This is a genomic window from Bradyrhizobium sp. LB14.3 (genome assembly GCF_040547985.1).
Lineage (GTDB): Bacteria > Pseudomonadota > Alphaproteobacteria > Rhizobiales > Xanthobacteraceae > Bradyrhizobium.
The window spans coordinates 1-115,343 of sequence record NZ_JBEPQT010000008.1; the positions used below are offsets into that span (position 1 = coordinate 1).

At 62.0% G+C, this 115,343-nt stretch carries 96 protein-coding genes and 3 pseudogenes (1 of these 99 running past the window's edge); 57 read left to right on the forward strand and 42 right to left on the reverse strand.

Translation table 11 applies throughout. From position 1 onward, the window contains the following. Window positions 1–116, forward strand: a pseudogene (locus tag ABIB00_RS17160) (IS21-like element helper ATPase IstB); the annotation flags it as partial. A 47-nt stretch (window positions 117–163) separates the two neighbouring features. On the opposite strand, the gene ABIB00_RS17165 reads toward ABIB00_RS17160, so the two are convergent. Together ABIB00_RS17165 and ABIB00_RS17170 are read right to left on the reverse strand one after the other, a co-directional pair. Further along, window positions 164–1,618 carry a cellulase family glycosylhydrolase gene (locus ABIB00_RS17165; RefSeq protein WP_354105151.1) on the reverse strand — a complete coding sequence of 485 codons (1,455 nt, stop codon included), beginning with the start codon at window positions 1,616–1,618 and terminating at the stop codon, window positions 164–166. Between the two features lie 496 nt (window positions 1,619–2,114). Beyond that, window positions 2,115–3,262, reverse strand: a pseudogene (locus tag ABIB00_RS17170) (IS3 family transposase). A gap of 513 nt (window positions 3,263–3,775) precedes the next feature. On the opposite strand from ABIB00_RS17170, the gene gmd reads away from it, so the two are divergent. After that, window positions 3,776–4,843, forward strand: coding sequence for a GDP-mannose 4,6-dehydratase (gene gmd / locus ABIB00_RS17175; RefSeq protein ID WP_354105152.1), 1,068 nt, complete (start codon window positions 3,776–3,778; stop codon window positions 4,841–4,843). After that, complete coding sequence (gene fcl, locus ABIB00_RS17180) at window positions 4,824–5,762, forward strand: GDP-L-fucose synthase (protein WP_502917835.1); 939 nt, start codon at window positions 4,824–4,826, stop codon at window positions 5,760–5,762. Before gmd ends, fcl begins: the two co-directional genes overlap by 20 nt. A gap of 196 nt (window positions 5,763–5,958) precedes the next feature. Here fcl and ABIB00_RS17185 read toward each other — a convergent pair whose 3' ends face one another. From ABIB00_RS17185 to ABIB00_RS17215, 7 genes are all read right to left on the reverse strand, one after another. Next, on the reverse strand, window positions 5,959–6,195 hold the full coding sequence (locus tag ABIB00_RS17185) for a hypothetical protein (protein WP_354105154.1): 237 nt from the start codon (window positions 6,193–6,195) through the stop codon (window positions 5,959–5,961). Further along, on the reverse strand, window positions 6,192–6,839 hold the full coding sequence (locus ABIB00_RS17190) for a hypothetical protein (RefSeq protein WP_354105155.1): 648 nt from the start codon (window positions 6,837–6,839) through the stop codon (window positions 6,192–6,194). The genes ABIB00_RS17185 and ABIB00_RS17190 overlap by 4 nt, the downstream gene beginning before the upstream one ends. Further along, on the reverse strand, window positions 6,836–8,035 hold the full coding sequence (locus tag ABIB00_RS17195) for an ERF family protein (protein WP_354105156.1): 1,200 nt from the start codon (window positions 8,033–8,035) through the stop codon (window positions 6,836–6,838). Before ABIB00_RS17195 ends, ABIB00_RS17190 begins: the two co-directional genes overlap by 4 nt. After that, window positions 8,019–8,882, reverse strand: a complete 864-nt coding sequence (locus ABIB00_RS17200) for a YqaJ viral recombinase family protein (RefSeq protein WP_354105157.1) — start codon at window positions 8,880–8,882, stop codon at window positions 8,019–8,021. Before ABIB00_RS17200 ends, ABIB00_RS17195 begins: the two co-directional genes overlap by 17 nt. Window positions 8,883–9,907: 1,025 nt before the next feature. Beyond that, a complete protein-coding gene (locus ABIB00_RS17205) occupies window positions 9,908–17,647 on the reverse strand; it encodes a beta strand repeat-containing protein (RefSeq protein WP_354105158.1) in 7,740 nt (2,579 codons plus the stop codon). 303 nt (window positions 17,648–17,950) lie between these two features. Beyond that, window positions 17,951–19,024 carry a helix-turn-helix transcriptional regulator gene (locus tag ABIB00_RS17210; protein ID WP_354105159.1) on the reverse strand — a complete coding sequence of 358 codons (1,074 nt, stop codon included), beginning with the start codon at window positions 19,022–19,024 and terminating at the stop codon, window positions 17,951–17,953. A 509-nt stretch (window positions 19,025–19,533) separates the two neighbouring features. Then, on the reverse strand, window positions 19,534–19,830 hold the full coding sequence (locus ABIB00_RS17215) for a helix-turn-helix domain-containing protein (protein WP_354105160.1): 297 nt from the start codon (window positions 19,828–19,830) through the stop codon (window positions 19,534–19,536). A 180-nt stretch (window positions 19,831–20,010) separates the two neighbouring features. Here ABIB00_RS17215 and ABIB00_RS17220 point away from each other — a divergent pair, with 180 nt between their 5' ends. The 9 genes from ABIB00_RS17220 to ABIB00_RS17260 all read left to right on the forward strand — a co-directional run bounded on the left by ABIB00_RS17220 (window position 20,011) and on the right by ABIB00_RS17260 (window position 27,409). Then, on the forward strand, window positions 20,011–20,526 hold the full coding sequence (locus ABIB00_RS17220) for a hypothetical protein (RefSeq protein WP_354105161.1): 516 nt from the start codon (window positions 20,011–20,013) through the stop codon (window positions 20,524–20,526). A gap of 446 nt (window positions 20,527–20,972) precedes the next feature. Then, window positions 20,973–21,623: a hypothetical protein gene (locus ABIB00_RS17225; RefSeq protein WP_354105162.1), complete on the forward strand. Its 651-nt coding sequence runs from the start codon at window positions 20,973–20,975 to the stop codon at window positions 21,621–21,623. A 26-nt stretch (window positions 21,624–21,649) separates the two neighbouring features. Beyond that, a complete protein-coding gene (locus ABIB00_RS17230; RefSeq protein ID WP_354105163.1) occupies window positions 21,650–22,141 on the forward strand; it encodes a hypothetical protein in 492 nt (163 codons plus the stop codon). Window positions 22,142–22,245: 104 nt separating this feature from the next. Continuing rightward, window positions 22,246–23,556, forward strand: coding sequence for a site-specific DNA-methyltransferase (locus ABIB00_RS17235; protein ID WP_354105164.1), 1,311 nt, complete (start codon window positions 22,246–22,248; stop codon window positions 23,554–23,556). A gap of 227 nt (window positions 23,557–23,783) precedes the next feature. Continuing rightward, window positions 23,784–24,080, forward strand: a complete 297-nt coding sequence (locus ABIB00_RS17240; protein WP_354068511.1) for a hypothetical protein — start codon at window positions 23,784–23,786, stop codon at window positions 24,078–24,080. After that, complete coding sequence (locus ABIB00_RS17245) at window positions 24,070–24,642, forward strand: type II toxin-antitoxin system VapC family toxin (RefSeq protein WP_354105165.1); 573 nt, start codon at window positions 24,070–24,072, stop codon at window positions 24,640–24,642. Before ABIB00_RS17240 ends, ABIB00_RS17245 begins: the two co-directional genes overlap by 11 nt. 99 nt (window positions 24,643–24,741) lie before the next feature. After that, window positions 24,742–25,440 (forward strand): uracil-DNA glycosylase family protein, encoded by a 699-nt coding sequence (locus ABIB00_RS17250; protein ID WP_354105166.1) that lies wholly within the window; start codon window positions 24,742–24,744, stop codon window positions 25,438–25,440. 308 nt (window positions 25,441–25,748) lie between these two features. Next, window positions 25,749–26,165, forward strand: a complete 417-nt coding sequence (locus tag ABIB00_RS17255; RefSeq protein ID WP_354105167.1) for a DUF5681 domain-containing protein — start codon at window positions 25,749–25,751, stop codon at window positions 26,163–26,165. 1,028 nt (window positions 26,166–27,193) lie between these two features. Continuing rightward, the gene (locus ABIB00_RS17260) at window positions 27,194–27,409 is read left to right on the forward strand and encodes a hypothetical protein (protein WP_354105168.1); all 216 of its coding nucleotides are present in this window, start codon (window positions 27,194–27,196) and stop codon (window positions 27,407–27,409) included. Window positions 27,410–27,601: 192 nt separating this feature from the next. Here the strand turns inward: ABIB00_RS17260 and ABIB00_RS17265 are convergent, their stop codons facing one another. Together ABIB00_RS17265 and ABIB00_RS17270 are read right to left on the reverse strand one after the other, a co-directional pair. Next, on the reverse strand, window positions 27,602–27,973 hold the full coding sequence (locus ABIB00_RS17265; protein ID WP_354105169.1) for a hypothetical protein: 372 nt from the start codon (window positions 27,971–27,973) through the stop codon (window positions 27,602–27,604). A 127-nt stretch (window positions 27,974–28,100) separates the two neighbouring features. After that, complete coding sequence (locus ABIB00_RS17270) at window positions 28,101–28,367, reverse strand: hypothetical protein (protein WP_354105170.1); 267 nt, start codon at window positions 28,365–28,367, stop codon at window positions 28,101–28,103. A 547-nt stretch (window positions 28,368–28,914) separates the two neighbouring features. Between ABIB00_RS17270 and ABIB00_RS17275 the strand changes: the two genes are divergently transcribed. After that, entirely contained in the window at window positions 28,915–29,178 is a 264-nt protein-coding gene (locus ABIB00_RS17275) for a hypothetical protein (protein WP_354105171.1), read from the forward strand. Window positions 29,179–29,233: 55 nt separating this feature from the next. Here ABIB00_RS17275 and ABIB00_RS17280 read toward each other — a convergent pair whose 3' ends face one another. Next, window positions 29,234–29,980: a metallophosphoesterase gene (locus ABIB00_RS17280; protein ID WP_354105172.1), complete on the reverse strand. Its 747-nt coding sequence runs from the start codon at window positions 29,978–29,980 to the stop codon at window positions 29,234–29,236. Window positions 29,981–30,546: 566 nt separating this feature from the next. On the opposite strand from ABIB00_RS17280, the gene ABIB00_RS17285 reads away from it, so the two are divergent. Further along, entirely contained in the window at window positions 30,547–31,977 is a 1,431-nt protein-coding gene (locus ABIB00_RS17285; protein WP_354105173.1) for an undecaprenyl-phosphate glucose phosphotransferase, read from the forward strand. A 36-nt stretch (window positions 31,978–32,013) separates the two neighbouring features. Here the strand turns inward: ABIB00_RS17285 and ABIB00_RS17290 are convergent, their stop codons facing one another. From ABIB00_RS17290 to ABIB00_RS17305, 4 genes are all read right to left on the reverse strand, one after another. Then, a complete protein-coding gene (locus tag ABIB00_RS17290; protein WP_247448010.1) occupies window positions 32,014–32,298 on the reverse strand; it encodes a hypothetical protein in 285 nt (94 codons plus the stop codon). A gap of 502 nt (window positions 32,299–32,800) precedes the next feature. Further along, window positions 32,801–35,032 carry a GNVR domain-containing protein gene (locus ABIB00_RS17295; RefSeq protein WP_354105174.1) on the reverse strand — a complete coding sequence of 744 codons (2,232 nt, stop codon included), beginning with the start codon at window positions 35,030–35,032 and terminating at the stop codon, window positions 32,801–32,803. A 30-nt stretch (window positions 35,033–35,062) separates the two neighbouring features. Then, window positions 35,063–35,629 (reverse strand): hypothetical protein, encoded by a 567-nt coding sequence (locus ABIB00_RS17300; RefSeq protein WP_354105175.1) that lies wholly within the window; start codon window positions 35,627–35,629, stop codon window positions 35,063–35,065. Between the two features lie 296 nt (window positions 35,630–35,925). Then, window positions 35,926–36,102, reverse strand: coding sequence for a hypothetical protein (locus tag ABIB00_RS17305; protein ID WP_354105176.1), 177 nt, complete (start codon window positions 36,100–36,102; stop codon window positions 35,926–35,928). 81 nt (window positions 36,103–36,183) lie between these two features. On the opposite strand from ABIB00_RS17305, the gene ABIB00_RS17310 reads away from it, so the two are divergent. Genes ABIB00_RS17310 through ABIB00_RS17325 form a run of 4 tightly spaced genes read left to right on the forward strand, consistent with a single transcriptional unit; the run spans window position 36,184 to window position 40,953 of the window. Next, window positions 36,184–37,395, forward strand: a complete 1,212-nt coding sequence (locus ABIB00_RS17310; RefSeq protein ID WP_354105177.1) for an acyltransferase family protein — start codon at window positions 36,184–36,186, stop codon at window positions 37,393–37,395. Between the two features lie 7 nt (window positions 37,396–37,402). Continuing rightward, window positions 37,403–38,746 carry a hypothetical protein gene (locus ABIB00_RS17315; RefSeq protein ID WP_354105178.1) on the forward strand — a complete coding sequence of 448 codons (1,344 nt, stop codon included), beginning with the start codon at window positions 37,403–37,405 and terminating at the stop codon, window positions 38,744–38,746. A gap of 9 nt (window positions 38,747–38,755) precedes the next feature. Beyond that, complete coding sequence (locus ABIB00_RS17320; RefSeq protein WP_354105179.1) at window positions 38,756–39,862, forward strand: acyltransferase family protein; 1,107 nt, start codon at window positions 38,756–38,758, stop codon at window positions 39,860–39,862. After that, the gene (locus ABIB00_RS17325) at window positions 39,859–40,953 is read left to right on the forward strand and encodes an acyltransferase family protein (protein ID WP_354105180.1); all 1,095 of its coding nucleotides are present in this window, start codon (window positions 39,859–39,861) and stop codon (window positions 40,951–40,953) included. The genes ABIB00_RS17320 and ABIB00_RS17325 overlap by 4 nt, the downstream gene beginning before the upstream one ends. Window positions 40,954–40,975: 22 nt before the next feature. Here ABIB00_RS17325 and ABIB00_RS17330 read toward each other — a convergent pair whose 3' ends face one another. Next, window positions 40,976–42,133, reverse strand: a complete 1,158-nt coding sequence (locus ABIB00_RS17330; RefSeq protein WP_354105181.1) for a glycosyltransferase family 4 protein — start codon at window positions 42,131–42,133, stop codon at window positions 40,976–40,978. Between the two features lie 227 nt (window positions 42,134–42,360). On the opposite strand from ABIB00_RS17330, the gene ABIB00_RS17335 reads away from it, so the two are divergent. Further along, on the forward strand, window positions 42,361–43,818 hold the full coding sequence (locus ABIB00_RS17335; RefSeq protein ID WP_354105303.1) for a lipopolysaccharide biosynthesis protein: 1,458 nt from the start codon (window positions 42,361–42,363) through the stop codon (window positions 43,816–43,818). 19 nt (window positions 43,819–43,837) lie between these two features. Next, the gene (locus ABIB00_RS17340; RefSeq protein ID WP_354105182.1) at window positions 43,838–45,199 is read left to right on the forward strand and encodes a polysaccharide pyruvyl transferase family protein; all 1,362 of its coding nucleotides are present in this window, start codon (window positions 43,838–43,840) and stop codon (window positions 45,197–45,199) included. Between the two features lie 18 nt (window positions 45,200–45,217). Here the strand turns inward: ABIB00_RS17340 and ABIB00_RS17345 are convergent, their stop codons facing one another. The 7 genes from ABIB00_RS17345 to ABIB00_RS17375 all read right to left on the reverse strand — a co-directional run bounded on the left by ABIB00_RS17345 (window position 45,218) and on the right by ABIB00_RS17375 (window position 57,455). After that, the gene (locus ABIB00_RS17345; protein WP_354105183.1) at window positions 45,218–46,342 is read right to left on the reverse strand and encodes an acyltransferase family protein; all 1,125 of its coding nucleotides are present in this window, start codon (window positions 46,340–46,342) and stop codon (window positions 45,218–45,220) included. A 270-nt stretch (window positions 46,343–46,612) separates the two neighbouring features. After that, window positions 46,613–50,527: an RHS repeat protein gene (locus tag ABIB00_RS17350; RefSeq protein WP_354105184.1), complete on the reverse strand. Its 3,915-nt coding sequence runs from the start codon at window positions 50,525–50,527 to the stop codon at window positions 46,613–46,615. A gap of 361 nt (window positions 50,528–50,888) precedes the next feature. Further along, complete coding sequence (locus ABIB00_RS17355; RefSeq protein WP_354105185.1) at window positions 50,889–52,280, reverse strand: polysaccharide biosynthesis protein; 1,392 nt, start codon at window positions 52,278–52,280, stop codon at window positions 50,889–50,891. Then, window positions 52,277–53,551: a glycosyltransferase family 4 protein gene (locus ABIB00_RS17360; protein ID WP_354105186.1), complete on the reverse strand. Its 1,275-nt coding sequence runs from the start codon at window positions 53,549–53,551 to the stop codon at window positions 52,277–52,279. The genes ABIB00_RS17355 and ABIB00_RS17360 overlap by 4 nt, the downstream gene beginning before the upstream one ends. Window positions 53,552–53,580: 29 nt before the next feature. Further along, window positions 53,581–54,915, reverse strand: coding sequence for a cellulase family glycosylhydrolase (locus ABIB00_RS17365; protein WP_354105187.1), 1,335 nt, complete (start codon window positions 54,913–54,915; stop codon window positions 53,581–53,583). A gap of 46 nt (window positions 54,916–54,961) precedes the next feature. After that, window positions 54,962–56,143, reverse strand: coding sequence for a glycosyltransferase (locus ABIB00_RS17370; protein ID WP_354105188.1), 1,182 nt, complete (start codon window positions 56,141–56,143; stop codon window positions 54,962–54,964). Window positions 56,144–56,366: 223 nt separating this feature from the next. Then, window positions 56,367–57,455 carry a glycosyltransferase family 4 protein gene (locus ABIB00_RS17375; protein WP_354105189.1) on the reverse strand — a complete coding sequence of 363 codons (1,089 nt, stop codon included), beginning with the start codon at window positions 57,453–57,455 and terminating at the stop codon, window positions 56,367–56,369. Window positions 57,456–57,730: 275 nt separating this feature from the next. Here ABIB00_RS17375 and ABIB00_RS17380 point away from each other — a divergent pair. The 3 genes and pseudogenes from ABIB00_RS17380 to ABIB00_RS17390 all read left to right on the forward strand — a co-directional run. Next, window positions 57,731–57,865: pseudogene (locus ABIB00_RS17380) on the forward strand (UDP-glucuronate 5-epimerase); the annotation flags it as partial. A gap of 7 nt (window positions 57,866–57,872) precedes the next feature. Next, complete coding sequence (locus ABIB00_RS17385) at window positions 57,873–59,285, forward strand: mannose-1-phosphate guanylyltransferase/mannose-6-phosphate isomerase (RefSeq protein ID WP_354105190.1); 1,413 nt, start codon at window positions 57,873–57,875, stop codon at window positions 59,283–59,285. Window positions 59,286–59,357: 72 nt separating this feature from the next. Beyond that, window positions 59,358–60,248, forward strand: coding sequence for an aldose 1-epimerase family protein (locus ABIB00_RS17390; protein ID WP_354105191.1), 891 nt, complete (start codon window positions 59,358–59,360; stop codon window positions 60,246–60,248). Between the two features lie 47 nt (window positions 60,249–60,295). Here ABIB00_RS17390 and ABIB00_RS17395 read toward each other — a convergent pair whose 3' ends face one another. After that, window positions 60,296–61,144 carry an MBL fold metallo-hydrolase gene (locus ABIB00_RS17395; protein WP_354105192.1) on the reverse strand — a complete coding sequence of 283 codons (849 nt, stop codon included), beginning with the start codon at window positions 61,142–61,144 and terminating at the stop codon, window positions 60,296–60,298. 265 nt (window positions 61,145–61,409) lie between these two features. Between ABIB00_RS17395 and ABIB00_RS17400 the strand changes: the two genes are divergently transcribed. Next, window positions 61,410–62,225: a response regulator gene (locus ABIB00_RS17400; protein WP_354105193.1), complete on the forward strand. Its 816-nt coding sequence runs from the start codon at window positions 61,410–61,412 to the stop codon at window positions 62,223–62,225. A gap of 213 nt (window positions 62,226–62,438) precedes the next feature. On the opposite strand, the gene ABIB00_RS17405 is transcribed toward ABIB00_RS17400, so the two are convergent. Together ABIB00_RS17405 and ABIB00_RS17410 are read right to left on the reverse strand one after the other, a co-directional pair. Further along, window positions 62,439–63,239 (reverse strand): transglycosylase SLT domain-containing protein, encoded by an 801-nt coding sequence (locus ABIB00_RS17405; RefSeq protein ID WP_354105194.1) that lies wholly within the window; start codon window positions 63,237–63,239, stop codon window positions 62,439–62,441. Window positions 63,240–63,337: 98 nt separating this feature from the next. Next, a complete protein-coding gene (locus ABIB00_RS17410; RefSeq protein ID WP_354105195.1) occupies window positions 63,338–64,480 on the reverse strand; it encodes an alpha/beta hydrolase family protein in 1,143 nt (380 codons plus the stop codon). A 143-nt stretch (window positions 64,481–64,623) separates the two neighbouring features. Here ABIB00_RS17410 and pgm point away from each other — a divergent pair, with 143 nt between their 5' ends. The 4 genes from pgm (at window position 64,624) to ABIB00_RS17430 (ending at window position 69,351) form a co-directional block, all read left to right on the forward strand. Continuing rightward, window positions 64,624–66,270, forward strand: a complete 1,647-nt coding sequence (gene pgm, locus ABIB00_RS17415) for a phosphoglucomutase (alpha-D-glucose-1,6-bisphosphate-dependent) (RefSeq protein WP_354105196.1) — start codon at window positions 64,624–64,626, stop codon at window positions 66,268–66,270. A 270-nt stretch (window positions 66,271–66,540) separates the two neighbouring features. Next, window positions 66,541–67,602, forward strand: coding sequence for an aromatic ring-hydroxylating dioxygenase subunit alpha (locus ABIB00_RS17420; RefSeq protein ID WP_354105197.1), 1,062 nt, complete (start codon window positions 66,541–66,543; stop codon window positions 67,600–67,602). A 4-nt stretch (window positions 67,603–67,606) separates the two neighbouring features. Further along, window positions 67,607–68,359, forward strand: a complete 753-nt coding sequence (locus ABIB00_RS17425) for a GntR family transcriptional regulator (RefSeq protein ID WP_354105198.1) — start codon at window positions 67,607–67,609, stop codon at window positions 68,357–68,359. An 11-nt stretch (window positions 68,360–68,370) separates the two neighbouring features. Next, window positions 68,371–69,351 (forward strand): PDR/VanB family oxidoreductase, encoded by a 981-nt coding sequence (locus ABIB00_RS17430; RefSeq protein WP_354105199.1) that lies wholly within the window; start codon window positions 68,371–68,373, stop codon window positions 69,349–69,351. Window positions 69,352–69,570: 219 nt separating this feature from the next. On the opposite strand, the gene ABIB00_RS17435 is transcribed toward ABIB00_RS17430, so the two are convergent. Both ABIB00_RS17435 and ABIB00_RS17440 read right to left on the reverse strand, forming a co-directional pair. Then, window positions 69,571–71,532: a putative bifunctional diguanylate cyclase/phosphodiesterase gene (locus ABIB00_RS17435; protein ID WP_354105200.1), complete on the reverse strand. Its 1,962-nt coding sequence runs from the start codon at window positions 71,530–71,532 to the stop codon at window positions 69,571–69,573. A 310-nt stretch (window positions 71,533–71,842) separates the two neighbouring features. Beyond that, a complete protein-coding gene (locus ABIB00_RS17440) occupies window positions 71,843–73,336 on the reverse strand; it encodes an FAD-dependent oxidoreductase (RefSeq protein ID WP_354105201.1) in 1,494 nt (497 codons plus the stop codon). Between the two features lie 50 nt (window positions 73,337–73,386). Between ABIB00_RS17440 and ABIB00_RS17445 the strand changes: the two genes are divergently transcribed. Continuing rightward, window positions 73,387–73,866: a MarR family winged helix-turn-helix transcriptional regulator gene (locus ABIB00_RS17445; protein WP_354105202.1), complete on the forward strand. Its 480-nt coding sequence runs from the start codon at window positions 73,387–73,389 to the stop codon at window positions 73,864–73,866. Window positions 73,867–73,901: 35 nt separating this feature from the next. Here ABIB00_RS17445 and ABIB00_RS17450 read toward each other — a convergent pair whose 3' ends face one another. Beyond that, window positions 73,902–74,267, reverse strand: a complete 366-nt coding sequence (locus ABIB00_RS17450) for a nuclear transport factor 2 family protein (RefSeq protein ID WP_354105203.1) — start codon at window positions 74,265–74,267, stop codon at window positions 73,902–73,904. Window positions 74,268–74,366: 99 nt separating this feature from the next. Here ABIB00_RS17450 and ABIB00_RS17455 point away from each other — a divergent pair, with 99 nt between their 5' ends. From ABIB00_RS17455 to hemC, 3 genes are read left to right on the forward strand one after another with little or no spacing between them, the layout of a single operon-like run. Continuing rightward, the gene (locus ABIB00_RS17455) at window positions 74,367–74,957 is read left to right on the forward strand and encodes a TetR/AcrR family transcriptional regulator (protein ID WP_354105204.1); all 591 of its coding nucleotides are present in this window, start codon (window positions 74,367–74,369) and stop codon (window positions 74,955–74,957) included. A gap of 54 nt (window positions 74,958–75,011) precedes the next feature. Beyond that, complete coding sequence (locus ABIB00_RS17460) at window positions 75,012–76,637, forward strand: GMC family oxidoreductase (RefSeq protein WP_354105205.1); 1,626 nt, start codon at window positions 75,012–75,014, stop codon at window positions 76,635–76,637. A 28-nt stretch (window positions 76,638–76,665) separates the two neighbouring features. Further along, complete coding sequence (hemC, locus tag ABIB00_RS17465; protein WP_354105206.1) at window positions 76,666–77,646, forward strand: hydroxymethylbilane synthase; 981 nt, start codon at window positions 76,666–76,668, stop codon at window positions 77,644–77,646. A gap of 215 nt (window positions 77,647–77,861) precedes the next feature. Here the strand turns inward: hemC and hemE are convergent, their stop codons facing one another. Then, window positions 77,862–78,896 carry a uroporphyrinogen decarboxylase gene (gene hemE, locus ABIB00_RS17470; protein WP_354105207.1) on the reverse strand — a complete coding sequence of 345 codons (1,035 nt, stop codon included), beginning with the start codon at window positions 78,894–78,896 and terminating at the stop codon, window positions 77,862–77,864. 109 nt (window positions 78,897–79,005) lie between these two features. On the opposite strand from hemE, the gene ABIB00_RS17475 reads away from it, so the two are divergent. Both ABIB00_RS17475 and ABIB00_RS17480 read left to right on the forward strand, forming a co-directional pair. After that, window positions 79,006–79,221 carry a hypothetical protein gene (locus ABIB00_RS17475; protein ID WP_354105208.1) on the forward strand — a complete coding sequence of 72 codons (216 nt, stop codon included), beginning with the start codon at window positions 79,006–79,008 and terminating at the stop codon, window positions 79,219–79,221. A gap of 171 nt (window positions 79,222–79,392) precedes the next feature. After that, on the forward strand, window positions 79,393–81,297 hold the full coding sequence (locus tag ABIB00_RS17480; RefSeq protein WP_354105209.1) for a sensor domain-containing diguanylate cyclase: 1,905 nt from the start codon (window positions 79,393–79,395) through the stop codon (window positions 81,295–81,297). A gap of 6 nt (window positions 81,298–81,303) precedes the next feature. On the opposite strand, the gene ABIB00_RS17485 is transcribed toward ABIB00_RS17480, so the two are convergent. Both ABIB00_RS17485 and trhO read right to left on the reverse strand, forming a co-directional pair. Then, complete coding sequence (locus ABIB00_RS17485) at window positions 81,304–81,522, reverse strand: SlyX family protein (protein WP_247440677.1); 219 nt, start codon at window positions 81,520–81,522, stop codon at window positions 81,304–81,306. Beyond that, entirely contained in the window at window positions 81,512–82,324 is an 813-nt protein-coding gene (trhO, locus tag ABIB00_RS17490; protein WP_354105210.1) for an oxygen-dependent tRNA uridine(34) hydroxylase TrhO, read from the reverse strand. The genes ABIB00_RS17485 and trhO overlap by 11 nt, the downstream gene beginning before the upstream one ends. Window positions 82,325–82,509: 185 nt before the next feature. Here trhO and ggt point away from each other — a divergent pair, with 185 nt between their 5' ends. From ggt to ABIB00_RS17515, 5 genes are all read left to right on the forward strand, one after another. Further along, window positions 82,510–84,096, forward strand: a complete 1,587-nt coding sequence (gene ggt, locus ABIB00_RS17495) for a gamma-glutamyltransferase (RefSeq protein ID WP_354105211.1) — start codon at window positions 82,510–82,512, stop codon at window positions 84,094–84,096. Between the two features lie 171 nt (window positions 84,097–84,267). After that, window positions 84,268–84,882: a (2Fe-2S)-binding protein gene (locus tag ABIB00_RS17500; protein ID WP_354105212.1), complete on the forward strand. Its 615-nt coding sequence runs from the start codon at window positions 84,268–84,270 to the stop codon at window positions 84,880–84,882. A gap of 4 nt (window positions 84,883–84,886) precedes the next feature. Then, complete coding sequence (locus ABIB00_RS17505) at window positions 84,887–85,909, forward strand: FAD binding domain-containing protein (RefSeq protein WP_354105213.1); 1,023 nt, start codon at window positions 84,887–84,889, stop codon at window positions 85,907–85,909. Further along, a complete protein-coding gene (locus ABIB00_RS17510; RefSeq protein WP_354105214.1) occupies window positions 85,906–88,197 on the forward strand; it encodes a xanthine dehydrogenase family protein molybdopterin-binding subunit in 2,292 nt (763 codons plus the stop codon). Before ABIB00_RS17505 ends, ABIB00_RS17510 begins: the two co-directional genes overlap by 4 nt. A gap of 60 nt (window positions 88,198–88,257) precedes the next feature. Beyond that, on the forward strand, window positions 88,258–88,722 hold the full coding sequence (locus ABIB00_RS17515) for an FKBP-type peptidyl-prolyl cis-trans isomerase (protein ID WP_354105215.1): 465 nt from the start codon (window positions 88,258–88,260) through the stop codon (window positions 88,720–88,722). A 72-nt stretch (window positions 88,723–88,794) separates the two neighbouring features. Here the strand turns inward: ABIB00_RS17515 and ABIB00_RS17520 are convergent, their stop codons facing one another. Beyond that, window positions 88,795–89,013 (reverse strand): CsbD family protein, encoded by a 219-nt coding sequence (locus ABIB00_RS17520; protein ID WP_354105216.1) that lies wholly within the window; start codon window positions 89,011–89,013, stop codon window positions 88,795–88,797. A 128-nt stretch (window positions 89,014–89,141) separates the two neighbouring features. Between ABIB00_RS17520 and ABIB00_RS17525 the strand changes: the two genes are divergently transcribed. From ABIB00_RS17525 to ABIB00_RS17535, 3 genes are all read left to right on the forward strand, one after another. Further along, the gene (locus ABIB00_RS17525) at window positions 89,142–89,654 is read left to right on the forward strand and encodes a cupin domain-containing protein (RefSeq protein WP_354105217.1); all 513 of its coding nucleotides are present in this window, start codon (window positions 89,142–89,144) and stop codon (window positions 89,652–89,654) included. Between the two features lie 132 nt (window positions 89,655–89,786). Further along, a complete protein-coding gene (locus ABIB00_RS17530) occupies window positions 89,787–90,215 on the forward strand; it encodes a VOC family protein (RefSeq protein ID WP_247440690.1) in 429 nt (142 codons plus the stop codon). 41 nt (window positions 90,216–90,256) lie between these two features. After that, window positions 90,257–90,745 carry a VOC family protein gene (locus tag ABIB00_RS17535; RefSeq protein ID WP_354105218.1) on the forward strand — a complete coding sequence of 163 codons (489 nt, stop codon included), beginning with the start codon at window positions 90,257–90,259 and terminating at the stop codon, window positions 90,743–90,745. Between the two features lie 149 nt (window positions 90,746–90,894). On the opposite strand, the gene ABIB00_RS17540 is transcribed toward ABIB00_RS17535, so the two are convergent. Next, window positions 90,895–92,049: a hypothetical protein gene (locus ABIB00_RS17540; RefSeq protein WP_354105219.1), complete on the reverse strand. Its 1,155-nt coding sequence runs from the start codon at window positions 92,047–92,049 to the stop codon at window positions 90,895–90,897. A 2-nt stretch (window positions 92,050–92,051) separates the two neighbouring features. Then, a complete protein-coding gene (locus tag ABIB00_RS17545) occupies window positions 92,052–92,753 on the reverse strand; it encodes a FecR family protein (RefSeq protein WP_247440693.1) in 702 nt (233 codons plus the stop codon). Between the two features lie 51 nt (window positions 92,754–92,804). Here ABIB00_RS17545 and ABIB00_RS17550 point away from each other — a divergent pair, with 51 nt between their 5' ends. Then, window positions 92,805–94,235, forward strand: a complete 1,431-nt coding sequence (locus tag ABIB00_RS17550) for a phospholipid carrier-dependent glycosyltransferase (protein WP_354105220.1) — start codon at window positions 92,805–92,807, stop codon at window positions 94,233–94,235. Window positions 94,236–94,292: 57 nt separating this feature from the next. On the opposite strand, the gene ABIB00_RS17555 is transcribed toward ABIB00_RS17550, so the two are convergent. Then, on the reverse strand, window positions 94,293–94,934 hold the full coding sequence (locus tag ABIB00_RS17555; protein WP_354105221.1) for an OmpA family protein: 642 nt from the start codon (window positions 94,932–94,934) through the stop codon (window positions 94,293–94,295). 320 nt (window positions 94,935–95,254) lie between these two features. Between ABIB00_RS17555 and ABIB00_RS17560 the strand changes: the two genes are divergently transcribed. Both ABIB00_RS17560 and ABIB00_RS17565 read left to right on the forward strand, forming a co-directional pair. Further along, window positions 95,255–95,500 carry a hypothetical protein gene (locus tag ABIB00_RS17560; RefSeq protein ID WP_354045706.1) on the forward strand — a complete coding sequence of 82 codons (246 nt, stop codon included), beginning with the start codon at window positions 95,255–95,257 and terminating at the stop codon, window positions 95,498–95,500. 261 nt (window positions 95,501–95,761) lie between these two features. Then, window positions 95,762–96,925, forward strand: coding sequence for a winged helix-turn-helix domain-containing protein (locus ABIB00_RS17565; RefSeq protein ID WP_247440702.1), 1,164 nt, complete (start codon window positions 95,762–95,764; stop codon window positions 96,923–96,925). Window positions 96,926–96,998: 73 nt separating this feature from the next. On the opposite strand, the gene ABIB00_RS17570 is transcribed toward ABIB00_RS17565, so the two are convergent. After that, window positions 96,999–97,439 carry a ribosomal maturation YjgA family protein gene (locus ABIB00_RS17570; protein ID WP_354105222.1) on the reverse strand — a complete coding sequence of 147 codons (441 nt, stop codon included), beginning with the start codon at window positions 97,437–97,439 and terminating at the stop codon, window positions 96,999–97,001. Between the two features lie 79 nt (window positions 97,440–97,518). Between ABIB00_RS17570 and ABIB00_RS17575 the strand changes: the two genes are divergently transcribed. Further along, window positions 97,519–98,859 (forward strand): MFS transporter, encoded by a 1,341-nt coding sequence (locus ABIB00_RS17575; protein ID WP_354105223.1) that lies wholly within the window; start codon window positions 97,519–97,521, stop codon window positions 98,857–98,859. 61 nt (window positions 98,860–98,920) lie between these two features. On the opposite strand, the gene ABIB00_RS17580 is transcribed toward ABIB00_RS17575, so the two are convergent. Both ABIB00_RS17580 and ABIB00_RS17585 read right to left on the reverse strand, forming a co-directional pair. Beyond that, a complete protein-coding gene (locus ABIB00_RS17580; RefSeq protein WP_247340590.1) occupies window positions 98,921–99,274 on the reverse strand; it encodes a type II toxin-antitoxin system PemK/MazF family toxin in 354 nt (117 codons plus the stop codon). 155 nt (window positions 99,275–99,429) lie between these two features. Beyond that, complete coding sequence (locus ABIB00_RS17585) at window positions 99,430–99,732, reverse strand: antitoxin MazE family protein (protein WP_354105224.1); 303 nt, start codon at window positions 99,730–99,732, stop codon at window positions 99,430–99,432. A 97-nt stretch (window positions 99,733–99,829) separates the two neighbouring features. On the opposite strand from ABIB00_RS17585, the gene ABIB00_RS17590 reads away from it, so the two are divergent. The 9 genes from ABIB00_RS17590 to ABIB00_RS17630 all read left to right on the forward strand — a co-directional run bounded on the left by ABIB00_RS17590 (window position 99,830) and on the right by ABIB00_RS17630 (window position 112,243). Continuing rightward, a complete protein-coding gene (locus ABIB00_RS17590) occupies window positions 99,830–100,936 on the forward strand; it encodes an efflux RND transporter periplasmic adaptor subunit (protein ID WP_354105225.1) in 1,107 nt (368 codons plus the stop codon). Window positions 100,937–101,115: 179 nt separating this feature from the next. Further along, entirely contained in the window at window positions 101,116–104,253 is a 3,138-nt protein-coding gene (locus ABIB00_RS17595) for an efflux RND transporter permease subunit (protein ID WP_354105226.1), read from the forward strand. Window positions 104,254–104,288: 35 nt separating this feature from the next. After that, window positions 104,289–104,888, forward strand: coding sequence for a TetR/AcrR family transcriptional regulator (locus ABIB00_RS17600; RefSeq protein WP_354105227.1), 600 nt, complete (start codon window positions 104,289–104,291; stop codon window positions 104,886–104,888). Window positions 104,889–104,977: 89 nt separating this feature from the next. After that, window positions 104,978–105,601 carry a flavin reductase family protein gene (locus ABIB00_RS17605; RefSeq protein WP_247340480.1) on the forward strand — a complete coding sequence of 208 codons (624 nt, stop codon included), beginning with the start codon at window positions 104,978–104,980 and terminating at the stop codon, window positions 105,599–105,601. A gap of 177 nt (window positions 105,602–105,778) precedes the next feature. Beyond that, the gene (locus ABIB00_RS17610; RefSeq protein ID WP_354105228.1) at window positions 105,779–108,046 is read left to right on the forward strand and encodes an acyl-CoA dehydrogenase; all 2,268 of its coding nucleotides are present in this window, start codon (window positions 105,779–105,781) and stop codon (window positions 108,044–108,046) included. Beyond that, a complete protein-coding gene (locus ABIB00_RS17615; protein ID WP_354105229.1) occupies window positions 108,046–109,329 on the forward strand; it encodes an acetyl-CoA C-acetyltransferase in 1,284 nt (427 codons plus the stop codon). Before ABIB00_RS17610 ends, ABIB00_RS17615 begins: the two co-directional genes overlap by 1 nt. 2 nt (window positions 109,330–109,331) lie before the next feature. Continuing rightward, a complete protein-coding gene (locus ABIB00_RS17620; RefSeq protein ID WP_354105230.1) occupies window positions 109,332–111,428 on the forward strand; it encodes a 3-hydroxyacyl-CoA dehydrogenase NAD-binding domain-containing protein in 2,097 nt (698 codons plus the stop codon). 22 nt (window positions 111,429–111,450) lie between these two features. Next, window positions 111,451–111,861: an acyl-CoA thioesterase gene (locus tag ABIB00_RS17625; protein WP_247440721.1), complete on the forward strand. Its 411-nt coding sequence runs from the start codon at window positions 111,451–111,453 to the stop codon at window positions 111,859–111,861. 190 nt (window positions 111,862–112,051) lie between these two features. Beyond that, window positions 112,052–112,243, forward strand: coding sequence for a hypothetical protein (locus tag ABIB00_RS17630; RefSeq protein WP_247440723.1), 192 nt, complete (start codon window positions 112,052–112,054; stop codon window positions 112,241–112,243). 233 nt (window positions 112,244–112,476) lie between these two features. On the opposite strand, the gene ABIB00_RS17635 is transcribed toward ABIB00_RS17630, so the two are convergent. Beyond that, window positions 112,477–112,938 (reverse strand): nuclear transport factor 2 family protein, encoded by a 462-nt coding sequence (locus ABIB00_RS17635; RefSeq protein WP_247340470.1) that lies wholly within the window; start codon window positions 112,936–112,938, stop codon window positions 112,477–112,479. A gap of 154 nt (window positions 112,939–113,092) precedes the next feature. Here ABIB00_RS17635 and ABIB00_RS17640 point away from each other — a divergent pair, with 154 nt between their 5' ends. Together ABIB00_RS17640 and ABIB00_RS17645 are read left to right on the forward strand one after the other, a co-directional pair. Further along, window positions 113,093–113,779, forward strand: coding sequence for an HAD family hydrolase (locus ABIB00_RS17640; RefSeq protein WP_354105231.1), 687 nt, complete (start codon window positions 113,093–113,095; stop codon window positions 113,777–113,779). Between the two features lie 91 nt (window positions 113,780–113,870). Next, window positions 113,871–114,704, forward strand: coding sequence for a DeoR/GlpR family DNA-binding transcription regulator (locus tag ABIB00_RS17645; protein ID WP_247440726.1), 834 nt, complete (start codon window positions 113,871–113,873; stop codon window positions 114,702–114,704). Window positions 114,705–114,743: 39 nt separating this feature from the next. Here the strand turns inward: ABIB00_RS17645 and ABIB00_RS17650 are convergent, their stop codons facing one another. After that, window positions 114,744–115,343 carry the 3' portion of a glutathione S-transferase family protein gene (locus ABIB00_RS17650; RefSeq protein ID WP_354105232.1) on the reverse strand. The gene runs 87 nt beyond the window's last position, so the window shows 600 of its 687 coding nt (coding positions 88–687); the start codon falls outside the window, past its right edge; its stop codon occupies window positions 114,744–114,746.

The window sequence follows — 115,343 nt, forward strand, 5'->3', positions numbered from 1 at the left end:
GCACCGTCTCCGCAACCCCGACCAGCTCCGACGGTGCGAGCGCTACCACCAAAACCCGCCGCTCGAAGGGGTCAAAATTGGACGCCGATACGGGGTCAAATTTGAACGCCGATTGACAGCGGAAAAATGAAAATTCTCCATTTCAAGGTTTTTCAGCAGACTGCTAGGCCCTGATTGTGATGACATTCGACCATGAGCCATTAGAGCTGTTGTTTACGCCGCGAATCTCGATGTCATACGTCGTTGCGGGAAAAAGACCGGTTATTACCCTGTCCTGTCCCAGTGCCTTTGGTTTGCCTCCGTTAAGTCGATATTCGTAACGGGCTGCGTCGGTTACGGCTGCAAATGTTAGTGTGACAGTTGATGTGGTTACGACGCTATAGGTGAGATCATTTACTGGTGCCGGATTCGGGCAGCGGAGACCCAGTGCTTCGGTCAATTCCACAATGAGGCGTTCGCCCTGATTAGAAGGTGTCCCTTCAAAGTGTTGAAAATCACCTAACGCTTGATACACTATCCAGCCATAACGACGAGATTCGAAATCTTGGCGACGGGCCTTTTCGTAAGCGACCCGGGCAGTTAGATCGGCGCCAGGCGTGTCGTCGTAATTGTCGCTGCTGACGACGCCGAACTCAGTGAAAATAATTCGGTTCGAGTCGATGCCGTGCCGCCTTCGCCATTTCTCCAGCGCATTGTTGAGCCCGCCAAAGTAGGTTGTCTGACCATTCCAACCAAACAAGCTATCCAATCTAGAAGTATTGGCCGTAATCAACGATGACTTCTGTCCGAACGTGAGTGTGCTGTCAGCGTTGACCTTCTCCACCATGTCGGCCTTGGCTTGGATTATGCCGCCAGGGTAGTCGGTGACGGGCCATGGCAATCGATCGATGTGCTTCCAAAGACGAGCGAGGCCTTGATGCGTGAACTCGCCGGGGTCGTAACCGTGAGCAGCGTAGGCCGTGCGAGCGTCAAAGCCATCGGGATTAAAATCAGCTAGGAATGGCGCGTAGCCAAGATCAGATGACTCAAAGATTAACCACAGTTGGGGTGCAGCTGCCCGCACAGCTTTGAACACGGCCGGGCAAAAGGCGGTCGCATAATCCGGATAGCCCGCTGTCGCGACGTCAATCTTAGTCGGCGGCTCGTTCATGACTTCGAAGGCGACGCTCTCGCCGAAAGCGCTCGATAACTCAGCCCCGAGGGCAACACAGGCCGCAAGATATAAATAGTAGTCCCCTACCGGATTCATTACGGAAAGGCGAAGCTCTGGCGTTGTGGCGAAGGTTACAACAGCCTTGAAGCCGTTCAATATAGCATTGCGAACGAACGCGATATTGGCGGCAACGGCGGTTGCTAGATCGGGCGAGGGTCTGAGCAAGCTCTCCAAATCAATCCATAAGCGCAGCGTGTTGTAACCAGCGAATTTAAGAGCGGCAATGCGGTTGGCCGTTAGGCCATCCTTTGCTGCACCCCAACTGTCAAATGGCGGATTGACATTGATACCCTTGATTGGGATTGAAAAGAACTGCCCGTTGGCTTGGGCAAGCCGACCGCTGGAGGCTAGGCTTAAACTCAGACCTAGCGTAAGTGATCTCAGTGCTTGGCGACGAGTGACCATGCTCTGACTTATATCCAAATTCGGTCATTGCCCCAAGTGCACTGATCGACGCGGGCGCCCATTGCAAGCACGTTTAAGCCTAAAAACGCGGCCTGGATCGTTCCACGAGCTGCGGCATTTTTCTTGGAACGATCGTATGAATCAGGGCACCCATCAACAACTACTTGACGTATTCTGGTCGCACCTCAATTATCCCGCAGTTTTTGCATCGCCCCGGTCGAGTGCGGCTGATCCGGAATAAGCGCCAGCGGTCGTTTCCATGCTGGATCTGATCGCGTCTAGACCGACAGCTGCCTCGGGAGGACGATATCATCGGTAGAGGACCATCGTCCTAAGCCCCTTTCCAGCGAATGTTGTTCGGCATGAGAAGGTAGCGTTAGCGAGGACGACTAAAGCTGATCCCGCGCTCTGCGCCGAAAGAACGCGCTCACCCCAGACACGCTCCTGAATTTCGCGGCCAGGAGTCTGAGCTGCTGCCGGTTCAGTGGACGGCACGTTAAGCTAATCCCACCTTCCGCTCGAACTCAACAGGGCTGAGATACCCGATCGTCGAATGACGCCTGGTCGCATTGTAGAACCTCTCGATGTAATCGAACACGTCCGCTCTGGCCTCGTTCCTGGTGGGATAGAATTTTCCGGCAGTGCGTTCGGTTTTCAGCGACGAGAAGAAGCTTTCCATCGCCGCATTGTCCCAGACATTGCCGGACCGGCTCATGCTGCAGACGATGCCGCAGTCGGCCATTAGCCGCTGGAACTGTTCGCTGGTATATTGACTGCCCTGATCGGAGTGGTGCAACAGGGCATCCGGCTTGCCGCGTCGCCAGATTGCCATCAGTAAGGCATCCGCGACCAGTTGCGCTGTCATGCCGGCGCTCATCGACCAGCCGACTACCCGGCGCGAGAACAAGTCGATCACGGCTGACACGTAAAGCCAGCCCTCCGCCGTCCAGATGTAGGGGAAGTCGGCGATCCACTTCTGGTTCGGCTGGTCGGCCACGAACTGCCGGTCCAGAATGTTCGACGGCACGGTCGTGGTCTGGCGATCGACTTTATCCTTGCAGGCGCCGGCGTCGCGGCCGCGCCCGCAAGGCCTGCAATCGCATCAGTCGCTCGATCCGGTGCAGGCCGCAAGCGACGCCTTCCTCCAGCAGATCACGCAAGACCCGCCGTGCACCATAGGTTCGGTTGCTGGCAAGGAAGCTTGCTTTTACCTGGCGGCCCACCACTTCGTCGCTTCGGGACCTGGCGCTGGGCGTTCGGTTCAGCCAGGCATGGAAGCACGATCGGGACACCCCCAACGCATCGCACAGCCATGCCACCGGCCAGATCGTCCCGTGGCGATGAAGACGAACTTCATGTCGCTTCCTTCGCGAAGAAGGCTGCGGCCTTTTTTAAAATATCCCGCTCAGCCTTCAGCTTGGCAACTTCCCGCCTCAGCCGCTCGATCTCCTGCTGTGCCGGCTTGATCTGCCCGTGGCCGGGGAAGGCCTGAGCCGGGTCGGAACCGAAGTCCTTCACCCATTTGCGCAGCAGATTCTCATGGAGATCCAGATCCCGGGCGGCTTGCGCCACCGACACCCCGCGCTCTCTCACCAGCTTGACCGACTCGATCTTGAATTCTCGACTGAACCTTCGTCTCCGCATGACCCACCTCCGGCTTCATGAAACACCTAAACTCGGTGTCCATCAAACCGGCAGCAGCTCAGTCCAGCACAAAGCAAGCCAGCTTTATGCCGAACGCAGCCCAGGCAACCTCGGTCATTGCATCAATGAAGCGACCGTGCCGGTCGGGCGTTCCGACAAGGCGCACCGGGTCCGCGCTATTGACCTCCAGCGCACTTCACATCAAAGCATCCCTGTCCGGCAGAACTGGATCGAGCGACCGGAGGCGGCCGGCGCCGTTCAGACAGGTGTAACCGAGGCTGACTATCGTGTTGCAAAGGCTCCGCCTGTGAAGGTAGCCGGGACCTAAAGGAAGTACGGGCGATCAGGACCAAGTCTACCCAATGAATTGCAGTCTCGTGTAGATTGCGCAGCTGCTGCGACGGGAACAATTGACCTTTGTCCTGGTCTGGTCAAATACCTACGTTGATTGTGCGTCGCGATAGTTGGGCGGCAAGATCCCGAGGAGATGTCATGGTTAAGAGGATTTAGACAATGAGCCAGCGGGCTCTCATCACCGGCGTGACCGGCCAGGACGGCGCCTATCTCGCCGAATATCTGTTGTCGCTCGGCTATGTCGTGCACGGCATCAAGCGGCGTTCCTCCTCGTTCAACACCGCGCGGGTCGATCATCTCTACCAGGATCCGCATGTCGGCGACGTGCCGTTTCTGATGCACTACGGGGACATGACGGACTCGACCAATCTGATCCGCCTGGTGCAGCAGATCCGGCCGACTGAGATCTACAATCTCGCTGCCCAGAGCCATGTCGCCGTCAGTTTCGAGAGCCCGGAGTACACCGCCAATGCCGACGGCATCGGCGTGCTTCGCCTGTTGGAAGCGATCCGCATCCTCGGCATGGAGAAGGAGACACGGTTCTACCAGGCCTCGACCTCCGAGCTCTATGGCCTGGTTCAGGAGATCCCGCAGAAGGAGACCACGCCCTTCTATCCGCGCTCGCCTTACGGAGTGGCAAAGCTCTACGGCTACTGGATCACGGTGAACTATCGCGAGGCATATGGCATGTTCGCGAGCAACGGCATCCTGTTTAACCACGAGAGCCCGATCCGCGGCGAGACCTTCGTCACGCGTAAAATCACGCGCGGCGTCGCGCGCATCGAAGTCGGCCTGGAAGAGACGCTCTATCTCGGCAATCTCTCGGCCAAGCGCGACTGGGGACATGCGCGCGACTATGTCGAGGGCATGCACAAGATACTTCAGGCCGACAAGCCCGACGATTTCGTGCTCGCCACCGGCGAAATGCACTCGGTGCGTGAGATGGTCGAGTTGTCGTTCGCGCAGGTCGGCCGCCGCATCGCATGGCGCGGCAAAGGCGTCGAGGAGACTGGCGTCGATGAGAAGAGTGGCAAGACTGTTGTGAAGATCGATCCGACCTATTTCCGGCCGACTGAGGTCGATCTCCTCGTCGGCGACGCCAGCAAGGCCCGCGAGGTGCTTGGGTGGAAGCCGAAGCGGAGCTTTGCAGAGCTCGTCGCGGAGATGATGGCGAGCGATCTGGCGGACGCAAAGCGGGATGCGGCGAGTGGCAAACGCACCGTTTGAGCTGACAGGCAAAAGCGTCTACGTCGCCGGCCATCGCGGCATGGTGGGCAGCGCGCTCGTGCGCCGGCTCGAACGGGAGGACGTCAGGCTCGTCACCGTGGACCGGCGCGAGGTCGATCTCTGCAACCAGGCCGCCGTGTTCGACTGGTTCGCGAAGACGCGGCCGCAGGTGATCTTCCTTGCCGCGGCAAAGGTCGGCGGCATCGTCGCCAACAACACGCTGCGTGCCGAATTCATCTACGATAACATCGCAATCGCCGCCAACGTAATCCACGCCGCGCATCAGAACGGCGCCGAGAAGCTGATGTTTCTGGGCTCGTCCTGCATCTATCCGAAGCTGGCGGCGCAGCCGCTGCGCGAAGATTCAGTGCTGACTGGTCCGCTGGAGCCGACCAACGAGCCCTACGCGATCGCCAAGATCGCCGGCATCAAGATGGCGGAGGCCTATCGCAGCCAGTACGGGTGCGACTTCATCAGCGTGATGCCGACCAATCTCTACGGCCCCGGTGACAATTATCATTCCGAAATGAGCCACGTGGTCGCGGCCCTGATCCGCCGCTTCCACGAGGCCAAGGTTGCGGGCGCGAAGAGTGTCATCGTCTGGGGCACCGGCACGCCGCGGCGCGAGTTCCTTTATGTCGACGACATGGCGGATGCCTGCGTGCACTTGATGAAGACCTATTCGAGCGCGGAGCTGGTCAATATCGGAACCGGCGAGGACATCACCATTGCCGAATTCGGGCGCGTGGTCGCCGAAATCACCGGCTACAGCGGCGAGATCAGTTTCGACACCTCGCGTCCCGACGGCACGCCGCGCAAGCTGCTCGACGTCAGCCGCCTCGCAAAACTCGGCTGGCGCGCAACGACCTCGCTCGAGGATGGAATCCGGCGTGCTTACGACGCCTATTTGTCCAAGTAGTCCTCGCCGGCTCTCCTGCGCTCAAGTCCCCCTTAAAAGCCGAGCAGTTCGGAGGTGCTCGTACCTGCATCCGCGCGAGCGATACAGGAGCTTTACATTTCCGAGTTGATCGACTGAAGGCGCCTATCGGGTTAACGAGACGGCATTGAGCAGAGACTGGCGATTCGTTCGCAAGCAGCGCAAACCTTAGTGGGTTTTATCCTCCCTCGCCAATCGTGGCATTCCGAGCCAGCAGACATGCGGCATCATGGAGCCGTCCAACCTCATAGACGAGTTGCTCGATATTCATTGAGACCTGAATTGCCTCCGAGATGCTGCCGGCGTCTGCACAAGCACGGGCGGCCCTGGCAATTTTTTCTGCCTCTTTGAGCTTCGTGTGTATCTCGCAGAAGCAGGCTTGAATGGCAGGTTCGATAGTCTCCGCCTTCATCATCCCGAAGCCTTGCCGGTGTGGTTCTGCAGGAATGAGATTTTCTCCGCTCTCGATCGGGACCTCGGTTGACCCGGGACGAAGTTGGGCGGGTCCTGCATTCGGCGGCGGCTACCGATCTCCTTGAGCAAGAACAGCCGTCTCAACTGTGCCGCGTTCATCAACGTCTCGAATAGCGTGAAGATCTCGCGGGCTTGCACATAAACTTCCACGCTAATGGTGTGCTGATCGAAGCCATATGATGCGAGACGTGCTTCGATTTCGTCTGCAGCAATGGGATCGAGCCGCCAGTCCAGCGCGCTCTGAATCGTGTAGCGTTCGGCGTCTTCTTTGAAGTTGGGCGCGACGCCCGCGACATCGATCCGACGAAGCGTCATCTCTATTGCTTTTTGACGATAGGAATCCAGCAGCTTGTGCCGCAGAATCCGATAGCGCTGGATCTCCCAGGACAGCTCCGCAACATCAATGGCGAGCAGCCACTCGATCGCGGATTGCGGTGCTATGTCTTGGAAGATGACGGCCTGGAGCGCGCGATAGTGGTCGATGCTTTCTCCGGGGAGGAGTTGGGGAGCAGGACACAAGGCCTGGAATTCGACCGGAATGGCGGACGCGGCTAGCGGTGTGGCGTTGCTGAACGGGCCATTCATTGGCGCGTGGCCTCCGGCCGGGCCTGTGATGAAGCATCATAAGTGGCCATGCTTGGCTTGGCGGGGTCATGAACGGGGCTCGATGCCCATAACTTGCTCGCGACAGCCAAGGGCGATATCTGCATATCCACCCACCATGCCTTTTCGTTGCCATAACGATGGAGAGCCTGATGATGAGAGCGGCATAATGGAACGGTGAATTCGTCGCTGACCTTGCGCCCGAGTGTTCGCGGCTGGGCGAACTTGAGGTGGTGGGCATCGGATGGCGCCTGCTTGCAGACCAGGCAGGGCTGTGCCCGGATAAAAGCAAGGTGGGCCTTGCTCCGCTTGCGCGGGGGCTCTTTTGGGAAGGCGAGGCCGCTCCCTGGCTGATGCGCCGGCCCGTCGGAGCTTGAGCCTGGGATAGCGGCTTGGGAGAGGGAAAGTTCTTCCGCCGGTTCCTGTCCGAGGGCGCGCTCAGCCTCGGATGATGGCAGATCAGCTTCGGTCTCAGACCGGGCCACCTCTTCGAGCCTCATCTGATAGGCCGCCTCCAGGGCCCGGGCGTCGGCCTCCAGGAGGGTGTTCTTCAGGGGAAGGCTGGCTTTGGCCCAGCTTAAGAGGTCGTCGCCATCCCCTGATGCGGCCGCCAGCTGGGTCAGCAATCGCTCCCGTAACTCAGCGGATTGTTGAGGCTTCAGGACTGCCGGTCGGTTCAAGACCGCTTTGGCGGGCTTTCCCTTTGGGCCCGGAGCGGCTTGGGGCTCGGCGGCCGCGGGAGGTCCGGCGATCGCATCTGGGGCATCGAGGTCGTCCTCACCGGCAATGCCAACGAGAGCGAACAGGGCGTAGCGGCGGGCATAGGTCAACGAGGCGCCCATGCGATGCGGGGCCTCGACCTCCTTTGCGGCGCAGACCGGCCAATCGGAGGAAATCCATTCGCCGGAGGCGTGGGCCAGCAAGGTCGTGAGATGCACCTGACCGCTGGTGGCATCGATCCGCGTGGTCTGGACGGTTGCGATCTCCTGCTGACTCAGCGTCTTGCGGACAATTGCCAGGCCGGAGGCCAAGGAGGCGTACCGAAATGTCCGGTCGTCCTCCCGCGGAAAGGGCGACCGGATTATCGCCGTCAGCGTCTTTTCGGGGTTGGTAAGCTCGGCCTGCGCCCGGGCAAGGGCGCCCGCGATCGCCCCGATCCGCTCACTGGACTGATGCATCGGAGGCCTCCACGGCGAGAGCGTCAAAGCTGATGGCGCCGGACTTGGACCGCTTGGCCTTGATCCCATGGCCGGTTGCCTCCTTGGCATCCTCCGGCATCAGCTTTTTCAGATCCGCTTTGGCCGTCTCGTGCTCCCCGTGGGCCTCTCGCGTCCGCAGGTAGGTCGCCGCCAGTTCAGCCCATTGGTTCGAGGTCGACATATCGACGACCTTGACCGCCTCGAGTCTTGGGCGGGGTGTTTCGATATTGAAGAGGATGGGCGGCTCGCCGCTTTGGACACAACGCCAGAACTTCTTTTCGGCGGTGAGCAGGAGATGCTGATAGAGCGGATCGGCGTGGATTTTGATCTCGACCCATTTGCCGCCGCCGGTGATGATCGAGAGAACGGCGCTTCGGGAAGCGGTGACCCACATGTTGTGCTGTAGCTGGGCCATGTGCTTTTCGGCCGCGGTTTCCTCTGTAAAGGCCCAAGGCAGCATGAACTTGGCCTCGAAGACGGCACCGGTCTGCTCGACGGTCCCATCAAGCGTTGCGGCCATCCATTTGTGGATGGGATGGCGCACACGTTTCTGGATGTCTTTCACCGTGTGTCCGCTCGCGCGCTGGTACCAGGCGCGGTTCAAGACCTCCGTCACGGTCCCGAGTTGGACGATCAGATTGTCGGAGAGATCCTGCAGTTCGATTTCGCCGCGCTTTTCCCGCCAAAGGCGGATAAGGTTCTCCTGGTCATCCCCCATGATGATGCGGGCGTCCGAGCCGCCGATGAAATGGCGCCGGTCGTTCGGGTTGAACCTGATGACTTGATGTTGTGGGTCGGCCCGGCCTTCACTCTGTACGCTACGCACCTGTATCTCCCTTCAAGAACAGCGGCGCTCTTCGCCGCACTGCCTGAAGCCCCGCGTCCGCGAGGTGAGATACCGGCGCTGCCATCGCGCCCGGCCGACTCAGTAACGCTCCGTTCGCACCGGAATGCCAGTCCTTTCTGCAGCAATCTTGTTGCTCATATTGCAATTAGATCAACGGAAATTGGCCGCCCTGAATTCTCCATCGCAAACTGACAAATCGAAGCCAAATAACGGGAGTCAGCGGAACGAGCGGTGGTTTGGCTCAGTTCAGTGAGGTTTCGATATCTTCACCTTGGCCAGATCCAGCGAGCGAAGCCGATCGCGAGGAGCCATCTCCGCCGCGACTATGCGATGCAGACCTCGATATCCGCATCCGAGGACTTGAACCGGCATGCGGCCTGAGCTTCAATCAATTCGTTGAGATTTTTCAGTCGACCTTTTGATCACCTAGCTGTCCCGGGTCATGGAGGGAAGTGTGCGGGTTAGCGCAAACCGTAGAACGCGGAGTAATGACCTCAGAACGGAAGATCGAAGCGAACCGGCTGAATGCCAAGCGAAGCACTGGGCCTAAAACGAAGGTTGGAAAGGCCAGGTCGAGCCGTAATGCCCGTCGACACGGGCTCTCGTGTCCGGATATGGAGGAGAATGCCAGCTCCGGCACAGGAGGTTGCATATCCGCGACAAGACTTAAGCAGCAACACAGCTCGGTTGCCGTGGATGACCTTGTCCGCGCCAATCTGCGACTAGGGCGCATCCGGCAAGCCCGCCACGAGTTGCTTGTCGCGTTGATGGACTCCCCGTGCCCCAAGCTTTCCAAGCGTCTCGCTAGACTGGAGCGCTATGAGAGGCCGGTGCGGGCCGCGCAGCAACGTTTCCTGAGGCGCTGGCTGAAGCAGGGCTACAAAGAGCTTGCTCGAAGGCCACACACCGAGTTTCGTCAATGCAGCTGTCTGGGCGATGCAGAAACGGCCCCAGCGGGACACGCTAGGCCGTCAGGAGTTTAGCCAAATAATCGCAAACGGGGGCTATGTCAGAAAGTGGAAGTCCGTGGCATGCACACCGCCATTGATCGTGATGGTCTCCTCGTGTGCGTCCAAACCTGAGTGCACGAGCCACTGATTGCTCGACCCAATCTGCGTCAGGGTCGCTCCGTCGGTGGCCAGCCCAAAGCCGTGAAACTCCAGTGTATCTCCTAGAGAAGCTCCGTTGCCTGTGAAGTCGGTGATGGTGGCACCAGCGGTTGCTCCGGAGACGAATACGAAATTGTCATTGCCTCCGCCGCCGCTCAGATTGTCGTTACCGCCGCCACCGTTGATGGTGTCGTTGCCACCGTTGCCGTTGAGGAAGTCAGCGCCTGAAGATCCGGTGATGCTGTCGGCGAAGTTGGAGCCGAGCACGCTGTTGACGCCGCCGGTGATGGTATCGGTGCCGACCGAACCGTCGCCGGTGGCGGTGCCGGCTGACAGATTGACGCTCACCGCACCGGTTGCGTTGTTGTACTGGACCTGGGTGGCGCCGTTGCCGGTGATGGTGTCGTTGCCGCCATTGCCCTGGAAGGAGTTGAAGCCGGCGTTGAAGGCCGAGGCATTGTAGCTGTCGTTGAGATTGCCGCCGACCGCGCTGTTGACCCCGGTGAAGGTGTCGGTGCCGACCGAGCCGTCTCCCGAGGCCGAACCTGCGCCGCCGGCTCCGATCGTGATCGCTACGCCGGAGGTGGCATTGCTGTACTGCACCTGGGTGGAACCGTTGCCGGTGATGGTGTCGTTGCCGGCATTGCCCTGGAACGAGTTGAAGCCGTTGTTGAAGGCCGAGGCGTCGTAGCTGTCGGCAAAATTGCCGCCGATCGCTGCATTGACCCCGCCGGTGAAGCTGTCGTGGCCGGTCGAGGCGTCGCCCGTGGCCGTGCCGGCACCGTTCACCCCGATCGTGACGCTCACCCCGCCCGTCGCATTGCTGTAGAGCACGCGGGTTGCGCCGTTGCCGGTAATGACGTCATCGCCGCCAAGGCCCTCGAACTGGTTGAAGTTGCCGTTGCTGGTGGAGACGTTCAGCGCACCGCCCAGGCCATAGCCGGTCGCGTCGAACGTGTCGGCATAGCCGGTGCCCTGAACACCCTCGATGTTGCGAAGCGTGTCGGTGCCGATGGAGGCATCGCCGGTCACGGTGCCGGCGGCCATGGCGACTGCGATGCCGCCCGTCACCGTGTTCAGGCTGTTGTAGCTCGCCGTGTCGAACCCGCCGCGGCCGTCCATGTAATCATCGCCGCCAAGCGGCGTGAACGTGTTGCTGTAGCTGGAGCCCAGCAGCGTGTCGTTGAAGACCGAGGCTTGAACGGCATTGACGCCGGTGAACGTGTCGATTCCCTCAGTCGTCCCGGTCGCACTGCCTGCAACGGTGATGGCGGTGCCGGCCGTGGTCTCCAGATCGACGGTGACGGCCGCCAGCGCGATCGCGTAGTTGAGGCGGGTGTTGCCATTGCCGATGATGCTGTCGTTGCCGCCGGCTCCAGCAATATCGTTGAAGTTGCCGTTGGTGGTCGAGACATTGAGAGCGCCGGGGGCACCGTAGCCGGTCGTGTCAAACACGTCGTCGAAGATCGTGCCGCGAACGGCCTCCACATTGCGGAGCGTGTCGGTGCCGACGGTGCCATCACCGGTCACCGTGCCGGCGGCAAGGTTGACGGTTATCCCCGAGCCGGTCGCGGGATCGTTGTTGTAGGCGACGATGTCATAGCCACCGCGGCCATCAATATAGTCGTCGCCGGCGCGGCCTTCGAAGGCCTCATAGGTGAAGTTGGCATTGTTGCTGCCGTAGATCGTGTCGTTGAAGGCCGATCCAAACACACCCTGCAGGGCATTGGTGAATGTGTCGTGGCCGACATTGGCGAGGTCGCCGGCCGCCGTGCCCTGACCAGTGCCGGCCGCAAGATCGACCGTCACCGCAGCCGACGCACCAACATACTCCACCCGGGTTACGGACTGGCCCAGATCGTTGATCCGACCAGTGATGACGTCATCGCCGCCGCGCCCCTCGAACCCGCTTTGACCAGCGGCAACACCCGCTTGCGCGCTCGATCCGGCAAATCCGGCAGCATTGAACGTGTCATTGAATGCCCCGCCGACGGCGCCTTCAATGTTGACGAGCGTGTCGCTGCCTATCCCGGCTCCACTGGCCGTGCCGGCCGCAAGATTGACCGTGATCGATCCGGTCGCCTCGGTATAGACCGCCCGGTCGAAGCCGTTGCCGCCGTCCAGCAGGTCATTGCCGCCGAGCCCTTGCAGGCGGTCGTTGCCGTCCATCCCATAGATGCCGTCGATCTGGCTGGTGCCGACCAGCGTATCGTTGCCGGACGTGCCGGGGACGGTATTGTTGAACACGAAGTCGGTCGCAACGAGGCTACCGGCCGCAATGTTGGCCAGCGTGATCGTGTTGCCGCTGCCGAAGTCGATGACGGTGTTCGCTCCCTGCTGCGTCGCATGAGCCTGGATATCGGCAAGGGTGAAGACCCCCGTCACGCCCGTGACGTCGATGCGGTCGCCCTGGCCGCGATTGAAGTCGTTGATGAAGTCCGCGCCGCCGCCATTGGCGTATACAAAGGTGTCGGCACCGAACCCGCCGTTCAGATTGTCATTGCCGCCGCCACCATTGATGGTGTCGTTGCCGCCGTTGCCGTTGAGGAAGTCGGCGCCTGAAGATCCGGTGATGGTGTCGGCGAAGTTGGAGCCGAGCACGCTGTTGACGCCGCCGGTGATGGTGTCGGTGCCGACCGAACCGTCGCCGGTGGCGGTGCCGGCCGAGATATTGACGCTCACCGCACCGGTTGCGTTGTTGTACTGGATCTGGGTGGCGCCGTTGCCGGTGATGGTGTCGTTGCCGCCATTGCCCTGGAAGGAGTTGAAGCCGGCGTTGAAGGCCGAGGCATTGTAGCTGTCGTTGAGATTGCCGCCGACCGCGCTGTTGACCCCGGTGAAGGTGTCGGTGCCGACCGAGCCGTCTCCCGAGGCCGAACCTGCGCCGCCGGCTCCGATCGTGATCGCTACGCCGGAGGTGGCATTGCTGTACTGCACCTGGGTGGAACCGTTGCCGGTGATGGTGTCGTTGCCGGCATTGCCCTGGAACGAGTTGAAGCCGTTGTTGAAGGCCGAGGCGTCGTAGCTGTCGGCAAAATTGCCGCCGATCGCTGCATTGACCCCGCCGGTGAAGCTGTCGTGGCCGGTCGAGGCGTCGCCCGTGGCCGTGCCGGCACCGTTCACCCCGATCGTGACGCTCACCCCGCCCGTCGCATTGCTGTAGAGCACGCGGGTTGCGCCGTTGCCGGTAATGACGTCATCGCCGCCAAGGCCCTCGAACTGGTTGAAGTTGCCGTTGCTGGTGGAGACGTTCAGCGCACCGCCCAGGCCATAGCCGGTCGCGTCGAACGTGTCGGCATAGCCGGTGCCCTGAACACCCTCGATGTTGCGAAGCGTGTCGTGGCCAATCACGTTGTTGACGTTATCGGTCACAGTGCCGGCAGCCATTTCGACAACGATGCCGCCGGTTGCAAGCGTCATGCTGTTGTAGCTGGCGGTGTCGAACCCGCCGCGGCCGTCGATGAAGTCGTCGCCGCCCAGACCCGTGAACGTGTTGTTGAAGTTGGATCCGAGCAGAGTGTCGTCAAAAGAAGAACCTTGCGCGGCATTCACGCCAGTTAGCGAATCTGCACCCTCCGTGGTGCCGGTTGCACTACCCACGACGTTCGTGGCAGTAACCCCTGCCTGATTGAGGTCCGTTTGCAAGTTGACCGTGACGCCAGCAAGCGCGCTGGAGTAGTTGACACGAGTATTGCCGTTGCCAATGACAACGTCGTCGCCGCCACCTCCCTGGAAGTCGTTGAACGTGCCAAGCGAGCCGATATTGGCGGTGCCCGCCGTGCCAAAGTTCGAAGCGTTGTAAGAATCAGCAAAGTTGGTGCCGCGCACGGCTTCGACATTGCGCAGGGTATCGGTGCCGACCGTCGCATCGCCGCTGACGGTGCCTGCGGCCATGTTGACCGTGATGCCCATCGTCGTCGTCAAGTCGGTCGCATAAACGACGACGTCATAGCCGCCGCGACCATCGATGAAATCATTGCCACGACGTCCTTCGAATGCCTCGAACGAGCCGGATCCGTTGTCGCTTCCGAGCAGTGTATCGTCGTAGTTCGAACCCCAGACATTCAGAATGTTGCTGATCGTATCGTGGCCGACATTGGCAACGTCGCCTGGAGCCGTTCCGTAAGCTTGTCCTGACTGGATGTCGACAGTCACCCCGGCGGATGCGCCGAGATAGCTCACGCGCGTCAGAGCATGGCCCTGCACATTCCTCGCGCCGACGATCGTATCGTCACCTGCGCCGCCTTCAAATTCGGCGAAGCCAATTATGGCGCCCGGCAAACCGGTGTTCCCGGTGTAGCCTGTACCGTCAAGATAGTCGTTGAAGTTGCTGCCGATGACGCCATCGATCGAGATCAGAGTATCGGTGCCGACGCCCGCGCCGATCGCAGTCCCCGCTCCAAGGTGAACGGTGATGCCACCGGTCGCTTCGGTGTATATAGCCCGGTCAAAGTCCACACCGCCATCGAGGCTGTCGTTGCCCGCCCCGCCGGTTAAAGCATCCTTGCCCGCGCCCCCCGAAATCATGTCATCGCCGGCTCCGCCCTTGAGCGTGTCGTTGCCGCCGAGACCAGAAATCAGATCGTTGCCGTCGCCACCCATCAGCGTGTCGGCAACTTCTGTGCCCGTCAGCGTAAGCGGAGCCGCTGCTATCTTCTGCTCTAGCGCAGTGCCTGTATAGTCGTTCTGCACGCTGCTGAAGGTGGTGCCGCCGGCGCCGTTCGCCGCGTCCGAGAGCGCCTGCGTTGTGTCGCCAAAGGCCACTTGTGCCGCCTGGGCGACTTGGCTCAGATCGGTGGTGTTCGTAAGGCTGCTCGAAATCTGAGCGTTAGATTCCTGGACGACCTGAGCAATCGCATCGAGGTCAGTCGCCGAGAGCTGCTGCTCGGGCGGAAGCGTATTGTTGACCACCGTCGCCAGCGCAGAAACCGTCGAGGGCGCGCCGAGGTCAACATTGCCTGCGGTCACGGTCTGGGCGAGCGCGCCGATGACTGACTCAAGAGAGGCACCCGTCGCCGCCGAGAGCTGAGCCACGGTCGCCTGCACCTGGATTGACGCCGCGAGAACGTCAGCCGCACCAGGCGCCGCCGAGACGGTCGCGGCGATCGGATCCAGCGTCGTCAGGCTCACCGAGTCAGATAGCCCCAGCGCCGCCTTCACGGAAGCTTCAGCTGCCGCGGTGTCGCCGCCGGCACCCGCGACCGCTACGATCAGATTGGTGAGCGGCGTCACGACGGTCGAGCCGCTCGGAGCCTTTAGCGTGCCGTTGAACGGCAGGCCGGTCAACACATCGATGGTGTTATGGCCGCCGCCATGAACGCTCTGAAGGACCAGTTGGCCGCCCGACGTGTCAAGGCTGAACGTGCCATCACTCGCAGTGTAAGTGAACGATTCCCCCAAGTCGAGAATGCCATTGTAAACGCCGTTTCCGTCCGCTTTGTCGACAAAGACCAGTGCATCGGCGATGTATCCGTCGGCCGCAACTTTTACATCCGGATCATTGATCTGGATGTTCAGTACTTCAGTCTTTTGCGCAACGTCCGCGTGGTCGAAAGAGCTCGCCGTGATGCTCAGTGCTATCGTCTGCTTTTCGGCGATGGCATCAGGCCTGAGCTGGATAGCCAGACCGGCCACATCGCTCAGGTTGACGATCCAGACTCCGGGGTCGTCTGTGGACTGGGCCCCAGCGGTCAACATATATTCGGGCGGAACGCCGGTAACCTGAACGGTCGATGCCAGCGTATCGCTGGTATCGGGGTCGCTGATCTGAATGTTCAACGCGATTGGCGCAGTTGTGACGTTAACCTCGATTCGTTCGTGGGCGATCGTCGGCGCCGTCGCGACCGGTGCTATGTTTACGGTCGCCGTTGCGGGGGTACTTGTCAGAGCGCCATCAGTGATGGTGTAGGTGAAGGTCGCGGCGCCATTGACATCATGGGTCGGTGTAAACGTAACGCTGCCGTCACTGTTAAGGACGGCGGTACCGCCGGTTCCGCTCGTTACTGAATTGATCGAGAGCTGGGCATTGGAATTGTCGATGTCGATGTCGTTACCGAGCAATTGCGCCCGCGTATAAGTAATAGCGGAGTCTTCAGTCGCAGCCAGTGTGTCAGCTATCGCGACGGGGGAATCATTCACGGCCACGCCTGTGAATGCCTTTGCAGCGGTAACGGACGCCGTTCCATCGCTGACGGTGGTGGCGATCGAAAAATTGCCGTTGAAGTTTGCTGCCGGGATGAATTTCACACCCGCCAGTAGGGCATTGACGTTAGCCGTCGCACCTGACGCCGTCCAGACTCCCCCTGCGTAGCTCGCGGTCACCGCGCCCGAGGTGGCGGTGCTCAGCGTGCCGGCCGCCGGGTTCGACAGCGTAAGGGTCGCCGTGATCGTGCTGCTGTCAATGTCAGTGATGACGATATCGGAGAGGTTGAGCGGTGTGTCTTCCGTATAAGTCTCAGGAGCAGACAGGTTCGTTGCGATCGGGGCGTCGTTGACGGCAATTCCGCTGAAGTTCTTGGCGCCCATCACTGGCGGAGCAACTCCATCGCTGACACTGGTCGCGATCGAGAAGTTTCCGTTGAAGTTCGCAGCTGGGTTGAAAGTGACCCCTGCCAGCAAGGCGTTGACATCGGCGGTTGCGCCGGAAGCCGACCAGACGCCTGCTAGCGCATTGTAGGTTGAGGTTACCCCGCCGGACGCGCCCGCACTCAGAGTTCCGGCAGCCGGATTCGAGAGCGCCAACTTCACCGTGACAGCGGCGCTGTCGACGTCAGTGACAATGATGTCAGTGAGATTGAGCGGCGCATCCTCCGTATAGATCTCACTAGCAGAGAGGTTCGTAGCAGTCGGGGCATCGTTGACCGCGGCAACGTTTACCGTGACGGTCGCCGTCGACGTTGCGCCGGCACTGTCTTTCATCGTGTAGGTAAAGCTGGCAACACCCGAATAATTGGTATCGGCGGTGAATATGACATTGCCGCTGCTGTTCAGCGAGACGCTGCCGTGCTGCGCTCCCTGCACGGATACGATTGTTTTCGTATCGTTGGCGTCGGGGTCGGTATCGTTGGCAAGCAACGCAGAAGCAATAATCGTGAGGGTCGTGTCCTCGTTAGTGCTGGCGACATCGGCAACCGCAACGGGTGGGTGATTGGCGCTTGGCTCGATGACAACCTGGAGCTTTTCAATATCCGTAACGAGGAGATTGAAGCTGTTGAATAGGTAGGTGGCGCTGCCGTGCGCCAGTTTCGCCTGCAGTGCCGCGATGTCTGCGAGAAATGCCGCTGAGCTCGCCATGGACTGGCTGACGATCAGGCGAAGAGTGTCTTGCCCGTTGCCGCCATCGTAGATGTCAATGGCGTTGACGTTTTCGGATGCAGTGTAGATGAGGATGTCGTTGCCATTGCCGCCGCTAACGACGTCGCTACCAGATCCACCGTCGAGTGTATCGTTTCCATTGCCGCCAAAGATCAGATCGATGCCTGCGCCGCCGTTGACCTTATCGTCGCCATTGCCCGCATCGATGATGTCGTTTCCGGCGGACCCATTGATGGTGTCGTTACCATTGCCGGAGCTGATGAGATCTCCACCGGCAGTGCCGGTGATGGCGTCGTTGCCGTTTGTGCCGGTGATAATCATGGATCCTCATCCTCCTGAAAAGGGCGCACGCGTATCCACGCGCCGCGCACGGCTTTATCCGTGTGGCGATGTCTAGGCAGACTGCGGGTATGCTTGAGGAGCCCCCTTGCCCCTGGGAAAGCGTCCCTGCCTCTGAAAACAGATTACTGTCGTGGTGACAGCGTAAATTAATTTGTAACCATCTTACCCGCGACCCGCAGCGTTGCTTTACCCATTTGGGTAAAGGCGCGCAAAAACTCACAGGCTACTGCAGCTTAACCTAAACAAGCGCGTGCTTACGCTTCGGGCAGCATACCACCGCTGCTACCTGGAAGGTGCCAGGCGCAGCAGGCTCACGAGCTCAGCCTGCCGGCTAGTGCCGGTCTTTGCAAAGATTGCCTTGAGCTGCATGCGGATCGTATTTGGCTTGACTGAGAGCGCTTGCGCCGTTGCGTCAACTGAGATGCCCCTGGCAATCATTGCGGCAACGCGGGCTTCGGCAGGCGAAAGGTCGAACAACGCCTGAAGGATTTCCGGGGGCGGGCCCGGCTGCTGAATGACTGGTGTCACGTAAAGCAGGAATTCGGCTCCCGAAAAGACATCGCGTCCCGATCCGCGCATCGGCAGGACATGGACCACAAAGGCCTCGCGCGTGCGCGTCCTCCGAACCGGAATAGACGCCCCATGAGTGGAGGCGGATCTTCCTTCCGACGCGGTGGCAAAAAGAGCATGAACGGCTGGATTCGCAAATTCGAGTTGAGAGCCAGCACCAATCCGAAGGTCGGGTTCACAGGCAAACAGGGCGTCGTTGGCCGCCAGCACCTTACCACCATGGCCTAGCACAGCTGCCGCCAGGCCGATCATTTTCAGACTTTCAACCGTTGCTCGCGCTCGCTCGAGGCCAACGCGTCCCGACAGCAATGCGGCGCGAGCGAGATGCGGGCGGAGACGATCGAGTTGTTCGGCGACCTCCCGCGGTACGGGTCCTTTTTCGTGAGCCTTTTCGATCGAGACAACAAGGATATCTCCCGCCGGCGAGTATACCGAGGTGCCGATGCACCAGCCCAGACCTTGGGGCCGAAGAAAATTAGTGTAATAGGGTTCTTGCTCCAGCTCCTCGAGAGTGAATGCATCAAGGTCGGTAAGGAAGCGCGGTTCCTTGATCGGGACCAGCCGCTCGCCTCGAGGATTGTTCAAATAAAAGGGACTATCAATCCAAGCTTCTACGCGGGAGCGAATAGTGTCGGTTGACAGCCAGCGGGGCAGCCCGGGCGCCGCAGCAAATAGTAGTGCACCTTCAGCGTCAGCTAAACGCGCCAATCTATCAAGTACAATCTTCCACCGCTCCGGGACTATGGCGGCTTCGTAAATCTCATCGACCAAACGGTCAAAATGCATTTGTAATGCCCAGCCTTTCCGCGCTGTACAAAAGAAGGAAGCGCGTCGCAATACCTACTTGGGACCAAGTAAATCGGCTCAACCAGCCCCTATTGTTCTTCCAGTACCGGTTCCCCTAGGAACCCCCGTCAAGCAGAACGCTAGTCATCGCTGTTAGCTTGCTCGCCGTTGCCCTGCCGCCCGGCCCGCCTCGCAATCACCGTAACCTTTTACGTCGTGGCCGGCGAATGCCCCTTGGCTGGACAAAGGACCAAAGCGCACAAAACTGCAATCGCAAGCAATTTCATAATGAATCTCACCAATTGCTGTCCTTAACGTAAAACAGGATCCGGCAAATACACCAGGCGAGATCCTAGCTTGTCCCAAACTTCGGCCGAAGGACTCGATTGCGTTTTCCAGTTTCGGATTCGCCTTCTGGGCCAGGGCTTGCCTGACGCTTGCCGCCGAGTTGGTGGACGAGCGGCTCATAGAGCCGCTAGCCCGTCCGGACGCCTTCGTGTGCCCGGTTCCTACGGAATCATTGGGCGAGCCCGAGAGGTTGCCACGATCGCCTTTGAAGATGATCTTGTTTTCTCCATCATAAACCGCCGAAGCAGCTTCCGCGGATCGGCCCCAAGCGCCTCCGCAATGGCAATGAACTCAACGATATCCAACCGGCGTTCGCCGCCCTCGTATTTGGCCACGAAGGATTGCGGCTTGCGCAGCTTCTTGGCGAGGGCGTGCTGACGGATCCCGGCCTTATGTCGCGTTGCGACAAGAAGGGCGATGAGGCGGGCATATTCAGCGGATTTGAGGGATTTTTCCATGGCCGCCGGGGCGCTTGCGATTCGGCGGCGGTCAATCTGATCCTAGATCGGGATTATCCCAAAACAGGATACTATTAACTCTGCTATGCGAAGCTGGCTGGCGGGGAGCGCGGTTGCGCTGGACTTGTGCGGCCAGCGGAGCGCAATGGCGGGGTATGACCAACCCAAAGGAGTTTTACAGTGCTCGCTGAACTGCATCAGGATCCGCTTACATCTCACTCCCGCGCCTCCAGTATTCGGGAGCAGGCGCTCTTTCACCTTCTGCTCGGAGAGCTCATGGCCACGCGTTGGCAGCAGGGCCGCCACGACATCGAGGTGCTCAAGAGCGAGGTCGATCGGGGCGGCTACGACATCGTATTAGAAGCCAACGGGATCCTTCGGCATATCCAGTTGAAGTCGACCTTTTCGGGCTCCGCGGTCCGGCACGTGACCGTCAGCACCCGGCTGCTCGAAAAGCCCAGCGGCTGCGTGATTTGGCTTGAGGTGAACCAGCAGACATTGACGTTGGAGCGGTACTTCTGGTTCGGTGGCCAGCCGGGAGAAAGGTTGCCGGATTTGGGCTCGAAGGTCAGCCGGCATTCGCGCGGTGACAGCACCGGACAGAAGCTCGAACGACCCATGCATCGCGACCTCGGCAAGGCCTGCTTTGAGCGCATCGATAGCGCAGATGATTTGCTCGCCAGGTTGTTCGGATGAAAGACGACGCAGGCTAGGAAGCGGCAGCTTGCATGATCGGCTATCGGCGGTCGTTCTCTCGATCGGTCGCGTCAGTCGGAGGTTCAGGGCAGTGGCGGCCATGACTGATCGGGGGGGCGCGCGGATAGGCGAAAAAGTCGATAGCCTCGCCAAGGCCCAGGGAAGGCCGTGGAGGAGATTTGGCTCCAGTCCGCACCCGGACAGGGCCGGAATCCCATAAATCGTGCCTTGCGCGGGTTTCCGCGGCGCCGCCGTCGATTTCGGTGAGTCAAAAATATGAACAAAAACAGTAGTTTATGCGGAACCTCAGCCGACTCTGATGGCGTATTGGTGCGCGTACCGGACGGCAGATGCGCGGCGGGCCCTCGGCGCCGGCGGCTTGCGGTAGAGGAAGATTGGCATGAGTTGTGCTATAATTGACTGATACATGGTGAGGAGCCAATTTGATGCGCAAGCTTCCCAAAACGGAACAACCGGCCAGTTTCGGCTTTGACAAGCCCGCCAAGGAGCGCTTGATCGAGGCCGCTCAGAAGATGTTTCGTCTTCTCGGAATCAGGGCCGCGAATGGCTTGATCGCCCAGGAGGCCCATTCAAATATGGAAACCTTGGTCAAGTATTTCGGCAATGGCGAAGCGCTGATCAGCTATTTTATCAAGTCGTTGATTGCGGAGTCGGAGACGGTTTGGGAGGTGACAAAGGAGGATCATCCAGGCGATGCGGAGGCGCAGCTGCGGGGGTGGCTTGCGACGGAGCAAGAGAGTGGGGGTCTTCCGATGCAGCCCCAGATGCTGCTCGCGCGCACGGCGGCGGAATTGTACGAGCATCGCAAGAACCCCCAGCTGAGCGAGATCGAACAGTATTGGCAGGCCGAGCGGCGCCGGGTGGTCGGGCTTTGTCGATCCTCCGGATTGCGCGATCATGTGGAGCTGGCCGACAAGCTGTTGCTGATGGTTCACGGCGCACGTAACGAGCGTAATGCCTACGGGGCGTTTGCGCCAAGCCGGCTGCTGCAGCAGGCCGGGAATGAATTGCTGGTCGCGCACGGCGACTCCAACAAGGTGAAGGTCGAGCATACAGTTGAGACCAAAGCAGATTGAGCATGACCAAAGCCAATGATGCCGCCGTGGTCGTCTTCACCTCCGAGACGAGGCAGAACATTCTAGACCAGGCGGGCTCCCGCGGTTGGGTGCTCAGTCCGAAAAGCGTCGAGCGATGTGCCTATCTTGTTTGCTGCCGACGGCAGGACTGGAAAAACAAGGCCGAAGGCATTGCGTCGCGAACAGCGTTCCTGGTGGGGCGTATTGCGTCGCTGACGCCGCTTGACGAGAGCGCGAATGCGAGGGGACAGGCACGCTTCCGGATTGGAATCTCGGAGTTTGCCGAGATTGCCGTCGCGGATGTCTGGCGCAAGGAGCTGCGCAATCCGGTTGCCTATGCCAGCCTGAAGGAGCTCGGGATTGAGCAGCGGCGACTCAAGTTTCAACCGATCCCCGACTCTTCATTCGCAGGACCGGGCAAGGCGCCCGGTGGCTTGACCATTGCCGAAGCCAAGAAAGCTTTGGCGGCTACGTTTGGGGTGCGGCCCGAAGATATCGAGATCATCATCAAGGGGTGACGGGGATTAACCACCGCGGGCCTTGAACACGGCTATTCGTGAAGTATCGTTGAAGTATATGGTAGGTTGTGTATACATAAGGCCTATCCCCCAGGAGAGGTCCCATGAGTGATTTCCGAATCGAGCACCTACCCATTGCCGAACTGAAGCCGAACCCGGCCAATGCCAGGCGGCATTCGCGCAAGCAGCTGCATCAGATCGCAGCCTCGATCCGCGAGTTCGGTTTCAACAGCATCGTTGTGGCCGACGAGGAGGGCGTGATCCTTGTCGGCCATGGCCGGGTCGAGGGCGCCCGCCTGGCGGGTTTGGAGCGGGTCCCAGTACTGCGGGTCGGCCATTTGACGCCCGGGCAGAAGACCGCGTTTTCGCTCGCCGACAACAAGGTTGCGCTGAACTCGGACTGGGACACCGACCAGCTGCGCGTGCTCTGGCGCGAGCTGATGGGCGCCGAGGTCAATTTCGATCTGGAGGTAACCGGCTTCGAGACTGCCGAGATTGACCTGTTGGTCGATGGCGAAGCGACCCGCGAGAAGCCGGATCGCAGCGATCTGGTTCCACCCGTCCGGTCAGATGCGGTGTCGCGGCTCGGCGATCTCTGGATGCTGGGAGAGCATCGTCTGCTGTGCGGCGACGCGTGCGATGCGGCTTCGTTTGCCGATCTGATGGACGGCGACCAGGCTCGCTTGGTCTTCACCGATCCCCCCTACAACGTGCGGATCGATGGTCACGTCAGCGGGCTTGGGGCGGTCAAGCACCGTGAATTCCAGATGGCCTCAGGCGAGATGAGCCCGGCCGAATTTGCAGGCTTTCTGGCCGTGGTGTTCGGCAATATGGCCGCGGTGAGCCTCGATGGCGCGATCCATTTTGTGTGCATGGATTGGCGGCACATGGACGAGGTGCTGAAGGCGGCCGGCGGAATCTATTCCGAGCTGAAGAACCTATGCGTCTGGAACAAGAGCAATGGCGGCATGGGCTCGTTCTACCGTTCCAAGCACGAGCTGGTGTTCGTCTACAAGGTGGGGCACGGGCCGCACGTGAACACGATTGAGCTTGGCAAGCACGGCCGCTATCGCACCAACGTCTGGGACTATGCCGGCGCCAACAGCTTTCGTTCGGGGCGGGACGCCGAGCTCGAGATGCACCCGACGGTGAAGCCGACGGCGCTCGTGATCGACGCCATCAAGGATTGCTCACGCCGCGGCGACATCGTGCTCGACCCGTTCTCCGGATCCGGCACGACCGTCATGGCCGCGCAGAAGTGCCGCAGGCGGGCGCGCGTAATCGAGCTGGATCCGCTCTATGTCGACGTCGCCATCCGCCGCTGGCAGTCCTACACCGGGCAGGCCGCGACCATGGCAATAACGGGCGAGACCTTTGCCGAGGTCGAGCAGCGCCGTGCCGACCCTTTGCAGTAGGGCGGACCGTGGAAATCGCGACTTCTCCGGTCGGGCGGTCAGATTAGCTCGAGCGGGTTTTGAAATCGACGTAGGCCTAACATTGCACGCCCGGGTCGGGGTCGAGGCCGGTCGATGTTGTAGCCGAGAGCCCGTGGGCGGTGGGCACGCGCCGGGCGCAACCGCTCGTTTCCGGCCTTGCAAACACGTTGAACAATTGTTACATTTTGTTCAACGTCGGAGGTATTATGGTCGTGCGGACCCACACGTCGACAGAGACCGAGGAGCAGATTGCGCTTAAGCGCAATCGGCTCGTGCTCGAGCAGGCGCGCGCCGTCGGTTTGCTCGGCGAGGCCAAGGACACGCGCTTGTCCGGCCGCGTGCCGGCAGGCCTGATCGAAGCGGCAAAGAAGCGGGCTCACGTATCTTCCGATACCGAACTTCTAGAGCTCGCCCTGTCTCGTTTGGCGCTCGAAGACGATTTCGGCGCGCGTCTCGTCCGGCGCAAGGGAAGCATCCCGGCAGATATCGATCTTGCCCTTTGATCTCCAGGGAACGTTGCGAAGGCTGAAGCCGCACAAGCGTTTGGAGCGGATAACGCGACGGCCAGATTCCGAGCTTGCGTGGGCATCCGGCGAACCGCTCATCGGCGGCGCACTCATTCTCGATACCAGCGTTTATCTCGACGTCTTGCAGGCCCGCACCCCGGCCGCTGTCGATGAATTGCTGACATATCGCGTGTGCCACCACTCGGCCGTCTGCCTTGCCGAACTCACGCATGTGTTTGGACGGCTCAATCCGGCTCACCCTTCAACAAGTGGAGTTCTGCAAACGGTACGGGGCGTGATTGAAGACATTCCGCCGCATCGGTTGCAAGCTCCGGATACCGCAATGTGGGGCGAAGCTGGAATGCTTGCGGGCGCGCTCGTTCGTCTCAGCGGCGTGCCGAAGGGTGCAGGTCACGAGCGGAAATACCTCAACGATGCGCTCATTTACCTTCAGGCGCGGAGCATCGGTGCTAGCGTATTGACAGGGAATGTCGGCGACTTCGACTTCCTGAACCAACTTGCTCCGGGCGTTCCGATCATTCTGTATCGGCAGACGTGAAGCATGCCCCCAATCGCGCAAGATGCTCGCGGTAGTACCGCAAGCCGTCCGGAAAACAAGGTATCAGAAGCATGTGGGTTCTCGGCGAGGAGGCAGGGAATGGATAGAGAGGCCGCTATGGCGGCGCTGGTTGCAAAGCGCCGCGCCGAGATCGGCGGCCGCTATCATCATTTGCACCTGTATGACGGAGGAAGTTGGGACTTCGACTTCGTTGTGCCCTGGACCAAGTCGGCATGCAATCTGGACGCCGACCTCATGATCATCGGGCAGGACTGGGCCTCTCAGGGTTACCTTCGGCGCAACGATGGTGCGAAAAAGCGTGCGGACCGAGCGATGACGGGCCAGGACGCCCATCTTGCGACCAACCAGAATCTGAAGCGTCTGCTGGCCTCCCATTTTGGCCTGTGCTTTTCGCAGACCTATGCCACCAACGTGCTGGTCTTCATCAAGCCAGGGGGGATGAGCAGCAAGGTCCCGCAGAAGGATCTGCACCGCTGCGCCGTAGCCTACACCTTGCCTCAGCTCGAGATCGTCAAGCCCCGAATGGCCCTATGCCTTGGGGCCATGACATTCGATTCCGTCCGGTCCGCCCTCGGTTTGGGGCGGCTGGGATGGCGCGAGGCCTGCAGTCCATCTGCACACACACGTATGGGCCCCACCGAAATCTACGGCGTCCCTCACACCGGCAGTTGGGGAACGAAGAACGCGGGAGGACCACTAGCGGTCGAGGCGATTTGGTCAGATCTCGCTCGCCGTTTCCGCACGCTTGCTGGTCTTGGCCAGCAAGCGGCGCTCTAGATCGACCTTTCGTTTTGGGAATCCTGAGCGGCCGAACTTGAGCAGCGCAATCCTGCGGTCGCCCTTATCAGAAACGGGGGTGCGATCGTTGATCAAAGCGCCGATCTGAGCTATAAAGATTTACCTCGTGCGAGAGCTCGGTTTGGCCCATGTGGGCTTTGCGTGATGCAGAAACCGGGCATGTAGTGCGCAAATGATGGCGTGACGCCTGATGGGTCCGAACTCCTGCTTGCAGGGATTTGGTCACCGGAGGCCACGCCAATTTTGTTTGTGTGCCCTCCTTGGATGCTTTTTCGAGGAGTAATGATATGAGCCGTAATCGCAACGGGCAGTTTTCAAAGGGGACCACCGGCAATCCAAAGGGCCGTCCGCGGAAGCGGTCGCATCCCATCTCGGATGGTCAGATGCGGCGCGATTTCTTTGATGCGACGGAAATGCTGGTGCCGATCATCGAAGGCAATGAGCGTAAGATGATCCCTGCGCACCATGCCATTGACAAGCAGTTGGTCATCAAGGCGGTGTCAGGCGACATGCGGGCCATCTGCGAATACAATAAGAGGCGCGAGCGCTACACGCTTGAGCATGTCAAGTCGCAGCTTAAGAGTCTCGAACTCATCTTTGAGGGTGAAGACCGGATCCGTATGTTCCCTGAAGACGTCACGGACGAATTCAAGCGCGTGCTTGCGCTGCTGCGCATGAAGATCGATCCGGATTACTTGCTTTAGAAAGCGCGAACATTCTCATTCTCCAATTGGGAGCGCTCCTCGCGCTCCCTTTTTTTATGTTGGCAAGGCACAGCGGCTCAGTCCCTCACTCCGGAAGGTGAGTGTTGGGTTACGACATCACCGAGCGAGATTTGACCGTGTTCGGCGCCTGTTAAGCACCTGTTCAGCCCCTGTTTCGAACCTGCTCGGCCATTCCTTCGCAAGCGGAGAGGGCCGCGCAAGTCTCTGTTAGGACGACAAATCTGCTCGCCAATCGCGACGGGCGCCCTCGATCGCAATTTTTTGCAGGCAAACTTGGAGAGGGTTTATCCGCCTCGCAGGGATGCACATCGCTTCTGTCGCCGCCCGGTCTCTGTTGAAGGCGGCGTCCTCTCGCGGAAGCCTACAGCGAGCCGCTCCGCCGGCGCCCGAGCACCTTGCGGGCTTTGATGTCGAGTGAAGGTCTCGCAATAGTCCTGGTCCTGATCTCACTCGCGACATCCCCACCGGACGGAGCCTATGGGAACGACGACCGCCGATATCTCCCCCGAGCGAGCTGATAGAGGAACCAACCAGGACAGCCATGGATTGTCCACCAAACAAGGGAGATCATCGATGATTAGAAGCTCCGCACTCGTGGCACTCACATGCTTTGCTCTGTCCGCGCCGGTCTTCGCCCAAGGTGGCGGCGGTGGTGGTGCAGGCGGAGGGGCCGCCGGCGCCAGCGCGGGCTCGGCGGCGAGTTCCGGCGCGGGCACAGGCACCTCGTCGAGCAGCGCCAATTCCGGACCCTCGGGCCCCTCCGGTATGGGAACGCAAGGCACCACGACAGGCGCCAATCACAGCACCGCCTCGCAGAACAATCCGAACGTCCAGCCCCCGACGGCAAATGGGACATCTCCATCCGCCGCCCAGGCGCAGCGAAACTCCGGAGCTGGGCATACCTCGAATGGTATGCCTATCGGTAGTCCAGGCACGGGCACCAGCAACGAGGACCAGAAGTAGCGAATAGATCGGACAGCCTGCGGCCACTTGTGCTAGAGCCGGGGATGAAAAAATTCATTTTGGCGATGCTGCTCATTGCGACGCCGGCATTGGCGCAGCCCGAACCGCCAGCTCCGAAGGCCCCATTAACCGACCGCGAACGGGTTCAAGCCGATCGTGCGCAGGCCGCCACGCAGGAGAAGGACGCCCCAACAGCGCGCCCGTGGGACAGGGGCGCGGATGGCAAGCGGCCCTGGGACCGGGGTGCGCAGGCGAAGTAGCAGAGCATTCCCGGCGGGAAGTCGAAAGCTTGCCGGCAATCGGCAGCCTCCCTTGAGAAGCCCTCCGTGAGGACCCTTGCGTGAGGGAGCTGAGTTCAGGCGTCACGGGCTGGGCTGCCTCACTTCCTCTATCGAGCCGCCCAGTGCAGCGACAGGGCTCTGGCTCCGCTTTCCTCGGCTGTCGGCACGGTTCTATCTGACGGTCACTTCCACAGCGATGATCGATGATCCGCGCTGCCTCCGGTTTTCGCCCGACACCGCGATGCGAAACCGGTCAGTTCCTGGGCTCGAGGACGCTTGGTAGCGAAACGACGGGCCGGCGATCGTCGCGACGCCGGCACTCGGCGCATCCACCAGTTTAACTTCATTCAGGAGCTGTGTTTTGCCGCGCAGACCTTGCAGGCACTCCGTCCCGGATGGAATCGAAACAGTCCAATACACGGTGTCAGAAGCAAGCTCGAAGCGCTCGGGCCGGGAGACGCATTCACCCGCGGTCGCAGCGTAGGCTTGTAGCCAGCAGCCGGCAAAAACACATAAGCTCGTAGCGGCTGCTTTGATTTTCATGCGGCCGCTCATTCAATCATCACTGTTGATCGGCTCACGTGGACGTCCAGCAAACTGCCGCCACCGGTGGCCCGGTGTTGCGGCGGTTCAGAGTTGAACGCATTTATCAGCTCAACGGCTTTGCCGCTCACCAAGCGTACCAATACCCCCACCAGCGTTGCGACACGGGTCGCGCTTCTGCCTTCATGGCCGCAACTTCCTCGACGGGACGAAGATTGGGACCATAGACCGCAGGCGGGTAGACTCCATCCCAAAACACGTAACCGGTTCGGACGTAGGCCGCCCGATGGTGCGCCGGAGCAAGCGTGAGTTCCGCGGCCGGAGCTGCGGCCGTCATCAAGGTGAGGCCAAGAACAGAAAGAGCAATGGCTGGAATAAAGGTGCGGACATTCATTGGATGGATCTCTCTCAAAATGGACGAGAAATAATGCGACGGCTTTTGAAAGGTTGCAAGTGTGGATGTCCGTAGAACGGCCGCGAACTCCGTTCTTCGGGTGCGCCGGAGGAAGGAGTGTGTGGTTCGAACCGAACGGACCCGGGAGCAACCACCGGTTTCAGAAGCTGTCGGTGCCGCTGGCCGAAGACTGCGCTAAGGCAAGCTTGGATGCTGCTCATGTTGAGATCAGGCGTGAGAATCTTTCGGCTCCAGATGTGATCGAGAACCATGATGTCGACACACTACTCGCTCTTGATGGGTACCACCATTCAGGACGGCTCGCATGGCATCTGTATCTATCTCCGCTTTGATTTTCTGCGCTGGATTCATTTCAGGATATGCGCTTCGCGCCTGCCGTCTCCAACGAACGAGCACGAACGATCCCTGCGGCACCTCAAGCCGAATTGCCCGACCGAATCCCAGCTCAGCGTTCGGTCATGCTCGACGGGCCTTTTAGGAGCGACACCTCGGCACCTCGATTCTTCCGGCAAAGGAAGCACGCGACATGACCAAGCTTAGAAAGGACGCTCCGCGACGGTACGTCGTGGATGGTGCCGGACAGCGCGTCCTTGTCGGTCTGACGATTGCGGAGACAATCGAGTTCGAGACGTTGGACAATCCCGACACCCTTCCGGGCACTGACCGTCGTATCGATCAGGACAAGCCCGGGCAGCGGTGGCTGGAGCTCTACGCCAAGCATGAGCAAGCCTGGAGCGCTTGGATGGCCGAAACGGGACCACGGCGGGAAAAGTCGCTCACGCTCAACTAGGTGAGTCCTCAGCCCGTTACGTACCGTCGATGATCAGCAAACCTTTGCTGGTTGGTCAAACCGCGAGCATCCGGCTGCCTTGTATGCTCATGAGGGTCAGATTGCCCGTCGCGTAGGCACCGGTATCGATATTGACGCGATTCGCCAGGACTTCGGCGGCACGAACCGGCGTGTGACCATGGACAATATACTTGCCGAACTGCTCTTCGCTCCGAAGAAATTCTTCGCGAATCCAGAGCAGATCGTGTTCTCGTTGCTCGGCCAAAGGTACACCCGGGCGAACGCCGGCGTGGACAAAGAAGAAGTCCCCACAGGTATAGCTAAGCCGCAAATCGTCCAGGAATTCGAGATGCTCGCCAGGCATTGCGCGAATCAAATCGCGGAGTATCGACGCGGGATCGTCGCGCGTCAGATCCGGCGCGAGCCCATAGGACATCAGTGTCTGGGAGCCGCCGAGGCGAATCCAATCTTCGAACAAGGACGGGTCTTCGAAAACCTTTACCAGAAACGCCTCGTGATTTCCCTTGAGGAAGACCGCGTTTCCCCGCCGGCTTCGTTCGACCAGGATGTCTAGCGTGGAGCGTGTGTTCGGACCGCGATCGATATAGTCGCCCATGAACACCTCGATCGCATGGGCCGGCCGACTGCGGGTGACGTCGGCGTCGATCACCCCCAGCATGGGCTGCAGCAAATGCGAGCAGCCGTGAATATCTGAGATCGCGTAGATCCGAACGCCGTCCGGCAGTTGCGGCCTGTGAATCGGCGGGCGAGATCGGGCAAGAGATACGGCAAGAGATACCATGGCGCGCGTACTCGCTGGAGTGGTGGGGATAATTTCGTCAAGTCGGTCCGCGGGCAAGGAGCAGAAAAGACAGCCCACCTCTCTGACAGCCGGATTGCGCCGAAGACGTGGCGTTCGATTGCTGCCTGGTTTGTCGACACGCGCCGCGTAAATCAGGCACCTTCGCCGGGCTGCATTGCTCAAACGCTCGGCTGGAAAGATGCATGCCGGCGGACGACGGCCTCTGCCGATACAGCTTTAAAGCGCAATCTCTAGAATTTCTAGTAATCGATTCAAGGGACGCTTCAAAGATGGGTGAGCTGAGTGGTTGGCCATACAACGCGCAGCTCGTTCGATGGGAACTTGATTCAAAATAGGGCATCGAGCTCGATCGTATGTCAGCACTGTGACGCGATCTTCAACACGCGACGGGAATCGTGACAAACCGCGACGCATAGTTGCGTCGCAAAAATTGTGCGTGCAGCGCCACAATATCGCTGTGATCACTTAACAGGTTGGCGCCGGGGAAGTGACGGATCTTCTGCATCACGGATCAACGTCAAGCACTCTCGATGACAGAGGTTCGAATGGCTGTTGCAACTTATGGCTCCGAAAATATTGGTGCACTCTCGTCAAGGCGCGCCTCTGCTTTGCAGAGGCCCTTTCAAATCGTCGTCATTGCTGCTGACTTTCTGCTGATCCTGCTCAGCTATGGCGCGGGAGCTGCGATTTATAGCGCTGCGATCGCTTCCACGGTCGACGGAGCATCGATGGGTGCCGGATTGATTGTCGGCGTTGTGTTCGTCTCGGTCGCGTATTTCCAGGATGTCTATGCCACACACCGCTTGCTGGATCTCGTCTGGCAGCTGCGCAAGGCCGTCTTCATATGGTTGGCGTCGCTGACGATCCTCGCTGTCGCTGCATTTCTGCTGAAGTCGACGGACAATCTATCCCGCGGCACGGTGATCATTTTCGCCGCAATCGGCGGCGCTGGATTGATCAGTCTGCGTTTTGTCTGGCAGTTCGTACTGGGGACAAATTATGCCAGGAGCAGGTTGGTCGATCGGAAGGTGATTTTGCTGAGCCTGAAACCGCTCGACTTCACCTCGAGCCGCTTTAAGGATCTGCGTCGGAACGGCTTCGATGTCATGCGCCACTTCGTGCTTGGGATCGACAATGGCGACGGTAATTGGGAGCGACAGATACGAGACGTCATTCGCCAGTCGCGTCAGGAGGACGTCGACGAATATCTTGTTGCGATCGATTGGAACGAATTGCCGATGGTTCGAAAACTGGGACCTTACCTGCGCGCGGTGCCTCAGCCGGTACGCCTTCTGCCGGACGATTCAATCGCTGACCTCGTGTCGCGCCCGTTCCTGCCGGTCAGCGGAACCGTGGCCGTGGAGATTCAGCGGTCCCCGCTCAGTGTCTTCGAGCGTTTGCAAAAGCGCTGTCTCGACATCGGAATCGCCTTGTTGGCGCTCCTCATACTCACACCATTGTTGTTGACAGTTGCCGTACTGGTCAAGCTGGGCTCGCCGGGAACTGCCATCTTCCGGCAGTCGCGCCGAGGTTTCAATGGCAAGCCTTTCGAGATCTGGAAATTCCGGACCATGACGGTTTCCGAAAATGGGCAGACGATTACCCAAGCAACCAAGCGGGATGCGCGGGTCACCAAGCTCGGGCGTTTTCTTCGCATGACAAGCATCGACGAATTGCCACAACTTTGGAACGTCTTGCGCGGCGACATGTCCCTGGTCGGGCCGCGCCCGCATGCGCTCGCGCATGACAATTATTATGACGAGCTCATCAGCAAATACGTATACCGCCACCACATGAAGCCAGGCCTGACCGGCTGGGCTCAGGTCAATGGCTTCCGGGGCGAAACGCCGACAATCGACCTGATGGAAAAAAGGGTGGAATACGACATCTGGTACGTCAGCAATTGGAGCATCTGGCTGGATCTGAAGATCATGGCGCGTACGGCTTCAGCCGTGATGTTCCAGGAAGCCTATTAGACCCCTAAAGGAAGAGCGCAGGGCCACAGAATGCCCCTAGCTTCCGCTTCCTGGCGTTTTCCTGAAAAGGCGAACGACTGCATCGCGCAACGCGAGCAGCGGCGGCACCAGAACAAAGAACGCCCCCATTGCCACCGAGGCGACGACGTGGCGAAGTGAGAAGGGCTCGTCTTGCTCGAGTTCGCGCCGATTTGGGTCGAGCGGGGCAGGGGCGAGAGTGGTCGCCGGCTGGCGCCGCGGCCTGCGCGGGGGAACCACGATCAATACGAAGAGGATGTTGAGCAATACCCAGACGCTCAAGACGATGAGCACGATCACCATCAGAACCTACCTGAAAAGAACAAAGAGTATGAGCTCACATTAGCCCCAGGGAACTCGGAAGAAAAGGTGCCCCAAAAGGCTGGCAGGTCCAAGCTTCGTCAAGGAGAAGCTGGTGACGATACGGTTCTATCTTGTCGCCGTAATCACCCTCGTCAACCCATGCCTTGGGCTATGGCATACCTTGGGCTACGGCAGAGATCGCAATTTGTGGATTCCGGATGAATACGGAGATCAGGCGATCAGGTGGGCGGGCAGATCTGTCCGCGGTCCTCATCCCTTTGCGGGTTGGTCCTCGCGGCTTCTGGGAACCCCGAGCCGAATCGAGCCCGCTAACAATTCGGCGCCCGCCCTGAACACGGGTTAACCCTGGAGCGACGCTGTGGCTCGGCCGAGAGGAACGGGGGATCGCAACAACAGCCGGCCGGCGAGCGCGTCTGTCGGGGAACTCGTGGTGGGATGACCGTCTCCGGAGGGGCGCGATCGCTGACCGCGCCCCCTCGCGTCAGGCAGGCTCGACGTAATAGCTGTTGCGGTGCTTACCCTTATACGCCTCGATACGCCCGAGCATCTTCGGGTTGGCGCGATTGAGAACGGCACCCAGCAGCTTTTTCTGAAGGATCTCCGATCCCGAAACCGATTCCTGAAGCGCAGTCCGCGTGGTCGCTCCCCATTCGATCACATAGACCATTGCATCGATCAGGACGCTGAAAGCCTTGGAGTCCGCCACCGGCATAACGGGGGCGAGATCGATGATGATATATTCGTACTGTTCCCGCAGCACCGTAAGCAGGTCGGCCATCGCCCTCGACGCTATGACGTCGGCCGAATTGACCATGCGAGTAGCAACGATGGAGGGCAGGAAATCGAGGCCCGTCTCCTTGCTTCGCTGCACATGATAGCCGAAGGCGGTCGGATCATTGAGGGCTTCGACCAATCCGCTGTTGGCGTTAGGTGCAAGCTCGCGCGTGAGTGAGCGGGTATGCAAGTCGCCGTCGATCAGGATGGTGCGATGCCCCGTCATGGCAATCAACTGAGCGAAATTGGCCGCGACCGTCGTTTTTCCTTCCTTTGGCAGCGACGATACAATGCCGATGACTTTGATCTCTTTAGTCAGGCGCGCGACGTCGATCGAAACTTTGATATTGCGCAACGTTTCGGCAAACCGGGAGAAAGGATGATCGACGACGTAGCGGGACAGCCCCGCAACGTCGGTCTTCGCGGATGTCGAAAGCAATCCACGTGTCTTTGTCGTGGGCCGAATATCCGGCAGGACGCCAAGGCATTTCACGCCGAGCTCGTCCTCGACCTCGGCGGGGGTGCGCAAGACATCATTGAGCAATTCGCGGGCAAACGCGACCCCGAAGCCGAGGCAGAGGCCACCTACCAGGCCCCCCACCAGTGCCAAGAGCGTTCGCGGCGAACTCTTGCGATCGGGCTTGGTCGCGGTACTGATCAGGCGGGCCTCGCTGATCGGGAAGCTCTGATTTTGAGTGGCGCTTTGCAACTTCTCGAGGAAGTTATTGTAGAGATTGCGATAGGTATCCGCCGCGCTTTCGAGGTCGCGTAGCTTGACCTCCGCCTGGCCGGTGTGACCGGCTTGGGCGACGAGCTCTTTCACGTTCTTGTCAAGAGACGACTCTCGGCTTTTTGCGATCTCATAATCGCTGCGATAGGCGTCTCCGATCCGATGAAGTTCATCCGCGATATTCTTGCGCAGCTCTTCCATCTTGTTGGCCAAATTGACCGCCGCAAGATGGGTCTTGCCGTAGCGTCTTGACCAATCGGCATATTGGGCCGCGAGGTCGAGATACTGGGCGCGCAGGCGTGTAATCACCGAGTTGTTGAGCGCGTCCGTCACGGTCGGCTGGGCGAGGTCCTGATCTGAAACCGCTTCGATCCGGTCGAGGCGGGCCTTGGCCTCGGCCGTTGCCGCTCGAGCCTGAACCAGCTGTGTATTCAGATCCGACAACTGCTGCTCGGACATGAGTCCGCGGCTGGTCCCGACAATGTTATGCTCCGCCTTGAAGGTTTGCACCGCGCGGTCGCTGGCCGTCGCCTGCTCGCTAAGCTCGACGCTCCGCTGCTGGAGCCATTCGGTCGCCCGCTTGGTCGACTGGTATTTGGCTTCGAGTGCGCCCACGATATAGGCATCGGCGATCGCATTTACGACCTTGACCGCTTTGTCCGGGCTGTGCGCGCGATAACTGAGCGACAAGACGTATGTGGTCAGGACGCGCTCGACTCTGAGACCCTTTTGAATCGATTCGACCACGGCGTGTTCGATCCGCTCCTGCGAGGGCGGTTCGCGGGATTCGAATACAGCCATGACCTTGCCGATAACGGTGGTGAAAAGTCCCGGATTGGAGCCGTTGAATTCCGGATCCTCCGTTAGCCGCAGGCGGCGAACGATGGAAAGGATGAGGTCGTCCGAGTTTATAACTTCGACCTGGCTGTCGACAAAGCCCGTGTCGATCAAAGCGCTGTTGGTGCCGCTGTCCTTGTCCAGAACCTGGGTTTGTCGGGTATCCATCATGATGCGGGCGTTCGCCGTATACATCGGCTTCGCCAGGATCAGGTAGACGACCACCAGAGCCAGCGCTGCGCCAACTGTCGCAGCGATGAGGGGCCATTGCCGACGGAGGACGTCGGTCACGCGGTCGAAGCTGAGGACCGCGCCGCCAAACTCGATGCCGAATCGGTGTCCCGATCGGAAGTGTTCTCTGGGCTGATACATTTGCAAATTCGCTGCCTTAACGGTCGCTGATCAATTTGGGATGGGAACAGGCTTGAACGGGTTGGCCAGTTTGGTCTTCCACTCGCCGTCCAAGAGAGCTCCGCCCCGAGTCGGAAGGGCCGGTCCATTATCTCTCGGCTGCAATGGCGCGCTGGATGCATCTTCCCCCGCAGCGGAATAGCCTGCTTGCACGGCGAGATCCCCGACCCGTTGCGTGAAATCCTTGATCTTGCGCGCAGCGTCCGGCTTCGTAGACGTGCATCGCGCTTCTGCGACCCGCAGCGCTGCGCCGATCGCCGAGCGATCGGGGGAAGCCGCCGCGGAAATCAGCGTCTGCACTGACGGCAATACCGAGGGATTGGTCGCGATATATGTGGAAAGCCGGGACCTCAGCTTCTCTTTATCGTTGCGCAGCCGCTCCAGAAGCGAAGAAGGCGATTTTACGAAGGCGTCGAGCTCGACTTGCGAGGCGCGATCCGCGAATTCGACGCATTGAGCTTGGGAAGGACCAACGCTCGATGCGATCAGAGCACACCCCGTCAATATGATCAGTAGCCGTCGCGGCTTCGCACGGCGACGTGTCAATCCGCAGCTCATCCGTGTCCCTTCGTCATTGCTGCAAAACAAGTACCAGCAAGCAGTGACAGCCAACTGTGTCAATTTTTGTGCGGTGCAAAAGCCCGTGGTTTCATTCCGTTGAGTCTGCCGCCCGATTGTGAATGCGCCGACTGTCTCTCGTCGGTTGCAATGAGATTTTCAATGCCTGCGCGATCAGCACGTTGCCGCCCACGAATGTTGCAGTTTGAAGATTTTCGAGGCGCCACGAGACGTAGTCGCAAAACCGACACCCGCATTTTGTTCCAAAGATATTCCTGAACGAATGAGAAACGCCTTTAATAAAGCGGGAATCGCAACATGGCCGGATTTCGCGCATACTTTATTCGCAAACGCTCGCGAACATTCGGCAGCTCGTCGTGGCGCTCGCGAAAACAAAAACGGCGCAAACTTGTCAGGCGCATGTCCGAATGAGAGCGAGCGATGAGTTTATCGCTGGTCGTCATGCGCCACATGCGATTCTCCAATCGTGAAGATTGAAAGCACGCAAAGACCTGATACAGACTGCTGCAGTGCAATAGCTACGGAATGTCGATGTGACGGAGCCGGTTCATCGTGAGAAAGCGCATGTCCTTCCGCTTGACAGCATCCGGGGTGTTGCCGCGACATCTGTGGTGATCCACCATCTTCTGCTGATGCCGACTTTTCTGGCGGCATTCCCACACAATGCGTGGATCAATTGCTCATTCTTCAGAAGCGCGTGGCTATTGGTCGACTTGTTCTTTGTTCTCAGCGGCATCGTGATGTCGCTGGGTTATGTCGACGGCGACTTCGGCCGCTTCTCGTTGCGCGAGTTCATGGTGCGGCGTCTGGCGCGGGTCTATCCGCTGCACATCGTCATGCTGATCGCAAATCTCCTGTTCCGCCTCCTGCGTATCGGCTTGGTCACAGCCGGCGTCGTAGTTGCAGCTCCCGCAGCCTTCGAGGTGAACAATGCCTATTCCTTCGTGCTCAACGTCTTTCTTCTGCATTCGATGGGGTTCATCGACTATCTCAGCTGGAACGCGCCGAGCTGGAGCATCAGCGTCGAATTCTATACTTACCTGGTGTTCGGCCTGATCGTCCTGCTCGCCCAGCGGATGCGTTCGCTGTTATGGTTCTACGTCCTTTGCGGATTGCTGGTGGTCGGAAGCTTCCTTTTCATCGTGTTCGTGCTCGACAAGAGGAGCCTCGGGCTTCAGACCGACTTTGGCATCCTGCGCTGTTTCGTGAGCTTCTTCCTGGGCGTGTTGACGGTGAAGGTCGTCCATTGCTTGCCGGGCAAGCCGGGTCCGGCCCTGCAGGGCCTGCTGCAATTGGTTGCCATGATTGCCAGTATCGCGCTGGTGTCGCTTGCGGAGACCAATCCGGCGATTACCTTCCTTGCGCCACTGACTTTCGCGATCTTCCTCGGCAGTTTGTTGGCTTTTCCAGATGCGCTGCTGGTGCCCCGGATTTTGGTGGCAAGGCCGTTGGTCTGGCTCGGACGCCGGTCCTACTCAATCTATATGGTGCATGCGCTCGTGGTGCTGTTCGCGGAGTACTTCGTACGGGCGCTCGGGCCGCGGCCGATCGCTGCACTCGATTCGATTTGGGCGGGACTGCCGGCCACGCTGAATCTCGTGGTCTCACTGGCAGCGGTGCTGGTGGTTTCTCACTTCAGCTATCTCTACATCGAAGTCCTCGGCGGCAAGCTGCTTCGGAACGCTCTTGGAAGCCGGCCCGATTTCTCGGCATCTCCTGCGCCATCGGCGCGGCTGACGAACTGAGGCCAGCATGACCGCCCTCGCGCTCCAGCGCCCGCGAATCACGCTGATCAGCCTCAGCATCGAGGCGATCGCGCTCGGGGTCTATCTGGTCCGGGATGCCTTCGGCGGCGTGATACGCTACTACACCAGCATCCTTCACCTCGACACGCTCTGGTACCTGCCCGACGCCGTTGCGCTGCTGTGTCTGGTCCAGTTCTTCGTCCATTGCATTCTGCGCAATCGCAGCACCCTGGCCCTCCTGGTGTTCGCGCAAATCATGCTGTCGCTGGTTCTCGGCTACTTCATGATGGGCACCGCCACCGCAGCAATCTCATCATTCAAGATGATGCTGCCCGTGTTTGTCGGATTCTGCTTCTGCGATTCAAGCCTCGGTTCCTACCGAAAGCTGCTGTCGGTGATCGCCGCGACCTTCTATCTCTCTGTGATCGGCGTGCTGCTGACCAAGTTCTACGTCATGCCCTGGGTCGGCTACAAATATGAGTCTTTCGGCGCGGTACGCGAGGCGGGCCGGCTGTGGTGGGCCTACGGCGGCGACGATCAGCGCCTTATGGGCTTTGCCGCCGACAATACCATGGCCGCCTTCTTCATCCTGGTGTCGTTTGCGATCACGTCAATTCGCAAGAGCACGATGTGGTGCCTTCTGTACGGCTCCCTTGCGGTTTACGTCATTCGCCTGACCACCAGCAAGACGACCATGATCGTCCTTGTGCTGTACCTGGTGCTGCTGGTGATCGTGCGAATGTTGCCGGAGAAGTCGCGCTTCCCCGCGATCCGGGCCATCGCGTTGTGGTCGTTTGCTGCGATCCTGGTCCCGTTCTTCATGATCGTGGTCGCATCGGGAACGGCGGCGGTGCCGCACTCGACCATGTTCAGCATTATCGACCGGATCAACAACAGCTGGCAGTTGCCGTTCGTCTATATGAGCCAACTGATGCCAATCGGTCTGGTAACGGGCTGTGGCGCGGGTTGCTTCAACTATCCGCAGAAGCTGTTCTCGCCGCTCGCGGCGTACTGGGTGCCCGTCGACAACTTCTACATCGGGACATACCTGATGTTCGGTCTCCCGTTCGTTGCATTCATGGTGATGGTGTTTCGTGCGAACTTTGGGGCGACCGACGTATACAAGCTGACGCTCATCTTCGTCGTCAATTTGTTCACGATCACGGTCTTGAACTACGGTCCGGCGTCGGGCCTCCTGATCATCGCATTGAGCTTCAGTGAAGTATTCTCCCGGCGCGCCACATCCGCGCGGGCAGTTGATGCCGTCCCGATGGAGGTACCGCGGCCGATACGCTCGCTGGACGGTCTCGGCATAGACGTGCCGAGGACGGCGGCGGGCAGAAGCAGGTGAGAACGAACAATGCATAAGCGGCTCGCATTCATCGATACGCTGCGCGGCATCGCCGTGTTGGCGGTTCTGTTCCAGCACGTGCTTGAGGTGATCGTCCAGAAGCACCCGACGGGCGCCTACTACTGGGTCTTCCACGACGCGATCGGCTATTACATGAATTTCGGCCGGTTCGGTGTCGTGCTGTTCTTCTTCGTCAGCGGTTTCGTCATCCCGTTCAGTTTTCCGAATAGCGCGACCCCAGTGCGGGATTTTACGATCAGTCGCTTTTTCCGGCTCTATCCGGCCTACTGGACCTCGATGCTGATCGGGCTCGCCACGATGCTGGTACTGGAGTCCAAAGCCTATCCGCTGTCGCAGATCGTCGCCAACGTGACGATGCTGCAGACGTTCGTGAACATCCCGAACCTCTGGGTCTTCTATTGGACGCTGGCGATCGAGCTGCTGTTCTATTTCGGGTGCACCATTCTCTTTGCGATGGGATTGCTGAACCGGCCCCTGACCGCAGTTGGGATTGTCATTGCTGCCGCGCTGATTGGGACGGCCGCGGCGCTTCTGATCGAAAGCAGGACGGTTTCGTCTCTGATGGAGGTTGGACTGAACCTTTCGGCGATGTTCCTCGGTAAGGTCGTTCGCGACACGGTCATCGGCGGAAAGCTGCGTTGGTCGCACGTGGGCGTTTGTACGGCGCTCTACGCGATCTTCGCCATCACGTTGTCCGACAGGAGGTTCGGCGGCGTCTATCAGGAGAACTTCTTCTACAGCTATTCGATCGGATCGGCCTATGTCTGCGCTGCGCTCGTCTTCATCGCGTTTGCTGCGTTCGGTGAGAGGATGGCTTGGCGCGCGATGGCATTCGTCGGCACGATCAGCTATTCCGTCTACTTGATGTCGCCATTCGTAATCGTCGCGATCCACCGCCTGGCTTGGGTCGGCGATGGACCGTTGGGATGGTCGGCCTTCGCCGTCATGATCGTGATGCTGTCGATCCTGGTCAGCTGGATGACATATACCTTCGTCGAGAAGCCCAGCATTTCCTTCGGGCAGAGGTTCCGCTCGGCGCGCAGGAAGCCGGTCGTTCTCGATCCGGCTCTCAGCACGCAGGGTGCCGCGGAGTGACGAGAGCTGCGCACCAGGCGAGCCCAGGACACGACGGATCGTTCGTTCCGTCCGTCCAGGGGCTGCGGGGCATTGCGGCCCTGAGCGTGCTGATGGATCATTTCTACGACATGCCGAAGGGGGGCATGTACGACATTCCGGATCCCGGCTTCCTGCCGCCGCTCTGGCTCTGGCTGCAGTCGGTGATCAATGTCGGCGGGCATGGTGTCGAACTGTTCTTCATGATCAGCGGCTTCTTGATCCCGGCGAGTCTGGTGCGGCACGGCTCGCTGCCGCGGTTCTTCTTCGACCGTATCCTGCGCATCATGCCGGTATTCGTCGTCCTGCATCTTGCGTTGTTCGCGGTCGGACCGGTTGTCGGCTACAAGTTCTTCCGCGGAATCGATCTGACAAGCTATCTCGGAATCTTCGCCGCGAATCTGTTCTTCGTGCAGGACGCGCTTGGCTTGCCCATCGCTCAGCAGAACGCCTGGACATTGACCTACGAGTGGGCGTTCTACATCTGGTTCGCGCTGACATTCTCGATGTTGCGCATCGGAGGCAGGGTACTCGCGGCGCCCTTGATCTTGCTGGGCGTCGCCTGCCTCATGCATTGGCCGATTACGGCGTTCTTCTGCATCGGGATGCTGTTCAGCGCCACGGGTTGGCGTATCTCCATTCCGGGGCCTCTCGGTCTGATAGCCGGCCTGGCTTGCGGGGTCGCCATGTATGCGAGCCTGGTGCTGTTTCATCCGTTCGTGGGACTTGTTCCCGGTGTCCTGCTGTTCGGCATGGTGCTGGCCCCTGACTCAGGCCTGGCGCGGGCTCTCAGCATGCCGGCCCTGCAATATGTGGGGAAGATAAGTTACAGCCTCTATCTCGTGCATCCTTTTGTGCTGTTTCCGCTGCAGGTGATCGGGCTGAAGCTCGTCGCGGTCGGCGTCGATCGTTGGCTGCTATGGGCGGCATTCATCCTGATCGGCTCGTTGATGTCGCTGGTTGCAAGCGCGATCAGCTACGAACTGATCGAGGTAAGGCTCAGGCGTCTGCTGGACGGCGCGGTTCGCACAACGTTGTTTCGGCCGTTGAGCAAGATGGAACAATCCGTCTAGAAGTTCGCGATGTCTGTCACGATCAGCTCACGGTACGGCCCGCGAGCCTGTAATATGACGGCAACAGTCCATCGGCAATGCGATCCCAGTTCAACAGACCAATTGCCGTCTCCCGCGCACCGTCGCTCAATGCTGCGGCGAGTGGCTTCGACGTCAGCACCCGTTCGAGGGCATCGGCCAGCGCGGCAGCATCGCCGGGGGGGACCAGAAGCCCGTTCACGCCGTCCGTCACGACGTCGGGAATGCCTCCAGTGGCGCTGGCGACGACGGGGCGGGAGTTGCCGTAGGCGGATGCAAGTACGCCGCTTTGCGAGGCATCCTTGTAGGGCAGGGCGACCACGGTCGCGGATTGGAAAAGCCGTCCCGTCTCCTTGGGGGAGATGTAGGCGTTGATCGCCTTGACTGTCGGCATCGCTTCCATCCGCCCGCCGAGCCGCGTCATCTCGGGACCGCGACCAGCGACGAACGCTTCGTGCGCGACCCCGCGTCGTGCCAACAGGTCGATCGCATCGATGAAGACGTCGAGGCCCTTGTAAGCCCACATTCTTCCAAAAAACAGGATGCGTCCGGATTCCGGCTCAGTGACCGCGCTTTGCGTGGGCGGAACCATGAGGACGCCGTGCATACTGGAGATGACTTTCCCCTTGAAGTGAGGTGAGGCGCGGCGAAAATCGCCGATACAGCTCTCACCATGCGTCGTGATGAGCGACGCGGACGAGCGCATGCGTCCGCGCCAACCATCCTCTCGTGGAGAGGTGCCGGAGCCGCCTTCCGAGTGCGGAATGGCGTCATGAACAGTTAGCGCCAGCGGAATTCCAAGCGGCCGCAGCAGCTGGACCAGCCTGGACGTATAGATCTCCGGAACTTCGTGACAATGAATCACGTCTGGACGAAAGGATATTATATCGAGGAAGGAGGCCGGGATGCCGATCGCGCCGCCGCGGCGCAGGCTTAGATCGCGGACCCGGGTATCAAAGGTTTTCGCCACGGCGATGTCGGCCAGTTCCCATTGCTGGTTTGCATCCTTGCGGTTGAGGACGAGGCGAACGTCGCAATGGCGGGCCAATCCTGATGCGAGCCGGTAGGAATATTCTGCAAAATGCGGTGCGTAGATTGCTACGCGCAAGCGCCTGGAGTTGTGCCTGGAAGGCGTGGCGGACGTATTCATCGAGGCATCCATTTTGCATCACATCGTTGAGACCGACTGGAGTGTAGTCCACGATTTGAACTCACTTCCACGCTAAATCGGCTGATCAATGGCGCTCATCTGATTGCCATGAGGTCGTCATACTGTCGCACGATTGCGGCCGTCATCGTGACTGAGACAGCTGCACGCGCGGTCATCGCTTGCCTCGCTTTCTAGCGGGCGATTGTGACTGGATCTGTTGGAATTGGGTCGATTTGTTGATGAACGGCACTCCAGGAAAACAACAGCAGGTTGTGGTCGCGTTGTTGTGGTCGCTGGCCCAGAATTGGGGCGGCCGTGCGCTGTCGTTTGTTCTGTTCCTGATATTGGCGCGGCTGCTCGATCCCACTGATTTCGGTCTCGCTGCGCTGGTTGCCTTCATCCTGCTGCTCCTGAGCTCCCTCTCTGAATTCGGCTTTGGTGACGCGTTGATCCAGCGCCGTACGCTGGAGCCCGAAGACGTGACTCTGCCATTTTTCTGCTCGTTGGCGGCATCGTCGGTCCTTGCGGTCCTGATCGCGCTGCTGGCGACGCATATCGAACATTGGCTCGACGTGAAGGGACTGGCGCCACTATTGACCGCCGCGAGCCTCTCGCTTCCGATTGGCACCGCGACCTTGTTTCAGGAGGCGCTCTACAAGCGACAAATGGACTTTCGCGTGCTTGCGGTGAGGACCATGGTAGCGACCGCCATCTCCGGCGTGGTGGGAATCGCTTGCGCGTATGCTGGATTTGGTGCGCTCAGCCTCGTCATCCAGGTGGTCGTTCAGAGCGCGGTCAGCGGCCTGTGGCTCTGGAGCCAGCCACGATGGCTGCCGATGCGCGGCCGCAACCTGAAGAGCTTTCGCGAGCTCACCGGTTATAGTATTCACGTCGTGTCGAACAGGCTGCTTGATTTCGCCATCGTGCGTACGATCGATATGATCATCCTGTCGCTCTATGGTGTCGCGGCGCTCGGCATCTACACGGTGGGCGCGAGAGTTTACATTATCCTGATGCAATTGCTGACCCAGGCAGTCATGGATGTTGCGCTGAGCGCGCTGTCCAAGATCGCCCATGAGCGTGATCGTATTGCCGATGCCTATCTGCGCAGTGTCAGCTTGGGAGCGCTGATCGGCTCTCCGGTCTTTGTGCTCCTTGCAGCCATCGCGCCGGAGCTGTCACTGCTGCTATTTGGTGCAAAATGGAGCGGCAGCGAAGCGGTAATGAGACCGTTGATGCTGATCGGCGCGGTTCAGACCGTGCAATTCGTCAACAGCGCCTATTTCGGCGCCATGGGCAAGCCGAACTACGTCTTCCTGCTGAACATTCTTAAATTCTGCACGGTTGTGCCTGCGATGTTTCTGATTCCGTCGCACGACATAGGGCGGCTGGCGACGATCTTTGCCATCGCTCAGCTCGTGGTGACTCCTGTGACATTCGCGCTGGCGCTCCGGTTGCTGGGGCTGAGCTGGGACCAGTTTCTGCGGCCCGTCGCAGGCTGCCTTTGCGCAATTGTTCTGGCCTACGGCGCAGTTGCGCTGTGCCGCGAAGCGACGTCAGACATGAACCCTTACCTGCGGATGGGGCTGCTGTCGTCGTGCTTTGGAGCGACCTATGTGATGAGCATCCTGCTGTTCTGGCGGAAGCAGCTGTTCGCCCTGATCGCTTTCGTCGTGAAGCGTGGTGTGACCGCCTGATGAAGACGAGGAAGACGTCGTGAAACAATTGATTCCGGTACCTGTTCGCAAGCATCTCCGGGGCTGGCTCAACAGCGCGAAGAATACGCCATTCGCGGTCGATCTGCTCGAGCTGCGCAGGTGGCAGATCGCCCGGAAAGGTCTTGGCGCGAACGCTGCGCCGCGCAACGACCCGCGCCGGCTCGTCCTGCTCCCATCGGACCCCTGGAGCATTCATCAGTCGCGCGGTGATGAGGCTATGATCGAGGCGGCCGTCGGCGAGATGAAGCGGGCTCATCCGAACATCGAGGTCTACATTGTCACCGCCACCAAAGCGGCAAGCGCGGAAGTGCGAGCAATGGGTTTCAGGCCGCTGGAATTTTGGAGGCAGCCGTTTTCCTATGAGACGGTGGCGCAGGAGCTTTCGCTCACCAGGCCGGATTTCGGGGTGGTTCTGGGGGCCGATGTGCTCGACGGCTACTATTCCCCCGTGGATGCCGCTCGCATGCTGCTCGTTGCTGATCTCATGGCTGCGTGCGGCGCCAAGGTCAGCGTGCTCGGATTCAGCTTCAACTCCCGTCCGGCCAAGGCGTTGCGTGAGGTATTTCGGCTGCTCGATCCGGGTGTGGTCCTGAATCTGCGCGATGCGCTATCTCTTCAACGCTTCAAAGAGTTCGCCTCGAATCGTGCGCACCTCGTCGCCGATTCGGCCTTCATGCTGGTGCCGCGGGAAGACACTGCGGCGGTGAAGCAGATTGCCGCCAGAATAGAGGAGCAGCGCAGCCAGGGCCGCAACGTCTTTGTATTCAATATCCACCCGATGTTGTTCAGGAAGGCGGAGCCGGCGAAGTTGGAGCAGATGATCGAACTTGCGGCGAACGCAATGGGGCGCGTGTCGCGTGAGAACAATGCAAGCTGGCTGTTGCTCGCGCACGACTATCGTCCCGAAATCGCCGACGACAATTGCCTACGGCCGCTGGCTGATCGTTTGCGCGATAGGCTGGGCGAACATGTTCATCATGTCGACCAGGTTCTATCCGCAAGCGAGATCAAGGCCGTCGTCGGTCTGGTGGACGGGGTTGTCACCGGCCGCATGCATCTCGCGATCGCGGCTCTCGGGCAGGGAACCCCCGTTGCGGCGATCACCTATCAGGACAAGTTCCAGGGCCTGTTCGCTCATTTCGGCGTCAGTGAATCGCTCTTGCTCTCACCGGAGCAGCTTCTCACCGGAGACAATCTCGAGAAGTTTCTACGGAGGTTCCTTGATGCCTATAAAACCACGGGCGCGCAGGTCCGCCGCATGCTGCCGGCAGTCATGGAGTTGTCTCGCGCCAATGTCGCACCGCTGCTGGGCGCAGGCTCGACGCGGATTGGCCCGAAATCCGACGGTAAGGTTGCCTGAGCGCTGACGCCATCGGCGTCAATTGACCGCCTGCTCAGGCTTGTCGAAACGCATAGGCGTCTCGGTTGCGGGTTGCGCCTTGGGACGCGACCCGACCCCGCCATCGGCCCAGCGATTGATGACGCGCCGAGCCGGGTTCTCGAAATAGGCGTAGGTGCGGTCCGCGATGATCGTCAGGACCACACAGCACGCCAAGGCGAAAAGGCCAAACTGATCCGGACGTAGTCCGAGCGAAGCCCATAACGGCTTGAACAGGGCAATGAGAACGGCATCGTGCAGCATGTAGATCGCGTATGATGTGTTGCCGAGCCGTCCGAGGAGGCGGGCGCCTGGAAATTTGGAGAAGGCGCTCTCGCCGACGGCGGTGAGCAGGATGGCGCAGGAAAACAGAATAATGGCCAGATCGGGCTTGGCGAAGACGTTCAAGACAAGCACGGAGACCCCGAACAGTGCGATGCCGGCGAAGACGACCCGCTTTTGCCGATAGGGATGCGACAACCTGAACAGGATAGCGAGCAGGATTCCATTCAGGAAACTCGGCAACGCACGAAGCATCCCGTAATCGTAATTGGCTCCATACATCTGCGATCGTTCTTGCCAGATCGGCAAATGGCCGTGGGCCAGGATCAGATAGAGCGCCGCGACGATTGCGGCCAACACCAGCGGGTGGACCTTGCGTGCAAGCAGCATAAGCAGGGGAAAGACCAGATAGCAGAAGAATTCCGCGCTGATCGACCAGGATGGCGAGTTGAAGCTGAGGTGATCGGTAACGCCCCAGGCTTGAAGCAGAACGAGGTTGTACAGGAAGTCCAGCGGCGTCGACCTCGCCGATCGGTCTAGACCGAACCCGATCAGCAATACGAACACCAGTAAAGTCAGAAAATGCAGCGGATAGATCCGCGCAATGCGGCGGATCATGAACCGGGAATATGCCTTGAGACCACGCGCGTCAGACGGATAGGAATAGGAGATCACAAACCCGGACAGAATGAAGAACATGTCCACGAAAAGGCCATAGGAACCGTTCCAGGCCGGTGCAATACCGCTGTCGAGAGTTTTTAGATGGAAAACGAAGACGCCAAGGGCCGCGACGAAGCGATAGAAGTCGAGAACTACAAAACGTCTTGCTTCATTGGCTTCCATCGAGCTTCGAATTCCTTGCGTGGCGTTACCTCTCTCTAGAGATCAATTGTGACGCAAGTTCGCTGCGTCGGTTGGCCGCCGGGGCGCAGCCGCAATTAGCTCGCTTCAATTCTTCGAGCTGGACCGTCTATCGCCGCCGACAGAGCTGCCATCGCGCGACCGGTGCCTGTCGACCAAGCATTCGCCTAATTATTGAACGGAACCGGGACCTGCCGTAGCTGGTCCCGGCTCCGGGATATTGATGCGCTCCAGTGGACAGTTCCGCCGTGTTCAGACGAACAGGAAGTCGTGGCTGGTCAGGCTGGCGACATTGACGTTCTTCAGGAGGATGGAGTCGCTGGCCGAAAGCGTGACCAGGGCGTTTACGTCGGACTGCGTGATCTGTAGGTGACTGTAATCCGCGGCGAGAAGTTTCGAGATCTGGATCACGTCGTGAGTTGCGGCGTCACCAGACTGGAAGTTGAGGATCTGGTCCTGGCCGTGATCGTAAGCGACGGTTGTCGAGCTCGGTGCGGTCGAGAACACGTCGTTGCCGATTCCGCCCTGGATCGTCTGTCCCGCGGCGACGGCGGTGACGTTGTGCGTGCCGTCCGTCTTGGTATCGTCGAAGAATTGGAGCGCGTTGGCACTGTTGTAGTGCTCGTGCTGTGTCGTTCCGGTCTGGCCGTTGAAATTGAACAGGAAGACATCCTTCGAGCCGTCCGCGTTGTTGGCGGTCTCCTGGGTCTTGGAACCAGAGCCGTCGTAAATGTCCGTCAGCTTGCTACCGTCGTTGTTGATGACCTGAGTGTAATCCAGAGTGCCGTCGGCGTGGGTCCGGGTCACCTCCACGATATGCCCCGAGGCATCGAGATGCTGATGTTGAGTGGTGTAGGACTGACCGGCGATGTTGTAGCCCCAGTTGTCCGAGGTGCCATCGGCGTTGGTAATGTAGGCGGCGCTCTTCACGCCGTTGGTGTACGAGGTCGTGGAGCTGTAGCCGTCGTCGGCCTTGGTCGTTACCTCGCTGGTGTGGACGCCCTTGGCGTCGTACCAGTCCGAAGTCTTGGTGCCGTCTGAGCTCTGTGCCAAAGTGAACGCCAGGCTGTTGTCGGCGTGGGTGCGTACGATGTCGGTGAGGAAGCCGGTCGAATCGTAGCTGTCGTGCTCGCTCGTGTAGGTCTGCCCCGCGACGTGGAACTGGAAGACGTCCTTCGAACCGTTGGCGTGGTAATCGGTTTCCGTCATCTTGACGCCGGAGGCGTTGTAGCTGCTCTCCACGCTGCTGCCGTCGCTATTGACGACCTGGGTATAGTCGAGCGATCCGTCGGCATGCGTGCGGACAAGTTCAGTCGTCCTGCCGGCGGCGTCGAGGTGTTGGTGCTGCGTGGTGTAGCTCTGCCCGGTTATGTTGTAGCTGTAATTGTCGTGGCTCTGGTCGGCATTGGTGATGTAGGCGGCGGTCTTTACACCGTCGGTGTAAATCGTCGTTGCGCTGTAACCGCTTGTCTTCTGCAGGACCTCGCTGGTGAGGACGCCGCCGGCGTCATACCAGTCCGATACCTTGGTGCCGTCGGTGGTCTGCGCCAGCTTGAAGGCCAGGCTGCCGTCGGCATGCGTGCGCACCAACGTGGTGAGAAAGCCGGTCGCGTCGTAGATATCGTGCTCGGTCGTGTAGCTCTGGCCTGCCACGTTGAGGAGCCAGAGGTCTTTGCTGCCATCGGCGTTGTAGTCGGTTTCCTTCGTCTTCGTGCCTGCGGCGTCGTAGTTGGTCACGACGCTGCTGCCGTTGCTGTTGATGACCTGCGTATAGTCGAGCGTGCCGTCGGCGTGCTTGCGGGTCACGGCCGTGACTTTGCCGGATGGATCGACGTGCTGGATCAGCGTGCTGTAGCTCTGGCCGGTGACGCCAAAGGCGGAATTGTCCTGGCTGCCATCGGCATTCTTGACATAGGCATTGGTCTTGACGCCGTTGCTGTAGAGCGTCGTCGAGTTGAAGCCGCTGGCCTTCTGTACGACCTCACTGGTGAGGCTGCCGGCGGCATTGTACCAATCGGTCGTCTTGGTGCCGTCGGTCGTCTGGACCAGCTTGAAGGCAAGGCTGCCGTCGGTGTGGAGGCGCGTCAGGGTGGTGAGAAAGCCGCTTGGGTCGTAGACGTCGTGCTCTGTCGCATAGTTCTGGTCCTTGACGTTGTAGGTCCAGACGTCCTTGCTGTGATCGGCATGATAGTCGGTCTCGACCAGCTTGACCCCCGTAGCGCTGTAGGTGGTGATCACGCTGCTGCCGTCGCTGTTGTAGACCTGCGTTGAATCGAGCGAGCCATCCGCATGGCTGCGGACCACGGAAGTGACTTTGCCCGCCGTATCGACATGCTGAACCTGGCTCGTGAAGCTCTGTCCCTTGATGGCGTAGGTGTAGTTGTCCTGGGTGTGATCGGCATTCTTGACATAGACGGCGGTCTTCACGCCGTTGGTATAGATGGTAGTCGAATAATAGCCGCTCGACTTCTGCACGACCTCGTTGAGAAGAGCGCCCGCTGTGTTGTAAGTATCGGTCGTCTTGGTTCCGTCGGTGGCGGTATGGACGGAGGTGGTCTTTACACCGGCGGTGTAGCCGATCGCGTCGTTGGAGCCGTCCACGTAAACGATCGTGGTCGAGATCGGTAGGCCGCTGCTGTTCAGGCCCGAATTCGCAGTCGAGACGAGCTTCCCGCCGGCATCATAGGTCTTGGTGTTGGTCCAGTTCGAGGCCGAATTCGTCACCGAGAACGAATATCCGCCCTGGATCTTGCCCAACGCACTTCCGTAATGGGAGATCATGTAGTCCATCGTCGCTTTCGATGCGACCGGCAGGACGTGCGTGTCGGTGAGCGTGATCGTCTCCAGTGACGTCGATGAGTTCAGATCAGAGAGCTGCGGCACGATCTCGGCGCCGGTACCGGTGATATTGGCCTCAGTGCTCGGCGGAGTCGTCGTGGTCTCCGGTGCGTCGATCTCGATGATGAGCGGGTGATCGCCGACCGGAATGGTGATCGAACTGACGTCGGTATAGGTCGTTATTGGCGATGTTCCGGTCAAAGTGTCATAAACCTTGACGGAATGATGCACGCCGCCGAGATTTACGGTGACGGTCTCGGTCGGATTGGATATCTCGGAATCAGTCGCGTCGTTCCAGAGTTTCGGCTCGGCCCAAACCACGAGTTCGTATGCGCCATTGCTCTTGCCGAGCACCATGCTGTTGCCCGAGGCCGGCATGTTGCTCAGCGAGTAGTTCAACGGATCCGTCGGCTGGTGGCCGCCCTTGCCGTCATCGGCGAGGATGCTCGTCAGGTTGTGGACGGCGGTCGCGGCGAGCTTCGGTGTTCCGTCGGAGTTAAACAGGCCGAAATTGGCCTCCGGATTGGTATTGGCGGCCGAAGAGTCCCGGTCGAACATCTCGTAGAGATAGGTCGCGCTCACGCCGGCCTTGTAGGCGTCGACCAGCGTGTTCAGGATCGATTTGGCCTGCACCGTCTCGTCAACGCCGAGATATTGGGTGTTGGCCTGCGTGGTGTAGCCCGTTTCCGTAATGACGACGGGTTTTCCCGGTGCTGCGGCCGCGACGGCGCTCAATGTTGCAGCAAGCGAGCTATTCGGGGTCGTGCCGGTGCTGACATAGGCGTGCGCGTTGACGAAGTCGACCGAGCCCGACATGTTGCCGAGCTGGCTGTAGCCTTGGGGGTCGTTGTAGGCGAGCGAGAGGTTGATGACAGGGATGCTGGCGAGCGCGGCGTCTCCCTTCACCGCCTGATAGAGCGCGCTCTGGTACTGGGCGGCGGCACTGAGGCTCGAGCTGCCGTGGTAACTGAAGGGCTGGTGATTGGCTTCGTTCAACCCCTCGATGGCGCTGATGCTGCCGGGGTGGCTCGTCGTGAATTTATCGAGCGAGACGATGTAGCTTTGAAGTCCGGCCGCCCCGAGCTGGGGCAAGGCGGACGATACCAGGAGGTCGAATTTGTAGCCGGCCGCCGCCAGACCGTCGACGACGGGCTGCGCAGCTGGGCTCGTCCCCATCGCGTCGCGCAGACGGGTGACGCCCAGATATTTCAGGTCGTCGACCATCAGCGCGAGATTGTTGTAGTCGGTCCAGCCGAAGCCGGCATGCGTGTTGACACCGATGGAGTTGACGAAGCCGCTGGCGGACAGGACGGTTTGATCTGACGACATTTCACACTCGAATTTCTGCGCGAACGTAATTGCTCGCAGGGATTGCGTTCAACCTTCTCTGTCGAATGTGAATTTCAGATAAAAATCGGAGCTACAAATCGAAAGCGAACGGCGGTTCCTCAAGGGAACAGGCTAGCTCTGCTTCAGCAGAATAATGATGTGATGCCGGCGCAGCATGACGTGAGGAAGGCGCTTTCAAGATTTCCACGGGTCGCACTGCCGAATCTCTGCGCAGCTTGCGCGCGGCGTTCGAATGCCCGATGGCTTTGCAAATGCCTCCCGTCCATGACGCGCAACAAACAGATACAATCGTTTTGGTTGTAGCTGCCTAACTGCTTTGCAGCGGCTCCGTTGCGGCATATCAGTCGTGGCGAGCCAACTTCAGAAAGTTTCCGCTCCAGCCGATGCCGACCGTTGCAACCGCGGCGACAATGATCTTGCCGGCGAGCCATGTCGCGGGTTCCGTCGGCATGGAACCGAGCGATCCGATCATGATGGCGGCCGCAGCGGCTTGAATGACCAGCGACCCGCGCGGAAACGCCTGGAACCTGAGGGTAGGGCCGAGCGCGGCCAAAATCGCTGCGAGCGTGGCGATCGAGGCCCAGGCGATTGCACCTTCTGGCGACAGGCCGGCCGACACCGCGACCAGGGAGAACGCCGCAACCATCACGAGCTGGCCCGCAGCGACGACGACCAGCCGGGTTGCGAGCTTTTCGAGATGCGGGACGACCGCGATCGTCGCCTGGAGATGGGTATGCAGGAAATAGAACGCGGCCACTGTCGGCGCCGTCGCCAGGAACCCGTTCAGGCTTTCCTGCGGAACCAGGATCCGGGCCGCGTCTGGAATGAAGGCGACGAGCCCGCCAAGCAGCACGAGGGTTGTGCAGAGCATGAACTCGAACATGCGTCGCGTCGATTGAACCGATCTCGCGACGCTGCCGTGTTCGAAGTCCTTGACCACGTCGGGATAGCTCACGGTGTGGATCGCCGCATTGAGGACCCAGAAGGGACGTTGCAACAGGTCGAGTGCGATCGAAAATCCCGCGCCGGCCCCCGTTGCCCCCAGTCGACCGATGACGATGATGCGGAGCAGCACCGGCACCGACAAATGGATGACGGAGGCGCCGGCCGCAAGCATGCCGTAACGGGAGAAGTCCTTCCAGTCAGCCAGCATCGTCCGCAGCGAAACGCGCTCGAGTGGCGTGCGATATGCGACAAGGCCGGCGAGGAAGCCGAGCGCGTGACCCGACACAATGCCGAGCAGCGCCGCTTCGGCTGTTTGTGAAATCGCGGCTCCCGCGAGCGCGCCGATCAGAAGCGCCGTCGCACGCAAAGCAAGAAGAAAGGATGCGGTCCCCAGCCGATCGGACAGACGGACCGACAGGAAATAGAGATCGGTCAAGCCCTGAAGAACGGCCACACTCAGGCCCAGGGCGACCAGGCCCGGCCTTGGGCCGCTGATCAGCGATGCGCAGCTCCCGACCGCGATCAGCGCGCCGGCGCTCAAGAGGCCCGCTGCAAAGAGCGACGATCTTAGTCGAGCCGCCTCGCTTTCTTTGGCGGCCGCAAGAAAGCGCAGGCCGGAGAGCTGCAGCCACTCGAACATGAAAACGCACAGCAACTGGCTCGACGCCATCGCAAAGGAAAAACCGGTGTAGTCGGCAGCGGGCAACAGGTGACTGATCGCGAAGATCAGGATGACCGCTGCGGCGCTTTGATAGAAATAGCCCGCGATTGCGAACAGACGGATCATCTCGGAAGAAGGCGACTCTTCGCGACAGCGGTTCTCTGCGGCGCCTCGGCCATTGGCGCGCGCACCGATGACATCCGTTGCTCGCGCAATTGCTCATACAGAGTCTTGTACGACGACAACACGTCTGAAAATATCCACTTGTTCGTATCCGCGATAAGTCGCCGGCTTATCTCATCGATCTTGTGTGGATTCGCAGCGATCTCGAGCATGCTCTCGGCTAACGACTGTGGATCGGCTTCGGTCAACCAGCCCGTTACGCCGTGCTTGATGACCTCCGGCATGCCACCAAAGCGCGTTCCGAGCAGCGGCCTGCCGGCTGCCTTGGCATCTGCGACGACGAGTGGGCCGGGATCGTGCCAGATGGAGGGGGCGACCACCACGTCGACTTGCCTGTAGAATTCGTCGGGTGACACAAATCCCATGAACTCGATCCGGGCATCCGGCGCCAGCTTCCTCAGGCGCTGCTGTTCCTCATCGCTCACGCGGCCGGCGATCATCATCCGGATCCGATCAGGCGGCAGCATTGCGAGGGTTCGCATGAGGTTGTCGATACCTTTTTCCTCGGTGAGCCGCCCAATGAACCCGAACGTCACCTCGGTCGTGCAGACGGGACGGGGATAAGGCGAGCGCGGCGGCTCAGTGGAGGCATTGCGGATGACAGTGCGGATCGGCGTCTCGGCAAACATGCCCATGTCGGTGTGAATGGAAAGGACGCGCTCGCTGACGCCGACCACGGCGCTGAGCCAACGCGTTGCGCGCTTGCGGTGATACGTCAGGATTCCGCAACTCGTGCACGTGCGCTCGCAGGATCGCCCATTGTTAAAGCGCGAGCAGCGCGGACAGGTCAAATAGTAGTCGTGGAGCGTATGAAGCACTGGGACGCCAAGCCGCGCGGCGACCCGCCAGATCGCGGTGGTCAGGCCTGAAAGATTGTTGGTGTGCAGCACATCCGGCTTGAAGGCCTGAATTCGCTCCGCGATCGTCGGTGCATGGATCTGCCAATCGTCAATCGCATGCCAAATGCTTCGCGTCATGACGTTTTTCTGCTCCGTAAAGGGCAGATAGACGTTTCGCACAGGTGCGGAATAGACGTTGATGCCGTTGCATAGTTCACGCGCTTGTTCGGGCGCGGATGCGGCTCGGATGACTTCAACCTCATCGCCGCGTTGGGCGAGCCCCTCGGCGAACCGTCGTGCGAAGATCTCTGCGCCGCCGACGATCTTCGGTGCATGTGGTGTCGGATAAAGCGTGGACGTCAAAAGAATTTTCATGGCGTGAACCTCTTGTCGGCAATCTCGGGCTACCGTGCCGGCCGTATCTCCAGTCCGGGAATGGCATCATTGTTGGCGGTGATCAGGACTGGCGTGCTCGAGACCGGCATCCAGATCCCGGAGGCTGGCCTCGCAGCCGCATCGCACGGCGTAGCAAAGGTCGCGCCTGGCAAATCCCCTTTGAGCCGAACCTCGTAATGTCGGTTCGGATCCTCTGACCAGACCGCCACCTTGCGTCCGGTTGTCGACGAGGCTTCAATCGAGACAACGCCGCTGGCGAGGCTTCTTCGTTCCGCGCTCAGGCTGGAGCGGATGAACGCCCAGGCTCCACGCGCCGCGCAAGCGATGGGCTTGGGTGAATTGTCGAAACGGTAGAGCCCGAAATTGTCCTCCAGTTCGGACGGATTGTGGCCGCTGTCCTTGAGTTCGTAGATCCACATCCCCTTGAGCCATCGCGCCGCGGTCGATGCCCACAGAATGAGCTGTGCGGTGTTGTCGGCTTGAGCCTGCTCGCTGACCCCGCATTTGTTCGTTGCCGTGGTCCAGCCCGTCTCAGTCACGTAGATGGGGAAATCCGGATTGCCGCTCGCTTGACCGACGAGGCGATGAAACGTCGAAAGCCGCTCGATAATCTCAGTAGACGTGCGCTTCGCCGGCGCCATGCAGAAATTGTAAAGATGAATCGAGGCGCCGTCGGCGTATTGGAGGATACCGGTTTGCAGCATCTTCTCCGTCCACGTCCAGCCGGGGTCGTCGCCGATCGCGCCGACCACAAAAGGCGCATTCGGCGCCGCGCGCCTGACTGCCGGTTGGGTTGCCTTGGCAAGTGCCAGGTAATTGTCGGCCGAGAATGCAGGGTCTTTCTTCGCGGCCAGATTCCACTCGTTCCAGAGCTCGAAAATCGGATGCTGCCGCGCCACCGATTGCGCTGCCGCGGCCGCATAATCGGCGAATCGCCGCCGGGCTTCGTCGGTCGTCGGCGGTGAGGAGTTGGGAACGAGATGATGTCCGAACGCGAGAATGAGGAGCGGACGGGCAACGCCGGACTGGACCTGTGCATCGAGCCTGGCGAGCCGCGGCGTGAACCCCATCCGGCGGCCGGCCAATTCGAAGTCAGACCAGGGAAAATCATCACGAAACGCGTTGAAGCCCAATTGCTTGATCTGGCCAATGTTCACGGAAGGCACGTAGCCCCGCGAACTCACCGGGCCCCCCAATCCCTGATGGGTACCGGTACCCAACAGGAACCTGTTCTCGAGCGGCTGAGCCTGTTGAGCGCATGCGGGGACGGATAGATAAACGGCCGCGATGAGGCTTGTGATCCAGATAAGCCTATTGCGACCCAAGGTACGGTGGCCTGCCATCGTCTAGATCATGCTCGCAATCGAATCTTGTGTGCCGCGACTCACCTCAAAAATGCTTCGAAAGATCCGATTGCAGTTTTGCCGTCTCCTCGAAGCGGATCTTGTTGTCTTCCAGGAGCTCGACATAGACCTGCTGCAATTGGCGATGGGTCTTCTGGACGTCGTAAAACTGTTTGAACCGGTCATAACCGCGCTGACCCAAAACCTTGAGATCCAGATCGAGCGCTCGTCGGAAACCGTCGATGAGCGGCTGGACGGCGACCGGCTGGCAAAGCACGCCGGTGACACCGTCGACGACAATTTCAGGCAACGCACCGCTATGAAAGGCCAGGATGGGCTTGGCCGCCCGCATCGCTTCCAGGGCGACGAGGCCAAAGGCCTCCCAACGCGAGGGGATGACGACGAGATCGGCCGCCTCCAAATGCGTCTCGATCTGCTGACGATCGAGCCAGCCAAGCAGAGAGACGTTGGCAGGAACTGTGACGGCCTCGAGTTTGCTGACGACCGAGGCACCGACAATGCGCACATCCAGAACATCTTCGAGCGAACGGGCCGCTTCAATCAGAAGGTCGTAGCCCTTTTGTCGGTCCAGGCGGCCGATGAACAGCACCTTAGCCTTCTTTGTCGTCCAGTCTGCCGCAACAGCCGCCGGCGACGGGCGGCTCCTTGATATGCCATTGTGCACCAGGGTGAGGCGATCAGCGGGAATTCCCGCGCGGACTGCTTCATTGAATTCGTCGCCGGAAATGCAAATGATGCGGTCCGATGTGCGAGCCAGCAATTTCTCTGCCGCTTTCGTCGCCAGATGGCTCAGGCGGCCGGTCTCTCGCGCGAACGCCCAGCCGTGCGGGCAATAGACGACGCGGGGTCCTTCCGAACGAGCTGCCAGCGCGGGACGGAGAACGAGCCCGGCAAACGACGAGTGAAGATGCACTACGTCCGGCTTGAGGGCGTCGAGCGCCTGCATGCTCGCGCGCAACATCTGGAACAGGCCAGAGATGCTGCGGCCAGATCTCTCGAACGTTGTGATCTGGCTCTCATCGACTGCAGGGAGGTCGTGACGATGATCTGACGGCACGACATAATGCACATTGTCGGCGCCGAAGCTCGCTTGCTGCCGCGGATGCAACTCGTTCAGGTAGCTCGCAATCCCGCCCCGGATCGTTTCCGCGACGTGCAGCACTTTCAACGGCTGCCTTGCCGCGGATTGCGTTGGCGAGCTGAACATTATGCATCCTTACCTGAGCATCAACTGATGCGACCACAATCCATCCGATACGTAGCGAGATTTAGGCAGCGATGTGGTCTTGTTGCGCCAAGGCGCTTGCACAATTGAAGCTCGTCAAAATCAAATCGCGCGGATGGAACCAATCCTGCGACCATTGGTTGTCAGCCCTTGCGCAAATCAACCTTTTGCCCAAGAGCGCACTTTGCCAACTTAAGCAGCGTTGCTAAGTGTGGCGCCGCGCGAGAAATTCCAGCAGTGCCCCTGCGGATTTTTGCCACGAGTACAATGCGAGGCGATCTTGCTGCTTTCTTCGCTCGTGATCGGATATTGCGCCAACTGTTAGCCTTTCAAGCATAAGCTGCTTCAGTGCGCCCGCGTCCGTGGCGGAAAAATAAGCAGCGGCCTCGCCGCACGTTTCCATAACCGCATCAGCCGTTGACGCTATGACCGGGCAGCCGAAGACCATGGCTTCAAGCGGTGGTACACCGAAGCCCTCATAAAGAGAGGGAAAAACGAACGCCAGGGCGTGTGCATAGAGAGCGGCAATTTCGCTATCGGTCAGGCGTCCAGCGAGAAGCAGGCCTGAATCGCTTTTGCCCAGATTATCTTGAAATACCTTGCTGTTATCGCCTCCAACGATGACCAGCGGAATGTCGTTTCGTTCGAGCAGCCGTGCCGCCTCGATTGCAACGGCGAGGTTTTTGTTCTTGGTTTTGGAGCCCACAAAGAGAAAATATTTGCGAGGCTGAATCCCTAGCCGGGCGAGAATACCGGGATCGGGCGTTGTCGCCGCGAAGTGTTCTGCGCTATTCGGGAATATCGGCATACCCGCTTTCGACAGACGGAGCGTTGCCGCCAGTTCTTCGCGAGAAAAGGCCGATACGGTAGCGATCGTCGCCCGGCGTGCGAGCAGCCGATCCATCGTCCGATGAACGGCCAAGTAGCGCCAATTGAAGAAGTCGGGCCTGCGGAAGATCTGTGCATCATGGATGACGACGATGTGATCACGATGCAAGACTGGCCCGGAATTGGCCAGACTGATGAGGCGACCGGCGGCGGCGGCGCGCGCAAGTTCAATTTGGTCCCAGGCGTGGCCGCTCAAGTGTCCGACTTTGCGGAACTTGATCCGGGTGAGATTGATTGCCTCGCTTGCCTCGCTTGGCGCGAGCAATTGCCACTCGGCTTGCCTGAGCGAGGCAGGCGAGTGCTCTGACGCCAGCAAGGCATCGATCGCCTTGACCATTTCGGCGGCATAACGCTGAACGCCGGTCAGCTTTTGCGAGAGAAAGCGGCCGTTGATGAAGAGTTTCAATTCTATGCCGTTATGATTCGTTAATGCGACGCAGTCGTGATTTGCATTAATCAAGTCAGCGCATGGGTCCGGAAGAAGAGCAGCCTGAAGCCACGAAATTATGACGATACAATTCGCTTGATCGCGATTTGTCCGGTGCCAAGGCATATCCGCGGCATACGGGTGCAGCTGGGCTGTTGACCATGTGGTGGTCGTGGCGGAGCTTGCAATGGCGCAATTCCGGAGACGCCGCCTGTTGACGCCCGAAGCCTTGCTTCCGCCCTTCCAGTCTGGCACAGCCGGGAGACGTTTTGGAAACGTTCGCGGATGTCTCGGATCTGATGCGCGACACCGGCTTTGCACCGTCGACGCCGATTGCGCACGGGGTTCGTAATTTTGTCACCTGGTATCGGGACTACTTCAAGGTTTGAAATGACGATGGACAAACGCATTATCCCCCTGATCATGTGCGGCGGTGCCGGCACGCGGCTGTGGCCGGCTTCGCGCGAGGTGCGCCCCAAGCAATTCCTGCCGCTGTTCGGCACGCGCTCGACCTTTCAGGACACGCTTTCGCGCGTCTCGGAGGCCTCGCTGTTCGATCGCCCGATCGTCATCACCAATGCCTCCTATCGCTTCATGGTGCTGGAGCAGCTCGCCGAGATCGGCATCGAGGCCGACGTGATCCTCGAGCCGATGCGGCGCGATTCCGGCCCCGCGATTGCCGCGGGCGCGGTGTTCGCGCAGAACCGCGCCGGTGAAGCCATCGTGCTCGCGCTCGCCGCCGACCATGTGGTGCAGGACAATGCCGCCTTCGTCGCGGCGTGCCGCGAAGGTCTGATCGCCGCGAGCGCCGGGCGGATCGTCACCTTCGGTGTCAAGCCGGAGCGGCCGGCGACCGAATACGGCTATATCAGCCCGGGCGAGGTGATCTCCGGCACGGTTCACGCGGTCGCGCGCTTCGTCGAGAAGCCGGACGCGGTGAAGGCGGCCGACTACGTCAATTCCGGCTATCTCTGGAACAGCGGCAACTTCATGTTCCGGGCCAGCGTGCTGCTCGACGAATACCGCAAGGTCGACGCGGCGAGCGTGGAGGCGATCTCCAATGCCGTCGCCAATGCCGGCCGCGATCTCGGCTTCGTGAAGCTGGAGCCCGAGGCGTTCGGCGCGGCCAAGGCAATCTCGATCGACTATGCGGTGATGGAGAAGACCGCGCGCGCAGCGGTGGTGCCGGTGTCCTGCGGCTGGTCCGACGTCGGCTCCTGGCACGCGGTGTGGGAATTGTCCGACAAGGACGCGCAAGGCAACGCTTCGCACGGCAGCGCCGTGTTCGAAGATTCCCGCAACTGCAACGTCACCACCGATTCGGCGCTGGTCGCGCTCGAAGGCGTCGACGATCTCGTCGTGGTCGCGACTGCGGACGCAGTGCTGGTCTCGCGCCAGAAGGATGCCAACGGCCTGAAGCGGCTCGTGACCAAGCTCAAGGCGGTGGCACCGAAGGTCACCGAGGAGCACCTCAGGGTGCATCGGCCCTGGGGCAGCTACCAGTCGGTCGACAATGGCGAGCGCCATCAGGTCAAGCGCATCGTGGTGAAGCCGGGCGGGCGTCTGTCGCTGCAGAAGCACCATCATCGCGCCGAGCACTGGATCGTGGTCCGCGGCGCCGCCCGCGTCACCGTCAACGAGACCGTCAAGACGGTGCACGAGAACGAGTCGATCTACATCCCGATGGGCGCGGTGCACCGGATGGAGAACCCCGGCAAGATCATGCTGGAGCTGATCGAGGTCCAGACCGGAAGCTATCTCGGCGAAGACGACATCATCCGGATTGAAGACGATTATCAGCGCTCTTGAGCAGAGTGTCGCTCCAACATTCCGCGAATATTTAGAAAGTGTCATGCGAACCGCGATGATCGGAATAGGCTAATGACCGACGACACGCACACGATCCGCAGCGGCGGGCTTACCGCGACCATCAAGGCGCAAGGCGCCGAGATGTGTTCGCTGACGAGCGATGCTGGCGTCGAATTCGTCTGGCAGGCGGGGCCGGCCTGGCCGCGCCATGCGCCGCTGCTGTTTCCGATCGTCGGGCGTCTCGCCAATGACGAATTGCGGCATCGGGGCAGGACGTACCGGATGACCCAGCACGGCTTCGCCCGCGACAGCCGCTTTGCGTGGGTGGAACGTGGTGAAAGTCGCTGTGTCCTGGTGCTCGAAGACAGCGAGACGACGCGCGCGCTTTATCCCTTCGCGTTCCGCCTGACGGCAACCTATACGCTCGATGAATCAGGTCTTGATCTTTCACTCACGATCGTCAACTCCAGCAAGGAGACATTGCCCGCCTCGCTCGGCGGCCATCCCGCGTTCAACTGGCCGCTTCAGCCGGGAGTGGCGAAGGAGAGCTACGCGCTGAGCTTCGCGAACGCAGAGCCATCTCCCGTCCGACGTCTCGACGGCGGCTTGCTGCGCCCGGCGACGGAGCCAAGTCCCGTCAACGGCACCGTGTTGCCCTTGTCCGAATCCCTGTTCATCGACGATGCAATCATCTTCGACCGGATCGCAAGCAATTCGGTCGGCTATGCCGCGGGGCAGGGCGGGTCCGGCGGGCCTTGGCTGAAAATGTCGTGGCGCGGCTTTCGCGAGCTTGGCGTCTGGTCGAAGCCATCGGGCGCGCCGTTCCTCTGCATCGAGCCCTGGCGCGGCTATGCCACTCCCGCCGGCTTCGATGGCGAATTCACTGACAAGCCGGGCCTGATGCACATCGCAGCCGGCGCAGAAGAGCAATTGTCATTCCGGATCGACGTCGGATCGTCCTGAAGTCGGGTGGCCTCCGCGCGTATCCCGCTGCGGGTTGACGACAGCCCTTAGATCTCGATCCGCGCGAGGTCCTCGCCGAGCACGATGGGACCTGCGTAGTCCCGCCTTACGTCCGCGAGCAGTGCGTTCAACATGGAATCGTCGGTGCGCGGCCGGTGATGGGTCAGCGCGAGCTTCTTGACGCCGGCCTTGGCCGCGACCTTGCCGACCGTATCGCCGCAGGCGATGGTGAATTTCGCAAGCCGGCGCAAGTGCTCGTTGTTGATCTCCGGCGTTGCGAGAAAGCAGCACTGGACCAGCAGGTCGGCTCCCTCTGCCAACCGCTCGAGACCGGGGCAAGGCACCGTGTCGCCGGAAATCGCAATGATCTTCCCCTCGGCCTCGAAGCGGTAGCCGAGACACATCCAGCGTGCGAGGAAGGCGGGCGGCATGTCGAGACCGTCGCCATGCGAAACGAGCTCGGCGCTGATCTTCCAGCGACCGGTATCGAGAACGGGGCCCGGTATGATGTCCCTCGCGACGACCGGTTTCCAGCCGCCGAAGCTCGGCTCGCCCTGATCCCGCCAGGTGATGTCCTTGTCGTAGACCTGCGTGACCAGCGTATCGACGAGCCGTTCGGTATCCGGCGGCCCGTAGATGCGCAAATCGTCCTTGCGCCCATGCATCCATGAATTGAGCATCACGTCGTAGAGGTCGCCGATGTGGTCGAAATGGTGATGGGTGAGAAAGACCGTGCTGATGGAGCCAAGCGGCACACCCGCCTTGCTGAGCTGCACCATGACGCCGCGGCCTGCATCGATCAGGATGTTTTCCTCACCGAGCCTGATCAGCGTGGTCGTCGCCATGCGGCGCGGGTCGGGACGCGGGCCGCCGGTGCCGAGCAGGATGACTTCCATGGCATCTACTCCAGGTGCAGAATTTCGGAGCGTACAGTAGATTTGAAGCTGTTGGCGGGGCAAGCTGCAGCCGGCCGCCGGGGAGAGAGACGTTCAGCGCCAAGGTCCCGCACAACTGCCGCTTGTACCTGCGGCATCCCGCACATGGTGCGCGGGATGGGAATTGTGGGCCAATTCATACTTAATGCGTCAAGATCGTGACCAATATTGTTTGGGCGTCACAACACGCCTAGTATTCCGGCGGCAATGGGGGCTCGAACAACACGTGAATGTACGTTCACAGGACGGCGCATCGCCCGGCGACCTGAGCTTCCAGGTCGATTCGCAAGCACACAGGACATCCAAGATCGTGGCTGATTCCGCACTTCGGGAATTGCGTCCCGGTGGCCGCGAGCGGCTGATCGTCGTCGAAGACGATCCGGTGACGCGGACGATGCTGGTCGGCTATTTCAGCGAGAACAATTTTGACGTCGTCGGCGCAGGCTCCTGCGCGGAGTGCCGCCAGGCGCTGCGGGCGCGGACCGATCTCGTCTTCCTCGACGTGCAGTTGCCTGATGGCGACGGCTTCGATCTCGCCAAGGAGATCCAGGCGACCAGCAACGCGGGCATCATCTTCGTGACGCGCCGCGACACCGACGTCGATCGTATCCTCGGCCTCGAGATCGCGGGCGACCATTACGTCACCAAGCCGATCAATTTGCGAGACCTGCTCGCGCGCGCACGCAGTGTGCTGCGGCGGCGCTCGATCGACCGTAAGGCGGCGCGCAACCACAATTCGATCGCCTTCGGCGACTGGATCATCGACCTGACACGGCGCGAGCTGCTCGGCAGTGACGGCAAGCCGGTGGCGCTGACGCGCGCCGAATTCGACCTGCTCGCGGCGCTCGTCGGTGCCGACGGCAGGCCGCTCAGCCGCGACTATCTGATCGAGGTCGTTAGCAACCGCCAGGCCGAGGTCGACATCCGCACCGTCGATGCCCTGGTGGCGAGGCTGCGCCGCAAGCTCGTCGGCAGCGGCACGCCTGTCATCACTACCGTCACCGGCATCGGTTACAAGCTTGCTCTCAGCGAGCGGCTCTAGACGCAAGCGCAGCACAAAATGGTGCCGGCTGCGCCATTGGGTTCAGCCACTGAAACCGACGAGGAACCGAATGGCAAGAAAGGCCGACAGCGCCACGGCGCCGGTAGCGACGATTGCAAACAGAACTCTCAAACTATTGTGCATGATCTCTATTCAGGTTCAGTTTCAAAAATGTTGTTCGTCCAACCGCTGCTCGTCTCAAGACAGGCAATTCTATTGACGTGATGCGACCCGTTTCCACTTGGCTTCGACGCGGGCCTTGATGAGGCGGACCCGGGCTTCCTGTGCTGCCCAATATGCTCTGCTCGCTACGGCCGTGCCTTGACGGTAACGCGCGTAAACGTCCTTCGGCTGTGCCGGTCCCTTTTGATTGCGCGCTGACTTCGAGACGGTGGGCGCCGTAGTTGGCGCGGGTGCTACATCTGGGACGGTCGCAGCTTGGTGTCCCACCGTCGTCGAGTTCATGGAGACAAGACGATTGCGGGCACGATTACAATAGACCTGCGAGCGCGGAGTCATGGACTCCTCGTCATGACCCGCTCGATATTTCATCAGGGCACGGCAAAGGTCCCCGCCTGCCAGGCGCCATGCGCGGTTCAGATAGAGAACGCCGTAGTGGATGTTGATGTCGGGCTCTGCGAGCTCTGCGTTATTTCCCCGGAATCCGAGCATCGCCGCCGTTTCGGGCCGAATCTGCATGAGGCCGATCTCGCCGACTGTGCCGATGGTGCCCGGATTGTATCCGCTTTCAACGAACACGACGGCTTCCGCTATGTCGGCGGGCAGATTGGTCCTGGCCGTTTCTCTTTCGATAATTTTTCGGATCGCCGCCCGCGACGTCGGCGTCTCGCCAGCGCCGAGATCTGCATTGTGACCGCCAGTCGCCAACGTCGGTTCCGCGTCGTTCAGAGCGCTGTCCTGAGCGTGCACGGAGGTGGATGCCAACCAAAGCACAGCGATCGCAACGTGTTTCCACGTCGCGCGGGCGTTGATGCGTGTTCGATCCCGCAGCATGGAGCACGTACTATATGCTTCGAGTTAACAACCGATTTTCCGGCGGCCCGGGGTGCGGCTCGGCTCGGAAGGCGCGAGCGGCCAACGGTGTAATGAGGCTATCGCGACCGCGAGCTCTGGTCGGTTGATGTGCTTTGAGCACCGCCGGCCAATTTGTCGTCGATCGCATAGAGCGCGCAGATGGGCGACCATTTCATGCAGGCGCCAAGCGAATCGCGCTGGGCGTCATCGGTCGTGTCACGCCCCGAACGCCAGCCGTAACCGCCGTTCGGCGACACCGCAAAAGCCTTGTGCGGCATGGTGCTGGCGAGATAGCGCGAGAATTCGGCGCGCGCGGCCTCATTGAGCTGGCCGGGCGGCGGCAGCGGATCGGGCGGGCTCAGGATATCATGGCCGAGGGAGCGCTCGCGCAGGAAGGCGTCGAGATACGGCGTCCATTGCGGGCGGCCCACCACCGAATAGAGATAATGGCCATCGTCGCCGTAAGGCGGCGCCGCACTGAATTTCGCGTTGCCGCCGGCCGCACGAAATCCGTCATGGAGGCGGTGCGCGAGATCGGGACCGAAGAAGGAATCATTGGTGGCATAGACCCACAGCATCGGCACGCGTGAGGTCTTGCCGAAGGTGGCGAAGGCCTGCACCAGCCCATCGGGATTGCAGACGTCGTCGTCATCGCGCGAGCCGCGGCCGCCGGCAAAGCTGATCGCGGCGACGAGGCCGGCCGGCGCCTGCGCGGTCAGCGCGACGGTGGCGAGCCCGCCGGCGGAATGGCCGACCGCGATCATGCCCGACGTGGTCACGTCGGCCCTGCGCGCCATCGCATCGATCGCCGCGCGCAAATCCGCCACCGCGACCGCTGCCGCCGGCAGGTAAGCGGCATTCGCGCAACCGCCGACGCTGTCGACGCGGCCGCCCGGCGAGGTGCCGTAGCCGCGCCGCATCACGATCAGCGCGGCAAAGCCGCGCCGGGCATATTCAAGAGCGATGCCGTAATATTTGTGCGCGGACATCGTCGCGCGATCGTCAAAACTGCGCGGCGAGCCGTGGCTGAGCAGCGCAAGCGGATAGCGCTTCGTGCTGGCCGGCCGGACCAGGAACGCCTCCAGCCCCTGCGACCCGGCCTCCGCCATGGGGATGCGCAAATCCTCGGTGTAGAACTCCGCGGCCATCGCATCGGCCACGATGCCGGCCGTCGCAAGCCGGGCAATCAGAACAACCAAGAGCCTCTGAAACAGCGTCATGCCCCGACTCGAAAAGCCCCGATCGAAAAGACCATAGCATGATCTCAGGAACGGCCGCCCCGCCGCGCGTGTTGTGCCCTTGGCGGGCGCCCGGCCGATGCTATGGTATTCCGCAATTTCTACGACAGGACGAGGTATATTCAGTGGCTGATGTTCATCCCGCGGCGGGCAAGCAGGCCTCGCCGGACGCGCTCACCAACATTCCGCGGCTGGTGACGGCCTATTTCGCTGGCAAGCCTGATGTCGCCGATCCCGCGCAGCGGGTGGCGTTCGGCACATCCGGCCATCGCGGCACCTCGTTCAAGAACAGCTTCAACGAGGGCCATATCCTCGCGACGACGCAGGCGATTTGTGATTATCGACGAGAAAAGGGGCTGACCGGTCCGCTGTTCATCGGCATCGACACCCATGCGCTGGCCGAGCCGGCGCTGGTCAGCGCCGTCGAGGTGTTCGCGGCCAACGGCGTCGATATCATGATCGACAAGAACGGCGGCTACACGCCGACGCCGGTGATCTCGCACGCGATCCTGACCTACAACAAGGGCCGCACCTCGGGCCTTGCCGACGGCGTCGTCGTCACGCCCTCGCACAATCCTCCCGAAGACGGCGGCTACAAATATAATCCGCCACATGGCGGCCCGGCCGACACCGACGCGACCTCGGTGGTCGAGAAGCGCGCCAATGCCTATCTCGCCGATGGCCTCAAGGGCGTGAACCGCATCGACTACGCCAAAGCGCGCAAGGCTGCGAACGTCCACGCCTACGACTTCATTACGCCCTACGTCGCCGATCTCGGCAACGTGGTCGATCTCGACCTCGTCAAATCCGCCGGCATCAATATCGGCATCGATCCGCTCGGCGGCGCCGCCGTGCATTACTGGCATCCGATCATCGAGCGCTACGGCCTGAAGGCGACCGTGGTGAACGAGGCGATTGATCCGACCTTCCGCTTCATGACGGTGGACTGGGACGGCAAGATCCGCATGGATTGCTCCTCACCTTACGCAATGGCCAGCCTGATCGCGATGCGCGACCGCTTCGACGTCGCCTTTGCCAACGACACCGATGCCGATCGGCACGGCATCGTGACGCGCACCGGCGGACTGATGAATCCGAACCATTATCTCGCGACTGCGATCTCCTATCTGTTCGCGCACCGCCCGAACTGGGGCAAGGATGCCGCGATCGGCAAGACCGTGGTGTCGAGCTCGATCATTGATCGCGTCGCCAAGAAGCTCGGTCGCAAGCTGGTCGAAACGCCGGTCGGCTTCAAATGGTTCGTCGATGGCCTCCTCAGCGGCGTTTTTGGCTTCGGCGGCGAGGAGAGTGCGGGCGCCTCGTTCCTGCGCCGCGACGGCACGGTGTGGACCACCGACAAGGACGGCATCATCCTCGGCCTGCTCGCCGCCGAGATCATGGCGAAGACCGGCCGCGATCCGAGCCAGCTCTTCAACGACCTCACCGCCGAGCTGGGCGTGCCCCATTACGCGCGCATCGACGTCGCCGCCACCACGCCGCAGAAAAACATCCTGAAGTCCGTCACGCCCGAGCAGCTCGGCCTGAAGGATCTCGCCGGCGATCCAGTCCGGGCGACCCTGAGCAAGGCGCCCGGCAACGGCCAGCCCTTCGGCGGCATCAAGGTCGAAACCGATTTCGGCTGGTTCGCCGCGAGGCCGTCGGGCACCGAGGACGTCTACAAGATCTACGCGGAAAGTTTTCGCAGCACCGAGCACCTGAAGCGGATCCAGGAAGAAGCCCAGGCGGGGTTGATGAAGGTGTTCGGAGCGTAAAAGGCGTAGGACAAGCGCCGGTCTTGCCTCCTTCGGAGATGGTGCTTCAGGCGCGGCGATTGTCGCACGTCATGGCCGGGCCTTGTCCCGGCCATCCACGTCCTTGCCGTGCCACGAAGGCACGTGCGCAGCACCTGTTCCTGTAGTTTCCTGGTTCTGTATACCGTTAGAGAGACAAAGGTGTTTTGATACCTTTGTTTCGCCCTTGAACGATTTCATTCCCGCGCTATTGTATACATAACGTATTCAATAGCCTTGGGAGTGAGACCGGTGACAAAACCCTTCCCGATGAACGCCTGGTACGTCGCCGCGTGGGATGCCGACGTGAAGCCGGCGCTGCTGCCGCGGACGATCTGCGGCAAGCATGTCGTGATGTACCGCAAGGCCGATGGCTCGGTGGCCGCGCTGGAGGATGCCTGCTGGCATCGCCTGCTGCCGCTGTCCAAGGGCCGACTCGAAGGTGACACCGTCGTCTGCGGCTATCACGGCCTGAAGTACAATGCGCAAGGGCGCTGCACCTTCATGCCCTCGCAGGAGACCATCAACCCGTCGGCCTGCGTCCGCGCCTATCCCGTGGTCGAACGTCACCGCTACATCTGGCTCTGGATGGGCGATCCCGCGCTGGCCGATCCCGCGCTGGTGCCCGACCTGCACTGGAATCACGACCCGGCCTGGGCCGGCGACGGCAAGACCATCCACGTCAATTGCGACTACCGCCTCGTGCTCGACAATCTCATGGACCTCACCCACGAGACTTTCGTGCACGGCTCGTCCATCGGCAACGAGGCGGTCGCAGAGGCGCCGTTCGACGTCACCCATGGCGAGAAGACGGTGACGGTGACGCGCTGGATGCGCGGCATCGAGGCGCCGCCGTTCTGGGCCAAGCAACTCGGCACGCAACCCGGTAGGTCCGGTCTCGTCGACCGCTGGCAGATCATCCGCTTCGAAGCGCCGTGCACGATCGCGATCGACGTCGGCGTGGCACCGACCGGCACCGGCGCGCCGGAAGGCGACCGCTCGCAAGGCGTCAACGGCTTCGTGCTCAACACCATCACGCCCGAGACCGAGAAGACCTGCCACTATTTCTGGGCGTTCGTGCGCAACTATCAGCTCGGCGAGCAGCGCATCACCACCGAGATCCGCGAAGGCGTCTCCGGCATCTTCCACGAGGACGAGCTGATCCTCGAAGCGCAGCAGCGCGCGATGGACGAGAACCCGGATCGCATCTTCTACAATCTCAACATCGATGCCGGCGCGATGTGGACGCGCAAGCTGATCGACAGGATGGTGGCGAAGGAAAACCCGCCGCAGCACTTCCAGGCCGCGGAGTAAGCGTATGGCCGAGCGTGAGGTCGACCGCTCCGTCTCGCAGACCGTGAAGGCGCAGCTCGCGCTGCGCGACCAGATCCTCTCGGGCGCGTTGCGGCCCGGCGAGCGCATCTCCGAGCTCCAGGCGGTGGAGACCACCGGCGCCTCGCGCACCCCGGTGCGCATGGCGCTGGTGCGGCTGGAGGAGGAGGGGCTGCTGGAGGCGATCCCCTCCGGCGGCTTCATGGTGAAGGCGTTTTCGGAGCGCGACATCTCCGATTCCATCGAGCTGCGCGGCACGCTGGAAGGGCTCGCCGCACGCTTCGCCGCCGAGCGCGGCGTTTCCGCGCGCGAGCTCGAGCCGCTGAAGGAATGCCTTGCGGCGATCGACGAATTGCTGCGCCAGGTGCCGATCTCGGTCGATGCGTTCTCGTCCTATGTCACGCTGAATGCGCGCTTCCATGCGCTGCTGACGGAATTGTCGCGCAGCCCGCCGTTGATCCGGCAGATCGATCGCGCCTCGGCGCTGCCGTTTGCATCCCCGAGCGGTTTTGTGATGGCACAGTCGGCACTGCCCGAGGCGCAGCAGATCCTGATCATCGGGCAGGAGCACCACCGCGTCGTGATCGACGCCATCGAGAATCGCGAAGGCGCGCGCGCCGAGGCGATCATGCGCGAGCATGCGCGGCTCGCGGTGCGCAATCTGCGGCTTGCGCTGCGCAACCGGACCCATCTCGACCTCTTGCCGGCGCTCGCGCTGATCAAGACCGCAACCGACTGAGGGCAGTCACCATGCGCTTCATCGAAACCTGGATTCCGGCGACGCTCGTCTCGACGCGCGATCTTGCGCCGGGCATCCGCGAATTCCTGATCCTGCCGGATCAGTTCGACGGCGCTGCCTATCCGGTCGGCAGCCATATCAATGTCAGCGTCACCATCGACGGGCAGCCCGAGACGCGGTCCTATTCGCTGGTCGGCGAAGCCTCGTCGCGCGGCTTGAAGATCGCGGTGCGCCGCGCGGAGGATTCGCGCGGCGGCTCGCGCTATATGTGGTCATTGCAGCTGGGCGCGCGGCTCGACATCACGACGCCCGCCTCGCTGCTCGCGGTCGACTGGGCGCGCCAAAACTACTGTCTGATCGCCGGCGGCATCGGCATCACGCCGATCCTCGGCGCCGCGCAGGCGCTGGCGCGGCGCGGCGCCGATGTGGTGCTGCACTATGCCGTGAGTTCGCGCAACGACGCTGCCTATCTCGACGATCTTGCAAGTCTGCTTGGTGATCGTCTGGTGGTTCATGCGAGCAACGAAGGCCGCCGGCTCGATCTCGACGCGCTGTTTGCGTCATTGGCGCCGGGCACGCTGGTGCTGTTCTGCGGCCCGATGCGGATGCTGGATGCCGCGCGACACGCCTGGATCGGCGCGGGCCATCCGCTTCCCGATCTCCGCTACGAGACGTTCGGCTCCAGCGGCACGCTGCCGACCGAGACATTTCGCGTGCGCTTGAAGGGCTCCACTGTCGAGCTGGAGATCCCGCGCGAACGCTCGATGCTGGACGTGCTCAACGCCAGCGGCCATGACGTGATGTACGACTGCAAGCGCGGTGAATGCGGCCTGTGCGCCATCGACGTGGTCGAGGTCGACGGCGAGATCGACCATCGCGACGTCTTCTTCAGCGACCATCAGAAGGAGAGCAACCGGAAGATCTGCGCCTGCGTCTCCCGCGCGCGAGGGACGATCACCATAGACACGCTGTTGCGCGCGGATGCGATTTGAGGGGACTGTAGCGGGATCTATTTGGGCGGAATGGACGGGGCCGCGGGCTCACTCGACCTCTCCCGCTTGCGGGAGAGGTCGGCGCGCAGCGCCGGGTGAGGGCTCTCTCCGCTTGGGGATTGTCCCGTTTCGGAAACACCCTCTCCCCAACCCTCTCCCGCAAGCGGGAGAGGGAGCGCACCTTCTCCGTAGCAGCACCAATCCTACTCCTAACGCGCGCTACGCCGCGTAACTCGCCCGAAGCTTCTTCGGATCCAGCAGCGCCGGAACGCCATCCGCCGACACCGGCCGGCTGATCAGATAACCCTGCACTTCGCCGCAACTGATCTGGCGCAGATATTCGAGCTGGTCCGCGGTCTCGACCCCTTCGGCGACCACGTCGATGCGCAGGTCGCGTGCGAGGCCGATGACCGACTTCACGATTGCGGCGCAGTCCGGTTGCACCAGCATGTCGCGGATGAACGATTGGTCGATCTTGATGCGGCTGAACGGCAGCTTGCGCAGGTAAGTCAGCGAGGAGAAGCCGGTGCCGAAATCGTCGAGCGCCACCGTGACGCCGAGCTCCAGCAGCGCGTTCAGGACCGACGCGGCGGAACCGTATTTCGACAGCAGCATCGATTCTGTGATCTCGATCTCGAGCCGGTGCGGGGCGATCGTCGCGTCCGCAAGCGCCTGCACGATGATCTGGAGGATGGCTGTGTTGTGAAACTGCGCGGCCGAAAAATTCACGGCGACCCTGATCTCCTCGGGCCATTCGGCAACCGTCGCGCAGGCGCGGCGGATGACCCATTCGCCGATCTCGTGGATCAGCCCGGTCTCCTCCGCGATCGGTATGAATTCGCTCGGCGGCACCAGCCCGCGCTGCGGATGCTGCCAGCGCAGTAGCGCCTCGAAACCGGTGATGCGGTTGTCGCCGAGGTCGAGGAACGGCTGGAACACCAGGAATAGCTCGTCCCTGGCGATGGCGCCTTCCAGATCCGATTGCAGCGCCTTGCGGTCGCGAGACACCTTGTCGTCACTGGCCTCGAAGAAACACACTGTGCCGGGGCCCGCTTTCTTGGCACGGTAGAGCGCGGCATCGGCATTCTTCATGACGTCAAGCGGTGTGTTGCCGTCCCGCGGAGCGAGCACGATGCCGACGCTGGTCGCGCCGACGACCTGGCGGCCCTCGATCTGGAACGGTTCGTCGAACGCCGCGATGAAGTGCTCGGCGATCTCGAGCGCATGCTCCGGCCGTGCCAGATTGGCCATCACCAGCGCGAACTCGTCGCCGCCGATGCGTGCGACATGCTCGGCCGCGCGGGTGCAGCGTTGCAGGCGGCTTGCGATCTGGACCAAAAATTCGTCGCCGGCGGGATGGCCGAACTTGTCGTTGACCTCCTTGAAGCGATCGAGATCGAGCAGAAGCACCGCGAATTCCTCGCCGGACAGAGCGAGCCGCTTCAAGGCGGCATCGAGCGTTTCGTTGAAGGCGACCCGATTGGGCAGATGGGTCAGAGAATCCTGCCGCACCGTGCGCTCTGCCTCGATCTGCCGCATCACGCGCCGTGCGAACGCCAGCGAATTGACGAATACCGCACGCAGCAGCACGCTCCCGTACACCACCACCAGGACGGCCATCAGCATATAGGCGGGATCACCGTCCCGGCCGAGGCAGATCGCGATGCCGATGAAGATCGGTGTCGTAAACGCGATCGCCGCAATCGGGATCGTGGCGAAGGCCAGCGCGCCGCCGGCCAGCATGCCCGAGCAAAGGCAGGTAATGACGAGCTGGCCGCCGGTCGCTGCGTCGGCGAAGAAGGCGACCGGGACGATGCCCCAGGCGGCGCCAAGCACGAAAGCGTTGCGCACCAGCCGATGCATTGCCCGGCGCGAGACGAATTGCGGTTTGGTGATGCGGCGTGAGGCGTGCGATTGCAGGTCGAACGCGATAGCTGCGCCGGCCACGACGATGGCCCAGGCCAGCGCAAACTTCCAGTCGGGCGAATGCCACAGCGCAACAGCGAGTACGGTCGCATTGCAGGCGTTCGCCAGCATGATGCCGACCGAATAGCCGAGCACCAGCGACATCCGTTCGGCGCGGATATGGCCGGCGACGGCTTCGTCGGTTGCAGGACCGCCAAAGGCCGACAGATCGCCGGCGAACAGCCGCGCGAAATAGCTGGTCGTTTGAGTCCGCATTGCAGAGCCTAGCAGCATGGGCCGGTTGTCCGGCCCGACCCGGAGAATTCGCTGCAAACCTTTGACGAACTATGAATTATCCGAGCTTGCGACGATCACCGCGACCACTTCTGCGTGTTCGTCACGGAGTATCGATAACAAATCGATACAAATGCGCGGCGGTAACGCTCAGCCGAGAGCGGGTGCTCTTGAACTCGCGCCGCGACCAGGGCGCGCTCCACCCCTGTCGCGGAGCGGGTCAGAGGATCTTGTCGGGCCCGCAAGCGGACTTGCGGCCCGACGTCTCATCATAAGTCCAAGCGGCCTTGAATCAGGCGAGACCCTGTTCGGCCAGGAAATGCGTGAGCCTATCGATCTGCCGGAAGTCTACGAGGGCGGCAATGTAGCCGTCAGGACGCACCAGCACCCAATCCCCCGGCGACACGGAATATGCCGCGCGAAAGTGCTCGCTTTCGTCGACGAGCTCCGCACCTGGACCGATGCAGTGGATGTGCAGTCCATTGCACGCCGATAGCGCTCCGCGTTTCACCTGATAGCCAAGCAGCGTCCAATGCGGCCCCTTGAGCAACCCGAACAAGCGTATGGGCTGTCCGGCGGCCCCGCGTAGCGGCGCATCCGGTGCACGGTTTCCCCCGCGGGGACCTTCCAGACGTCCCGGTATTTCCAGCGTCAGCGGTGATCCGGGATAGCCGATGTCGAGTTGCTGCACCTCACGGCCGCGTCTCATATCGCCGCGTTTGGCGGCTTCCAGCAATACGGTGGCAAGGCCGAGCATGCTTGCAGCGACGGGTCGACGTTCTCTCTCATAGCTGTCGAGCAGAGTTGCGGAAGCGCCACGGATGACCGCCGCGAGCTTCCAGCCGAGGTTGTAGGCATCCTGCACGCTGGTGTTGAAGCCTTGTCCACCTGTCGGCGGATGAATGTGAGCCGCATCGCCAATCAGAAATGCACGGCCGTCCCTGTATCGATCGGCGAGGCGCGCGTTCATCTGATAGGCCGACGCCCAGTGCACGCGCCGGATGCGGATATCGTTGCGCCCCGTGCGCTCGGCGACCATCGCTGATAGCCCGTCGGCCGACAGATCGACTTCGCCTTCGAGCGGAACCGGTGCCTGCAACTGGAAGAGCTCCGTCCCGGCCAGTGGACACAGCGCGATCTGGCGATCCATTGCACCATCGTTGAAGCGGTGCCACGCCGTGCGGTCCAGCCCCGTCAGGACAATATCGGCGACGACGGCACGCACGCCAAGCGTCTTGCCTTGAAAACCGATATCGAGAGCGTGACGGACGAAGCTGCGGCCTCCATCGGCGCCGACGAGGTAACGCACCCGCACCGTCTCCTCACCGACCGGGCCTGACAGACGCGCAGTCGCGCCGTCCTGATCCTGCTCCAAGCCCACCAATTCGCAGCCGAATTCCACCCGCCCGCCAAATTCGAGCAGGCGTTCGCGCATCACGCTCTCGGTCAGAAATTGCGGGATCATTAGCGCCATGTGGTAGGGCTCTGCGGGTGTCGGGGCGGTTTGCTCAGAAACCTCCGACTCGATGAAGCTGCCATCGTCCCGATATTTCCGCTGTGGCGGGTAGAGACCGCCGGCCGCAACGATACGATCGATGATGCCGAGGTCCTCGAAAATCTCCTGGGTTCGGGGCTGGATTCCCTTGCCGCGAGACCCGTGAAACGGACCGTCGCTCTTCTCGATCAGCCGAAAGGATATGCCCCGCCGGGCGAGATCGATAGCGAGCGTAAGGCCCGCCGCGCCTGCTCCGCATATCAGAACATCCGCCTTGAATTGCTTTGTCATGGCACCCTCAATATGTGTAATATGCACGCATTAAGCAGAGGGCAATCGGGATGTCAAGAAGGGTGCAAAATACACATATTAAAAAACAGGTGCGCTCTCTTCACGAAGCGTTGATCGACATCGCCAGTGTCATGAATCGCCGGCAGGGCGACGACATGATGATTCGCGAAGCGGGCATATCGCTCGATCGCGCGCTGTTTCCGCTGCTCGTGGGCATCGAGCGGCGTGGTCCGATCGGCGTCGTCGATCTCGCCGATCGCATGGGACGGGACTACACGACGGTAAGCCGGCAGGTCGCGAAACTGGAAAGTCTAGGCTTGATCAAGCGCCGCGCCAGCGAAGCGGATCGCCGCGTCAGTGAGGCCACAATCACCCCGAGCGGGAAAGCCATGACGGACGCGATCGACAGGGCACGCGAACGGATCGTCGCGGCGATGTTTGCGACCTGGGACGATCAGGATGTCGAGGACCTGGTACGTTTGATGCGCCAGCTCGCGGACGCGATGATCGCGCCTGATCGTCCGACGTGAAGTCTGATCGGACGCCTGCAAGTGCAGTGTCCTGGTCAGTGCCCAAGCTGCTTCGGGTCGTAATAGAACCGTTCTTCGATCAACTGATCGCCCCGCCACGTCTGCCATGCGATCTCATCCAACGTTCGGATGATGCCTTCGGCGTTGGTGAAGCTGAAACTCCAGCGCGTCGCGACATGGTCGCCCTCGATCAGGCTTGGCCCGATGCGGACCGCCTTGACCTCCTTGGAGGCGGCCAGTACGCCGCGCTCCTTGGCGGCGAGCTTGTCGCGGCCGACCGTTGGTGCTGCGTTGTTCTCGTAGGTCGCGGCCTCGGGCGTATAGAACTGCTCGATCGCACCGATAAAATCCCCGGCCTCCAATCGCTTGGCAAAAGCTTCGACGACGTCACGGCTCGGCATGGCACACCTCACGAATAACCGACTGATAGTCGGTAAATACCGACCGGCGGTCGAAAAGTCAACTGGCTGCCTGTGCCGAATTGGATTAGAGGAAGACTCATGGCGAAACAGGCGGAGCGGCGGGCAGCGACTTCGGAGGCGATCCTGACGGCGGCGCGCCGCTTGTTGGGAGCACAAGGATTTGCCGCGACGACGATGGACGAGATCGCCGAATCCGCCGGCGTCGCCAAGGGCGCGGTCTATCATCACTTCAAGACCAAGGAAGCGGTGTTCGAAGCGGTGTTCGACCAGGTCTCGCGCGATCTGGTCGCCGAGATCGACAGCGCCGCGCGGGCCGAGAAGGACGTGCTTGCTGCGATGGTCGCCGGCACCCAGCATTATTTTGCCGCAACCGCCAAGGGCCCGACCGGTCAGATCATCCTGCGCGACGGCCCGGCCGTGCTCGGCTGGGAGCGCTGGCGCGAGATCGACGCCAAACATTTCGGCGGCAAGCTGCCGCGTGCGATTGCGGCGGCGATGGAGGCCGGGCTGATCGCACGGCAGCCGGTCGAGCCGCTGGCCCGGCTGCTGCTCGGCGCGGTGACGGAGGCCGCGGTCGCCTGCGCCGGGCGCGCGGATATCGCAAGGGCAGGGGCGGAATACGCCCGTGCGTTCAAGTCGCTGGTGGAGGCGCTGCGCGTCGCTGCATGATCGTGCTAAGTGACGACACGGAAACGCCCACACCAACAAAAAGAACAGTAGCGCATGAACGCAACTTCCTCCCTCACGCCCTCCGATCCTGAATTCGACTACATCATCGTCGGTGCCGGCTCCGCTGGCTGCGTGCTCGCCAACCGGCTGTCGGCGAACGGCAAGCACAGCGTGCTGCTGCTCGAGGCCGGTCCGAAGGACTCCAACATCTGGATCCACGTGCCGCTCGGCTACGGAAAGCTGTTCAAGGAAAAGACCGTCAACTGGATGTACCAGACCGAGCCGGAGCCCGAGCTGAAGGGGCGCCAGGTGTTCCAGCCGCGCGGCAAGACGCTGGGGGGATCGAGCTCGATCAACGGCCTGCTCTATGTCCGCGGCCAGCACGAGGACTATGACCGCTGGCGCCAGCGCGGCAACACCGGCTGGGGCTATGACGACGTGCTGCCCTATTTCAAGAAGGCTGAGAACCAGTCGCGTGGCGCCGATCAATATCACGGCAGCGGCGGCCCGCTGCCGGTGTCCAACATGGTCGTGACCGACCCTCTGTCGAAGGCCTTTATCGACGCGGCGGTCGAGAAAGGCTTGCCCTACAATCCTGATTTCAACGGCGCCACACAGGAAGGCGTCGGCCTGTTCCAGACCACGACGCGCAACGGCCGCCGCGCCTCGACGGCGGTGGCCTATCTTGGCCCCGCCAAGACGCGCGGCAATCTCAAGATCGAAACCGGCGCGCTCGGCCAGCGCGTGCTGTTCGAGGGCCGCCGCGCGGTCGGCGTCGAATACCGTCAGGGCGCGACGGTGCGCCGCGCCCGTGCGCGCAGGGAGATCGTGCTGTCGAGCGGCGCCTACAACTCGCCGCAGCTGCTCCAGCTCTCCGGCGTCGGTCCTGCCGACCTCCTGCGCAAGCACGGCATCGACATCGTGCTGGACGCGCCGGGCGTCGGTCACGACCTCCAGGACCACATGCAGGTCCGCATCGTGATGCGCTGCTCGCAGAAGATCACGCTGAACGACACCGTCAATCACCCGCTCCGCCGCACGCTGGCCGGCGCGCGCTATGCGCTGTTCCGGAAGGGCTGGCTGACGATCGCGGCCGGCACGGCGGGCGCGTTCTTCAAGACCAGTCCGCGGCTGGCCTCGCCCGACATCCAGGTCCACTTCCTGCCGTTCTCGACCGACAAGATGGGCGAGAAGCTGCATGATTTCTCCGGCTTCACGGCGTCGGTGTGCCAGCTCCGTCCCGAAAGCCGGGGGACCTTGCGCATCAGAAGCGCCGACCCGACCGTGCCGCCCGAGATCCGCATCAACTACATGTCGACAGAGACCGACCGCACCACCAATGTCGAAGCTCTGAAGATCCTGCGCAAGATATTGCATGCGCCGGCGATGAAGCCGTTCGTGGCTGGCGAGTACGATCCCGGGGCGAAGGTATCCACGGATGCCGAGCTGCTGGATTATTGCCGTGAGCGGGGCAGCACCATCTACCATCCGACCTCGACCTGTCGTATGGGCAATGATGCGCTCGCGGTGGTCGACCAGCGGCTGAAGGTGAGGGGGCTCGAAGGCCTTCGCGTGGTCGACGGCTCGATCATGCCGGACCTCGTGTCGGGGAACACCAATGCGCCGATCATCATGATCGCCGAAAAGGCTTCCGACATGATATTGGAGGATGCGCGGTGAATCCGCGCATCGAGAAGGAGCATACGGCTTGGCTACGCGACTCAAGATCGGCACACGCAAGAGCGCGATGGCGCTGGCACAGACGGAAGAGATCGCGCGCCGCCTGATCGCTGCCATGCCCGATCTCGACGTCGAGATCGTCAAGTTCGACACCACGGGCGATCTCGACCAGACCAGCAAGCTGTTGCCCCATGGCGGCAAGGGCGGTGCCTTCGTGGCGCAGATCCGCGCCGCCGTGCTGTCGGGCGAACTCCATGCGGCGATGCATTCGCTGAAGGACATGCCCGGCAACGAAGACACGCCGGGCCTCGTGATCGGTGCGACGCTGTCGCGCGATCCCGCCAATGATGCGCTGGTGCTGCGCGACGGCGTGACGGTTGAGGCGCTGCGCCAGTCGGGCGGCAAGGGCTTTAAAGTCGGCACCAACGCCGTGCGCCGTGCCGCCTATGCGCGGCGGCTATTCCCCGACGTCGAGATCATCCACTTCCGCGGCGCCGCGGACACGCGCGTGCGAAAGCTCGACAATGGTGAGAAGCAGCGCCTGCCGGATGGCGGCGCGGTGGGTCCTGCGGATGCGCTGATCATGGCGCGGTCGGGTCTCGACCGTGTCGGCCTTTCGCAGCGCATCGCCTACGAGTTTACCGCGGCGGAGATGCTGCCCGCGGCGGGCCAGGGCATCGTCGCGGTCGAATGTGCCGCGCAGGACTGGCAGACAAGGCAAATCCTCGCATCGATCGACGATCCCTCCGCACATGCCTCTGCCGATGCCGAGCGCGAGGTGCTGTGGGTGCTCAACGGCCACTGCAACTCGCCGATCGCGGGCTTTTCGACGATTGCGGGCGATCAGATGTCGTTGACCGCGTCCGTGCTCGATCTCTCCGGCGACACCATCATCGAAGCTTTGCGTTCGGGCCCCGCCGATCGCCCACGCGAACTCGGCCGTGCGGTGGGTCTGGATCTGTTGGCCAAGGGCGCCGCGGAGATCATCGAGCGCAGCCGGCCGCGCTAAGCTCTTACCGAAATGCTCATAGGGGCAATGATGGTATCATGCGCCTGTTTTGCCCGACGGGTCAAACGGCCTCGTGGCGGCCGCTCGAGCCATGCCAGCCAAACTTTTTCCCAGCCTAACTTTTTCCAAGCCTAACTTTTTCAATGACTTGGCTACTGTGCATGGGGTTGTTTTCGCGTTTTTTGTTTTTCCGCTCCCCCAAGGCGCGAAATAAATCAACCCCGCACGCGCTTCAGCATCTGCTCGACATGGGCGATCGGCGTCTCCGGCTGGATGCCGTGGCCGAGATTGAAGATCAGCCGCCCTTGCGCAAAATTCGCCAGCACGTTGTCGACCGCGCGATCGAGCGCGGCGCCGCCCGTGATCAGCGCCAGCGGATCGAGATTGCCCTGCACGGCGACTTTGCTTTGCACGCGCTCGCGGATGAAGGCCGGCTCCGCGGTCCAGTCGATGCTGACGGCGTTGACACCTGTTGCCTCGACGAAACCGGGCAATTGCGCACCGGCGCCGCGCGGAAAGCCGATGATCTTCGCGTCCGGCACCTTGGCGCGCACGCCTTCGACGATGCGCCGCGTCGGCTCGACCGACCAGCGCGCGAACTCGGCGGGCGGCAGCACGCCGGCCCAGGTGTCGAAGATCTGCAAGGCGTTGGCGCCGGCCGCGAGCTGCGCCAGCAGATATTCGATCGAGTTCTCGACCAGCACGTCGATGATCTCTGCGAACGCCTCCGGATGCCGGTAGGCCATCATCCGCGCCGGCGCCTGGTCGGGCGTGCCCTGGCCGGCGACCATGTACGTCGCCACCGTCCACGGCGCGCCGCAGAAGCCGATCAGCGCGATCTTGGGATCGAGCGTACCGCGGACGATCCGCAGCGCCTCGAATACCGGCGCGAGCTTGCTGAAATCGGCGTGCCCCGCCAGTGTCGCGACCTTGGCGGGATCATCCAGCGGTTCGAGCCGTGGACCCTCGCCGATCTCGAAGCGCACGGAACGTCCGAGCGCATAGGGGATCACCAGAATGTCGGAGAAGATGATCGCCGCGTCGAAGCCGAACCTCCGGATCGGTTGCAGCGTCACTTCGGCGGCGAGTTCCGGGTTGAAGCAGAGATCGAGGAAGCCGCCGGCCTTGGCGCGCACCTCGCGATATTCCGGCAAATAACGGCCGGCCTGCCGCATCATCCAGACCGGCGGGATGACTTGCCGCTGGCCGGTGATGACGTCGATGAACGGTTTTGTCGCAAACTGGGGCACGAACGGTCCTGAAGATGGTTACGGCTCCTGATACACCGCCGCAGCCCCGAGCGGAACAGGGGAACCAGCGCAACTGAGCCGCGTTGACCAGCCAACGGAGGAAGAGATCATGGCTGAGACATTCAACCCCGCCCCGCATGACAAGCATGCCGACGATCTGCACGAAGCGCTCGCTGCCGACCGCTACGCCAAGCTTGACGCCGGGCTGGAAGATACCTTCCCGGCTTCCGATCCCGTGAGCGCCGCCCAGCCGGCGCCCTCGAAGGCCGATGCGGATGCCGACAATCCCTCGCTCTGGAACAAGGTGAAGGCCATCTTCGCCTAGCAGCCGGGACGCCGGATTCCGACAGGTTTGCTAATGCCTTGTTAGCGATGTGCTGATGCCGGCGTCCGTACGACTACGGGAAACCGGAGACGTCAGCGCATATTGCTGCAGGCGTTTCAGAGTTCGATAACAGAAACGGCAGAGTTTCCGATCATCGGAGAATTCTGCCGCATGAACGCTGTGACCCAAAGAGCCGGATGGAGCCGCCTGCCGCTGCGGGCGGCTGCGTTCGTCGCGCTGACCTGCGCGGCCATCCTCGGCGTCAGTGGCTGGCGGGAATGGGCCGCGCGCGACGCGGTGCTAAAGGGCGCCGAGACCGAGATGGCGAACGTTGCGCGCTCGCTGACCCAGCATGCCGAGGACAGCCTCGATCTCCTGGATTCAGGCGTCGTCGGCGTCGTCAGCCGGCTGGAGATGGACGGCACCGAGCCGGCCACGATCGCCAAGCTCCGAACCCTGCTGGAGGCGCGCAAGAAGGCGATGGAGCGCGTCCACAGCCTCGCCATCATCGACGACCACGGCAATTGGTTGACCTCGCCCGGCACGATCGGCTCGACGTTCAACGACGACGCGTTTTTCCGCTATCACCAGCTCTCGCCGAAACGTGAGCCCCATATTGGCCGCCCGGTGAAGAGCCTCCTGGATGGCGAGTGGGTCGTCGCCCTGTCGCGGCGCTTCAACAAGCTCGACGGCAGTTTCGGCGGCGTGGTGCTCGCGACCATCAGCTCGAGTTATCTCTCGCATTTCTACGAGCAGTTCGAGATCGGCCGCAACAGCTCGGTGGCGCTGATGCACGGCGACGGCATGATCATCGCACGCAATCCCAGCAACGACAGGTTCGTCGGCCGCAGCGTCGGCGACACCCCGCTATTCCGCGACGCCGGCCTGCAGCAGCCGAGCGGTGCCTATCATTTCAAGTCGCCGCTGGACGGCGCCGCACGCGTCAGCTTCTTCAAGCGCAGTAGCCGTTATCCGCTCGTCCTGCTCGCCACGGTCGACAAGGACGAGCTGCTGGCGCCCTGGCGCGCTGCAGCGATCTCCCGCATGCTCTATGTGCTCGCGCTGGTCATGCTGATCGCAATCATCGGTGCGGTGCTGGTGCGGCAGCTGCAGCGGGGCCAGCGCATGGCCGCCGCGCTAGTCGAGAAGGAAGCGCATTTCCGGCTGCTTGCCGAAGGCTCCAGCGACATGGTGACGCGTATCGGGTTCGACGAGCGGCTGCGCTATGTCTCGCCGTCGTCGATCCGCGTCGTCGGCTGGCGCGCCAACCAACTGATTGGAACGCCCGCGCTCGCCGGCGTTCACGCGGATGATCGGCCGCAGGTCCAGGCTCTCGTCGATGCCATGAAGCGCGGCGAGAAGGAGGAGGCGCGCGTCACCTATCGCAACGCGCACCGGCTGAACGGCGAAGTCTGGCTCGAATCGACCATGCGGGTGACCCGCAAGGACAATGGCCGCGCCGACGGCGTGGTCGCGATCTCGCGCGACATCACCGAGCAGAAGAAGCTGGAGACCAGGCTGGAAACCCTCGCGATCGAGGACAGCCTCACCGGGCTTGCCAATCGCCGCCGCTTCGACGAACGGCTGAAGGAGGAGTGGGCGCGCGCTTATCGCGACCGCTCCAGCCTCTCACTGCTGATGATCGACGTCGACCACTTCAAGTCCTACAACGACGAATACGGCCATCCCGCGGGCGATGCCTGCCTGCGGCTGGTGGCGCAGATCTTCGCCGCCGAGATGCAGCGTCCGGGCGATCTGGCGGCGCGCTACGGCGGCGAGGAGTTCGCCGTGCTGCTGCCGAACACCGACGCCGCGGGCTCCGCCCGGATCGGCGAGCGGATTCGACGGGCGATCCGTGATGCGGGCCTCGTCCACACCAGCAACCATGCGTCCGGCTGCGTCACCGCTTCGCTCGGCGGTGCAGCCTGCCGGCCGGCGCTGGAGCGCACGGCTGGCGTTGTCTCGCTCGTCGAGGCCGCCGACCAGGCGCTCTATGCCGCGAAGGAGGCCGGGCGCAACCGGCTGATGATGTCGGGCGAGGTGACCAACCTTCTGCGCAAGGCGTCCGGTCAGTAACACCGCTCAATAATGTGGCGGGGGCTCATTGGCCGCTCCCGGCGCATTCGCCTCGGCCTCCTGCAGCCGCTCGCCGAGCTCCGCGATCTTCCGCGTCAGCGCGTCGATCTGCCTCCACTGCGCGGTGATGGTCTGGTTCAGCGTCTCGATCGTGTCGTCCTGATAGGCGAGGCGCGTTTCCATCGTGTCGATGCGCTCGCCGAGCGTCTTGATCTCATTCGTCACGTGCCGTGTCCTTGTCCCGTTCGCGCAATCCAAGTTCTTGCAATCCAAGTTTTTGCAATCCAAGTTTTTGCGAGCCAAGTTCTCGCAAACCATGGCCGAGCGCGACGCGCTCGTCGAACACGAAGCATTCGCCGCGCCAGCGGCTCTGCGCCTCCGGCACCTCTTCCAGATATTTGAGAATGCCGCCCTTGAGGTGATAGACCTCGGCAAAGCCGCGCGCGAGCAGATGCGCGCTCGCCTTCTCGCAGCGGATGCCGCCGGTGCAGAACATCGCGATCCTGCGGTGTTTGGCGGGATCGAGCTGCTCGGCTGCAAATTCCCTGAACTGGCCGAAGCTGTTGATGCCGGGATCGATCGCGCCGTCGAACGTCCCCATCGCCACCTCGAAGGCGTTCCTGGTGTCGAGCACCAGCGTGTCGGGCGCCGTGATCAGTGCGTTCCATTCGCTCGCATCGACATAGGTACCGACTTGGCGCGTCGGATCGGCGGCCTGATCGCCGAGCGTGACGATCTCCTTCTTGAGCCGCACCTTGAGCCGGCCGAATGGCATCGCCTCGGCGGTCGAGAATTTCAGTTCGAGATTGCTTAGCCTGCCGCCGAACATGTCGCCGTGCGCGAACTCATGGGCGAGAGCGTCGATCGCCTCGACCGTGCCGGCGACCGTGCCGTTGATGCCCTCCTGCGCCAGCAGCACGCTACCCTTCAGCGCCAGGCCTACACAGTATGCGCGCAACGGCTCGCGCAGCTCGCGGTAATCGGGCAGGGCGGCGAATTGGTAGAAGGCGGCGACCTTGTAAATCATGGTGTCCGTTTAGCAGGCGGCCCGCGCCCGGAAAACCCGCAACGCGCAGCTCTATTCCCAGCGGGTAGCAGCCATTTCCCTGGTATGCCAGCATTGCTTCGGCGCGCCGGAATGTGTCATGTAAGCCCGGTTTTTCCGCCCCGGCGCACCATCCGCGTGAGACGCCCAACGAGAGCAAGGATTCGATGAGAAACTTCCATTTCCCCGGCAGGTCCACGGTCCACGCCACCAACGCGATGGTGGCGACCTCGCATCCGCAGGCGTCGCTCGCCGCGATCGAGGTGCTGCGCGAGGGCGGCACGGCGGTGGACGCGGCAGTCGCGGGCTCGGCCATTCTCGGCGTGATCGAGCCGCAATCGACCGGCATCGGCGGCGACTGCTTTGCGCTGATCCAGCCGCGCGGCGAGGGCAAGATCATCGCCTATAACGGCTCCGGCCGCGCCCCGAAGGCGGCGAACGCCGACTGGTATCTCGAACGCAAGATCAACTCCGTGCCGCTGACCTCGGCACATGCGGTCTCGATCCCCGGCGTGATCGACGCCTTCGCAACCGTATTGCGCGATCACGGCAAGTTCGGCTTCGACCGCCTGCTCCAGCCCGCGATCAAGGCGGCCGAAGAAGGCTACGTTGTCGCTCCTCGCATCGCCTTCGACTGGAAGAACCAGTTCGAGAAGCTGAAGGGCGGCACCAACACCGAGCGCTATCTGCTGCCGCACGGCAAGCCGCCGGTGGCCGGCGATGTCATTCGCCAGGCGGAGCTCGGCAAGACGCTGCGGGCGATCGCCAGGGACGGTCGCGACGCCTTCTACAAGGGCCCGATCGCGGAAGACATGGTGGAGACCCTGCGCGGAATCGGCGGCCTGCACACGCTCGACGATTTCGCCGCGCACACCACCGAGACGACGACGCCGATCGGCACGATGTACAAGGGCTACGACGTCTGGCAGTGCCCGCCGAACGGACCCGGCCTCACCATGCTGCTGATGTTGAACATCCTGTCGCGGTTCGACCTGACAAAATACGCGCCGCTCAGCATCGAGCGTTTCCATCTCGAAGCCGAGGCCGCACGCATCGCCTACATGCATCGCGAGCTGCATGTCTCCGATCCCGAGCATATGCAGATCGAGGTCGCCAAGATCCTCGCCAAGGAATTCTGCAACGAGCACATCGACAAGATCCGCATGGACGGTATGCTCGACCTGCCGAACGTCGCGCCGCCGATGAATCCCTCGACCATCTACATCACGGTCGTGGACAAGGACCGCAACGTCTGCTCGTTCATCAACTCGATCGCGCATTCGTTCGGCTCGGCGATCGTCTCGAACAAGACCGGCGTCCTGCTCCAGAACCGCGCCGGCGGCTTCCGTATCCAGCCCGGCCACCCGAATTGCATCGCCGGCGGCAAGCGTCCGCTGCACACGATCATGCCGAGTCTGCTCACCAAGGACGGCCGGTCCGTGATGCCGTTCGCGGTGATGGGCGGACAGTATCAGCCGGTTGGCCAGACCCATGTGGTGACCAACATTCTCGACTATGGCTGCGACGTACAGGAGGCGATCGATATGCCGCGCGGCCTGCATTACGAGGGCCAGTACCAGCTCGAGGACAGCATGCCGGCCGATATCGTCGAAGGCCTGAAGAAGCTCGGCCACAAGACTACCAGCGTGGTCGGTCCGCTCGGCGGCGCCCAGGCGATCTGGATCGACTGGGACAAGGGCACGCTCACCGGCGGTTCCGATCCGCGCAAGGATGGTTGCGCCCTCGGCTATTGACCACCGCGCACGGGGTTCCCTGCGCACGATCAGGAAAAGTTGACGAAGGGCGACGCGGCATTTGCTGCGTCGCCCTTTCCCGTTCGGAACGGAGCTCATTGCTTCAGGTTAAGGGGGCGATGAGCGGTGCAGGTGTGCGCTGCTTTTGCTCGATGCGGCGGAGGCCCCTCCATGTCCGAAAAACCAGGTTCCGGACGATCCGGATTCGATCGTCGCTCCTTCATGGCGGGCGCTGCCGGCAGTGCGCTGGTCCCTATAGTGGCGCGCGCGGCTGCGCAGGATGCGAGCGTATCAGCCGCGTCGGATCCGGCGCTTCCTGTCGATGTCACGCTGCGGGTCAACGGCAAGGACAAGCGCCTGCACATTGACGCCCGCACCACGGTGCTCGATGCGCTGCGTGAACATCTCAAGCTCACCGGCAGCAAGAAGGGCTGCGACCACGGCCAGTGCGGCGCCTGCACGGTGCTGATCGACGATCGGCGCGTGGTATCGTGCCTGACGCTCGCGCTCGCAGCCGAGGGGCAGGAGATCACGACGATCGAGGGCCTTGCCACCGACGATCATTTGCATCCGATGCAGCAGGCCTTTGTCGACAACGACGCCTTTCAATGCGGCTATTGCACGCCGGGCCAGATCATGTCCGCCGTGGCCTGCGTCAAGGAGGGGCATGCGGGCAGCGGGGCCGACATCCGCGAATATATGAGCGGCAACATCTGCCGCTGCGCCGCCTATCCCAACATCGTCGCCGCCGTGAAGCAGGCCGCGCCCGAGATCATGAAAGGCTAGGCGCATGCGACCGTTTTCGTATCAGAGAGCAACAGATCCTGACTTGGCCGTGCAGGCGCTCAGCGCTGCCGCGGCTGCCAACAATCCGTTGACGCAGGCCGCGGCACAGCCGCTCGCCGGCGGCACCACGCTGATCGACCTGATGAAGCTGGACGTGATGCGTCCCGCCGCGCTCGTCGATATAAATCCGCTTGCGCGCGGCTGGTCCGCGATCGAATCCAAAGGCGACGGCTTGCGGCTCGGCGCGCTCGCGAAGATGTCCGATGTGGCCGCGCATGCCGAGATCCAGCGCAACTATCCTGTGATCGCGAATTCTCTGAATCTAGCCGCCAGCGCCCAGCTGCGCAACATGGCGACGCTCGGCGGCAACGTGATGCAGCGAACGCGTTGCAGCTACTTCCGCGATGTCTCCTATGAGAATTGCAACAAGCGCAATCCTGGCTCGGGCTGTGCCGCCATGGATGGCGTCAATCGCATGCATGCGGTGCTCGGCACGTCCGATCAGTGTATCGCGACCTATCCCGGCGATTTTGCGCAGGCGCTGATCGCGCTGGACGCAATGGTCGAGATCACCGGCAGGTCCGGCACGCGCAACGTGCCGTTCGCAGATCTGCACAAGGCACCCGGCAGCACGCCCGACATCGAGACCACACTTCAGCCCGGTGAGTTGATTTCGGCATTCTCCGTTCCCGGCCGCTGGCCGCGCTCGGTCTATCTCAAGGCGCGCGACCGTCAGTCCTATGAGTTCGCGTTGTCGTCGGCTGCCGTCGCGCTCGACGTGCAGGATGGCACGATCAGGGACGCACGCGTCGCGCTGGGCGGCGTCGCCACCGTGCCGTGGCGGGCGCGCGAGGCGGAGGCGCTGCTGAAGGGACAGCAATTCGACGACGATCTGGCGCAGCGTGTTGCCTCTGCCGCTTTCGCGGACGCGCGGGGACGCCAGCACAACAGCTTCAAGATCGCGCTCGGCAAGCGCGTGGTGGCGCGCGCGCTCCAGCAGGCCGTAACGATGGAGGTCCGATCATGACCGCTGCAGCTCCCGAGCCGAAGGCAAACATGGGCCAGCCGGTGCCGCGCTATGACGCCGCCGCAAAGGTCACGGGCCGGGCGACATATGCGTCCGACATGCCGCTCGACAATCCCGCTTACGCATTCCTGGTCACCAGTGCCATCGCCAAGGGCCGCATCGACAGCTTCGATCTCGACGACGCCAGAGGTGTCCGCGGCGTGATCGACATCGTCACGCACGAGAACGCCCCGAAGCTGAAGGAGTCGAAGCTGTTCAGCAATGGCGGCTATGCCGGCACCACGATCCAGCCGCTGAAATCGGCCGACATCGCCCATGACGGCGAGATCATCGCGGTCGTCATCGCCGAGAGTTACGAGGCCGCGCGCGAGGCCGCCAATCGCGTCAAGGTGAGCTACACGGCCGTAGCGCCGAGTGCGAGCTTCGACTCGCCGGGAGCGACCACGGCTGCGGCGAAAGGGCAGAACTCGCAGTTCAAGGAAGACCCGGAGGTCGGCGATTTCGCCAAGGCGTTCGACCAGGCTGAGGTCAAGCTCACCGCCTCCTATGACACGCCGACCCAGCACCACAACCCGATGGAGCTGTTTACGACGAGCTGCGCCTGGATGGGCGATAACCTCGTCATCTATGAGGGCAGCCAGTATGTCTATGGCCTGAAGAACGGCGTCGCCGAGCAGCTCGGCATCGACGCCGACAAGGTCCGTGTCGTCAATCCCTATGTCGGCGGCGGCTTTGGTTCGCGCGGCTCGATGACGCCGCGAACCGCCATTATCGCCGGCATCGCCAAACGCCTGAACCGGCCGATCAAGCTGGTGCCGACCCGCGACCAGGGTTTCACCATCGCGACTTACCGCGCCGAGACGCGCCATGAGATCAGGCTTGGTGCTGGCCGGGACGGCAAGCTGGCGGCTTTGAGGCACGAGGGCTCCGAGGTTTCGTCGCGTCCGGATGCCTATTGCGTCGGCGGCACCAAGACGACGACGCGGCTCTATGCCTGCCCGAACGTCAGCAGTCTGGTGTCGATTGTGCGCGCCGACCGCAACACGCCGGGCTTCATGCGCTCACCGCCGGAGGTGCCATATCTCTTCGCGCTGGAGAGCGCGATGGACGAGCTCGCGGTGAAGCTGAACATGGACCCGGTCGAGCTCCGCCGCATCAACGACACCACCGTTGAGCCGATCGGCGGCAAGCCCTATACGTCCCGGTCATTGATGGCGTGCTTCGATGAGGCCGCCAAGGCGTTCGGCTGGTCGCAGCGTTCGCCGCAGCCGAAATCGATGTCGGACGGCGACTGGCTGATTGGCTATGGCTGTGCCGCCACCTGCTATCCGACGCAGATGGCGCCGTCCGCCGCGCGCGTCCGCCTCCAGCGCGACGGCCGTACCCGGGTCGAGATTGCCGGTCACGAGATCGGTACCGGTGCATACACCGTCATCGCCCAGACCGCGTCCGAGCGGCTCGGCGTGCCCCTGGAAAAGGTCGCGGTCTTCGTGGGTGACAGCGACCTGCCGCCGGCGCCGGTTGCCGGCGGTTCGAACTCGACCGCCAGCACCTGCTCGGCAGTGATGATGGTGTGCGATCAGCTTCGCCAAAGGCTGTTCAAGGCCGTGATGCCGGGCGACAGCCTCGCCGACAAGGCCAAGGAGACTGTCGGCATCAGCCAGACGCCAAGCACGCAGGCGGCGAAGAGCGATCGTCCGCTCGATCTGGACAAGGCCTTCGACGCGCTCGGTGTCGGCGTCGCCGAGGAATACGGCGAGTGGAAGCCGGAAGGCGCGCCGCTGGACTCCTTCACGGCCATGCACAGCGGGCACGCGCGCCTCGTCGGTGGTCACTCGATGAAGGACAAGATTGCCTATGCCTTCGGTGCCGAGTTCGTCGAGGTCCGCGTCAACCGCTTTACCCATGAAATCCGTGCGCCGCGGCTGGTGGGAGCCTTCGCGGCGGGCCGTATCATGAATCCGCGCACGGCGCGCAGCCAACTCATGGGCGGCCTGATCTGGGGCATGTCCTCGGCGTTGCTGGAGGCCACCGAGATCGACGAGCGGAATGCGCGCTACGTCAACGACAATCTTGCCGACTATCTCGTGCCCGTGAATGCCGACGTGCCCGGTGTCGAGGTGATACTGCTCTCCGAGCAGGACGATCACATCAACCCGGCGGGCGTGAAGGGCCTCGGCGAGCTTGCCAATGTCGGCACCAATGCGGCGATCTGCAATGCGATCTACCACGCCACGGGCCAGCGTATCCGCAAGCTGCCCGTGCGGCTGGAAAATATCGAGGTTTGAGGGGTGGAAACCGCATGCTCGTTGCGCTAGACACCTTCCGCCTCAAACGGAAGGTGTCTTATGCAGCGTTTACGGCGCGTGCTCCTCGCCATCATGTCGGCACTTGCGATCACCGTGATCGGCAGTGTGTCGACGTTCGTTTCCACAACGGCCTCGGCCCAGACCGCAGGAAAGACCATGACCACAGCTTCAGGATTGCAGATCACCGATAGCGTCGTCGGCACCGGCGCTTCGCCGAAGCCCGGACAGATTTGCGTGATGCACTATACCGGTTGGCTTTACGAGAACGGCCAGAAGGGCAAGAAATTCGACTCGTCGGTCGATCGCAACGAGCCGTTCGAATTCCCGATCGGCAAGGGCCGTGTCATCGGCGGCTGGGACGAGGGCGTTGCCTCCATGAAGGTCGGCGGCAAGCGTACGCTGATCATTCCGCCGCAGCTCGGTTATGGCGCCCGCGGCGCAGGCGGCGCGATCCCGCCGAACGCAACGCTGATGTTCGACGTGGAATTGCTCGGGGTGAAGTAAGCCCGCAAACAAAAGACCGGCCTCCCGGCCGGTCTTTCGCTTTCAGTCTTGTTTGTCTCAATGCTGGACGTGTTATTCCGTCCCGCGCTTGGCCGTAGCCGCCGCGCGATCGACCGCGTCTTTTGCGGCGTCCTTGGCGTCACCCATGGCCCGCTGGCCCTTGCCCTTCACTTCCTGGACTGCGCCTTCGCCCTTCATGCGATCGGAGCCGGTGGCTTCGCCGATGCCCTGCTTGGCCTTGCCCATTGCCTCGTTGGCGGTGCCCTTGATCTTGTCGGTCGTGCTACCCATGAAACTCTCCTTGCGGTTTGCTTACCGAGACAACGCCCGATGGCTATGAGGGTTCCGATTTTGGTATGGCTTGCGGGCGCGGCTTTGGGTTAGTTTGCCGCGCACGGAACCAACAGAAAGCAAGTCCCATGACCGGCCATGACCATCCGCATTCCCACCATGACCACGATCACGACGATCGCTGGAAACATGACGGCGTGCGCGTCATTCCCGGCAACCAGCTCGATACCAACGTGCCGTCGACGGCGGGCATGGACCGCGCGGCCGCGATCAATTTCGCGCGCGTCGGTGCGCAGAAATTGTGGGCGGGCACGGTCAGCATCAAGCCCGACGCCAAGACCGGCGCGCATCACCACGGCCATCTCGAAAGCGTCATCTACGTGGTGAAGGGCAAGGCGCGGATGCGCTGGGGCGAGAGCCTGCAATTCACTGCGGAGGCCGGCCCCGGCGACTTCATTTTCGTCCCGCCCTACGTGCCGCATCAGGAGATCAATGCCAGCCGCGACGAAGTGCTGGAATGCGTGCTGGTGCGCAGTGACGGCGAGGCGGTCGCGATCAACCTCGACATCGAGCCGGTCGAGAAGCCCGAGACCGTGCTGTGGGTCGATCCCATTCACCGCGATCCGAACGAGAAGAAGTAAGGCTGCCCAAAACCGCGCGGGGGGCGATGCGACAGAACCCCGCAGGTTAGGGAGCGAAAAATATCCGGAAGCGATGTCGGGTGGCTGCCCAGCCATCCGTCCTTGGGCAGAACCCCGCCCCAGGAGCTTTCGATGCCCAAAATGATCTTCGTCAATCTTCCGGTGACCGACCTCAAGCGCGCCACCGCCTTTTACGAGGCGGTCGGCGCGGTCAGGAACCCGCAATTCAGCGACGATACGGCGAGTTGCATGGTCTTTTCCGAGACCATCTTCGCCATGCTGCTGACCCACGACAAATTCCGCCAGTTCACACCGAAGCCGATCTCGGATGCCAAGACCTCGAACCAGGCGCTGTTCTGCCTGTCCGCGGACAGCCGCAACGAGGTCGACGATATCGTCGGCAGGGCCGCGGCGGCGGGCGGGGCGGCCGATCCCGGCCCGAAGGACGAATACAGTTTCATGTACGGCCGCAGCTTCGAGGATCCGGATGGCCACATGTGGGGTGTGAACTGGATGGACATGGCAGCCTTTGCCGCGCAGTCCGACATGTCGAACGCCTGATCCAAGCCACGACACCACGAAACTGAAGAGGAGCATTCAAGATGTCAAAGGTCGTTCCCTGCATGTGGTTCAACGGCGATGCCGAGGAAGCCGCGAAATTCTACGTCTCGCTCGTTCCGAATTCGGAGATCACGCACGTTCAGCGCAACGTTTCGGACAACCCGTCCGGCAAGGAAGGCTCCGTGCTCGTGGTCGAGTTCACGGTCGCCGGACAGCCTCTGGTCGCGCTCAACGGCGGCATGAAGATGGAATACACCCACGCGCTCTCGCTCATGATCCATTGCGACGATCAGGCCCAGGTCGACAGCGTCTGGAATGCCTTCCTGGCCCATGGCGGCAAGGAAGAGCAATGCGGCTGGCTGCATGACCGCTACGGCGTGTCATGGCAGGTGGTGCCGAAGGTGATGTTCGAATTCCTCTCGAGCCCCGACAAGGCCGCCGCCGCACGCGCCATGCAGGCCATGATGAAGATGGTCAAGCTGGATGAGGATGTGCTGCGCCGCGCGTTCGAGGGCAAGTCGGCGGCGTGACGACGAAGGCCTTGCCACACTCCCAGTCATCGCCCGGCCTCGACCGGGCGATCCAGTATCCCAGAGACAGCGCCGTGATACGGAGAAGCTGGCGTATTGGATGCCCGCCTGCGGGGGCATGACAGCGGAGTGGGTGACTCCGCCTTTCTCTAGTAATTGATCCGCAGCCCCACGCCGCCATGGATGGTGTTGCCCACCGGCTGCGGACCCAGCGTGCCGTTGGCGAACAGGTCCACGATCCAGCCCTTTTGCACGCGGAAGCCGAGCCGGCCGCCATATTCGAACCAGCCCTGGTTGCCCATGGTCGGCACCACCGTGCCGTCGCCGGTCACGGTGGCGACGATGCCGCTATGGCTGGCGAACGACTGCACCCAGCCGCCATTGATGTTGGCCTCGATGTTGCTGCCGTAGAGATGCGTCCACTGGCCGCCGATCTTGACCAGGTTGGTGCGGTCGGTGCCGGTCGCGATGCTGGCGTCGAACGGATTGAACGCCACCGCGCTGTCGGTATAGCCCGAGACGCGCTGCCAGAGCTGCCAGACCTCGATCGAGGCGGCGACCTCGTCGCGGGGCGACACACGGCTCATCCAGCCGGCGCGGCCGTAGACGGCATAGTTCGAGGCGTTGGTCGAACTCGTGACGCTCACCGGGCCGAGGCTGGTGTTGTAGCTGCGGGTGTAGCGCGCCTTCTCCCACGGCGTCAGGATCGTGCCGATGTCGAAGAACGGGCGCGACGAGCCCCAGTCGGTGAAGTCATAGCGCAGCGCGAAAGCGCCGATCGGCGCGCTGGTGATGTTGTAGCCGCCCTCGCTGTACTGCGTGTAGGCGATGCCGGCGAGCAGTGACAGATTGTTGGTCAGCTCCTTGCGGCCGTGGATGCCCGCCGAAAACGAGCCCGCGGAGCCGAACGCGCTGATGCAGTTGCTGCAATTGACCTGCTCGTTGACGCCGAGCAGCACCGTGCCGAGCACCCGGTTGGTGATCATCTGGCTGAAGCGCTGATTGGCAAGGCCGCCGATCGAGTTGCCGCTGGAATCCGCGCCGGTCGGCGTCGGGCTCGGCGAGGAGGACGGATAAGGGCTCGGCGACGATGACGGGTAGGGGCTGGGCGAGGGCGTTGGCGAGGGGCTGTAGGTCGGCGTCGGCGAGGGTGAATAGCTCGGCGCCGGGATGGGGGTCGACCCTCCGCACTCGGACACGCAATTCGTGGCGGCTGCCGCCGGACGGGCATCGACCGCGACAAACGCAAACGCAGCCGCGGCGGTCAGCACGAGGATGAAGCGCCTGACGTTGAATACCTCCATCGTCAGCGCCCGCACAGCATACCGTCGTCATGGACGGCGGGCGTGATGGTCGGCGACGCCTCCGCATATTGGTTGACCGCGCACAGCCCGGCGCTCGCGGCGCAGGTCGCGGCAAACGTCCAGGGCGGCGTATTGGTCTTACTGATAGAGACCTTGCCGCCGGTCGAGGTGATGATTGCGGTGTCGCCGGGCTGCGTGAGCTGCACGCACTGCAAGCTCGTCGTGCACACGCTGGCGGCGCCGTCCTGCAGCACGACGACCGAGCGGCCGCGCTGGGACAGGATATCGAGCGTGGTGCCGCGCACGCCGATGGTCGCGAGCGGCGTCGTGATCTTGTAGGCGGTCTTCGCGGAATGTCCCGTAACGAAACGGAATGCGCCGGTGGTCATGCGGATCGCGACGTCGCGATAGCTGTGCTCGTCGTTGAAGACGGTGCGGTCGAGCTTGAGCGTCGCGCTCGGGCCGAGTGACAGATTGGTGCTGTCGGCCATCACGAAGCGCGCCGCGCTGTCGGCGCCGGTGCGCACGGTCTCGTCGCGCAGCATGCCATCACCGACACTGATCGGCGTCGTGGTCGCGGCCACGCGCACGACCTCGTTCTGGATCACGACGGCTTCACCGACGCGCGTCTGCGCTTGCGCGCAAGGCGCTGCGCACAAGGCGGCCGACAACAGCGTGGAGAAAAGCCAGAAACGCAAATTCATTTCGCAATCGATCGATTTGTCCCTGATCGTACCGGATCGCGCGCGCTTGCGATGTGGCGAAATTATCACAAGCGACGCGGGACCTGCGTTATGCTTAGTGACAGTTGCGGCAGAATGCGTTCAATGAAAAGCGCGATCTTTGTTTTTGTCCGCGGTGACGCAAATTTGCCACGCAAAACTTCTCCACAAATGCCGCTCGACTTGCCCGCAGTTCCGAAGGTGTCGCGGAGCGCAGTGATTGCTGTCGTGATTTTCCTGGTCGCGCATCTCGCGCTGCTGATCGGCCTCACGACGCCGGAGAAGTTCGTCTTCGACGAGGTGCACTACGTGCCGGCTGCGCGGCAGATGCTGGCACCGGCGATGTCGCAACCGATGCTCAATCCGATGCATCCGCCGCTGGCCAAGGAGCTGATCGCGGTCTCGATCGCGGGCTTCGGCGACAACGCGCTGGGCTGGCGCTATCCCGCGACATTGTTCGGGGCGCTCGCGATCGTCGCGACCTATCTGTGCGGCCTCGCGCTGTTCGCCGCGCAAGGACCTGCGATCGCCGCCGCGCTGATCGCCGGCTGCAACCAGATGCTGTACGTGCAGGCGCGCATTGCGATGCTCGACATTTTTGCGTTGGGCTTCGGCCTGCTCGCGATGGCCGCCTTCATGCACGGTTTTCGAAGGGATCGCCCGCATGCGTTGTTCGCGCTCGCGGGCAGCCTGTTCGGCTGTGCTGCGGCCTGCAAATGGAGCGGCCTGTTTCCGCTCGGAATCTGCATCGTCATGGTTGCGGTGATCCGCCTGATGCAGGGCTGGCGCACGCTGTTTGCCGACGCGAAGCCGAGTGACTGGTATCGGCCCGATCTCTGGCCCGATTTTCGGATGCAGCACGCCGCGCTGTGCTTTGCCGTGCTGCCGGCGCTGACGTATCTCGCCGCGTTCGTTCCGCTGTATGGATTGTCGCTATCGGATCTGATCGAGGCGCAGCGCCGGATCTTCGCCGACAACACCACGACCGCGATCGCCGGCCACACCTATATGAGCGCGTGGCCATCCTGGCCGTTGCTCGCGCGACCGGTATGGTTCCTGTTCGACAAGACTACGGAAGACAACGTCTCCGCAATCGTCTTCCTCGGCAATCCGCTGGTGCTGTGGCCCGCGTTGCTCGCGCTCGCGGTCGTGCTGCGCGATTTCGTCGTCGCGCGTCGCTGGGATGCGTTCCTGATTGCGGCCTTCTACTTCGGGTCCTGGCTCGCCTGGGCGTTGCTGCCGCGCACGCTCGGCTTCATCTACTATTATCTGCCGGCTGCGACCGTGGCGTCGCTCGCGCTGGTCTACGTGCTGCGCCGGGACGGTCTGCCCCGCTGGATGCTGTGGGCCTATGTCGGCATCGCAGCGATCGGTTTTGCGGTCATGCTGCCGATCTCCGCGGCGTTTGTCGGCGCGTCGATGCCAACCTTCGGCCGGCTGATGCTGTTCCAGAGCTGGATATGACATCGCCGCCTGCCGGGGGAACGGCAGGCGGCGTCTTCACTGGCGATGACCGGGGAATTACTTCGACGCGGTCTTGGTATCCATGTTCACGACCTGGACGCGGCGGTTGATCGGGTCGGCGCCGTTGGCGGTATCCTTCAGCTTGGTCTTGCCGTAGCCGACGGTGACGAGATCGGTGCCGGTGAGGCCGTAGTTCTGCACCAGGTACGTCTTGATGGTGTCGGCGCGACGTTCGGAGAGGCCCTGATTGTATTCTTCGCCGCCGACCGCATCGGTGTGGCCGGCGACCACGAAGGTCGAGCCCTTGAGCGACGGATCGGACAGGGCCTTGCCGAGCGCCTGCACCGACGATACCGAGGTCTTGGCGATGTTGGCCGAGTTGTAGTCGAACTGGATTTCCAGATCGATGTTCGGCTTGGTCGCCGCGAGCTCGGCGATCTGGTCGCGCTCGCCGGTCGAGAGCGACCGGGTCGAGCGGTTGCGCACCGTATTCAGGAAGGTCGATTCCTTGGCCTGCACCGCCGAATCGGCCTGCGGACCAGCGGAGAGGCCGCGGGTCGCCGGCTTCGGCTTCAGTGCATCCAGGATCTGGCCTGTGGAGACGTTGTTGTCGCCGGCCAGGGCGAGGCCCGCCGTCATCGACAGCGCTGCCGAGAGAGTAATCGCCTTCAGTCCAAAAAACTTAACGAAACGGGTCATTGTCGTATCCTCGCTGTTACGCCTGATGGCGATTTGATGCTGCGAGCATAGGGAAGGTTCAAAGCACCTAATGTGATCTTGGTCACGGTGGCTACAGCCGCTCCCGGAGTGATCCTAACGCATTTTGCGGCGTGGACATCGATCGTCGCAAAGCCGTCGCGGCATGGTCAGCTCGCGGACAAGATGTCGGCCAGATGCGCGCCTAGCCCCTTCAACCGACAATCACGAGCGAGGGAGCCGAGTTCCATCCAGTGCCGAGGCCAAGTGACTACCAGACCTATCGCAGTGGCCCGACGGAACGGACAGTGCCCCTGAGCTCAATGCCCGTCTATATCGGCGCGGCCATGATCGCGGTGGCGATCCTTCTATCGACGCTGATCACAGGGATGACCGCCCGCTATGTCGGGCTTGAAGGGTCGACCGACGAGAACATGTGGCTGGTCGATCGTCTCACCGGCAGTGTCTATCGCTGCCAGGCGGAGGGGCGCGGCAGAGCCGCGTGCGAGCCGGACGTCGCCACGGGCAGCGTCGGCGACCGGTCCAAAGCCCCGAAAGATGACCGCTGAGCCTCCACCTTCGCACCGCCGACACGCCGGCCAAGGTGGCGGCCAACAAGGAAATGGCCATGGCTAACACCGACATGAGCAATGGCAAGATGAAGAGCGCCTGCATGCACTACATGAAGTCGCAGAAGGCGATGACGATGACATAGGCGCGAGGCGCGCCCATCGACCGCGCTGTCAGCAGTTGGCAGCGCGTTTTTTCTTTGGCCGATGCTTTGCCGTCTCCTTTCTCCCGGCGCGAATTCCGCTACATTCCTTCCCGCAATGTCCCGCGCGCCCAAACCGATTCCACTCACCACGACACAGGCCCGGCAGATCTGGCTTCATGCCCAGCGGCTGGATGAGCGCGCGCCGTTCGGAGGCGGGGCGCAGGCCGTCGCCGACGCAGTCGCCCATCTCGGCTATGTACAGATCGACACCATCAACGTGATCGAGCGCTGCCATCACCACATCCTGTTCAGCCGCATCCCGTCCTACCGCCGCGCCGATCTGCGCCACGCCCAGAGCGTGGACAGAAGCGTCTTTGAATATTGGACGCATGCGCTCTCTTACGTGCCGGCCGGCGACTTCCGCTTCTTCCTGCCGGCCATGCGCGAGCACCGCCGCGAGGGGCACAAATGGTTCGCCTCGGTGATGCCTGCCGACATGCGCAAGGTGATGCGGCTGGTGCGCGCCGGCCCGCTGACGATCCGCGACATCGAGGACGACGTGCTCACCGAGAAGGAGCATCTCTGGCAGAGCCGAAAACCCTCGAAGCGGGCGTTGCAACTCGCCTTCTATACGGGGGCCGTGACCATCAGCGAGCGCCAGGGCATGCTCAAGACCTATGAGCTGATGACGCGCCATTTCGGCTGGGACAAGCTGCCGAAGCCGGCCTCGACCAAGGACATCACGGCCTATCTGCTCGACCGCGCGCTACGGTCGCAGGGCGTGGTGAGCCTCGATTCGATCTGCCATCTCGACGCGCCGCGCAAGGCGGCGGTGGCGGGCCTGATCGCCTCGCGCGCCCGCCGTGGCGAACTCGTGCCCGTGACGATCGACCGTGCCGGCAAGCAGGAGCACTGGGCACAGCCGGCAGCGCTCGAGCCGGGCGAGCGCGCGTCCTCCGATCTCGTCCACATCCTCTCGCCGTTCGATCCGCTGATCATCCAGCGCAAGCGCACCAATCTCTTCTTCGGCTACAACCATCTGTTCGAGGCCTATGTGCCCAAGGCGAAACGCAAGCTCGGCTATTTCGCGCTCCCCGTGCTGGTCGGCGACGAAATCGTCGCCGCGCTCGATCTGAAGACCGACCGGCAGGCGAAGAAGCTGCTGATGCAGAAATGGACCTGGGTCGGGCAGGGCAAGAAGACGGCGGCGCGCAAGGAGCTGAAGCAGAAGATCGAGGAGGAGCTCGATCGTTTCGAGAAGTTTCAGCTGGCGGAGTGAGGATGTCGTCGTAAGCCGGATTGGCGCAGCGTAATCCTCCACTGTCTATTTCCGCGCAAGCGAAGGTGGTGGGTTACGCCTTCGGCTGACCCACCCTACGCATCGCGATGAATCGATCAATCCAAACGCCGAACGCAATCCCGACACCGTACGCCAGCAAATTCCACAGCGAGAAGATGCGCCCCAAGAGCAGCGCCCCGGCTGTGGTCAGCCTGAACGCATCGAGCCACGGCGTATGCACCTGCCGGGAAAACTCGACGACGACCGCGATCACCATCGCGATGGCCGCGATCTGCGCTGGTGGCAGCCGCGGCAGCAAAACGCCCGCCAGCAGAAACACCATCGTTGCCCACAGCAGCGAGCCGCCGTACTTCACCACGAAGGCGGGCAGGCCGAGCGGAAAACCGTACCAGCGCAGGGACAGCCCGCAGACGATCACCGCCAGCGCCAGCCCGGCGCGGATCAGGGATGTCCGTAACGGCGCAACAGGTTTATCCGGCTGCGCCCCTTGCATTGCTCGCTCCATTGACTCTTGGCCGATCATGCTCAAAACCGCTCTCAGCCAATAAAAGCAACAACCCCGGGGGGAAGCCATGAGCCAGACCACGACCTATGCCGGTCCGACCGGCGGCGCCAAGAGCGAAATCGAGGCCTCGACGATTCGCGCTATATCCTGGCGCCTGATTCCGTTCCTGGTGCTGGCCTACTTCTTCTCCTATCTCGACCGCGTCAATCTCGGCTTCGCTGCGCTGACCATGAATGCCGAGCTGAAGTTCACGCCGCTGATCTTCTCCTGGGGCGCCGGCATCTTCTTCATCGGCTATTTCATCTTCGAAGTGCCGAGCAATCTGGCGCTGGAGAAATTCGGCGCCAGCCGCTGGATCGCCCGCATCATGGTGACCTGGGGCATCATCTCGGGGCTGATGGCGCTCACGAGCGGTGTCACGAGCTTCTACGTGCTGCGCTTCCTGCTCGGCGTCGCCGAAGCCGGCTTCTTCCCCGGCATCATCCTCTATCTCACCTATTGGTATCCGGCCGAATATCGCGCCCGCTTTCTCGCGGCCTTCGCCATCGCCGTTCCGGTCTCGACCGTGATCGGTGCGCCGGTCTCGGGCCTGCTGCTCGGACTTGACGGTGCGATGGGGCTGAAGGGCTGGCAGTGGCTGTTCATCATCGAGGGCATTCCTTCCGTGCTGCTCGGCATCGTCACTTGGTTCTATCTCACCGACAGGCCGGAAAAGGCGGACTGGCTCTCTGCCGAGCAGAAGACCTGGCTCAAGTCCAGGCTCGATTCGGAAGTCGCGGCCAAGCAGGCGGTGAAGCATCTGTCGCTCGGAGAGGCCTTGTCGTCGCCGAAGGTGATCGCGCTCAGCCTGGTCTATTTCGGCTTCGTCGGCGCGCTCTACGGCATGCAGTTCTGGCTGCCGCAGATCGTCAAGGCGTTCGGCCTCACCAATGCGCAGACCGGCTTCGTCACCGCGATCCCATATCTGTTCGGCACCATCGCGATGATCCTGTGGGCGCGGCACTCGGACGCCACGCGCGAGCGCGTGATGCATGTCGGCGCGCCGCTGCTGCTTACCGCCGCTGCGCTTGCCGTCTCCTCCTATCTCACCGATCCCACCATGACGATGGTGGTGCTGACTGTCGCCGCGATCGGGGTGTTCTGCTGCTTCGGCGTGTTCTGGACCCTGCCGACCGCCTGGCTCTCCGGCACGGCGGCGGCCGGCGGCATCGCCCTGATCAACTCGATCGGCAACCTCGCCGGCTTCGGCGGTCCCTACCTTATCGGCTGGGTCAAGGAAGCCACCGGCCAGACCTCGACCGGCTTGTTGGTGCTGGCGGTCTTGCCTCTGCTCGCCGGCATCCTGGTGTTCATCGGCGGCCACGACAGCAAGCACGAGTTCGCCGAACAGGGGCGGCGAGGGGGCTGATATTCCGGGGTGGTCCTTCGGACCGTCCTGGAAGGGCGAAGCTGCTCCGGCGCACGGATCGCTAACCTGTGCCACGGGATTTTTGTGAGCCAGCCAGCCCGAGAAACACCAGCATGGCGCGATTGAGGCGCAAGAGATCCTCGTCGTCGAGCCGCCCGATCAGCATGCCCATCTTGGATTTCGGTACCGTGGTGATCTTGTCGACCATCAGGCGGCATGCCACTCGGAGGCCGTTGCGATCGTTCGGTTCGACCTGCAATCTGAAGAGTGGTGCCTCAGTTTCGAATGTTGTTATTGGGCAAACCGTGATCGATTCCGTTGCGTCAAAATCGTCGTCTTGCACGACAATGACCGGACGCGGTTTCCCTCCGTAGTCCTTTGCGCCTGCTGCTGTCCAAACTTCGCCTCTCTTCATTGGGTTCGTGAACCGCCATGCTGGGCACGCTCAGTTGCTGTACCTTCGTCCGCGCGCAGATGAATTTCAGTGGGAGCGAGTTTGGGCCAAAGCTTGCTGCGAAACTGTTTCGGGCCTGAGGCCCTGCCGACGAGATTCCCTGCGCTGTTCACAGGTTATTCTGTCTCGCCAGGCCAGTCGGAGATCGCATTGACGAAAGCCTGATCCTCAGCCTCATGCGGGTTCGATGCGACCGCCAATGATTGGCGATGGGCTTCCGCCTTGAAAGAGGCTGAACGTACATCCGGAACCCAGATCTGGATCGGACGGAGCCCCTGCGCGCGTAGCCGTTCTCGATGCTCGCGGACCTTCGCTCGCGACGACTTCGGCTTAGAAGAGGACGGCATAGTTCCCTCCGTTCGGTTACATGTAACCATATCAGACGAAGGGAGTTCCGCCAATCCACGGAATCTTACCATCCCTTAACGATCACGCTTTCCTGATGACTGACGATTATTGACTTTCATCAGTGATTAGTCGACATTCCTCTCATTGCAGCCGCAGGAGTGTTCTCCGATGTTCGTCCGGTCAGTTTTGTCGAGCTATTCCAAGCTGTTGGCGGGTGTGTCGCTGGCGTTGATGGCTGCCGCCCTCGGCGGGTGCAATGACACCGTTGCTGAAAAGGCCGAGCCGCCGCGGCCGGTTCTGGTCGCAACGGCCCATTATGATGCCGAAACGCCGGAGCGCAGCTTCGTCGGCACGGTCAGGCCGCGGATCGAGAGCGATCTCGGTTTTCGCGTCGCCGGCAAGGTTGCCAAGCGCCTGGTCGAGGTCGGCCAGACCGTCGAGATCGGCCAGCCGCTCGCGACCCTTGATGAGATTGATCTGAAGCTCCAGGCCGAGCAATCCGTCGCCGAGCAGACCGCTGCGACCGGCGTGCTGGCACAGGCCGCTGCCGCCGAGCAGCGCGCCAAGGATTTGAAGGCCAAGGGCTGGACCACCGACGCCCAGCTCGACCAGAGCCGCGCTTCCGCCGACGAGGCGCGCGCGCGCCTGAATCGGGCCGAGCGCTCGGTCGAGCTGACCAATAATTCCCTTTCTTACGCGACGCTCAACGCCGACGCCCGTGGCGTCGTCACCGCAACGCTGATCGAGCCAGGCCAGGTGGTTGCCGCAGGCCAGACCTCGATCCGTGTCGCCCGCTTTGCCGAAAAGGAAGCGGTCGTCGCGATCCCTGAGACGCTGGTCGGACGTGCCAAGTCGGGCGCCGCCAGCGTCACTCTTTGGTCGGAGCCGGGCAAGAAATATACGGCCAAGCTGCGCGAGATCGCGCCGACCGCGGATTCCGCCACGCGCACCTATCTCGCAAAATTCTCGCTGCCCGAGGCCGACGACAAGGTTTCGCTCGGCATGACCGCGACGCTGACGCTGTCGGATGCCGCGACCGAGCGCGTCGCGCGGTTGCCGCTGTCGGCGCTGTTCAACGAAGGCGGCAAGCCGTCCTTCTTCGTCGTCGACGACAACGGCGCGGTCACGCTGAAGCCGGTCACGGTGAAGTCCTACGAGAGCAACGACGTCGTCATCAGCGGCGGTGTCGAAGAGGGCGCCAAGATCGTCGCCCTCGGCGTTCAGAAGCTCGATCCGGGCCAGAGGGTGCGGATCGTATCGTCACTGTCCTTTTAAGTCTCGTTTACGAGTTACGTCGTGTGAGGTGAGTTTCGGCCTAAGCGCAAATGCTGAGGCTGAAGCGGCGAAGCGATCCAGAACCTGCCCAGCCCCCTGGATTGCTTCGCTGCCTCGCGACGACGCGTTGAACAGAGTAGCTGCCTTTTTTTGCAACCGGATCATCTTTGGAGAGTGCGATGAAGCGCTTCAACCTTTCGGCCTGGGCCGTCAGCCATCCGACCCTGGTCCTGTTCCTCATGGTCATACTCGGCATCGCCGGGTTCTTCTCCTATCAGAAGCTCGGCCGTGCCGAGGATCCGTTCTTTACGGTGAAGGTGGTCAACGTCTCCGTGATCTGGCCGGGCGCGACCGCGCAGGAAATGCAGGCTCAGGTCGCCGATCCCATCGAGAAGAAGATCCAGGAGCTGCCCTACTTCGAGAAGGTGCAGACCTATTCCAAGCCCGGCTTCACCGCGCTCCAGGTGACCTTCCGCGATTCCACGCCGCCGAAGGATGTGCCGTATCTCTTTTATCTGCTGCGCAAGAAGCTGGTCGACGTGCAGGCCCAATTGCCCACAGGGATTCTGGGCCCCGTTGTCAACGACGAGTTCTCCGACGTCGATTCGATCCTCTACATGATGACCGGCGACGGCGCCGATTATGCGCAGCTCAAGAAGGTCTCGGAGGGTTTTCGGCAGCGCCTCCTGAAGGTGCCCGGCGTGACCAAGGTCGACGTCTACGGCAACCAGGATGAGCGCATCTTCGTCGAGTTCTCGCACGCCAAGCTCGCCACCCTCGGCATCACGCCGCAGGCGCTGTTCGATTCGCTCGCCAAGCAGAACAACGTGACCCCGGCCGGCACGGTCGAGACCTCGTCGCAGCGCGTGCCGCTGCGCGTCACCGGTGCGCTCGACGGCGCCAAGGCCGTGGCCGAGACCCCGGTCGAGAGCAATGGCCGCGTGTTCCGCCTCGGCGACATCGCTACTGTCACCCATGGCTATGTCGACCCGCCGAGTTTCATCGTGCGCCAGGAAGGCAAGGCCGCGATCGGCATCGGTGTCGTCACCGCCAAGGGCGCCAACATCCTCGATCTCGGCAAGGAGGTCGAGAAGGCGACGGCTGAATTCATGAAGGCGGTGCCGCAGGGCGTCGACGTCAAGCTGATCGCCGACCAGCCCAAGGTGGTCGAGCACGCCGTCGGCGAGTTCGTGCACTCCTTCATGGAAGCCCTCGTCATCGTGCTGTTCGTGTCGTTCCTGGCGCTCGGCTGGCGCACCGGCATCGTGGTCGCGCTGTCGGTGCCCTTGGTGCTCGGCATCGTCTTCGTCGTCATGAACACGATGTCGCTCGACCTGCACCGCATCACGCTGGGAGCGCTGATCATCGCGCTCGGCCTGCTCGTCGATGACGCCATCATCGCGGTCGAGATGATGGTGGTGAAGATGGAGCAGGGTTGGGACCGCATGCGTGCGGCGTCTTTTGCCTGGGAATCCACTGCGTTTCCGATGCTCACGGGAACGCTGGTCACGGCCGCTGGCTTCCTCCCCATCGGCTTTGCCAATTCCGCGGTCGGCGAATATGCCGGCAGCATCTTCTGGATCGTGGCGATTGCGCTGGTCGCGTCCTGGTTCGTGGCGGTGATCTTCACGCCCTATATCGGCGTCATGCTGCTGCCCAACATCAAGGTGCACCATAATCACGATCCGCACGCGGTCTACGAGACCCGCATGTATCGGGGCCTGCGTGCCATCGTGCAATGGTGCGTCAACCACCGCATCACCGTGGTGGTCGCGACCGTCGGCGTTTTCATCGCCTCGATCGTCGGATTCGGCCACGTCCAGCAGCAATTCTTCCCGCTGTCCGAGCGCCCCGAACTGTTCCTCCAGCTTCGCCTGCCCGAGGGCACCGCCTTCAACGTCACGGAAAAGGCGGTGAAGAAGGCCGAGACGCTGCTCAAGGACGACAAGGACATCGAGACCTATACGGCCTATGTCGGGCAGGGCTCGCCGCGCTTCTGGCTCGGCCTCAATCCGCAGCTTCCGAACGAGGCTTTTGCCGAAATCGTTATCGTCGCAAAGGGCGTCGAGGCGCGCGAGCGCATCAAGGCCAAGCTTGAAAACGCCGTCGCCGACGGCGCGCTCAACGAGGCCCGCGTGCGCGTCGACCGCTTCAATTTCGGTCCCCCGGTCGGCTTTCCCGTGCAGTTCCGCGTGATCGGCCCCGACGCCAACAAGGTGCGCGAGATCGCCTACCAGGTCCGCGACGTCATGCGGCAGAACAAGAGCGTCAAGGACGTCCAGCTCGACTGGAACGAGCAGTCGCCTTACCTCAAGCTCGTCGTCGACCAGGATCGCGCCCGCGCCATGGGCCTGACCCCGCAGGACGTGTCGCAGGCACTGTCGATGCTGATCTCGGGCTCACAGGTGACGACCGTGCGCGACGGTATCGAGAAGGTGGCCGTGGTCGCCCGTGCGATCCCGTCCGAACGCCTCGACCTCGGCGGCGTCGGTGATCTCACCATCACCTCGCGTAACGGCGTTGCCGTGCCGCTCCAGCAGATCGCCAAGATCGAATACGGCCACGAGGAGCCGATCATGTGGCGGCGCAATCGCGACATGGCGATCACTGTGCGCTCCGACGTCGTCGACGGCGTGCAGGCGCCTGACGTCACCGGCCAGATCACGCCGAAGCTGAAGGCGATCACGGACAACCTCGAGCCGGCCTACCGCATCGAGGCGGGCGGCGCGTTCGAGGAATCCGCCAAGGGTAACGCCTCGATCTTCGTTCTCTTCCCGCTGATGGTCATGGTGATGCTGACGCTGCTGATGTTCCAGCTTCAGAGCTTCTCCCGCTTGATCCTGGTGTTTTTAACCGCACCCCTCGGTATCGTCGGCGCCTCCCTCGGGCTCAACATCGCCAACGCTCCGTTCGGCTTCGTGGCGCTGCTCGGCCTGATCGCGCTCGCCGGCATGATCATGCGCAACGCGGTGATCCTGGTCGACCAGATCGAGACCGACGTTTCTCATGGCTTGACCCGTCGCGAGGCGATCGTAGAGGCCACCGTCCGCCGTGCCCGACCGGTGGTGCTGACGGCGCTCGCCGCCATCCTCGCCATGATCCCGCTGTCGCGCTCGGCGTTCTGGGGCCCGATGGCGATCACCATCATGGGCGGACTGTTCGTTGCGACCTTCCTGACGCTGCTGTACCTGCCGGGCCTCTACGCCCTCTGGTTCCGCAAGAGCCTGGATGAGGCAGGCACCCCCGAGCAGCCCGCCGCACCGCAGCATGGGAGCGATGACGAGCACGCAATTCCGCTTGCTGAGGCGGCTGAATAAGTGAAGATGAACTGCTGATTGACGAGTCCTGACAGATGACACTGGTTTCGGAACATATCGAAGGCGACACCCGGGATCGTATTATCGAGGTGGCCGAACGGCTGTTCCGCCAGATCGGCTATCTCAAGACCACGGTCGGGGACATCGCCAAGGAGCTCAAGATGAGCCCCGCCAACGTCTATCGCTTCTTCGAATCGAAGAAGGCGATTCATCAGGCGGTGGCCCGCTCGCTGATGTGCGAGGTCGAACTGGAAGCGCAGCGGATCGTGGCGAGGCCGGGTCCGGTACTCCCGCGCTTCCGTGAGCTGCTCTCCACCATCCATCGCATGAACACCGAGCGCTATGTCGGCGATTCCAAGTTGCACGAGATGGTCGAGATCGCGATGCAGGAGGACTGGGACGTCTGCGTCAACCACATGGAGTGCATTGCCGGGGTCATCGGCCAGATGATCGCGCAAGGCGCGGCCTCCGGCGAGTTCGAGGCGCCGGACCTGAAACTGGCCGCGCTCTGCGCCTGCACCGCGATGATGCGCTTCTTCCACCCCCAGATGATCGCCCAGTGCGCCACCAAGCCGGGTCCGACCATCGACCAGATGATCGATTTCGTCATCGCGGGATTGTCCCCGCGGCACTGACGCGGCGGCGGATTTCCTCCTATAAGCAGGCCGACGTAGGCCGGATGGGTTCGCTCCATCCGGGCACAAGGACCGGGGGAAAAGCCAGCGTGACCGACAAAGACCTGCACTTCTACGAGCCCGCCAAGGGCCACGGCCTCAAACATGATCCCTTCAACGCGATCGTCGCGCCGCGGCCGATCGGCTGGATTTCGTCGCGCGACACCAACGGCCACGTCAATCTCGCGCCCTACAGCTTCTTCAACGCGTTCTGCTACGTGCCGCCGATCATCGGCTTCTCCTCCACCAACTGGAAGGACACCGTCGCGAACATCCAGCAGACCGGCGAGTTCGTCTGGAATCTCGCCACCATGGACCTGGCCAGGCACATGAACGCGACCGCCGCCCACGTCGGGCCTGAGGTCGACGAGTTCAAGATTGCAGGCCTGACCGCCGTGCCCGGCAAGCTCGTCAACGTGCCACGCGTCGGCGAAAGCCCGGTCGCCTTCGAATGCAAGGTGGCGGATATCGTCCGCCTCAAGGGCGCTGACGGCAAGGAAGCCAATGCCTGGCTGACGCTCGGCGAAGTCGTTGCCGTCCACATCGACAAGGCCATGATCAAGGACGGCGTCTATCAGACCGCCGCCGCCCGCCCGATTGTCCGCGCCGGCCGCAGCGGTGATTATTTCGAGATCAAGCCGGAAAACATGTTCGAGATGGTGCGACCGGATTAGCCCGGCCGACCTCGTCGCCTAGCCCCTCCCGGAACTGCCACCACGCCCCGGCCGTTATAGCCTCTGGGCGGCCGCCCGGCCGCGTCAATTCGCGTATTTTCGCAGGCGAAGTGTCCACCTCCGCCGGCCACTTTCCGCTAAAATGCCCGACAACCGCGCCGATGCACGAGGTCCGCTATGAGTTTCCGCCGTGATACCATCACAAAGCCGATCTTCTCCTGGGCGCGCGGCGTGCTGCCGGCGATGTCGGACACCGAGCGGGAGGCGCTGGAGGCCGGCGACGTCTGGTGGGACGCCGATCTCTTCACCGGCAACCCTGATTGGTCGAAGCTGCTGAAGGTCCCGCAGGCAACGCTGACCGAACAGGAGCGGGCCTTTCTCAACGGCCCCGTCGACGAGCTCTGCGCCATGCTCGACGAGTGGAAGATCTTTTGGGAATTGCGCGACCTGCCGCAGGACGTGTGGGCCTTCATCAAGCGCGAAAAATTCTTCGGCATGATCATTCCGAAAGAGTTTGGCGGTCTCGGTTTTTCGCCCTATGCGCATTCGGAAGTGGTGCGCAAGATCTCGACCCGGTCGATCGCCGCCGCGGTGACGGTGATGGTGCCGAACTCGCTGGGCCCCGGCGAGCTCCTGATGCACTTCGGCACCAAGGAGCAGCAGCAGCGCTGGCTGCCGCGTCTTGCCGACGGCCACGACATTCCCTGCTTCGGTCTCACCAGCCCGGAAGCCGGATCCGATGCGGCCTCGATGATCGACACCGGCATCATCTGCAAGGGCGATTTCGAGGGCCGCGAGGTCATCGGCCTCAGGCTCAACTGGCACAAGCGTTACATCACGCTCGGTCCCGTCGCGACGCTCTTGGGCCTCGCCTTCAAAGCCTATGACCCCGATCATCTCGTCGGCGATCAGGAACAGCTCGGCATCAGCGTCGCGCTGATCCCGACCGATCTGCCCGGCGTCGAAATCGGCCATCGCCATCTGCCGTCGATGCAGGTGTTCCAGAACGGCCCGAACCGGGGCCACGACGTCTTCATCCCGCTCGACTATGTCATCGGCGGCCAGGAGCGGCTGGGGCAGGGCTGGAAGATGCTGATGACGGCGCTCGCCGCCGGCCGCGGCATCTCGCTGCCATCGCTGTCCGCGGCCGGCGCCGCCTATGCCGCCCGCACCACCGGCGCCTATGCCCGCATCCGCGAGCAGTTCGGCATCTCCATCTCCAAGTTCGAGGGCGTCGAGGAGCCGCTCGCCCGCATCGTCGCGACCGCCTATCAGCTCGACGCGGCACGGCGGCTCACTTGCGCCGCGCTGAATGCCGGCATCCACCCCGCCGTCATCTCGGGCATCATGAAGCTGCACGCGACCGAGCGGATGCGCACCGCGGTCGACGACGCCATGGACATCCATGGCGGCAAGGCCGTGATCGACGGTCCGCAAAACTATCTCGGCAATCTCCACCGCGCCGTCCCGGTCGGCATCACCGTCGAGGGTGCCAATATCCTCACCCGCAATCTCATCGTGTTCGGGCAGGGCGCCATCCGTGCGCATCCTTATCTGCTCGACGAGATGAATGCGCTTGCCGATACCGACCGTGAACGCGGGCTCACCGCCTTCGACAAGGCGTTCTGGAAACATGTCGGCCATAGTTTCGAGACGCTGTTGCGCGCCTTCGGCCGGAGCTGGACCTTCGGTGCCTTCGCGCCAGCGCCCGATGCGGGCGACGCCACGCCGTTCTATCGCCAGCTCTCACGCTATTCGGCGGCGTTTGCACTCTGCGCCGACATGGCGCTGCTCACGCTCGGCGGCGCGCTCAAGCGCAAGGAGATGCTGTCGGCGCGCTTCGGCGACATCCTGTCCGAGCTGTATCTGCTCTCTGCCGCGCTCAAACGCTGGCAGGACGAGGGCCGGCAGAAGGAGGATTTTGCCGCGCTCGAATGGTGCATGGCGACGGGCTTCAAGACCATCGAGAACCGGCTCGCGGAGATACTCGCCAATCTGCCGAACCGCTTTGTCGCCGGTTTTCTCAAGCTGGTGGTCCAGCCGTTCGGCGCACGGGTGCTGGGTCCCTCCGACCGCGTCGTGCACCAATGCGCCAGCCTGGTGCTGGAGCCCTCGGCGGCGCGCGAGCGCCTTACGCCGGATCTTGCCCATGTCGATGACGACGGCGGCTTTGCCCGGCTGGAGCGCGCGTTCAAGCTGGTCGCAGGCACGGACGCCATCGCCAAGCGCATGCGCGCGGCGCATATGAGCGACTGGAAGGATGCGGTCGCCAAGGGCGTGATCACGCAGGCTGAGGGCGAGCAGCTCGCCGCGGCTCGCGAAGCCGTCGCAAAAGTGATCGAGGTCGACGATTTTGCGCCGGAGGCGCTGTCGCCGATTTACAAGAAAACCGGCGACGTGCATCAGTTCTTCCAGGAACTCGGTGACCAAAGGGCGGCGAGCTGATGGCACGACCGGTATTCATCGTCGACGGCAGCCGAACGCCATTTCTGAAAGCGCGTTCGGGGCCGGGTCCGTTCACGCCGGTCGATCTCGCCGTGCAATGCGGCCGGCCGCTGTTGGCGCGCCAGCCGTTTTCGCCTGATACCTTCGACCAGGTCATTCTCGGCTGCGTCAACGTGATCGCGGACGAGATGAACCCGGCCCGCGTCGCCGCGCTTCGGCTCGGCATGGGCGAGGACATGGTCGCCTTCACAGTGCAGATCAATTGCGGCTCCGGCATGCAGTCGATCGACACCGCCTACCGCTACATCCGCGAAGGTCATGCCGACATGATCCTCGCCGGCGGCACCGAGGCGTTGAGTCATGCGCCGCTGGTCTGGCCGAACTCCGGCGTGCGCTGGTTCGCCGGCCTTGCCACCGCCAAGGGCGTGGCCGCGAAGCTTGCCGCTGCCTTCAAATTGCGGCCGCGCTATCTCAAGCCGATCATCGGGCTCGAGCGTGGTCTCACCGATCCCATCACCGACCTGAACATGGGCCAGACCGCCGAGGTCGTCGGCCATCTCTTCGGCATCACCCGCGCCCAGTCCGACGCTTACGCCGCCGAGAGCCATCGCCGGCTTGCGCATGCGCAGACGTCGGGTTTTCTGAAGGGCGAGGTCGAGACCGCATTCTCCCGCGACGGCAAATTCTTCGACCATGACGATGGCGTGCGTCCGGATTCGTCGGCCGAGACGCTGGCAAAACTGAGACCGGTGTTCGAGCGTCCCTGGGGCCAGGTCACCGCCGGCAATTCCTCGCAGATCACCGACGGTGCGTCCTGGGTGATCCTGGCTTCCGACGAAGCGGTCGCCAAGTACAAGCTGACGCCGAAGGCGGTTATCGTCGACAGCAACTGGGCCGCGCTCGATCCTTCTATCATGGGGCTCGGCCCCGTGATGTCGACAACGCCGCTACTGAAGCGCAACAACCTCACCATCAAGGATGTCGAGACCTGGGAATTGAACGAGGCCTTCGCCACGCAAGTGCTCGGCTGCCTTGCCGCCTGGAATGACGACAAATTCTGCCGCGAGATTTTGGGGCTCGACGGCGCGGCCGGCGAGATCGACCGCGAAAAGCTCAATGTCGACGGCGGTGCCATCTCGCTCGGGCATCCCGTCGGCACCTCCGGCAACCGCATCGTGCTGCATCTGGTCAATGCGATGAAGCGGCTCGGCACGCGGCGTGGCGTTGCTACTGAGTGCATCGGCGGCGGACTCGGCGGCGCCATGCTGATCGAGGCGGTGTGACCATGGATTCCAGGATCATGACCGCGCTCGGCGATCGCGTCCTCACGCTCGGGCCGAAGCCGGCGTCAGACAGTCCCTACAAGAACTTCAAGCTGACGCGCGATGCCGACGGTGTCGCCTGGCTGCTGTTCGACCGCGCCGATGCCAGCGCCAACACGCTGTCCTCGGATGTGATGGAGGAGTTCGACACCGTGCTCGCGGCGATCGAGACCGAGCGTCCTGCCGGCCTCGTGATCCGCTCCGCAAAATCGTCCGGCTTCATTGCCGGCGCCGACGTCAACGAATTCCGCGGCGCCAGCGATCCCGCAATGGTGGAGATACGGATCCGCGCCGCGCATGCGGTGGTCGATCATCTGGAGGCGCTGAGGCTGCCGACCGTCGCGGTCATCCATGGTTTCTGTCTCGGCGGCGGGCTCGAGGTCGCGCTCGCCTGCCAATCGCGTATCGCCATCGACGGCGCGCGCTTCGGCTTTCCGGAGGTGATGCTCGGCCTTCATCCTGGTCTCGGCGGCACAGCGCGTTTCACCGCGCTGGTCAATTCGGCCCAGTCGATGGCGTTGATGCTGACGGGCCGCACCATCGACGCGCGCCGCGCCAAATCGCTCGGCCTCGTCGACACCGTGACGCAGGAGCGCCATGTCAGCAATGCGGTGAAGGATGCGCTGTTTGGCCGGTTGAAGCGGGCGCGCCCGGGTATTCTCACCCGCGCCGCCAATTTCGGACCGGTGCGGGGGCTCCTTGCCAGGCGCATGCGCAGCGAAGCTGCGAAGGCTGCGTCGCGCGAGCACTATCCCGCGCCTTACGCGCTGATCGATCTCTGGGAGATCCATGGCGGCAGCAAAGCCGCGATGCTCAGGGCAGAGCAGGCCTCATTCGCCAAGCTGATGGTGACGCCGACCGCGCAGAATTTGGTCCGCGTGTTCTTCCTGCGCGAGCAGATGAAGAAGGCGGCAGGCCCCGGCAACACGGTCAAGCAGGTTCACGTCATCGGCGCTGGCGCCATGGGCGGGGACATCGCGGCCTGGTGTGCAGGGCAGGGGCTGCGCGTCTCGCTTGCCGACATGAAGGCGGAGCCGATCGCGGGCGCGGTCAAGCGCGCCGCCGATCTTTTTGGCAAGATCATCCGGAAGTCCACCGATGTCCGCGACGCGCTCGATCGCCTTATCCCCGATCTGGACGGCGAGGGTGTCCGCAACGCCGATCTCATCATCGAAGCGGTGCCGGAAAAGCTGGAGCTCAAGCAGAAGGTCTATGCGAGTATCGAGCCGAAGATGAAGCCGGGCGCGATCCTTGCGACCAACACCTCGAGCATTCCGCTCCAGGACCTGCGCACGACGCTGGCGCGGCCGGAACGCCTCGTCGGCCTGCATTTCTTCAATCCGGTGTCGCGGCTGCAACTGGTCGAAATCGTCAGCCATGGCGGCAACGATGGGCAGGTGCTCAAGGAAGCGCTCGCCTTCGTCGGCGCCATCGACCGACTGCCGCTGTCGGTGAAAAGCTCGCCCGGCTTCCTCGTCAACCGCGCGCTGACGCCCTACATGCTGGAAGCGATGGTGATGCTGGACGAGAAGACCGACCAGCGCCTGATCGATGCCGCAGCCGAGCAGTTCGGCATGCCGATGGGGCCGATCGAATTGGCCGACCAGGTCGGGCTCGACATCTGCATTGATGTCGGCGACATGCTGCGCACCAAGTTCGGCGATCTGCTGCCGCCGACGCCGGCCTGGCTGCGCGAGAAGGTCGCCAAGGGCGAACTCGGCCGCAAGACCGGCAAGGGTTTCTACACCTGGAAGGACGGCAAGGCGGAGAAGGCGCCGTTGCCGGAAACCGGCCCCCGCGTCACCGAGCAGATGATCGACCGGCTGGTGCTGCCGATGTCCAACGTCTGCGTCGCGGCGCTTCGCGAGGGTATCGTCGACGATGCCGACATGGTCGACGGCGCCATGATCTTCGGCACCGGTTATGCACCGTTCCGTGGTGGTCCGTTGAACTATGCGCGCACGCGCGGCGTGGAGAATGTCGTATCCACCTTGCGCGCGCTGGCCGGGAGATTCGGCGAGCGCTTTGCGCCGGATCCGGGCTGGGACAATTTCAAGTGAGCAAATTTCAAGTGAGAGAGGCATGAACGAACAAGCCAATACCGGGCCGAGCGGCGATCTCTGCATCCGCACGCTGGCGATGCCCGCCGACACCAATGCAAACGGCGACATCTTCGGCGGCTGGCTGCTCAGCCAGATGGATGTCGGCGGCGGCGTGTTTGCGTCAAAAGCCGCGAAGTCGCGCACGGTGACCGTCGCAATCGAAGCGATGAATTTTCGCAAAGCGGTCTATGTCGGCGATCTGGTTTCGGTCTATGCCAATCTCGTCCGCGTGGGCCGTACCTCGATGACCGTGCATCTCGAAGCCTGGGCGCTGCGGCGCAGGGAGCTCCAGCCGATCCTGGTGACCGACGGCAATTTCACTTACGTCTCGATCGACGACGACGGCCGTCCGCAAACGATCCAGAGAAACGATCCATCAATCGCGACGTAACCGCGCGCGACGCATGACCGCGCGGCGTTGCGCCTGCCATCGTCGCGTCTTCGCCAAGAACAAGTCATAAAATGGATGAGGTCCCGGCGTACTCAATTTCCCGTCGATTCGGGTGGAAACAGGCTGATTTGCTCAAGGAACCTTTGGGCACCGATGCCGTTATTTGCCCGCACTGAGGAATCTAAGGGCCATGCCGGACAGCTACATCATCGAAGTCAATTCGCAGACCGCAGGTATCGTCGTTCGTTCTCAAGGGGGCTACTGCTTCTTCGCCTCATCCGACCGCTTCAACCGCCTTGAAGGCCAGCTCTTCCGCAACGCCCGCGAAGCCGAGCGCGCCGCGCGCAAGCTGGTTAACGGTGATGTGAAGGAAGCGGCGTAGTAGTCCCGCTGGTCATTTCGGGTCGCGCGTAGCGCGAGAGGTAGGAATCTTTTGCCGCGAACTCTGCCTTCCCTTCTCCCCTTTATGGGAGAAGGTGGCGCGAAGCGCCGGATGAGGGGACGTTTCAGCAGATTCAGAAGCGAGAGATTCGTTCTCGGAGAGAAACCCCTCACCCGACTTCGCTTCGCGAAGCCCCACCCTCTCCCACAAGGGGGAGAGGGAAGAGCCGTTGTTCACAACTTCGTCGCCGACCTTGAGAGCAGCTTCCAGTCGTCGCCCTGCTTCTGCCAGTTCATCAGGATGTGAAGGTTGGTCGGCACTTTTTTCCCATCTGCCGCCATCTCCTGTTCCGCCACCCAATGGAAGCGCACGATCGCGGCGGGGCCGACGACCTTGATGGTCGGGTCCTTGTACTCGATCGACAGGAATTTCGACTTGCCGTCGGTGGCGTTGGTGACGAAGGTTGCCTTGTCCTCGACCTTGCCGCTGGAATGGCTGTAGCTGACATCGTCCCAGCACAGCGCACCGAGCGCCTTGGGATCGGCGGCGATCTGGGCGAGACGGAAGGCCTCGACCTTCTTCGCCACGGCTTCCTCGTCCGCCGATGCCGCCAGCGCCGGTGTCGTGACAGCTGACACAGCAAGCGCCGAGACGGCAAGAGTCGAGAGAGCCAGATCGCGTCGGTTGATCGTCATCGTTTCCTCCTTTTTGATCTTGCAGCCAGTGTTGCAGCCGCGCGCGACTTTGTCGAGTGGCGCATCTCCGTCATGTGGATGTGTCATTGCGCGATCGAGGGTGTATTGATACGTCTTTCGCATCAATGCGCTGCGCATTTGGGAAAGTACGGACATGATCGACGCCAATGGAGGAGCGATGGGCAGGGCGCTGCTGTTCGACATCGACGGCACGTTGGCCGACACGGATTTCCTTCATCGCGAGGCGTTCCATCGCGTGTTCGCCCCGCGCGGCCATATTGTGGATGAGGAGCGCTTCAAGCGCGAGCTCCAGGGTTTTTCCAATGTGTCGATCGGGGAGCGATTTCTGCCGGACGAATCGCCGGAACGTCGCGTTGCAATCCTCGGCGAGAAGGAGGCGATCTTTCGTGACCTGGTGGCTGGACAGATCGTGCCGCTTCCGGGCCTGATGGCGCTGCTCGACCGTGCCGATAGCGCCGGCATTCCCATGGTGGCCGTGACCAACGCGCCGCGTCTCAACGCCGAACTGCTGCTGTCGGGCCTCGGCATTACGGACCGCTTCAACGCGATCGTGATCGGCGACGAGCTGCCGCACGGCAAGCCGCATCCGCTGCCCTATCAGGAAGGGCTGCGCTTCGCCGGCGCCAGCGCGGCGGCCTCGATCGCGTTCGAGGATTCCCGCTCCGGCGTGCAATCGGCCGCGGCCGCCGGCATTCCGACCATCGGGATGCGCACCACTCTCGGCCACGCCGACCTTGTTGCCGCCGGCGCGGTCGCTTCCGCCAGCGCTTACGACGATCCGACACTGCTGGCGCGCCTCGCCGCCGCGATGGCGTGGTGAGTACGTTGGTCCGTTAACCGTGATCGGCACGCGCATTGACCGAACGCGCGAACCGCCGCACCATGCGGCTTCCTGACTTGAGGCTATTGTCGTGACCGGACTGACTCATCGCCAAGCCGAAATCCTCAACATCGCGCGGGCCTCGGGCCGCGTCATGGTCGAGGAGCTGGCGCGCCGGTTCGAGGTCTCGGCGCAGACCATCCGCAAGGACCTCAACGATCTCTGCGAGCGCCGCTCGCTGACCCGTATCCATGGCGGCGCCATCATCGCCTCCGGCGTCGAAAACCTCGCCTATGAGGCGCGGCGCTTCGTCGCCGCCGACGAGAAGAAGGCGATTGGAGCCGCGGCCGCATCGCTGATCCCGAACGGCTGCTCGCTGTTCATCAACATCGGCACCACGACCGAGGAGGTGGCGAGCGCGCTGACCTCGCACGAGGACCTCCTCGTCATCACCAACAATCTCAACGTCGCCATGCTGCTCTACCGCCATCCCCGCATCGAGGTGGTGGTTGCCGGCGGCACGGTGCGGCGCGCCGACGGTGCGGTGGTCGGCTCGACCGCGACGCAGCTGATCGGCCAGTTCAAGGTCGACTACGCCATCATCGGGGCGTCCGCGATCGACGAGGAAGGCGCGCTGCTCGACTTCGACTATCGCGAGGTGCAGGTGGCGCAGGCCATCATCGCCAATGCCCGCAGCGTTATGCTGGTTGCCGATTCCACAAAACTCCGCCGCAGCGCGCCGGTGCGCATCGCCCATATCAGCCAGATCCAGACCTTCGTGACCGATCAGGAACTCCCCGAGCGCCTCGCCACGATTTGCCATGCCAAGGGCATCGAGGTGATGGCAGCGATGCCGAAGGGGGCCGATATCGATGAGGCGGCCGAACCGGCGCAAGAGGCCGCGCCGGTCGTTCGGTTGCGTTAGATGGCTGCGATCGATCCGGAGCTGACATCACGCCGCAGTTCACAGACCAAAACGCTTCAGGTCCTCCGGCAGGAAATCTCGACCTGTCCGGTTCTTGACGCTTGGCAGATTTGATACTCTTTCCCGCCAGGCGATGAGGGATTTGCACGCATCGGGAATCGATATCCCCGCTGTGCCAGCGAAGTCCAGGCTCGCAAAGACCGTGATATCCGCCATCGAGAAGGCGTCGCCGGCAACGAACGGTGTGTTCTTCAGGACGCCGTCGAAATAATTCATGCCGCAGATGAACCTGGCGCGCTGTCGCTCGCCCCATTCCTTCCTGCCGGCCCATTCCGGAGCCACATAGGGCTGCATCGTAGGCCCGAGCCCCGACGTGGCATAGTGAAAGTAGCCGTCGACCGCGCCCATGAGCTCGGCCTCGGCGCGATTCTGCATCATGTGGATCACCGCCTTCTCGCGCGGTGTCCTGCCGGTGAGGACCGGATGGCCATCGAGATGGTCCAGATATTCGGTGATGGCCGTCGACTCCGAGATCAAGGCGCCGTCATCGAGTTCGAGCACCGGGATTTTCCCCGAGGGGTTGATCGCGAGAAACGGCGCCTGCTTGTGCTCTGCCCCGATCAAATCGACGCTGACGAA

Bases quoted from the DNA above. Each gene is read 5' to 3' on its own strand.
- ABIB00_RS17165 (WP_354105151.1), bottom strand. From the start codon at position 1,618: ATGGTCACTCGTCGCCAAGCACTGAGATCACTTACGCTAGGTCTGAGT.
- gmd (WP_354105152.1), top strand. From the start codon at position 3,776: ATGAGCCAGCGGGCTCTCATCACCGGCGTGACCGGCCAGGACGGCGCC.
- ABIB00_RS17185 (WP_354105154.1), bottom strand. From the start codon at position 6,195: ATGATGAAGGCGGAGACTATCGAACCTGCCATTCAAGCCTGCTTCTGC.
- ABIB00_RS17190 (WP_354105155.1), bottom strand. From the start codon at position 6,839: ATGAATGGCCCGTTCAGCAACGCCACACCGCTAGCCGCGTCCGCCATT.
- ABIB00_RS17195 (WP_354105156.1), bottom strand. From the start codon at position 8,035: ATGCATCAGTCCAGTGAGCGGATCGGGGCGATCGCGGGCGCCCTTGCC.
- ABIB00_RS17205 (WP_354105158.1), bottom strand. From the start codon at position 17,647: ATGATTATCACCGGCACAAACGGCAACGACGCCATCACCGGCACTGCC.
- ABIB00_RS17210 (WP_354105159.1), bottom strand. From the start codon at position 19,024: ATGCATTTTGACCGTTTGGTCGATGAGATTTACGAAGCCGCCATAGTC.
- ABIB00_RS17215 (WP_354105160.1), bottom strand. From the start codon at position 19,830: ATGGAAAAATCCCTCAAATCCGCTGAATATGCCCGCCTCATCGCCCTT.
- ABIB00_RS17225 (WP_354105162.1), top strand. From the start codon at position 20,973: ATGCGCAAGCTTCCCAAAACGGAACAACCGGCCAGTTTCGGCTTTGAC.
- ABIB00_RS17235 (WP_354105164.1), top strand. From the start codon at position 22,246: ATGAGTGATTTCCGAATCGAGCACCTACCCATTGCCGAACTGAAGCCG.
- ABIB00_RS17240 (WP_354068511.1), top strand. From the start codon at position 23,784: ATGGTCGTGCGGACCCACACGTCGACAGAGACCGAGGAGCAGATTGCG.
- ABIB00_RS17250 (WP_354105166.1), top strand. From the start codon at position 24,742: ATGGATAGAGAGGCCGCTATGGCGGCGCTGGTTGCAAAGCGCCGCGCC.
- ABIB00_RS17255 (WP_354105167.1), top strand. From the start codon at position 25,749: ATGAGCCGTAATCGCAACGGGCAGTTTTCAAAGGGGACCACCGGCAAT.
- ABIB00_RS17260 (WP_354105168.1), top strand. From the start codon at position 27,194: ATGAAAAAATTCATTTTGGCGATGCTGCTCATTGCGACGCCGGCATTG.
- ABIB00_RS17265 (WP_354105169.1), bottom strand. From the start codon at position 27,973: ATGAAAATCAAAGCAGCCGCTACGAGCTTATGTGTTTTTGCCGGCTGC.
- ABIB00_RS17270 (WP_354105170.1), bottom strand. From the start codon at position 28,367: ATGAATGTCCGCACCTTTATTCCAGCCATTGCTCTTTCTGTTCTTGGC.
- ABIB00_RS17275 (WP_354105171.1), top strand. From the start codon at position 28,915: ATGACCAAGCTTAGAAAGGACGCTCCGCGACGGTACGTCGTGGATGGT.
- ABIB00_RS17280 (WP_354105172.1), bottom strand. From the start codon at position 29,980: ATGGTATCTCTTGCCGTATCTCTTGCCCGATCTCGCCCGCCGATTCAC.
- ABIB00_RS17285 (WP_354105173.1), top strand. From the start codon at position 30,547: ATGGCTGTTGCAACTTATGGCTCCGAAAATATTGGTGCACTCTCGTCA.
- ABIB00_RS17290 (WP_247448010.1), bottom strand. From the start codon at position 32,298: ATGGTGATCGTGCTCATCGTCTTGAGCGTCTGGGTATTGCTCAACATC.
- ABIB00_RS17295 (WP_354105174.1), bottom strand. From the start codon at position 35,032: ATGTATCAGCCCAGAGAACACTTCCGATCGGGACACCGATTCGGCATC.
- ABIB00_RS17300 (WP_354105175.1), bottom strand. From the start codon at position 35,629: ATGAGCTGCGGATTGACACGTCGCCGTGCGAAGCCGCGACGGCTACTG.
- ABIB00_RS17305 (WP_354105176.1), bottom strand. From the start codon at position 36,102: ATGTGGCGCATGACGACCAGCGATAAACTCATCGCTCGCTCTCATTCG.
- ABIB00_RS17315 (WP_354105178.1), top strand. From the start codon at position 37,403: ATGACCGCCCTCGCGCTCCAGCGCCCGCGAATCACGCTGATCAGCCTC.
- ABIB00_RS17320 (WP_354105179.1), top strand. From the start codon at position 38,756: ATGCATAAGCGGCTCGCATTCATCGATACGCTGCGCGGCATCGCCGTG.
- ABIB00_RS17330 (WP_354105181.1), bottom strand. From the start codon at position 42,133: ATGGATGCCTCGATGAATACGTCCGCCACGCCTTCCAGGCACAACTCC.
- ABIB00_RS17335 (WP_354105303.1), top strand. From the start codon at position 42,361: ATGAACGGCACTCCAGGAAAACAACAGCAGGTTGTGGTCGCGTTGTTG.
- ABIB00_RS17345 (WP_354105183.1), bottom strand. From the start codon at position 46,342: ATGGAAGCCAATGAAGCAAGACGTTTTGTAGTTCTCGACTTCTATCGC.
- ABIB00_RS17350 (WP_354105184.1), bottom strand. From the start codon at position 50,527: ATGTCGTCAGATCAAACCGTCCTGTCCGCCAGCGGCTTCGTCAACTCC.
- ABIB00_RS17355 (WP_354105185.1), bottom strand. From the start codon at position 52,280: ATGATCCGTCTGTTCGCAATCGCGGGCTATTTCTATCAAAGCGCCGCA.
- ABIB00_RS17360 (WP_354105186.1), bottom strand. From the start codon at position 53,551: ATGAAAATTCTTTTGACGTCCACGCTTTATCCGACACCACATGCACCG.
- ABIB00_RS17365 (WP_354105187.1), bottom strand. From the start codon at position 54,915: ATGGCAGGCCACCGTACCTTGGGTCGCAATAGGCTTATCTGGATCACA.
- ABIB00_RS17370 (WP_354105188.1), bottom strand. From the start codon at position 56,143: ATGTTCAGCTCGCCAACGCAATCCGCGGCAAGGCAGCCGTTGAAAGTG.
- ABIB00_RS17385 (WP_354105190.1), top strand. From the start codon at position 57,873: ATGGACAAACGCATTATCCCCCTGATCATGTGCGGCGGTGCCGGCACG.
- ABIB00_RS17390 (WP_354105191.1), top strand. From the start codon at position 59,358: ATGACCGACGACACGCACACGATCCGCAGCGGCGGGCTTACCGCGACC.
- ABIB00_RS17395 (WP_354105192.1), bottom strand. From the start codon at position 61,144: ATGGAAGTCATCCTGCTCGGCACCGGCGGCCCGCGTCCCGACCCGCGC.
- ABIB00_RS17405 (WP_354105194.1), bottom strand. From the start codon at position 63,239: ATGCTGCGGGATCGAACACGCATCAACGCCCGCGCGACGTGGAAACAC.
- ABIB00_RS17410 (WP_354105195.1), bottom strand. From the start codon at position 64,480: ATGACGCTGTTTCAGAGGCTCTTGGTTGTTCTGATTGCCCGGCTTGCG.
- ABIB00_RS17425 (WP_354105198.1), top strand. From the start codon at position 67,607: ATGGCCGAGCGTGAGGTCGACCGCTCCGTCTCGCAGACCGTGAAGGCG.
- ABIB00_RS17430 (WP_354105199.1), top strand. From the start codon at position 68,371: ATGCGCTTCATCGAAACCTGGATTCCGGCGACGCTCGTCTCGACGCGC.
- ABIB00_RS17435 (WP_354105200.1), bottom strand. From the start codon at position 71,532: ATGCGGACTCAAACGACCAGCTATTTCGCGCGGCTGTTCGCCGGCGAT.
- ABIB00_RS17440 (WP_354105201.1), bottom strand. From the start codon at position 73,336: ATGACAAAGCAATTCAAGGCGGATGTTCTGATATGCGGAGCAGGCGCG.
- ABIB00_RS17445 (WP_354105202.1), top strand. From the start codon at position 73,387: ATGTCAAGAAGGGTGCAAAATACACATATTAAAAAACAGGTGCGCTCT.
- ABIB00_RS17450 (WP_354105203.1), bottom strand. From the start codon at position 74,267: ATGCCGAGCCGTGACGTCGTCGAAGCTTTTGCCAAGCGATTGGAGGCC.
- ABIB00_RS17455 (WP_354105204.1), top strand. From the start codon at position 74,367: ATGGCGAAACAGGCGGAGCGGCGGGCAGCGACTTCGGAGGCGATCCTG.
- ABIB00_RS17460 (WP_354105205.1), top strand. From the start codon at position 75,012: ATGAACGCAACTTCCTCCCTCACGCCCTCCGATCCTGAATTCGACTAC.
- ABIB00_RS17475 (WP_354105208.1), top strand. From the start codon at position 79,006: ATGGCTGAGACATTCAACCCCGCCCCGCATGACAAGCATGCCGACGAT.
- ABIB00_RS17480 (WP_354105209.1), top strand. From the start codon at position 79,393: ATGAACGCTGTGACCCAAAGAGCCGGATGGAGCCGCCTGCCGCTGCGG.
- trhO (WP_354105210.1), bottom strand. From the start codon at position 82,324: ATGATTTACAAGGTCGCCGCCTTCTACCAATTCGCCGCCCTGCCCGAT.
- ggt (WP_354105211.1), top strand. From the start codon at position 82,510: ATGAGAAACTTCCATTTCCCCGGCAGGTCCACGGTCCACGCCACCAAC.
- ABIB00_RS17500 (WP_354105212.1), top strand. From the start codon at position 84,268: ATGTCCGAAAAACCAGGTTCCGGACGATCCGGATTCGATCGTCGCTCC.
- ABIB00_RS17505 (WP_354105213.1), top strand. From the start codon at position 84,887: ATGCGACCGTTTTCGTATCAGAGAGCAACAGATCCTGACTTGGCCGTG.
- ABIB00_RS17510 (WP_354105214.1), top strand. From the start codon at position 85,906: ATGACCGCTGCAGCTCCCGAGCCGAAGGCAAACATGGGCCAGCCGGTG.
- ABIB00_RS17515 (WP_354105215.1), top strand. From the start codon at position 88,258: ATGCAGCGTTTACGGCGCGTGCTCCTCGCCATCATGTCGGCACTTGCG.
- ABIB00_RS17520 (WP_354105216.1), bottom strand. From the start codon at position 89,013: ATGGGTAGCACGACCGACAAGATCAAGGGCACCGCCAACGAGGCAATG.
- ABIB00_RS17525 (WP_354105217.1), top strand. From the start codon at position 89,142: ATGACCGGCCATGACCATCCGCATTCCCACCATGACCACGATCACGAC.
- ABIB00_RS17530 (WP_247440690.1), top strand. From the start codon at position 89,787: ATGCCCAAAATGATCTTCGTCAATCTTCCGGTGACCGACCTCAAGCGC.
- ABIB00_RS17535 (WP_354105218.1), top strand. From the start codon at position 90,257: ATGTCAAAGGTCGTTCCCTGCATGTGGTTCAACGGCGATGCCGAGGAA.
- ABIB00_RS17540 (WP_354105219.1), bottom strand. From the start codon at position 92,049: ATGGAGGTATTCAACGTCAGGCGCTTCATCCTCGTGCTGACCGCCGCG.
- ABIB00_RS17545 (WP_247440693.1), bottom strand. From the start codon at position 92,753: ATGAATTTGCGTTTCTGGCTTTTCTCCACGCTGTTGTCGGCCGCCTTG.
- ABIB00_RS17550 (WP_354105220.1), top strand. From the start codon at position 92,805: ATGTGGCGAAATTATCACAAGCGACGCGGGACCTGCGTTATGCTTAGT.
- ABIB00_RS17555 (WP_354105221.1), bottom strand. From the start codon at position 94,934: ATGACCCGTTTCGTTAAGTTTTTTGGACTGAAGGCGATTACTCTCTCG.
- ABIB00_RS17560 (WP_354045706.1), top strand. From the start codon at position 95,255: ATGCCCGTCTATATCGGCGCGGCCATGATCGCGGTGGCGATCCTTCTA.
- ABIB00_RS17565 (WP_247440702.1), top strand. From the start codon at position 95,762: ATGTCCCGCGCGCCCAAACCGATTCCACTCACCACGACACAGGCCCGG.
- ABIB00_RS17570 (WP_354105222.1), bottom strand. From the start codon at position 97,439: ATGCAAGGGGCGCAGCCGGATAAACCTGTTGCGCCGTTACGGACATCC.
- ABIB00_RS17575 (WP_354105223.1), top strand. From the start codon at position 97,519: ATGAGCCAGACCACGACCTATGCCGGTCCGACCGGCGGCGCCAAGAGC.
- ABIB00_RS17580 (WP_247340590.1), bottom strand. From the start codon at position 99,274: ATGAAGAGAGGCGAAGTTTGGACAGCAGCAGGCGCAAAGGACTACGGA.
- ABIB00_RS17585 (WP_354105224.1), bottom strand. From the start codon at position 99,732: ATGGTAAGATTCCGTGGATTGGCGGAACTCCCTTCGTCTGATATGGTT.
- ABIB00_RS17590 (WP_354105225.1), top strand. From the start codon at position 99,830: ATGTTCGTCCGGTCAGTTTTGTCGAGCTATTCCAAGCTGTTGGCGGGT.
- ABIB00_RS17595 (WP_354105226.1), top strand. From the start codon at position 101,116: ATGAAGCGCTTCAACCTTTCGGCCTGGGCCGTCAGCCATCCGACCCTG.
- ABIB00_RS17600 (WP_354105227.1), top strand. From the start codon at position 104,289: ATGACACTGGTTTCGGAACATATCGAAGGCGACACCCGGGATCGTATT.
- ABIB00_RS17610 (WP_354105228.1), top strand. From the start codon at position 105,779: ATGAGTTTCCGCCGTGATACCATCACAAAGCCGATCTTCTCCTGGGCG.
- ABIB00_RS17615 (WP_354105229.1), top strand. From the start codon at position 108,046: ATGGCACGACCGGTATTCATCGTCGACGGCAGCCGAACGCCATTTCTG.
- ABIB00_RS17620 (WP_354105230.1), top strand. From the start codon at position 109,332: ATGGATTCCAGGATCATGACCGCGCTCGGCGATCGCGTCCTCACGCTC.
- ABIB00_RS17625 (WP_247440721.1), top strand. From the start codon at position 111,451: ATGAACGAACAAGCCAATACCGGGCCGAGCGGCGATCTCTGCATCCGC.
- ABIB00_RS17630 (WP_247440723.1), top strand. From the start codon at position 112,052: ATGCCGGACAGCTACATCATCGAAGTCAATTCGCAGACCGCAGGTATC.
- ABIB00_RS17635 (WP_247340470.1), bottom strand. From the start codon at position 112,938: ATGACGATCAACCGACGCGATCTGGCTCTCTCGACTCTTGCCGTCTCG.
- ABIB00_RS17640 (WP_354105231.1), top strand. From the start codon at position 113,093: ATGATCGACGCCAATGGAGGAGCGATGGGCAGGGCGCTGCTGTTCGAC.